Consider the following 115,343-nt stretch of genomic DNA (forward strand, 5'->3'; position numbering starts at 1 on the left):
GGGGACCCTGTGGGAGAGTAGGACGCCGCCGAACAACCATTGACAGTAAGCCCCCTGACCACCGGTCAGGGGGCTTAACTGCGTTCCCCACCCAGGCACCTCCCGGCACCGGGATCGCCCAGCCGGCGTCGGGGTGGGGGCCTGGCACCAGAACAGAAGCCGCACCCCCCACCCCCCCAGGGGGACCGTCAGGAACGCCGCGTGGATTCGCCGTAGTTGGGAACACCGGCTGCAGTGGCGAGTTCGAGGTCGAGTGCCTCGCGGCGGATGCGCTGGTCGATGTAGAGCAGGACGCAGGCGCTCGCGGTAAGCGGCAGGGTCAGTGCAGCGCTGATGAATCCGCCGATCGCGTCCGGAAGCAGGGTGGACGATGACGTTGCGGTCACCGAGCCGGAGCTGCCGACGGTGGTCACGACCTGGGCGAAGGCCAACGGCAGGTCGACCAGGATGGAGGCGATCAGGACGAGAAACCCGACGAGCAGGGTGATCCCGAAGATCCGCCACCAGGCCCTGCGGACGAGGCGGGCAGATCGACTCAGTGACGCGCGAATACCCTGCCGCTCGAGCACGAGTGCTGGGGTGGCCAGGCTCAGCGTGATGTAGAGCCAGGTGGCCGCCAGCAGGCCGGGCAGCACCAGCAGAGTGAGGTTGGACACCGTCACGTCGGAGCTGCCTGCGGCGTGGGCGATGAGAGCGGGAGCGGCTGAGAGTGCGACCGCGCCTCCGACGATGAACGAGACCATGAGGGCCGTACCGAGCATCTGAAGCAGGCGCGGGCGCGTCTCGGTCCAGACGTCGGACAGCGTCGCCGGCTTGCCCAACACGGCTCGGCTCACCACGACGCTGAGCAGCGCCGCCGCGCAGGTCCCGGCGGTCAGTCCGATGAGAGACCTGAGTCCCAGCACATATCCTGCGTCACCCAGCGAGGCGAGAGCCTGCCGCATGTCCGCGGGCGAGCCCCCGTTGGCGGAGAAGGTGTTGTTGAGCGCGTCCATCTGCTGGCTCAGGGCTGAGCTGACCACCGTGATCCCGGCCTGTGACACCAAGGCCACGCAGGCGGAGATGGCCAGGGTGGCTCTCCAGTACCGACGGAGGACTGCGAAGGCACCGCTGATGATCTCCCCCACGGAGAGCGGCCTGAGCGGGATGACTCCGGGCCGGGGGACCCAGCTGCCGGACCACTCCCAGCCGGGGACCGGGGCAGGTGGCAGCTGCCCCCGCCTCGGCGCCGTGTTCCAACCGAGCGCCGGGTTGTGCCAGGTCGGAGGGTGCTCCGCGCCGGGTACGTCGACCCGCGCGTACGACCGCTGCGGTGCCTCCGCTGCCCCCGGCACCGGCGTAGTGGCTTGTCCGGGGATCGTGGGGTGCTTGTTCGGGGCGTCCGTGTCGGCTGATCCGGGAGCAGCGGGCTCCGGCGGGCGCTGGCTCGGAGCGTCGGTCATGCGTGGGTCCGTCTCTAGTCGAACTGCGCGGTATGTGGTGGGGGCCACAGGAGGCACAGCCTCCGCGGTCGCGCACATCGTGTCACGGCCGGGACTGGAGGTGCCCGGGGGTAGTTCGGCCGCGCCGCAAGGCCGCCGCACCCTGCCGCGGCCGTGCCACAGTCGTGCCACACCGCGCCGAGCCGCGTTCAGCCGCTCCGGAGGGGGTTCGAGTGGCTGAGAACAACACTGCTTTATGTCGTGTTTGCCAACAAAAGTTAGCGTTCGTGGATAGAAAACTCGAACGAGTGGCGGATGTCTCTGTCCACTGTGCCTCAGCTCACGTTTCCGGAATGAGACCATGGGAGACATGAAGGGACGCGTCTTGATCGTCGATGACGACACTGCTCTGGCTGAGATGCTTGGCATCGTGCTGCGGGGGGAGGGTTTTGAGCCTTCTTTCGTCGCGGACGGCGACAAGGCTCTGGCCGTTTTCCGCGAGGTGAAGCCGGACCTCGTGTTGCTCGACCTGATGTTGCCTGGCCGGGACGGGATCGACGTATGTCGTCAGATCCGCGCCGAGTCGGGTGTACCCATTGTCATGCTGACCGCGAAGACGGACACCGTGGATGTGGTGGTCGGCCTCGAGTCCGGTGCCGACGACTACATGACCAAGCCGTTCAAGCCGAAGGAGCTCGTGGCCCGGGTCCGGGCTCGGCTCCGTCGGGCGGAGGAGCCGAGTCCGGAGCAGCTGGCGATCGGCGATCTGGTGATCGACGTCGCGGGCCACTCGGTGAAGCGCGACGGCCGAAGCATCCCGCTCACCCCGCTGGAGTTCGACCTCCTGGTCGCGCTGGCGCGGAAGCCCTGGCAGGTCTTCACCCGCGAGGTGCTGCTGGAGCAGGTGTGGGGGTATCGCCATGCCGCCGACACCCGGCTGGTCAACGTCCACGTGCAGCGTCTGCGCTCCAAGATCGAACGTGACCCTGAGCGGCCCGAGATCGTGGTGACAGTGCGCGGTGTCGGCTACAAGGCGGGACCGAGCTGAGATGAGTGGCCAGCCTCCCGCCGCGCCCCAGCCGGACGGCGGGCGGTCGGTCTCCAGCGGCGCGCACCCGAGCGACACGAGCGACATGAACGGTGCCGGCGCTGTCGGCGGCATGGGCGGAATGCGATCGCTGGCGACGTTGCTCGGCCGCCGCTTTCTGCGTCCCTTCCGTCGCCTGACCGGCCTCTACCGGCGGTCCATCCAGTTGCAGGTGGTCGCCACGACACTGGTGCTGTCCATCGGCGTGGTGCTGCTGCTGGGCGTCGTTGTCATGAACCAGGTGCGCAACGGCATGCTCTCGGCGAAGCAGCAGGCCGCCGTGGAGCAGGCGGACAGCGGCTTCAAGGCCGCGGCGCTCCAGGACCTCTCCGCGGAGAACAGCGGCCAGGCGCACAATGCCGCTGCGACCGGCAGCGGTCAGACGGGAGCGACCGCTGTCGATGGGCCGGACATGGGCACGCTGCTGGCGCAGCAGGTCAAGTTCCTGGCGAGCAGTGGCGCGGGCCAGTACGCGGTGGTCGGCATGGTGCCCGGAAGCGCCCTGAGCGCGAGCACCGGCAGTGACAATCCGGGGTCACGCGCGCCCAGGGTGATCGGCAACGTGGACCCTGACCGGAGCATCAGCGCGGAGATCCGGCAGAAGGTGGCCGCGCATCCCACCGCGTCGCAGTCCGAGTACACGACGATCTACTACCTCAACAACACGGCGGCGAGCGAGTCGGGGCTCGTGGTCGGCATGCAGCTGTCCACCACCGGGGCCAACCCCCAGTCGTACCAGCTGTACTACGTGTTCCCCTTCGCCCTGGAGACGCAGACCCTCAGCCTGGTCACCAACACCCTGATGACCGCTGGGATCTTCGTGGTGATCCTGCTGGGGGCGATCTCCTGGCTGGTGGTCCGCCAGGTGGTCACGCCGGTGCGGATGGCGGCGGAGATCTCCGAGCGTCTCGCCGACGGGCGTCTCGAGGAACGGATGAAGGTCTCCGGGACGGACGACATCGCGCGCCTCGGTGAGTCGTTCAACCGCATGGGCTCGGCCCTGCAGGCGCAGATCCGGCAGTTGGAGGAGCTCTCCCGGGTGCAGCGCCGCTTTGTCTCCGACGTGTCGCACGAGCTGCGGACGCCGCTCACCACGGTGCGGATGGCGGCCGACCTGCTGTACGAGTCCAGGGGCGACTTCGGCGACCCTGCCGCGGAACGTTCCGCTGAGCTGTTGCAGAACCAGCTGGACCGCTTCGAGTCGCTGCTCGCCGACCTGCTGGAGATCAGCCGCTTCGACGCGGGGGCCGCGATCCTCGATGCGGAGCCGGCCGACATGCGTGACGTCGTGGGCCGGGTCATCGAGGCGGCCGAGCCGCTGGCCAGGACGAAGGGCAGCACGGTCGTCGTGCGCGGTGCCAGCGAGCCGGTGGTGGCGGAGGTCGACCCGCGTCGGATCGAGCGCATCCTGCGCAACCTGGTGGTGAACGCGCTGGAGCACGGTGAGGGGCGTGACATCGAGGTGTGGCTGGCGGCCGGCGACGGTGCGGTGGCCGTGGCGGTCCGTGACCACGGCATCGGCCTGAAGCCGGGCGAGGCGTCGCGGGTCTTCAACCGCTTCTGGCGGGCGGACCCGGCGCGGGCCAGGACCACGGGCGGTACCGGGCTGGGGCTGTCGATCGCTCTGGAGGACGCGGCCCTGCACGGTGGCTGGCTGCACGCCTGGGGCGAGCCGGGCGGTGGTTCGCAGTTCCGGCTGACCGTGCCGCGCAACGCCGGCGCGGAACTCCAGCGGTCGCCGATTCCGTTGGAGCCTGAGGACTCCCGGCGCAACCGGGGACTCACGGTCCCCGGCATGCCGTACATGCGTGCGTCCCGACCGTCGGGGCCGGCCGGAATGGTCGGGGCGAGCTCACTGGCGGATTCGATGCAGGCGGATTCGATGCAGGGCGGGTCGGGGCTCGGGACCGGGCTGGGGCCGGGACTCGGCGGGGTGCTGGGGTACGGTTCCGTGATCCCGGGTGTCCCCGGTCGGGGCCCGCTGCCGCCGAGCGACCCTTCCGACGTCCGGGCGGCGTCCGGGTACGGCGCCACGGGCGCGCAGGTCGTGGTGTCGAAGGAGGGGCGGGATGACGGTGCGGCCAGGGACCAGGAGTAGCGCGCGCACGGCCGGTGCGCTCGCGGTCGGGGTGCTCCTCGCAGGGTGCGCGGCCATGCCCAGCAAGGGGTTTCCACCTCCGTCGATCGCCAGTGAGAGCAACGGCGGCAGCACCCAGGCGGCGCAGCAGGTCGTGGTCGTCGCGGAGCCGCCGAAGGCGACGGACCATCCGGCCCAGCTGCTGTCGAACTTCCTGGACGACCTGGTCGCCGACGAGTCGGACTACCGGACCGCCAAGGAGTACCTGGGCAAGGACATGAACGCCGCCTGGAACCCCGAGAAGCAGGTCACGGTTCTCGACGGCATCCAGCAGCGCGTACTTCCGGGCGCCACCAGTACCCGGATGACGATCGACGTCAGCGGGCACGAGATGGCGACGCTCGACGCCAAGCACGCCTATCGGGCCGCCTCGGGAACCCTGGTCCACGAAGCGTTCGAGTTCACCAAGGGCGCCCACGGCTGGCAGATCGACTCGCTGCCCCAGGGCGTGATTCTCAACCAGGTGGACTTCCAGCGGATATACGAGTCGGTCAACCTCTACTTCCCGGTCGCAGGGCAGAGCAACGGCAGTGCGCCGTCGCCGCTCGCTGCGGATCCGATCTACGTCCGCAGCCACATCGACCCGCTGACGGACGCCGCGGACGGCCTGCTGGACGGGCCGAGTGACTGGCTGGGCCCTGCTGTCCTTCCGGGCTTCCCCACAGGTACCTCCCTGGGCGGCGGAAACCTGGACGTGACGGCGGACGGGACAGTCAAGGTCCACTTCACCGGCCGGTCCGGATCGCTGCTCCAGGACCCCACCGTCTGCGACCGGATGGCCGCTCAGCTCTTCTTCACGCTCATGCAGGTACCGACGGCGCAGGCCAAGCAGGCCGGTCAGCCGATCAACTCGGTCGCGCTCTACCAGGGCGCCGGCACCTCGTCGGTGTGCACGGCCGGGACCAACAGCTCCTACTCGCCGCTGCTGTCGGCGAGCGCGGACACCAGCTACTTCGTGGACGCCAATGGACACTTGCGGAGCCTGGACGTCGGGCACGAGCACGGTATCCCGGCGCCCGAGACCGTTCCGGGTGCGCTGGCTCCGCCGCAGGCCGGGAAGATCGGCGGCTTCGCCGTCGCGCCCGGGGGAAGCGGCAAGGTCGCTGTGCTCTCCCAGGACCGGCACGCCCTGTACGTCAGCACGCTGACCCAGCAGACGGCGCCCGACCACCCGGTGCTCACCAGCTCCGGCGCCCAGGGACTCACGACACCGAGTTGGGACGCGCTGGGCACGCTGTGGACCGTGGACACCAACCCCGCGAGTCAGGGACTGCGGGCCCTGGTTGGCGAGACCCTGGTCCCGGTCACGGTGGCCGGGCTCCAGGGCACGGTGACCGACGTCCGGGTGGCCGCCGACGGGGCCAGGATCGCACTGACCGTCAAGAACGGGGACACGAGTTCGGTCGAGGTCGGCCGGGTCCAGCGGTCCGGGACGGCGGCGGCTCCCCAGCTCACGATCGCCGGGTTGCTCTCCGTGGCGCCCACGTTGACCACGATCAAGTCCGTCTCCTGGGCCGACGGGGACAGCGTGATCGTGCTGGGCCAGTCGGCCGGGACGGCCAGGGGGCTGTCCGCCTGGGAGATCGACGGTTCCTCGGCGCTCGTCCCGGGCCCACAGCCACTGTCGCCGGCCGACGCGAGCACGGTTGCGGCACTCCAGCAGGACTCCAAAGCGCCGCTCCTCGTGGACAACAGCGGTGCGGACCCGAACGACAAGGGGAAGATCTTCCGACTGCTGCCGGGCAGCAGCTCCTGGACCCTGGCGACGAGTCTCGGGGCGCCCACCGGAGGGATGCTGAGCTACCCCGGCTAACGACACTGAGCCATCCCCGCTGCGCCGCGCTTCACCGTGGCGGCGACGACAGCGGCGGCCAGCACGTCGCCGCCCGCCGCAGACAGGGCGCGGGCGGCTTCGGCCAGGGTCGCGCCGGTGGTCACCAGGTCGTCGACGAGGATGATCCGGCCCCGGCCCAGCTGGACTCGCCGGTGCGCTGGCACGGCCAGTGCCCCGCGCAGGTTGCGGAGCCGGTCGGTCGCGCCCAGCTCCGACTGGTCGGCCACCGCGCGCCGGTGCCGCAGCACGGTCAGCAGCCGGGCCGGGACGCCCGTGCCGCGCAGCGCCCGGGCGGCGGCCAGGGTGAGACGGCGGGTCGGGTCGTGCCCGCGGGCCCGGACGGTCGACGGTGTGGAGGGCATCGGCACGAGCAGCAGTGGAGCGTTCCGAGTGGCGGCGCTGGCGGGGATCGCCGCGCGTACCGCGACGGCGAGGGCCGCACCGAGCGGCTGTGCCAGCCTCAGCGCCCCTCGTTCCTTGTGGGCGAGCAGGACCTGTCGGACCGGCCCCTCGTAGCCCGTCGCCGCGTAGACCTCCGGGAGGCCGGGCGGCGCACTGAAGGGGCGCGCGGGCCTGGCTCGCGCGCCCTCAAGTGCGGAGCGGCAGGCGAAGCACAGCTGGGTGTGCGGGGTTCCGCAACCCACGCAGTGGGCCGGGACGAGGAGGTCCAGAGCGGCGTCAAACAGGCATGCGAACGCGCTGGTCACGGTGGCCTCCTCCGGATCGGTCGGGCAGGACGACACGTGTGCACCAAGGGTGCATGCGCGCCTCCGGCAGCACTGGAGTTTTACCGGGAGTTCATCCGTACGGGGGTAGGAATGACACAAGGGCTGTACAAGCACTCGAACTGCCGCGATTTTGGGAGGCCAGGACCTGGCTGACACGTCCTGGCCGTCTCCTTCGCACCGCGTCCTCCGCCGTAGCGCGGGCGGAATCCAGAGAACCGTTGTTCCATGGGGTTCCGACCGTTCCGAGTGGGGAGGAAGGGATGTGAGGGGCGGCTCCGCCCACCCCGAGCGGGCGGTGCGCGCACTCGATGGGCCGAGCGGACCGGAGGGTCTGCCGGCGACATGCAAGGGATCGGAGTTCTGCGTGGACATCGTCGTCAAGGGTCGCAAGACCGAGGTGCCCGAGCGGTTCCGCAAGCACGTGGGCGAGAAGCTGGAGCACATCCAGAAGCTCGACGCCAAGGTGATCAGTCTGGACGTGGAGCTCTCCAAGGAGCGCAACCCGCGTCAGGCGGAGCGCTCGGAGCGAGTGGAGATCACGCTGCACAGCCGGGGCCCGGTGATCCGGGCCGAGGCTAGTGCCCCCGACCCGTACGCCGCGCTGGACCTGGCCTCCGCCAAGTTGGACGCCCAGCTGCGGAAGGTCGCCGATCGGCGACGGGTGCACAAGGGGCCGCGTTCCCCGAAGAGCGTGGCCGAGGCGACGGCATCCCTGTCGCCCGGACCCGGCACGACGAACACGGAGGAACAGGCCGCACCGGTCCAGCGGACGAAGATCGGTTGCCTGGAGATCGAAGGCGACGGACCGCTCATCGTCCGCGAGAAGACCCACGCCGCCGTGCCGATGGCGCTCGACCAGGCGTTCTACGAGATGGAACTGGTCGGGCACGACTTCTACCTGTTCATGGACACCGGCACCGGTCAGCCGAGCGTCGTCTACCGACGGCACGGGTACGACTACGGAGTCATCCACCTGAAGCTGGAGGGCCTGGAGTAGATCCGCAGGCAGAGGGGCGCGGTGCACTGGCACCGCGCCCCTCTGTGTGCGCCGGGGCTCCACCCGTGGCCGGTATGTGATGGCGGTGACACTTCCGAGCGAAAGCAGGGGGGCGGAGTGATCGCACCGGCCGTCGGGCGTGGAATCATTGCGGCAACAGCCGATCAGCCGAGGGGGAGGACCGGATGGCGGAGCGATGGGACGACCGGCGCGACGACGACCGGGAGCTCGGCGGGCCACGGCGCGCCGTAGAACCGATCAGGGTCCTGGTCGTGGACGACCATGCGCTCTTCAGGCGCGGCCTTGAGATCGTTCTCGCCCAGGAGGAGGACATCCAGGTCGTGGGGGAGGCCGGGGACGGCGCCGAAGCCGTGGAGAAGGCCGCCGACCTGCTGCCCGACATCATCCTCATGGATGTGCGGATGCCGCGGCGCAGCGGCATCGAGGCATGCACCTCGATCAAGGAGGTGGCCCCCAGCACGAAGATCATCATGCTGACCATCAGTGACGAGGAGGCCGACCTCTACGAGGCGATCAAGGCGGGTGCCACCGGGTACCTGCTCAAGGAGATCTCCACCGACGAGGTCGCGACCGCCATTCGCGCGGTCGCCGACGGGCAGTCGCAGATCAGTCCCTCGATGGCGGCGAAGCTGCTCACCGAGTTCAAGTCGATGATCCAGCAGCGGACGGACGACCGCAGGCTGCTGCCCGCTCCCCGTTTGACCGAACGGGAGTTGGAGGTGCTGAAGCTGGTGGCGACCGGGTTGAACAATCGCGATATCGCGAAGCAGCTCTTCATCAGCGAGAACACCGTGAAGAACCACGTCCGCAACATCCTGGAGAAGCTGCAGCTGCACTCCAGGATGGAGGCGGTGGTGTACGCGATGCGGGAGAAGATCCTCGAAATAGGCTGACACTCCTTCAGGTCTTCAGGTCCTCAGGCCTTCGGGTTCTCAGGAGTTCAGGAGTTTCTCCAGGGCCGGGCGCAGGGCCTCGTCGTGAAGCCGTTCCACCCGCACCGTGTCGCAGCCCACCCACTGCGCCGCCTCGCGCAGCGCCTGGGCCAGGGACTCCACATGCTTGGGGGAGTCCAGGGACACCTGGCGGGCGACCAGGGCGCGTCCCTCGCGGGCCGGGTCGACCCGGCCGACCAGGCGGCCCCCGGTCAGCAGCGGCATGGCGAAGTAGCCGTGCTGGCGCTTCTCCTTCGGGGTGTAGGCCTCCAGACGGTGTGTCAGGCCGAAGACCCGCTCGGTGCGGGCCCGGTCCCAGACCAGGGAGTCGAACGGCGACAGCAGAGTGGTGCGGTGCCGTCCGCGCGCTCCGGCGGAGAGGTCGGCCAGGGCGGCGGGGTCGGCCCAGGCCGGGGCGGCGGCTCCGGCCCTGCCCCAGCCCTCGACCAGAACCGGGACCAGACCGGACTCGGGGAGCGCCGAGTCGACCTGCTCGGCCTTCAGGCGGTGGTAGTCGCTGAGGTCCTTGCGGGTGGCGACGCCCAGGGCTGCTCCGGACTGGCGTACCAACTGCCGTAGGCACGCGGCGTCGTCGAGTTCGGCGTCCAGCAGCTCGGCGGGGACGGCCCGTTCGACGAGGTCGTAGACGCGCTTCCAGCCGCGGCGCTCGGTGCAGACGGCCTGGCCGGTGTCGAGCAGCCACTCGGCGGCGATCTTGGTTTCGGACCAGTCCCACCACACGCCGCCCTTCTTGGCGCCGCCGAGCTCCGTGGCGGTCAGCGGTCCGTCGGTGCGCAACCGGGCGAGCACCTCGGCGCAGGAGCGGTCCGCGTCCTCCATCCGGTGCCAGCGGTGGCCGCGGGCCAGGAACGCGCGGCGCCGGAACGCGAAGAGTGGCCACTCCTCGATCGGCAGGATGCAGGCGGCGTGCGACCAGTACTCGAAGGAGGTGCCGCCGCCCCAGTACGCGGACTCCACGGCGGCGCGACCGACCGCGCCCAGGCGGGCGTAGGGGATCAACTCGTGGGAGCGTGCCAGGACGGAGATGGTGTCGAGCTGCACGGCGCCGAGGTGGCGCAGCACTCCGCGCACGCCGCCGCGCCGGTCCGGAGCGCCGAGCAGGCCCTGGGCCCGCAGGGCGATACGGCGGGCATCGTTCGCGCTGAGGGTGATCGCGGAGGAGGAGCTGACCGCAGCGGAAGCATCTGTCATGAGGCCAGCGTAGAAGTCCCCACTGACACTGAGTTCCGCCGCCGCCGGCCGGCCGGTCGGCGCTCGTCGGCTGGGTCTGGCTGACGAGGTCTCGCCGACCTCTCGGGTGACTGGAACCGAACAGCCGACTGAGCGCCAACTCGCAAGGGTGAGGTTTGCCCCGCTCTCGCAGGATCCGGCGCAGCCGCCGCGCTCGTGCTTCTAACGTATGAATGCAACGCGACGCACTGCGGTCACGGGAGCACCATCAGTGACGCTCGAAAGTGCGGCGTTGCCACACAGTCGCGGGGGCGACGGGGGATCCACTCATTACCACTCATTTCCATTGAGGCGCGGTCGGCCATCCCGGCACGGCGTCGCGCCGATCCGTACTTCGGCATGCCCGCGGCACTGCGGAGCTGCCACTGGAGGGGACGACATGGGTCGTACGACCCGTTGGGCCGCCGCGTTCACTGCGGCGGGACTGCTGGCGGCTATCGCCCCGGCAGTAGGGGCGCACGCGGCGACCGCCGCGCAGCGGATCGATCTCAGGGTTCTCGTCGTGGACGACGGCGGCCCGGCCACCGCCGCCATCATGAACGAGATGGACATCAGCGGTACGCCGTACACCGTGGTGAAGCTGTCCGACGTCAACCGGCCGACCATCAACGCGGCCTTCCTCAGCGGGACCTCGTCCAACGGGCAGGCCGAGGCGAAGTACCAGGCCGTGGTGCTGCCAAACAACGCGCCGTTCGCGGCGGGTTCCGCCGAGATGGCGGCTATCACCGGCTACGAGCAGACCTTCGGCATCCGCCAGGTCGACGCCTACACCTACGCCCAGCCCGGTGTCGGCCTCAACTACGCGGCGAACCCCGGGTACATCGGGTCGCTCGACGGGATGACCGGAACGGTCACCGCGGCCGGGCTGGCAGGCTCCTTCGACTACCTCAAGGGGAGCGTGCCGTTCGAGGACAACGACCCCAACGTGATCGAGAGCTACGGCTACCTGGCCACGCCGCTCGCCGTGCAGGCCGCCGGCGCGAGCTTCACCCCGCTGGTCACCGCCCCCATCCCGGGCGGCAGTGCGCAGGGCGTCCTGGCGGGCGAGTACGACCACGGCGGCGTGTCCGAGCTGGTGATGACCTTCGCCTACAACCAGTACCAGCAGCAGTACCGGCTGCTGGCGCGGGGGATCGTCGACTGGATGACCCAGGGCGTCCACCTCGGCTACGACCGCAACTACTTCGAGCAGCACATCGACGACGTCTTCCTCGGCGACGACCGCTGGAGCAGCACGGCCAAGTGCACCCCCGGTGATGCCGCCTCCGCGTGCCAGGGCACCCCGCCGGCCTCGACGATCCGGATGACCTCGGCCGATGTGACGTACGCTCAGCAGTGGGAGGCGGCCCACCAGTTCACCCTGGACTTCCTCTTCAACGGCGGCGGCAGCGACCAGATCACCTCCACCGGCGCCGACGACCCGCTGACCGACTCGCTGCTGTCCGCGAAGTCCTCGTTCCGCTGGGTCAACCACACCTACGACCACCCCTTCCTCGGCTGTGTCCAGAACACCGCGACCGTGCCGTGGTCCTGCACCAAGGACGCGAACGGCAACACCCTCTGGGTGGACCAGCAGACCATCCAGACCGCGATCAGCCAGAACCAGCAGTGGGCCAGGAACCACGGGCTCAGCATCGACAGCACCGAGCTGGTCACCGGCGAGCACTCCGGCCTGGCCACGCTGCCGCAGCAGCCGCAGGACAACCCCAACCTCGCCCCCGCGCTGGCCGCGACCGGCGTCAGGTGGACCGGTAGCGACCACTCCCGCGAGACCGACCAGCGTGCGGTGGGACAGGCGCTGACCGTGCCGCGCTTCCCCATGAACGTCTACTACAACGCCGGCCACACCGCCGACGAGGTCGACGAGTACAACTGGCTCTACACCAGCACCGCGCAGGGCGGCAGCGGCCTGTGCACCGCCAACCCCGCCACCAGCACCTGCCTGCCCGCGCCGCTGGACGAGAGCACCGGCTACGGCAGCTACATCGCCCCGCTGGAGGCCAGGATCGACCTCGGGCACATCCTCGGCAACAGCCCGCTGCCGCACTACGCGCACCAGTCCAACCTGGCCGAGGACCGGATCCTCTACCCCGTGCTGGACCAGTTGCTCGGCGGTTACGCCAACCTCTTCGCGGCGAACACGCCCATCGTCAACCTGCGCGAGTCAGCGATCGGCCTTGAGCTGCAGCAGCGCGCGGCCTGGAAGGCGGCCCTGGGGGCGGGCACGGCCGGCGGATACCGGGTCGGCAGCACTGTTACGGTGCAGGCCCCGAACGGCGTCGCCGCCGAGGTGACCGCACCCAACGGGACGGTGCAGCAGCAACTGCTGGGTAGCAGCGCCTTCGGCAGCGCCTACGCGGGCGAGCTCTCGGGCTGGGCCAAGCCGGGGCTGCTGCAGAGCAGCGTGACGCTCAAGCTGAACGCCGCGGGTACCCCGGCCGCACCCGCCGCCGGTTCCAGTGCCGCACCCTCGCCGTCCTCGTCGCCGTCCTCGTCGCCCACCGGCACGTCGCCCACCGGCACGCCGCCGGCCGGGCTGCCGCCGACCACGACTCCGCTCGTTCCCGGGGGCGTGCGCACCGTGGTGCCGATGACCGTCGCCGGAGTCGCCAAGCTGGTCGGCGGCCTCCTGTAGTCGAAGCACCAGCGCACACACCGAACACCGGACCGCGTCCGGGGCCCCGCAGCACCCAGGGCCCCGGACGCGGTACGCCGACACGCCCGGCAGGGCTCTAGGGGGAACGCACCGAAGATGAACGGACCTGTGGAGGTCACCCTGCTCACCGAGGGCACCTACCCCTACGTGCACGGAGGGGTCAGCGTCTGGTGCGACCAGCTCGTGCAGGGAATGCCGGATGTGCGCTTCCATGTGCTCGGCATCACCGGCAGCGGGCGCGAACCGCAGGTCTGGAAGCTGCCGCCGCAGATCGCCTCGGTCAGTTCGGTGCCGTTGTGGGGTCGCACACCCGAGGGCCGGGCACCGCGCGGACGCGCCCTGCGGCGCTTCCTGGCCGGATACGAGCGCTTTCTGCTCGCGCTGCTCGATGCCGACTTCGAGCACTACTTCGCCGACGAGCTCTACGAACTCGCCGAATTCGCCCTCACCGGCGGCTCGCTCACCGCGGCGCTGCGCAGCGAAGGGGCCCTGCGCTCGCTGCAGTCGCTGTGGCAGCGGCCCTTCCTCGCCACCCACGCCGCCCGCCCCACCGTCCAGGACGCACTGGACGCCACCGACCTGCTGGAGCACGCGTTGCGGCCACTCGCCGTCCAGCCGCCCGGGCGCGGGGTGGCACACGTGGTCACCGGCGGGCTCGCGGTGCTGCCGGGACTGACCGCGCGGCGCTTCCACGGAGTGCCGCTGCTGCTCTCCGAACACGGTATCTACCTGCGGGAACGCTATCTCAGCTACCGTGCGGCGCCCTATCGCTGGCCGGTCAAGGCACTGATCCTGGGCTTCTTCCGGCTGCTGGCGACCGAGGGCTACCGGGGCGCGGACCTGATCACCCCCTGCAACCGCTACAACCGGCGCTGGGAGGAACGGGGCGGCTGCGACCCGCAGCGCATCCGCACCGTCTACAACGGGGTCGACCCGGCGCTCTTCCCCTACGCGGGCCCCGAACCCGAGGTGCCCACCCTGAGCTGGGCCGGCCGGGTCGACCCGATCAAGGACCTGGAGACCCTGATCCGGGCCTTCGCCCTGGTCCGCGCCCAGATCTCCGACGTCCGGCTGAGGCTGTTCGGAGCTCCGCCGGTCGGCGGCGAGGCATACCAGGAGCGGTGCCGGGCACTCGCCGTCGAACTGGGCGTCGCCGACGGAGTGGTGTTCGAGGGCCGGATCGACACCGTGCGTCATGCCTACGCGGCGGGCAGCGTGGTGATGCTGTCCAGCATCTCCGAGGGCTTCCCTTTCAGCCTGATCGAGGCCATGGCCTGCGGCCGCGCCACGGTGTCCACGGACGTCGGCGGCGTACGCGAGGCCGTCGCCGACACCGGTCTCGTCGTACCGCCTCGGGAGCCGGAGGCGATGGCACGGGCGGCGCTCGACCTGCTCCGGGATCCGCGGCTGCGCCGGGAACTCGGCTGGGCCGCGCGCGAGCGCGTCATCGAACAGTTCACCCTGGGACGGACCGTGGCCACCTTCCGCAGCTTCTACGACGGGTTGTTGGAGGACCCGAGGACGATGTGGTCCCCGGCGGCCGGACCGGACCTGGCGAGGTGCTACGCGTGAGCGCGTTCCTGGAGCTCCTGCCGGGGTTGAGGCTGGAGCCGCTGCCCGCCCGGCTGCCCCGGCCGGACCGTCCCATGGACCCCGCCGACGAGGCTGCCACGCGGTTCGGCGGCATCGCCGCCACCGCCGTGCATCCCTTCGAGGTCGCCGCCGCCATCGAGGCCGAGGGAGTGACGGACCGCCAGGTGCAGCGCCACTACGGCCGCCAGGACGCCTTCGAACTCGCCGAGGACCTCTACGCGGACACCCCTCGGCACTATCCCGAGCCCGAGCCTGTCCCGTCTCCCTGGACCGCACCGCTCTCCGCGAGCCTGCTGCGCGGAGTCCTCTACGCCCTGCCGGGCCTGGCTTTTCCGCTCGGCGCGCCGCTGTTCGCGGGCCCGGCGGACACCGGCCGCCTCCCGCACGGGACCTTCGCCCTGGCCCTGTCCGTGCTGCTCACCTGGGCCTGGAACCAGGCCCTCGCGCACCGCGCGCACTCATGGCTGGGCCGAGGGCAGCGGCGTTCCGCCGGGCGTTGTCTGGCACGCGGCGCTGCCGTCGGCTCCGGACTCGGCGCGGGGGGCGCACTGCTCGCGGCGCTGCTCGCCGAGCGGGCGTCCGGCGGCGTGCTGGTCTTCTGCCTCGGGCAGGCCCTCTATCTGGGCGCCTCCTGCGTTCTGCTGGTCCTCGGCGGCGAAGCCGCCCTGCTGCGCGCTCTCTCGCCCGCCGCGCTCGGTGGAGCGGCCGTACTCGCGGGCCTGCTCCGGCCGTCCCCGGTGACCGCACTGCTGCTGGTCTGCACTCTCGGACTCACCGCGCTCCAGGCATGGCGGCTGCTGCGTGCCTGCCGTGACGACGGTGACCGGGGGAGCGCCGGTGACCCCAAGCCGCCACTCCGTTCCTCGCTCCCGCATGGGTTCTTCGGCATGGCCATGTCCCTGCTCACGCTCGGGGCGGCGCTGCGCGGCGGCCATATCGAGGTGGCGCCGACCGTGGCGCTCACCGTCAGCATGGGCCCGGCCGAGTGGCTGCTGTACGGCTACCGCAGCCGGATCCACGCGGCCCTGCGCGCCGCGCAGTCGGCGCGCGGGTTCGCGCTGCTCTCGGCCCGCTCGCTGGCGCTCGGCCTCGGCAGCTACCTCGGTGCGCTCGCCGCACTCGGCGGCGTGGTGGGCGTCGCCCTGACCGGGGGCCCGTCGGGGCAGCAGCTACCGGGGCTGCTCGCCCTGGGGGCGACGATCTGGACGGCGCTGCTGCTCCAGGCCACCGGCTCGGCCTGGACGGCCGCGGGCGTCTGCATTCCGGCCGCCGCCGCTACGGTCGCCGGGGCGACGGAGTCGCTCGTGGGCGGCGTCGCGGCTGCGACCCTGCTGTTGATCGCCTGCCGGACGCTGGGCCGGGTGACCGTGCACCGATGACTGTCCGAGGAGTTGAATTGACGACGCGTGAGCCAGGGCCTGTGCGGACCCTGGTCGAGCTCGACGAGCGGCGACTGCTGGTCCCGCTCTACATCCATCCGGGAGCCGATCCGGACGCCTGGGCCACGGTGGCGGCGAGCGCCGCCACCGTGGCCGGAGTGGTGTTCAACCCCGGGAGCGGGCCGGGGAGCGAGCCACTGGCGGAGTTCGGCGAGGCCGGCCGGAGTCTGCGCGCGGCCGGAGTGCCCCTGCTCGGCTACGTCGACACCGACTACGCCGGCCGGACCCACCGCGAGGTGGTCGCGGAGATCGAGCGCTACCAGGAGTGGTACCAGCTGGACGGGGTGTTCCTGGACCAGGTCGGATCCGGTCCGGAACTGCTCCAGTACTACCGTCGGCTGGCGGTCGCGGCCCGGTCGCTGGACGCGGCGCAGGTGGTGCTCAATCCCGGCGTCCACCCGGCACCCGGCTTCGCCGAGCTGGCCGATCTGCTGATCACCTTCGAGGGCACCTGGGAGGACTACCTGCGGCTGCGCGTGCCCGGCTGGACCGCCGACCACCCGGCACGACGCTTTGGGCACCTGGTGCACGGGACGCCCGCGGAGCTCTGTGCCCTGGTCCCCCCGGCGGCACGGCGGCATCACGCCGAGATCTGCTACGCCACGCCGGGCACCGGCGCCAACCCCTGGGGCGAGCTGATGCCGCAGCTCGGTGCGGCGCGGGCCGAGGTGCGGAGTTGAGGGCCGCGGCCGCGCTCGCCTGCGGTCTGCTGCTGGCCGTCGCCGGTTGCAGCGGAGGTACGGGGCCCGGTGTGCCCGGTTCCTCGGACGGTGCTCCGCCTTCGACTCCGAACGCAAGCACCGGCTCGCCCCCGAGCTTGAACCCGAGCCTGAACCCGAGCTTGAACCCGAGCCTGAACCCCAGCTTGAACCCCAGCGTGAATCCGAGTCTCGGAATCAGTCCGAGCCCCGGCTCCGCCGCCAGCCAGGGCCGCAGCGCGCCCGCGCCTGCCCGCTGGCAGCCGACGCCGGGCACCAGCTGGCAGTGGCAGCTGACCACGCCGGTCGACACCGGCGTCGACGCTGCCGTCTACGACATCGACGGCTTCCAGAACAGCGCCGCTGTGGTCGCCGCGCTGCACGCCAAGGGCCGCAAGGTGATCTGCTACGTCAACGCCGGGGCGTTCGAGGACTTCCGGCCCGACAGCAGCACCTACCCGGTGGCACTCCTTGGCGCGTCGAACGGCTGGCCCGGCGAGCGATGGCTGGACATCCGACGCCTCGACCTGCTCAGGCCACTCCTCAGCCGCAGGTTCGACCTCTGCCGCGACAAGGGGTTCGACGCCGTGGAACCGGACAACGTCGACGGCTACCGCAATGACTCGGGCTTTCCGCTCACCGCCGCCGACCAGCTCGCCTTCAACCGGATGCTGGCCGACCTCGCTCACGCCAGGGGGCTGTCCGCCGGTCTGAAGAACGACGTCGACCAGGTGCCCCAGCTTGTCGGGACCTTCGACTTCGCCGTGAACGAGCAGTGTGCCGAGTTCCAGGAGTGCGCCGCGTCGGTTCCGTTCGTCGCCGCCGGCAAGCCGGTCTTCGAGGCCGAGTACAACCTGCCGACCTCGGCGTTCTGCGGCCCCGCCCGCCGGATGCGCTTCAGCGCCCTGCTCAAGCACCTGGCCCTGGACGCGTGGCGGGAGTCCTGCTGATTCGGCCTCCTACTGCTGCTCCTACTGATTCGGAGGGGCGCTCAGGCGAGGCCGGAAGGGAGGTCGGAGGCAAGGTCGGAGGGGAGCAGCGAGCCGATCCAGGCGTCCCGGAGCACCCCGCGATGGTTGAGGCGGGAGCGAAGCGTGCCTTCGACGGTGAATCCGACCTTCTCGGCCACTGCTCTGGACCCGGCGTTCCCCACGATCGCCAGCCACTCCATGCGCTGCACCTCCAGTGCCAGGAACGCCCACCGGCACACCGTCGAGGCGGCCTCGGCGGTGTAACCGCGGCCCCGGTGCTCCCGCGCCGTCCAGAAGCCGATCTCGGCGACGCCTTCGGGACGTGCGACACCCAGGTGGACGCCCATGGACGAGACGAGGGCGCCGCCGTCGCGGGTGAAGCTGCCGAAGTTGAGCATCGTCCCCTCGCGCCAGCCGACCGGGCAGACCTCGCCGACGAAGATCCGCGCGTCCTCGGCCGTGTAGGGAACGGGGACCGGGATCCACCGCTGGATCTCCTCGTCCTGGCACTCCCGGTAGACCCGGGGAGCGTCCTCCGCGGCGAAGGGGCGGAGGATCAGGCGGGGGGTTTCCAAGATCACGGGTTCCATCGACCGAGTATCCCGCGGCGGGCCGTCGGGCGCTCTCCGATATTCGCGACGGTGACCGCGTGTCCGATTTGTCCATGGATGCCGGTGCTGACCGCCCCACTCTTAGGGGTGACACCCAGCCGGTGCGCTGACGGACCTCCCGACCGCCTCGTTTCCTCGCATACGATGGCCACGCGGTGGTGCGTCTCCATCGCCGGTGCACAGACCGCAAGTGCACAGACCGCCCAGTGCCAGCCCAGGCAAGGAGCCAGCCCACGTGTCCGTCTTCGACAAGATCCTGCGCGCAGGCGAAGGAAAGATCCTTCGCAAGCTGCACCGCATTGCCGCCCAGGTCAATTCCATCGAAGAGGACTTCGTCAACCTGACGGACGCCGAGCTGCGGGCGCTCACCGAGGAGTACCGGGAGCGCTACGCGGACGGCGAGTCCCTGGACGACCTCCTCCCTGAGGCCTTCGCGACCGTTCGCGAGGCCGCCAAGCGCACCCTCGGCCAGCGCCACTACGACGTCCAGCTCATGGGCGGCGCGGCCCTGCACCTCGGCTACGTCGCCGAGATGGGCACCGGCGAGGGCAAGACCCTGGTCGGCACCCTGCCCACGTATCTGAACGCGCTGTCCGGCAAGGGCGTTCACCTGATCACGACCAACGACTACCTCGCCGAGCGCGACTCGGAGTGGATGGGCCGGGTGCACCGCTTCCTCGGCCTCGACGTCGGCGTGATCCTGGCCAACATGAGCCCGGCCGAGCGCCGCAAGCAGTACGCGGCCGACATCACCTACGGCACCAACAACGAGTTCGGCTTCGACTACCTGCGCGACAACATGGCGTGGTCGCAGGACGAGCTGGTGCAGCGCGGCCACAACTTCGCCGTCGTCGACGAGGTCGACTCGATCCTGATCGACGAGGCCCGTACCCCGCTGATCATCTCCGGTCCGGCGGACCAGGCCACCAAGTGGTACGGCGACTTCGCCAAGCTGGTCACCCGGCTGAAGATCGACCGCGACTACGAGGTCGAGGAGAAGAAGCGCACCGTGGGTGTGCTGGAGGCCGGTGTCACCCGGGTCGAGGACTACCTCGGCATCGACAACCTCTACGAGTCGGTCAACACCCCTCTGGTGGGCTTCCTCAACAACGCCATCAAGGCCAAGGAGCTCTACAAGAAGGACAAGGACTACGTCGTCATGAACGGCGAGGTCCTGATCGTCGACGAGCACACCGGCCGTATCCTCGCCGGTCGCCGCTACAACGAGGGCATGCACCAGGCGATCGAGGCCAAGGAGGGGGTGGAGGTCCAGAACGAGAACCAGACCCTGGCCACCATCACCCTGCAGAACTTCTTCCGGCTGTACGACAAGCTGTCCGGGATGACCGGTACCGCACAGACCGAGGCGGCCGAGTTCCACCAGATCTACAAGCTGGGCGTGGTCCCGATCCCGCCGAACCGGGAACGGGTCCGCATCGACCAGCCGGACCTCATCTACAAGTCCGAGCCGGCCAAGTTCGCGGCCGTGGTCGACGACATCGTCGAGAAGCACGAGAAGGGCCAGCCGATCCTGGTCGGCACGACCAGCGTCGAGAAGTCCGAGTACCTGTCGACGGAGCTGCGCAAGCGCGGCGTCCAGCACGAGGTGCTCAACGCCAAGTACCACGAACGTGAGGCGCAGGTCGTCGCGCAGGCCGGGCGCAGGGGCGCGGTCACGGTCGCCACCAACATGGCCGGCCGTGGCACCGACATCATGCTCGGCGGCAACCCCGAGCACCTGGCCGCCGCGGAGCTCGCCCAGCGCGGCCTCTCCCCGGTGGACACCCCCGAGGAGTACGAGGCCGCGTGGCCCGACGCACTGTCGAAGGCCAAGAGCGCGGTCAAGGCCGAGCAGGAGGAGGTCCAGGAACTGGGCGGCCTCTACGTGCTGGGCACCGAGCGGCACGAGTCCCGCCGGATCGACAACCAGCTGCGCGGCCGTTCCGGCCGTCAGGGCGACCCGGGCGAGTCCCGCTTCTACCTGTCGCTCGGCGACGACCTGATGCGCCTGTTCAAGGCCGGCATGGTCGAGCGCGTGCTCTCGATGGCCAACGTCCCCGAGGACGTGCCGATCGAGTCCAAGATGGTCACCCGCGCCATCGCCTCCGCGCAGACCCAGGTCGAGCAGCAGAACTTCGAGATCCGCAAGAACGTCCTCAAGTACGACGAGGTGCTGAGCCGCCAGCGCGAGGTCATCTACGGCGAGCGCCGCCGCGTGCTGGAGGGCGAGGACCTGCGCGAGCAGATCGACCACTTCATCGACGACACCGTCGACGCCTACGTGAAGGACGCCACCGCCGACGGCTTCGCGGAGGAGTGGGACTTCGACAAGCTGTGGCAGGCCCTCGGCCAGCTCTACCCGATCAGCCTGACCGTGGCGGAGCTGGAGGACGAGAACGGCGACCGCGCGGGCATCACCCCCGAGCTGCTCGCCGAGGCGGTCAAGGAGGACCTGCACGCCAAGTACATCGAGCGGGAGAACCAGCTCGGCGAGGCCGTGATGCGGGAGCTGGAGCGCCGCGTGGTCCTTTCGGTGCTCGACCGCCGGTGGCGCGAGCACCTCTACGAGATGGACTATCTCCAGGAGGGCATCGGCATGCGGGCGCTGGCCCAGCGCGACCCCCTGGTCGAGTACCAGCGCGAGGGCTTCGACATGTTCGCCGCCATGATGGAGGGCATCAAGGAGGAGTCCGTCGGCTACCTGTTCAACCTGGAGGTCCAGGTCGAGCAGCAGGTCGAGGACGTGCCGGTCTCCGACTCCGCCGACGCGGTCCAGCTGGACAAGGCGCCGGAGGACGTCCGTCCGGAGATCCGGGCCAAGGGCCTGGAGGCGCCGCAGCGCCCGGACCGCCTCCACTACACCGCCCCTTCGGTGGACGGTGCGGGCGGCGTGATCGAAGGCGACTTCCCCACCGGCGAGCCCGAGGACGAGTCGGACGAGGAAGGCGGCACCCGCGCCGAGCGCCGCAAGGCGGCGAAGGGCGGCCGTCGCCGCAAGAAGTGACGCACCGACAGTACGCCGCCCCCACGGGCATCTCGTAGTCATGGCGGTTCACCACCTGGTCTCCAGGGCGGTGAACCGCCATGTCATTTCCGGGCGTCGCGGTGCCCGGCCCAGTTCCAGCCGGAACGCCAGGATCTCCACCCGCTCGCCGAGCCCGACCGCCGCGGTGACCTCCATGACCCCGGGCGCCGGGGAGTCGTCGAAGACCCTGCCCAGCACCGGCAGCACGTCGCCGGGAGCGCGCAGCGACCGTCGGCGGACGAGGGTGCGTACGTCGTCGTAGACGTCCTCGGTGGCCAGCGCCGCGAGCTGGTCGCAGACCCGGTGGCCGCTGAGCACCTCCAGCAGGCGTTGGGCGTACCGGCCGGCCACCCCGTTGTTGCCGGTGCGCGTCGGTGCGGGGCCGCACTGCGGGGCACGTTGCGCGCCGACGCCGTGGACCCGGCCCACCCGCACCCCCGCAGGGGTGGTGTTCTGACGTACGGTCCGCTGGTGCGCGGTCTCGACCATGACGGTCACCCCCGGTGCTGGGAAGAGGTGCGGAGAGCTGCTGTGTGCAAGGTCTGTGGTACCGGCTGCCTCTGACAGCGACAAGGCTCCCGCCGCGGCTCCTGCGACTGTCGAGAAGTTCACCTATCCGAGTGACAAAGGTGCTCTGAGCTGGGAGTACGAGAAAGCCCACACCTCGGAGGCGATTACCCAGCGCAGTCGGAAGGCACTCGATCGGTGACTCTCCGCAGGCATTCGTGTGTGCCGCTGGGCCTCCTCGTGGCCGCCTATGCTTGACGCTGGAATCGTTCTCCCCCTTCCCTCCCCCGGAGCGCCCCGATGCGCGTGTACGTCCCCACCACGTTGACCGCCCTCGCGCAGGGGCATACGGAGGGAACCCTCGGCCCGGCGCCGCTGCGGGCCTACGCGGTCACTCCGGCTCTGCGGGAGTGGTACCTGAGCGACGACATCGAGGAGTTGGAGTACGCCGCGCTGGTGCGCGCCGCCCAGTCCTCGCTGCGGCTGCTCGCCGAGGACGCCGCCGCTCCGCGCCGCCGGGTGGTGGTGGCGCTGGACGTGCCGGACCAGGTGGTGACGCTGCAGGTCGACGCCGAGCACACGGACGCCGCTGCGCTCGGCGCGGTGACGCTCACGGAGACGCTCGCGATGGCCAAGGTCGCCTCGGTGCACGCGGACGCCGACGAGCCGGAGGTGCTCGACGACGTGTCCGCCGCGGTGTCGGCGGTCGCCGCCGCGGACGCCGGGGACGAGGACGCCCGGTTCGCCGTCGACGGGGCCGAGGACCACGAGCTGCTCTGGTTCGCCACCCAGGAGATCCCCGGCCTGCTGGGCTGAGTATCGAGCCCCTGACCAGCCCACTTCTCGCGCTGTCAGCGCCTCCGGATACCGTTCCTTCATGCGTGCACACATCGTCTGGGACTGGAACGGCACCCTCTTCGACGACATCGAAGCAGTGGTGGCGGCGAGCAACGCCGCCTTCGCGTCGCTCAGGTCACTGGGGATAGACCTGCCTCCGCTCACCCTCGAGCAGTACCGCGAGCAGTACCGGGTCCCGGTCATCGACTTCTACGAGGAGTTGATGGGCCGCGTCCCGACCCCGGACGAGTGGGCCGAGATGGATCGGGCGTTCCACACCCACTACCGGAGCCGCCGCGACTCCTGCGGTCTCACCGCCGGCGCGGCGACCCTGCTCGCCCAGTGGCCGAGCGAGGGCGTGCGCTCGCAGTCGCTGCTGTCCATGTACGGGCACGACGATCTTGTCCCGCTGGTCCGGGGCTTCGACCTGGAGCGGCACTTCGTCCGGGTGGACGGCCGGTCCAGCACCGGCGGAGTAAGCAGCAAGGCCGAGCACCTGGTCCGGCATCTGGCCGCGATGGGCGGGGTCAGCCCGTCCCGTACGGTGCTGATCGGCGATGTCGTGGACGACGCCCGCGCGGCCGCGCACGTCGGCGCGCACGCGGTCCTGTACACCGGCGGCTCCCACGCCCGCTCCGAGTTGGAGCGGGTCGGTGTGCCGGTCGCCGACACCCTCGCGCAGGCGGTCGAGTACGCCCAGGAACTGGTCAAATCATGACAGCATGAGGCTTATGGACGCTGTCACGCAGGTTCCGGTGCCCGTGAACGAGCCTATCCACGGGTACGCCCCCGGTAGTCCGGAGCGGTCGCGGATCGAGGCGAGACTGCACGAGATCGCGGGTGAGTACGCGACGCTGAAGATGACCGTCGGCGGCGAGCAGCGGATGGGTGGCGGAGAGAGGATCGAGGTGGTGCAGCCGCACCACCACTCGGCGAAGCTCGGCGTGCTCGGCAACGCCACCCGTGAGGACGCCCAGCTGGCGATCGACGCCGCGCTCAAGGCGGCGCCGGCCTGGCGCGAGCTGTCCTTCGACGACCGCGCCGCGATCTTCCTCAGGGCCGCCGACCTGCTGGCGGGCCCCTGGCGGGAGGCGGTCGCGGCGGCGACCATGCTCGGGCAGTCCAAGACCGTCCAGCAGGCGGAGATCGACGCACCCTGCGAGCTGGTGGACTTCTGGCGCTGGAACGTCCACTTCGCCCGGCGGATCATCGAGGAGCAGCCGGTCAGCAGCCCCGGCGTGTGGAACCGCAGCGACCACCGTCCGCTGGAGGGGTTCGTCTACGCGATCACGCCCTTCAACTTCACCGCCATCGCCGGGAACCTGCCCACCGCGCCCGCGTTGATGGGCAACACCGTGGTCTGGAAGCCGTCGCCCACGCAGACCCTGTCCGCCTGGTACCTGATGCGGCTGCTGGAGGCGGCCGGCCTGCCGCCCGGGGTGATCAACATGGTGACCGGCGACGGGCAGGCGCTGTCGCAGGTCACCCTCGCCCATCGGGACCTGGCGGGCATCCACTTCACCGGCTCCACCCGCACCTTCCAGCAGCTGTGGCAGACCGTCGGGGCCAATATCGGCAACTACCGCGGCTACCCGCGCCTCGTCGGCGAGACCGGCGGCAAGGACTTCGTGGTCGCGCACCCCAGCGCCGACCCTGCGGTACTGCGCACGGCGCTGATCCGGGGCGCCTTCGAGTACCAGGGCCAGAAGTGCTCGGCCGCCTCCCGCGCGTACGTTCCACGCAGCCTCTGGCGGACGGTCAAGGACGACTTCCTGGCCGAGGTGCAGGGCCTCACTGCGGGCGACGTCACGGACTTCTCCAACTTCATGGGCGCGCTGATCGACGCCCGTGCCTTCGAGAAGAACCGCGACGCCATCGACAAGGCGCGCAACGACCACAGCCTGGACATCGTCGTCGGCGGCCGATACGACGACGCGATCGGTTACTTCGTCAGCCCGACTGTGATTATGGCCACAGACCCCAGGCACGAGATCTTCTCCACCGAGTACTTCGGCCCGCTGCTCGCCGTCCACGTCTACGAGGACGGCCGCTGGGAGCAGACCCTGGACCAGTTGGAGTCCGTCGCCCCATATGCGCTGACCGGCGCGGTGATCGCGCAGGACCGGGCCGCGGTCGCCCGGGCGGCGCACCGGCTCCGCTTCGCCGCGGGCAACTTCTACATCAACGACAAGCCCACCGGCGCGGTCGTGGGCCAGCAGCCCTTCGGCGGCAGTCGGGCCTCCGGCACCAACGACAAGGCGGGCTCCGTCCAGAACCTGCTGCGCTGGACCTCGACCCGCTCCATCAAGGAGACGTTCGTCCCGCCGACGGACCACCGCTATCCGCACATGCTGTAGACCGACCGGCCTCAGACCGACCGGCCTCAGACCGACCGGCCTCAGACCGACCGGCCTCAGACCGACCGGCCTCAGACCGACCGGTCTCGGCTGCCCGCACCTGCTGCAGTTGGACAAGTCGTACAGCGCGGACCAAACATCCTGACGCAGTGCACCGATCCGGCCCCTGACACTGTCCCCTACCCCGGTTAGGCTCGCCGGGAAACCTCGCGGAAGCGCGGAGTTCACCGGGGAGTTCGCATCTGTAACCGGACATGCGGGAGGATACGGACAGACCCGGTGATCGCGCGCGACGCACACCACCGAGTCACGCAACGGCGCGCGACAGGAGCCAGATAGCCATGCAGACCCAGCTGGACGCAGCGAAGGCCGAACTGCTCAGCAAGGCAGCCCAGGGAGAGGCTCTCGGCGACGGAGCCCTCGCCTCCTACCTGAAGCACTACTACCTGCACACCGCCCCCGAGGACCTGCTCGGCCGCGACCCCGTCGACGTCTACGGCGCGGCGGCCTCCCACCACCGGCTCGCGGTCCGCCGGCCGCAGGGCACGGCCGAGGTCAGAGTGCACACGCCGACGGTGGAGGAGAACGGGTGGTCCTGCGGCCACACCGTGGTCGAGATCGTCACCGACGACATGCCGTTCCTGGTCGACTCGGTCACCAACGAGCTGTCCCGCCAGGACCGTGCCATCCATGTGGTGATCCACCCTCAGCTACTGGTCCGCCGCGACCTCACCGGCAAGCTCCTGGAGATCCTGGACGCGGACGTCTGCGCCGCGGACCTGCCCGACCGGCCGAGCCAGCTGCAGGGCGCGCTGCTCGAGTCGTGGATGCACATCGAGATCGACCGCGAGACCGACCGCGACGACCTGCGGTCCATCGAGGCCAACCTGCGCCGCGTCCTCGGTGACGTCCGCGAGGTCGTCGAGGACTGGGGCAAGATGCGCGACGGTGCGCTGCGCCTCGCCGACGAGCTGCAGGCCGAGCCGCCGGTCGAACTGCCCGCGCAGGAGGTGGACGAGGCCCAGGAGCTGCTGCGCTGGCTCTCCGCCGACCACTTCACCTTCCTCGGCTACCGCGAGTACGACCTGGTGCAGAACGAGGACGGCGAGGACATGCTGAAGGCCGTGCCCGGCACCGGCCTCGGCGTGCTGCGCTCCGACCCCCGGGTGCGCCCGCACACGGCCGACGAGAAGCTGGCCGGCACCATGTCCTCGGCCTCGTTCGGGCGCCTCACCGCGCCCGCCCGCGCCAAGGCCCGCGAGAAGAAGCTGCTGGTCCTGACGAAGGCCAACAGCCGCTCCACCGTGCACCGGCCCTCCTACCTCGACTATGTCGGCGTCAAGAAGTTCGACGCGGACGGCAACGTCGTCGGCGAGCGCCGCTTCCTGGGCCTGCTCTCCGCCGCCGCCTACACCGAGTCGGTCACCCGTATCCCGGTCGTCCGCCGCAAGGTCCAGCAGGTCGTCGCCGAGTCCAGCTTCACCACCGAGAGCCACGACGCCCGCGACCTGGTCCAGATCCTGGAGACCTACCCCCGCGACGAGCTGTTCCAGACGCCGGCCGACGAGCTGCTCTCCGTCGCGCTGAGCGTTCTCTACCTGCAGGAACGCCGCAAGCTGCGGCTATTCCTGCGCTCGGACGAGTACGGCCGCTACTTCTCGGCACTGGTCTACCTGCCGCGTGACCGCTACACCACCCGGGTGCGGCTGCGGCTGATGGACCTGCTGATGCAGGAGCTCGGCGGCAGCACCATCGACTACACCGCCTGGAACACCGAGTCGGTGCTCGCCCGGCTCCACTTCGTGGTCCGCGTCCCGGCCGGCACCGAGCTGCCCAAGCTCAGCGAGTCCGACATCGAGCGGCTGGAGGCCAAGCTCGCCGATGCGGCACGCTCCTGGGTGGACGGCTTCAACGAGGTGCTGACCCGCGAGTGCGGCGAGGAGCGCGCGGCCGAGATGTCCCGCCGCTACGGCGGCGCCTTCCCCGACGGCTACCGGGCCGACTTCACGCCCGCCATGGCCGTCGGCGACCTGCGCCAGCTGGAGTCGCTGACCGGACCGACGGACTTCCGGCTGAACCTCTACCAGCCGGTGGACGCCGAGGAGGGCGAGCGCCGCTTCAAGATCTACTGGGTCGGCGGCTCGGTCTCGCTGAGCGACGTCCTTCCAGTGCTGCAGCGGCTCGGCGTGGAGGTCCTCGACGAGCACCCCTACGAGCTGCGCCGCAGCGACGGCACCGTCGCCTGGGTGTACGACTTCGGGCTGCGGCTCCCCGCCGAGATCGCCGCCGCCGTCAACCAGGACGGCCGCGACCGCTTCCAGGAGGCGTTCGCCGCCGCCTGGACCGGCCGGGCCGAGAACGACGGCTTCAACTCCCTGATCCTGCGCGCCGGGCTGACCTGGCGTCAGGCCGTGGTGCTGCGCGCCTATGCCAAGTACCTCAGGCAGGCCGGGTCGACCTTTTCGCAGGACTACGTCGAGGACGCCCTCACCAACAACGTCCACACCACCCGCCTGCTGGTGAACCTGTTCGAGGCCCGGCTGTCGCCGGCCCACCGCTCCGGCGCGGACGAGCTCACCGACGGCATCCTGGAGGAGCTCGACGGAGCCCTCGATCAGGTCGTCAGCCTGGACGAGGACCGGATCCTGCGCTCCTTCCTCACCCTGATCAAGGCGACGCTGCGGACCAACTTCTTCCAGCGCGACCCGGCAACCGGGGAGCCGCACGCCTACGTCTCGATGAAGTTCGACCCGCAGGCCATCCCCGACCTGCCCGCGCCCCGCCCGGCGTACGAGATCTGGGTCTACTCGCCGCAGGTCGAGGGCGTGCACCTGCGCTTCGGCAAGGTCGCCCGAGGCGGACTGCGCTGGTCCGACCGCCGCGAGGACTTCCGTACCGAGGTCCTGGGCCTGGTCAAGGCGCAGATGGTGAAGAACACCGTGATCGTGCCGGTCGGTTCCAAGGGCGGCTTCGTCGCCAAGCGGCTCCCGGACCCGGCTGTGGACCGTGCCGCCTGGCTGGCCGAGGGCATCTCGTCGTACAAGACCTTCATCTCGGGTCTGCTCGACATCACCGACAACCTGGTCGCAGGACAGGGCGTCGTCCCGCCCAAGGACGTGGTCCGGCACGACGGGGACGACACCTACCTCGTCGTCGCCGCCGACAAGGGCACCGCGACCTTCTCCGACATCGCCAACGAGGTCGCCGAGTCCTACGGCTTCTGGCTGGGCGACGCCTTCGCCTCCGGCGGCTCGGCCGGGTACGACCACAAGGGCATGGGCATCACCGCCAAGGGTGCCTGGGAGTCCGTCCAGCGGCACTTCCGCGAGCTCGGGCACGACACCCAGACGGAGGACTTCACCGTCGTCGGCATCGGCGACATGTCCGGTGACGTCTTCGGTAACGGCATGCTGCTCAGCGAGCACATCCGGCTGGTCGCGGCCTTCGACCACCGCCACATCTTCGTCGACCCCGACCCGGACGCGGCGACCTCGTTCGCCGAGCGCAAGCGGCTGTTCGAACTGCCGCGCAGCTCTTGGGAGGACTACGACAAGGCGCTGATCTCGGCGGGCGGCGGAATCTTCCCGCGCAGCGCCAAGTCGATCAACATCACCGCGCCGATGCGGGCCGCCCTGGGCATCGACGCCGGTGTCTCCCGGATCACCCCCGCCGAACTGATGAAGGCGATCCTGCTCGCGCCGGTCGACCTGCTGTGGAACGGCGGCATCGGCACCTACGTCAAGGCGTCCACCGAGAACAACGCCGAGGTCGGCGACAAGGCCAACGACGCGATCCGGGTCAACGGCGGCGACCTGCGGGTCAAGGTGCTCGGCGAGGGCGGCAACCTGGGTGCGACCCAGCTCGGCCGGATCGAGTTCGCTCTCAGCGGCGGCCCCGACAGGTCCGGCGGCGCGGTCAACACCGACGCCATCGACAACTCGGCCGGCGTGGACACCTCCGACCACGAGGTGAACATCAAGATCCTGCTCAACCGGGTGGTCGCCGACGGCGACATGACGGTCAAGCAGCGCAACGCCCTGCTCGCGGAGATGACCGACGAGGTCGGCGAGCACGTGCTGCGCAACAACTACGCGCAGAACGTCGCCTTGGCCAACGCCCTCGCCCAGGCCCCGAGCATGCTCGACGTGCACGCCCGGCTGATGCGCCGGCTGGTCGCCGACGGGCACCTCAACCGGGCGCTGGAGTTCCTGCCGAACGGTTCGCAGATCCGCGAGCGCGCCGCGGCCGGACGCGGGCTCAGCCAGCCCGAGCTGTCGGTCCTGCTCGCCTACACGAAGATCACGCTCGCCGACGAGATCCTCGCCTCCGACCTGCCCGACGACGCCTACGTCCAGGGCAAGTTGCACCGGTACTTCCCCAAGCAGCTGCAGCAGCGCTTCCCGGAGCAGATCGACGCGCACGCCCTGCGCCGGGAGATCATCACCACGGTGCTGGTCAACGAGACCATCAACCGGGGCGGTTGCACCTTCGCCTTCCGGCTGAAGGAGGAGACCGGGGCGACGTACGAGGAGGTCGTGCGCTCGCACACGGCCGCTCGGGCGATCTTCGACCTCAAGGGCATCTGGGCCGAGATCGAGGCCCTGGACAACCGGGTTCCGGCGGACGTCCAGACCAGGATGCGGCTGCACAGCCGGCGGCTGGTCGAGCGCGCCACCCGCTGGCTGCTCAACAACCGCCGCCAGCCGCTGGACATCACGGCGACGATCGCGGACTTCCGCGACCGCTGCAACGAGGTCTGGGGCATGCTGCCGGACCTGCTGCGCGGTTCCGACCGCGAGTGGTTCGACAGCGTCTACGCGGAGTTGGCCTCGGCCGGAGTCCCGGTGCCGCTGGCCGTCCGGGTCGCCGGACTCTCCTCGGCGTTCCCCACGATGGACATCGTCGAGGTCGCCGACCGCACCGGCGAGGACGTCCGTACCGTCGCCGACGTCTACTACTCGCTCGCCGACCGGCTGCAGATCACGGACCTGCTGGACCGGATCATCGAGCTGCCGCGAGGCGACCGGTGGCAGTCCATGGCCCGTGCCGCGATCCGCGAGGACCTCTTCGCGGCGCACGCGGTCCTCGCCGCCGACCTGCTCGGCTACGGCAAGCCGGGCGCGACGCCGGAGGAGCGCTTCGAGGCTTGGGTGCAGACGAACGCCACCCTGGTCAACCGGGCCCGGGCCACGCTCGACGACATAAGGGGTGCGGAGTCGTTCGACCTCGCGAACCTGAGCGTCGCCATGCGGGTGATCCGGACGCTGCTGCGCACCGGTTCCATGCGCTGAGGCGGTAGTCCCTTCCGGAGTTCCTTCCGGAGGTCCTAGCGGGCCGCCGAGTGAAGGGCCGCATCCCGTAACGCGGGGCGGCCCTTCACCCGCGCCCGAACCGGCCCGCGCGGCGGGCCCGCACGCCCCTGATACCGGATCGGTATGGGTTCATGCCCTGAAGGCTGACAGATCCCTTGGCGGGGCTCTCGCTGCAAGTTATGGTCCAGTTCTGGTTCATCGCAGTGATGTTGGTGATGTATCGATACGGGGAGCACGCGCGACCGGTACCGCAGTCTTTTTTCCCTCAAGGAGGCTTGCAGAATGCACATGCATGTCGGCACGAGCGGGCGCTATCGGCAGGTGCTGGCCGTCGGTGCCGCGACCACGCTGGCACTGCTCGCGGGCTGTTCCAACAGCTCCTCCACGAGTAGCAAGACGACGAGCGCGGCCTCGCCGCTGACTGGCGACTGCGCGCCGTACCAGGCGTACGCGGGTCACTCGGGCACCACGGTCACGATGTTCGCGTCCATCCTCAGCCCGGAGTCGGACTCGCTCCAGACGTCCTGGAAGAAGTTCAGCGACTGCACCGGGATCAAGATCTCCTACGAGGGCTCCAACGACTTCGAGTCGCAGCTGCCGGTGCGCGTCAGCGGCGGCAACGCCCCCGACCTGGCGATCATCCCGCAGCCCGGGCTGCTGGCGCAGATGGTCAAGACCGGCAAGGTCGTCCAGCCCGCGGCGCAGACCGTCACCAACGAGGCCAAGTGGGCCCCGATCTGGAAGACCTACGGCTCCGTCAACGGCACCTTCTACGCGGCGCCGATGAGCGCCAACATGAAGTCGCTGGTCTGGTACTCGCCCAAGGCCTTCAAGGCCGCCGGATACACCGTGCCGACGACCTGGGCCGACATGATGAAGCTCAGCGACACCATCGCCAAGGCCGGCAAGAACAAGCCCTGGTGCGGCGGCATCGGCTCGGGTACGGCCACCGGCTGGCCCGCCACGGACTGGCTGGAGGAGGTCGTCCTCGGCAAGTACGGCGGCGACGTCTACGACAAGTGGGTCAGTCACCAGATCAAGTTCAGCGACCCGCAGATCGTCGACTCGATGAACGTGGTCCAGAGCTGGATGCACAACCCGGCCTACGTCAACGGCGGCATCGGCGGGGTGAGTTCCATCGCCACGACGACCTTCCAGGACGCGGGCGCACCCATCCTCACCGGCAAGTGCTCCATGCTGCAGCAGGCTTCGTTCTACGAGGCGCAGTGGCCCAAGGGCACCAACATCGGCCCGGCCGGCGACATCTGGGCGTTCAAGCTGCCCGCGGCGGACCCGTCGATCACCACGCCGGTCGAGGGCGGCGGCGAGTTCGTGGCCGCCTTCTCCAGCCGTCCCGAGGTGCAGGCAGTGCAGAACTACGTGTCCACCGCGGATTGGGCGACCAGCCGGATCAAGGTCGCACCCGGGTGGGTCTCCGCCAACCAGGGCGTCGACCCGGCCGTCTACACCGACCCGGTCGACCAGTTGTCGGCGAAGTACCTCACCGACCCGTCCGCGACCTTCCGCTTCGACGGCTCCGACCTGATGCCGGCGGCCATCGGCGCGGGCAAGGAGTGGACCGAGTTCACGGCCTGGTTCGCCTCGAACCAGACGGTGCAGAAGACCGCGGCGAACATCGACGCGGCCTGGCCCCAGTAGCCGCGACGAGGGGTCCCCGGTCCCGGGGGTGCGGCAGCTGAGCAGGGTGCCGCACCCCCGCCACCCCCCCCGGCTTCCCTGCTGCCTCCATCCCCGCCACCACTCCCGAGCAACCACCGAAGGAGCGCCTCGCGTATGTGGGCTGACGCGCTGACCAAGTTCGGCAATGCCGCCGGCGCCATCGTGGTCTTCGTCGCAGTGCTGCTGCTGATCTTCTTCGCGGCGGGGCGCGCCACAGGACGGATCTCCAAACCGCTCGCCGTCGGGATCTTCCTCGGCCCGGCCGTGCTGCTCCTGCTGATCGGCCTCGTCGTCCCCGCCGTTCGGACGATCTACCTCAGCTTCTTCAACGACGACAGCTCCCACTTCCTGGGCGGCAAGAACTACGGGTGGGCGTTCACCGCGAGCGACATCCACCAGGTGCTGCTCAACACGCTGCTGTGGATCGTGGTCGCCCCGGTCGCCGCGACCGCGTTGGGACTGGTGCTGGCGCTGCTGGTGGACCGGCTCAAGCGGCAGGCCCTGTACAAGTCGCTGATCTTCATGCCGATGGCGATCTCCTTCGTCGGCGCGAGCATCATCTGGAAGTTCGTCTACAACTACCGCGAGTCCTCGCAGCCGCAGATCGGGCTGCTCAGCCAGATCTGCATCTGGCTGGGCTGGCGCAACCCGCCGAACTGGATCCTCTCCCATCCGCTGAACAACTTCCTGCTGATGGTGATCATGGTCTGGGTGCAGACCGGCTTCGCCATGGTCGTTCTCTCCGCCGCCATCAAGGCGATCCCGGACGAGATCACCGAGGCGGCGGTACTGGACGGCGCGCGAGGCTGGCGGCTGTTCCAGCACGTGACCATCCCGATGATCCGCAACACCCTGGTCGTGGTGCTCACCACGGTGATGATCACGACGCTGAAGCTCTTCGACATCATCCGCACCATGACCGGCGGGAACTTCGGCACCCAGGTACTCGCGAACGAGATGTACTCGCAGTCGTTCGTCCAGTTCAACGTCGGTCGGGGCAGCGCGCTCGCGGTGATCCTCTTCGTCGCGGTGCTGCCCCTGGTGGGCTACAACATCGTCCAGCTGCGCAGGGAGCGTGCAACCCGATGAGCGAGGACAGCGTCGCCACAGAACCGGCGAAGGCGGGCGGTCAGACCGGCGCCAGGGCGGTCAGACGCGCCTTCAGCAGCCCGATCGCGTCCTTCCTGGTCATCCTGCTGACCGTGGTGTGGACGATCCCCACGCTCGGCCTGCTGGCCACCTCGCTGCGGCCGGAGAAGGACGTGGCCACCTCCGGTTGGTGGACCTTCTTCTCGCACCCGGGCATCACCCTGTCCAACTACCACGACGTGCTCTTCAACGGCGGGTTCGGCGTCAGCAACGGCCTGATGCCGTATCTGGTCAACTCGCTGGCGATCACCGTCCCGGCCACCATTTTCCCGCTGGCCCTCGCCTCGATGGCGGCGTACGCCCTGGCCTGGGTGCGCTTCCGGGGCAGCGACGTCATCTTCTTCGTGATCTTCGCGCTGCAGGTGGTACCGCTGCAGATGGCCCTGGTCCCGCTGCTCCAGCTGTACTCGGGCGGGGCCCACATCGGCAGCACCACGATCTTCCCCAGCCTGGGGCTGGGTGGCACCTACGCGCCGGTGTGGCTCTCGCACACCATGTTCGCGCTGCCGCTGGCGGTCTTCCTGCTGCACAACTTCATCGCGCAGCTCCCCAACGACCTCATCGAGGCCGCCCGGGTGGACGGTGCGAGCCACTTCCGGGTGTTCCGTTCCATCGTGCTGCCGTTGGCGACCCCGGCCCTGGCGTCCTTCGCGATCTTCCAGTTCCTCTGGGTCTGGAACGACCTGCTGGTCGCGCTGACCTTCGCCGGGGGCACGGCCGAGGTCGCCCCGTTGACCGTCCGGCTGGCCCAGCTCTCCGGCTCCTTCGGCGACCACTGGGAGATCCTGACGGCGGGCGCGTTCATCTCCATCGTGATCCCGCTGTGCGTGTTCTTCGGCCTCCAGCGCTACTTTGTGCGCGGACTGCTGGCCGGATCGGTCAAGGGATGAACGACAGTAGTTAGAGCAGCGGCGGTACCGGGGCGGCGTCGAGGGTGTCGGCCGCGCGCTGGAGGGCGCTCGCGAGCAGGGCGAGGTCGGTCGGGCCGTTGCCGAGCTCGCGGACCGGCCGGCGGGCCGGCGGATCGCCCATGGCGGCCCAGTCCAGCGGGGCCACGGTCGGCCGCAGAGTCGCCGTGCGGGGGATCCGCCCGCTGACGCGCGCCGCCTGAAAGGCCGTCACGCCACCGTCGGCGTGCCGGACGTAGCCGCGACCCGGGCGGTCCTCGGGCACCGAGGCGGCCTCGTCGACGTGGATGAGCAGGGCCGACAGCCGAGGGTCGTCGGTGCGCAGCGCGATGCGCAGGTGCGCGGCCTCGTCGAGGTCCGTGCCGCTGCTGCGGTCGGGGCGGCCGGTGGCGACGACGAGGTGGATGCCGAGTCGTGGGCCCCGGACCGCGACCGTGTCCAACGCGGAGGCGAGGGCGGCTCGTTCCCGGCCGGGGAGCAGCAGCTCGTCGTGGTCGTCGACGACCACGAGCAGCCGCGCGGGCGGCGCCGTGTCGACGGCGAGCCGGCCGGCAGGGGGGCTTGTCGGAACGGCCAGGTAGTCGTCGGCGGGACGGCGCGGGGGCGCGAGTTGGGAGAGTGCGCGCTCGGCGTACCAGGAGGCGAAGGAACGTCCCTGGAGCAGTACGTCGCGCCGGTCCAGCTCGCCGAGCAGGGCCTGGGCGGCATGCACAAGACGCAGCGGGTCGGCGCCGTCGACGTAGCCGGTGACCTGCGGAAGTTCGATGCAGGGGCGGAGCCCGCCGCTCGGGTCCGGCGAGGGGCGGCCCTCGATCAGCAGGATGCCGAGGCGGTCCGGCCGCTCGGTGACGGACAGGGACGCGAGCAGGGACCGCAGCAGTTCGGTCCGGCCGGAGCCGGGTGCCCCGCCGACCAGGAGGTGCCCGGTCAGGTCGAGCCCGCAGGGGCCGTCCCGGTCGGAGCCGACCACGATGGCCGGCAGCGCGCCGGACGCGACCTGGAACTCCGCCCAGCGGCTGGACAGTTTGGCCGGGGTCACCAGGTCGAGGCCGAGCAGGTCGAGCAGCCTGGGGGCGTCGGGCAGGGCACCCCGGCCCGGCCTGCGGCTGCCGTCGGGTTCGCGCAGCGGGGCGAGGGCGCGGGCCAGCCGCTCGGCCCAGGCTGCGGAGACGGCGTCGAGCGCCACGCCTTCCACCAACTCGTGGGCCGGGGCGGCGCGGTGCTGGCCGCCGTGCGTGCTGACGCCGGGTGAGGTGATCGGGCGTTCGAGCGTGAGCAGGGTGCCGACCTCGCCGGTGACGGCGGCGGTGGCCCCGCAGCCGTGCGGCAGCAGGTCGGGGCGCTCGGCCAGGCAGAGCGCGTGGACGCCTTCGGCCGGACCGTGGGCCAGCACCCCGCCCAGCGCCTCGCGGGCCGCGGCGCTGCCCGGATCGCCGTCCACGACCAGGACGGTGTGCGTGCCGGAGCGAGCCGGGCCGCCGCCGGCTCCGCTTCCGCCGCCCGGGACGAGCTCGGTGAGGCGGGCGAGGGCCTGGTCCGGGTCGAGGGCGGTGAGCAGGCGACAGGGCTGGCCTCGGGTGGGGCGCAGCTGCGGCAACCAGTACAGCCAGGACCACTCGTCGGCCCGCACCTCGGCCGGGCGGGCCGGATCGGCGGCGATCAGGACGAGTTCCAGCGTGCTGGGGCTGTGCAGAACGGCCAGCTGGGCGATCAGGGCGCGGGCCAGACCGGAGAGCCGCGGGTGCGGACCGGCCACGCCGAGACTGCCGACCGCGCGCAGGTCGACGGTGACCGGGGTGGCCTGGTGGTCCGTGCTGCCGAGCCGGAGGGTCAGCGCGTCGGGGTGGTCGGGGCCGCGTTCCCACAGCCGTGGGCCGGGGCCGAGCGCGGTGTGCAGCAGCTCGGCCGGGTCGGGCCAGCGACGCGCGTCGACGGCGGGCGAGGGACGCGAGGAGGGCATCCGCACGCCGTGCGGGGGCGTCGCTCCCGCCGGTGCGGCCGCTGCTGCGCCGCGGGCGCCTACGCCGAGGCCTGCGCCCTGCCCGAGGCCCGGCTCCGTCGCGCGGCCTCGGGTGGCATGTCGTGGATCGGCACTGCGTGGATCGGCACTGCGGTGATCGACACTGCGGTGATCGGCACCACCGCCATCGGCACCGCCTGCACCGGCACCGGCCGTACGGCCCCCGGGCTGAGCGTTTCCACCGCCGTCGGACCTGCCCGGGATCGAGGCGCGTCCGCGCAGCAGGCGCTCCCCGCCGCGCGCGAGCAGCCCGCGGGCGCGGCTTCCCGGCACTCTGGGCGCGGGCGTGCTGCCCGAGCCGCTCGCGGTGGGACCGCCCGGGCTGCTCGGACCGGCGGGGCTGCCGAGCGGCACCGTGCTCAGGGTCGTCGCCGGTCGCGGAGCGACCTGCAGTCGGCCCCGTCCGTCCGGGATCAGATCGGCGCGACCGGTCCGGTTGCGGTTGCGGTTGCCGGGGGAGACGAGGAGGGCCGACTCGCCGAGGCCGATCAGGGCGCCCGGCGGGACCGGACGCGGCTCGGGGCCCACCAGCAGGCCGTCCAGGCTGGTGCCGTTGGTGGAGCCGAGATCAGCGAGGGTGACCCGGCCGTCGGCGGCGACGTCCAGGGCCAGGTGGAAGCGGGACACGTCGGGGTCGTCCAGCGGTACGTCCGCCTCGGCGGAGCGGCCGACCCGCACCCGGCCGGGGAGCAGCAGATGGATTCCGCCCGCGTCCGGGCCGCCGACGACCCGCAGCTCGGCGGGGGAGTCGGGGGTGTCCGCGGCCGTGACGTGGTCGGGGTCGGGGTCGTCCAGGCGCAGCACCGCGCCGTCCACCAGCGGGGGGTGGCCGAGCACGGCGCGCTCGTCCAGGCGCTGGTCGCCGGCGTACAGGTGGACGTGGGTGGCCGCGCGTCCGCCGCGCGACCCCGACCGCGCGCCGACCGCGCCCGCGAGTGCGCCCGCGACCGCCCCTAGGGTGGTGCCCACGGGGGCCGTCACGAGCACGTCGGCGACCTGTACCGGGAGCCGGCCCTGGCTCCGATCCTGGTGGGGGCCCTGGCCGGGGCCCCGGTTCTGGCCCGGGACATGCGTCCGCGCCGACGGAGCGCCGTCGCGCGCCGCGAGCACGCTCAGCCGGATCTGCATCGTCCCTGGCCCCTTCCGCCCAGCACTGGGCGCCAGCTCCTGGCGTCCAGCACCCGCCTGCCCACCCGGTGCGTACTCAACGAGCAGCCCCCGTACGCGGGGTGGGCGCCACGGTGCTGACTGCATCCTCCCATCCGCCACCGACAACTCGCTCCCGGCACCCGATCCAGTGATCTTGGGAACTTCCGGCACCCGGCAGGACGTCCTCGGGGTAGGGGCCTAGTGTTGCCTCGCACGAGGTAAGTCGGAAGAGCGAGAGCACACAGCCGGAAAGCCGGAGCAGGGCCGGGGGGACCGGTCCACCTACGGCGCAGAGGCAGGACGAGGAGCGCACGGGTGCGGCCGGTTGGCAGTAAGTACCTGCTGGAGGAGCCGCTGGGACGCGGTGCCACCGGGACGGTCTGGCGCGCCCGGGTCCGGGACGAGTCGGGCGGCGACTCGGGCCACCAGGTCGCGATCAAGGTCCTCAAGGAGGAGCTGGCGACCGACCCGGATGTGGTCATGCGCTTCCTCCGGGAGCGCTCGGTGCTGCTGCGCCTGGTGCATCCCAACATCGTCCGGGTCCGTGACCTGGTCGTGGAGGGCGAGCTGCTGGCACTGGTCATGGACCTGGTCGAAGGTCCCGACCTGCACCGCTATCTGCGCGCCCACGGCCCGCTGAGCCCCGTCGCCGGGGCGTTGCTGATGGCGCAGATCGCCGACGCGCTCGCCGCCAGCCACGCCGACGGCGTGGTGCACCGGGACCTGAAGCCCGCGAACGTGCTGCTGGCCGAGGTACGCGGCGCCGACGGAGCGGCGCAGATGCATCCGCTGCTCACCGACTTCGGTATCGCCCGGCTCGCCGACTCGCCCGGCCTCACCCGCACCCAGGAGTTCGTCGGCACCCCCGCGTATGTCGCCCCTGAGTCCGCCGAGGGCCGCCCGCAGACGGCCGCCGTGGACATCTACGGCGCGGGGATCATGATGTACGAGCTGCTGACCGGGCAGCCGCCGTTCCACGGCGACGGCCCGCTGCAGATCCTCCAGGCGCACCTCTCGCAGGAGCCGCAGCGCCCCCGCAACCTGCCCGAACCACTGTGGACGGTGATCGAGCACTGCCTGCGCAAGGACCCCGCGCGGCGTCCCGGCGCTGTGGCGCTCGCCACAGCGCTGCGGACGGTCGCGGCGGGCGTCGGTGTGCACGCCTCCCCGGCGCAGATCGACGCGGCCTTCGCGGTCGGCCAACTGCTGATCCCGCCGCCGGTGCCCGGCGGCAGCGACCCGACGCTGCCGAACGGGGTGCGGTACGACCCGTCGGCGCAGACGGTGGCGGCGGCCTTCGGAGCGGCCGATCCGACCCAGGTCCTGCCCCAGGGGGCGGCGGACCGCACCCAGGTGCTGCCGCCGAACGGCCAGTACGGCGCGGCCGAGCGGACACGGGCCATGCCGACGCCCGCGGCGGCCCAGCAGGCGGAGTCGCCGCAGCCCGCGGGCCCGCACCCGTGGGAGAACCAGCTGCGTGCCGCGCGCACCCGGAACGAGCAGACCCGCGTCGACTACCGGTTCCCCACCGGGCCGGAGCCGCTGCCGCAGGTGGCCCCGCCCCCGTACCGCGCACCGCAGCCGCTGCAGGCGGCCCAGACCCAGCCTCAGACTCAGCCTCAGGCCCAGCCGCAGTACCGGGCCGCACCCCAGGGTTACCTTCCCGACACGAACCCGCCCGAGCCGCAGCGACCCGAGCCGCGGCGTGCCGCGCGCACCGCGCCTCGGCCCGCGCCGGAGCGCGCGCCCCGTCGCGAGCCCGAGCGGGAGCCGGAGCCCGCACCGCGCAGGGAGCGCGAACCCCGCCCCCCGCGCCGTCGGCGGCGGATCCCCGGCGGGGGCTGCCTGCGCGCGCTGCTGCTGCTGGCCGTGATCGCGGCGGCCGTCTGGTACTTCACGCCCATGCAGCACTGGATCCACAACGTGCAGGGGTGGTGGCACCAGCTCGTCCTGTGGTGGAACAACGTCACCGGCACGGTCAACAAGGTCAAGAACAACATCCCCAAGATCCCCGGCGGCGGCCCCACGCTGCCGACCTCGGGGCAGTGACCCGTGTTGACCCGCGCTCCGGCGACACAGGACTCCAGCGACTGCCCCCACTATCGGGATTGACGTTTTGTCGACATCTGACCTGCAGTAACGCGCGTCTGGTTCCCCCATGCGGCCCCATTCCGCGTACTTTGGTCGCTGACACACCGGCCAGTTTCCTCATATGTGCACGGAGCAGCCTTGGCACGCAAGATCGGCAGCCGCTACACCGCGCACCAGGTGATCGGCCGTGGCTCGGCGGGCACCGTCTGGCTCGGCGAAGGCCCCGAGGGGCCGGTGGCGATCAAACTGCTTCGCGAGGACCTGGCCTCCGATCAGGTCCTGGTCGGCCGCTTCGTGCAGGAACGCACCGCCCTCACCAGCCTGGACCACGCCCGCGTCGTCGGCGTGCACGACCTGGTCGTGGACGGCGACGATCTCGCCCTGGTGATGGAGCTGGTCCACGGCACCGACCTGCGCTCCCGCCTGGAGCGCGAGGGCCCGCTCGCCCCGGAGGCCGCCGTCTCCATCGCCGCCGACGTGGCCGAAGGCCTCGCCGTCGCGCACGCCGCCGGCATCGTCCACCGCGACGTGAAGCCCGAGAACATCCTCCTCGACCAGGCGTCCTCGCCAGGTCCGGGCGGCGCGCCCCGGGCGAAACTGTCCGACTTCGGCATCGCCCGGCTCGTCGACGCGCCCCGCCGGACCCGCGCCACCAGGATCATCGGCACCCCCGACTACCTCGCCCCTGAGGTCATCGAGGGACTGGAGCCGCGCGCCGCCGTCGACATCTACGCCCTCGCCACCGTCCTGTACGAGCTGCTGGCGGGCTTCACGCCGTTCGGCGGCGGACACACCGGCGCGGTGCTGCGACGGCACGTCACCGAGAGCGTCGCCCCGCTGCCCGGGCTGCCCGACGACCTGTGGAAAATCATCGCGCAGTGCCTGGCGAAGGCCCCCGCCTCCCGGCTGCGGGCCTCGGAGCTGGCCGCACGGCTGCGCGAGCAGTTGCCCGCGCTCGCCGGGTTGCCCGCCCTCAGCGTGAGCCACCCGGACGCGCCGTCCTCCGGGCCGCCGACCGACTACGACCGGAACGGCCAGGGCGACCGGGGTGACCTGGGCGACCTGGCCGGGATGAGCGACTTCGGCCACGTCGACGATCCGGACGGCCTGGACGACGACGAGCCCAGGCGTCCCCGCCGCAGGCGCGGCCCCGCCGTGCCGCTGGTCCCCGGTGCCCAGCCCGACTCCAACCGGGACACCCACACCAGCCTGCGCCGTCCCAGCCGCGAGGAACTCGCCTCGTTCGCCGCGGCCTCCCGCGCCGAGCGCGCGGCGAAGGCCGCCAAGGCGACGGGCGGCTCCGGAGCCAGGCCCGCGGCCGCGCGCAGCGCCCACCGCCACGCCGGCGCGAAGCGCAGCGGCGCGGGCGCAGCCGTGCGCCGTCGTCGTCGCCTGCTCGCCGGCGTCGTTGCCCTGGTGGTCATCGCCGGCGCCGTCGGCGCGTACAAGGCGTTCGCGGGCGACGGGAACGGCAGCAGCCGGAGGCACACCCAGGGCAGCGACAGCGCCGGCACCAGCGCCACCCCGACTCCCGGCGCGGACCGCACCGGCGCCTCCGGGCTGTCGCAGGCGCCGGTCGCGGGCCAGGTCGACGCCTCGGCGCCATCCGCCGCCGCGACGCTGCCGGCCTGGACGGCCTGGGCCGACGCCCCCGCGCCCCCGGTCCCGTTGGCCGGCGGGGTGCGGGCCGTCGGTCTCGGCGGCACCGCGTACGTCTTCGGCACCGGTGCGGACGGCTACGTGCGCTACCTGACCCGGACCGGCACCGGCTTCGGTAGCTGGGGCAAACTCACCGGCATACAGGTCAGCGGCGAACCCGCCCCCGTCGTGCTGTCGGACGGCCGGTTGCGGCTGTTCGCCCGGGGCACCGACGGCCTGGTCTACCAGCGCACGCTGAGCGCCGGCCACTGGGCCGACAGCGCCTGGGGAATGCTGGGCACACGCACCCCGATCGACTCGCCGCCCGCAGCGGCGGCCAACGGCGACCGCATCGACCTGGTCGCCCGGATCGGGACCGACCTGGTCACCACCTCCTACGTCGACGGCGCGTGGAGCGCCTGGCAGACGGTTCTCACGGCCGGCCGCGTCACCGGCGCGCCGGCACTGATCGCCGAGGGCGGCGGCCGCATCGACGCCTTCGTCCAGCCCGCCGACGGCGGCGCCCTGCAGCGCACCCAGGCCCTGAACGGCGTCTGGTACCCCGCCCAGCCCGTGACCGGCGTCACCGCCCCCACCCGCCCCGACGCGGTCGAGGCCCCGGGCGGCGTCCAGTACGTCTTCGCCGCGTCCGGGGTGGAGGCGGCGGGCAGCGCCCAGGGCTCCAACTGGACCGCGGGCCGCCTCCCGGACGGCGTCGGCGAGCCCGCCGCGTACTCGGACCCGACCGGCGTGGGCCTGTTCCTGCGCACCCCGGCCGGCGGCCTGCGCTACACGCACAGCCGCTAGGAGGGTGCTGAAGATCTAGGCCGGGCTCGCGACGCCCTGCGACTCCGCTTGCCGCGTTGTCGTCGGTCGCCAACCAACCACGGTTGGCTCCCTCCTCCGCCTTGCAATCGAAGTCGCATGACGCCGCTCCCTGATCCGGCCTAGATCTTCAGCACCCTCCTAGCCGCCCACAGCCGCCGCCCACAGCCGCCCGCTCGCTCGCCGGCGGCGGAGGTCCACCGTGCCTGCCCGGACGTATACCGGACGTATATCCGGCAGGAGGCCGCCGTCGGAAGCATTAGGCTGGTCACGTGGCAGCCATCGATCCTTCCGAAGAACTCAAGTCCCTCGAATCGACTATGACGTCGATCGAGGCTGTGGTCGACCTCGACAAGATCCGGGCCGACATCGCGGTCTTCGAGGACCAGGCCGCCGCTCCCGACCTCTGGGACGACGTCGAGAGCGCGCAGAAGGTCACCAGCAAGCTCTCCTACCTGCAGGGCGAGCTGCGCAAGGTGCTGAACCTGCGCAGCCGGGTCGAGGATCTCGGGGTGCTCTTCGAGCTCGCCGAGGCCGAGGACGACGCGGACACCCGGGCCGAGGCCGAGACCGAACTGGCGTCCGTCCGCAAGGCAGTGGAGGAGATGGAGGTCCGCACCCTCCTCTCCGGCGAGTACGACGCCCGTGAGGCCCTGGTCAACATCCGCGCCGAGGCCGGTGGTGTGGACGCCGCCGACTTCGCCGAGCAGCTGATGCGCATGTACCTGCGCTGGGCCGAGCGCCACGGCTACCCGACCGAGGTCTACGACACCTCGTACGCGGAGGAGGCCGGGATCAAGTCGGCGACCTTCGGCGTGAAGGTCCCGTACGCCTACGGCACGCTCTCGGTCGAGCAGGGCACCCACCGCCTGGTCCGTATCTCGCCGTTCGACAACCAGGGCCGCCGCCAGACGTCGTTCGCGGGCGTCGAGGTGCTGCCGGTCGTGGAGAAGAGCGACCATGTCGAGATCGACGAGTCCGAACTGCGCGTGGACGTCTACCGCTCCTCGGGCCCCGGTGGCCAGGGCGTCAACACCACCGACTCGGCGGTCCGGATCACCCACCTCCCGACCAACATCGTCGTCTCCTGCCAGAACGAGCGCTCGCAGATCCAGAACCGCGCCAGCGCGATGAACGTTCTCCAGGCGAAGCTGCTCGAGCGCCGCCGCCAGGAGGAGAAGGCGGAGATGGACGCGCTGAAGGACGGCGGCAACTCCTGGGGCAACCAGATGCGTTCGTACGTGCTGCACCCCTACCAGATGGTCAAGGACCTGCGCACCGAGTACGAGGTCGGCAACCCGCAGGCGGTGCTGGACGGCGAGTTGGACGGCTTCATCGAGGCCGGGATCCGCTGGCGCAAGCAGAACGAGAAGTCGGCGTAGTTCGAGGTAACACTCCGCCAATATTCCTACCTGTCACGGCGATCTGCCCCCAAAAGGGGACAGATCGCCGTTGACGTTACCGGGTGTGATTCACCATGCTGGCCCGCAATGCCCGATGCGGGCAGGAACCGGAGTGGTGAGAGGGGCCGTTGTGGCCATTGCACGTCGCGGACACCGGAAGAGGAGCGGCGGCATACGATCGCGTGCCGTACGCGTCGCCGCTGCGGCGCTGGCGCTGTCCGGCACCGGGCTGATGGTCACCGGCGTGGCCAACGCCGTCACGGCGCCGGCTCTGGCTCCGGGCAAGGTGATCGACGGCCCGCAGGTCGGCTCCGGCGGACTCGCGCTCCCGTCCCTCCCGCTCCTGACGGTCAGCGACTCGGCGTCGGCGTCGACGGCGGGAGGCGACTCGTCCTCGCCCTCCGCTGCGGCCGGTGGTTCCCCGAGCACCGGCGCAGCCCCTGGGGCGAGCCGCAGCGCGAGCGCCCCCGCGGCGCCCGTCGTGCCCAGTACCGTCCCGTCCGGCGGGGTCGCCCCCTCCGGCGCCGCGTCCGGCTCCGCCTCAGGGGCTGTGCCGGCGCCGCAGCCGAGCGCCACGATGAGCCAGCCCGCGGCCCGGCAGGTCCTCGCCGAGACCGGCGCCGACCGCAGCATTCCCTGGCTGTTCTCCGGCGGCGTCACGCTGTTCGCCGGCGGGCTGGTGTTCCGCTTCGGCCCGCGTACCGCGCCCCGGCACGCCGGCTGAGCGGACCCACGCCGAGCGGACTAACGCCGAGCTGAGTAACGACGTGCGCCAGGCCCCGGGAGCGGACTCCCGAGGCCTGGCGTTTTGCTGCGGCTTATGCGGCTTATGCGGCTCGTGCGGCTTATGTAGGTTTCCGCGCGGACTCCGTGCGGTCAGGCGAAGGCGTGCCGCGCTATCAGCGCGCACGCGATGAGGGCCGTGAGCAGGGCGATCAGCGCGGCCGGGGACAGCGAACCGAAGAGTCCCTGCTGCTCCTGCAGCCGTTGCCTGCTCGCGCGGCAGGTGGGGCAGCGGCCCTCGGCCACCGGCCCTGCACAGTTGGCGCACACCAGACGGTCGAGCGTCATCTCGATCTCCTCCTCCGACCTGCCCAACGAGACACCATGCCGGGTGGGTTCCCTCCACTGTGCCATGCCGAACGCGATCCAGCCGGGTTCCCTTCCCACGAAGGGATTCCGGCCCGGCAGCGGGACGGCGGCAGACCCGCAACAGGATGATCGCAGTGAGTGACCACGGCCGTGCGACTATCCAATTCTCTCGTCCCTTTATTACATTTTCATCCCATTTAGCCGTGAACTCTCCCACCTTTCCGTGCTCGCGACTGGGAGCGGGCGTCGGCTTCGCGTAAGGTCGGCCAACCGGGGGAGCTGACCAACGCCCTGCGGCGCGGCTCCACCAACAGACCTGTCCCTGTCCACGAGGCGGGGTGCGAGGTTCCGGATTATCAGAACCCGCGTCCCCCGTTCCACCTAGACTGGCCGACCGTGATGCAGCCGTGATCCGATTCGACAACGTCTCCAAGACCTATCCGAAGCAGAACCGTCCCGCACTGGACAACGTCACGCTCGAGATCGAAAAGGGCGAGTTCGTCTTCCTGGTGGGCTCGTCCGGCTCGGGCAAGTCGACCTTCCTCCGGCTGATCCTGCGCGAGGAACGCCCGAGCGTCGGCGAGGTCCATGTGCTGGGCAAGGACCTGGCCAAGCTGTCCAACTGGAAGGTTCCGCACATGCGGCGCCAGCTGGGCACGGTGTTCCAGGACTTCCGCCTGCTCCCCAACAAGACGGTGGGCCAGAACGTCGCTTTCGCGCTGGAGGTCATCGGCAAGCCGAGGGCCGTGATCAGCAAGGTCGTCCCCGAGGTCCTCGAACTGGTCGGTCTGGCCGGCAAGCAGGACCGGATGCCCGGCGAGCTGTCCGGCGGTGAGCAGCAGCGCGTGGCCATCGCCCGCGCCTTCGTGAACCGTCCGATGCTGCTGATCGCGGACGAGCCGACCGGAAACCTCGACCCGCAGAACTCCGTCGGCATCATGAAGCTGCTGGACCGGATCAACCGGACCGGCACCACGGTGCTGATGGCCACCCACGACCAGGCGATCGTGGACCAGATGCGCAAGCGCGTCATCGAGCTCGACCAGGGCCACCTGGTCCGAGACCAGTCCCGCGGCGTCTACGGCTACCAGCACTGAGCCGTCCCCAGCCCGCCTCCACACGTCTTCGGCGTCCGCACCAGGCCGACGCCCCGACCAGCTAGGAAGTCATGCGAGCACAGTTCGTCATGTCGGAGATCGCTGTCGGTCTCCGCCGCAATCTGACGATGACCATCGCGGTCGTCGTGAGCGTGGCGCTCTCGCTCGCCCTGGCGGGAGCAGCGCTTCTACTTCGTGACCAGGTCAGCAACATGCGTGGCTACTGGGACGGGAAGATCGAGGTGTCGGTCTACTTCTGCAACAAGGCCGACGCCGCCCAGGGCTCGGTGAACGCCAACTGTGCCTCGGGTCCGGCGACCCAGAGTCAGATGGACTCCGTGCAGGCGCAGTTGGAGAAGACCGGCCTGGTTGAGCACTTCTACACGGAGACCCCGGCGCAGGCGCTGGACGCCTACAAGAAGCAGGACCCCAACAACCCGCTGCTGCCCTCGCTGTCCGCGGACTCCTTCGAGAACTCGCTGCGGATCAAGCTCAAGGACCCGCAGAAGTACCAGATCGTCTCCGGCCTGGTGGGCGGTCAGCCCGGGGTGCTCAAGGTCCAGGACCAGAGCGAGGTGCTGAAGCCGCTGTTCAACCTGCTCAACGGCGCTCAGGTGGTGGCCCTGGTGGTGATGGGCATCATGCTGGCGGTCACCATGCTGCTCATCGTCAACACGGTCCGGGTGTCCGCGTTCAGCCGCAAACGCGAGACCGGGATCATGAGACTCGTCGGCGCGTCCAACTACTACGTGCAGATGCCGTTCATCGCCGAGGCGGCGTTCGCCGCCGTCGTCGGCGCGGCGCTCGCGTCGGGCATGCTGGCGCTCGGCAAGTACCTGCTGATCGACCAGTTCCTGAAGAAGCAGATCGCACTCATCAACTTCATCGGCTGGGGCCCGGTCTTCCAGGTCATGCCGTTGATGCTGGTCCTGGGTGTGGGAATGTCCTCCGTCGCAGCCTTCCTGACGCTGCGTAAGTACCTGAAGGTCTGATCGTCGCTCGGTACGATCAACGCCCCGGACGCTGTACTGCGTCCGGGGCGTTCTGCTGCGTACGCACCTTGCGTCGCCCTCACCACCCCTAGACTCAACCAGCATGTCCGGTAGCTATCCGCATTTCCGCCTCCATCTGGCCCTGGGCCTGCTGTTCGGGGCGGTGCTGGCGACGGGAGCGGCGACCGGCGCCTGGGGCAGCGAGGGGCATCTCCAGCAGCCCGTCGCGTCGCACCAGAACGCGCTGCCGGTCCCGCGAATCAGCAGCGACGACGCCGCACTTCGCTGGGTCGCGCAGAGCGGCGACCGCTGGTCGGCGCTCTACACGGCACAGCAGTTCGCGAGCGTTACCGAGGCGCTGGCCGGGCACTACGCCGGAGTCGGGCTGTGGGTGACCCGGAGCCCGGACGGCTCCGTCAGCGTCTCCAGGGTCCGTCCGGACGGACCGGCGGCGCAGGCGGCGGTGGGCAGCGGGGACCGGCTGCTGCGGATCGACGGCCGCGAGGTGACCGGCCTGCCCGTCACTGAGGTCGTGGCGCTGCTGCGGGGCACCGGCCCGAGCGCGGGCAGCGCGGTCAGGCTCGGGCTGCTGAGCCGGGGGCGGGTTCACGACGTGGTGCTGCACCGCCAACTGCTGGACGCCGACGACGTGGTGGTGGACCATCCGGACGCCGGGATCACCAGGATCGTCCTGTCCGCGTTCACCGCCGGTACCGGTGACCAGGTCGTGGCTGCGGTCCGCGAGCGCCGGGTGCTGCCGGGCGGAGAGCGCGGCAAGGGCATTCTGCTCGATCTGCGCGGCAACTCGGGTGGCCTGGTGGACGAGGCGGTGGCGAGCGCTTCGGCCTTCCTCGACGGCGGCCCGGTCGCCTCGTACCGCGCCGACGACGGCGAGCCGCTGTGGCTCACCGCCGCTCGCGGTGGCGACTCCTCGACCCCGCTGGTGGTCCTGGTCGACGGCGGCACGATGAGCGCGGCGGAACTGCTCACCGGCGCCCTGCAGGACCGTGGCCGGGCGGTGGTCGTGGGCTCGCGCACCTTCGGCAAGGCCGCGGTGCAGCAGCCCACGACGCTGCCCAGCGGCGCGGTCCTGGAACGCACTGTCGGCCACTACCGCACCCCGGCCGGACGCGATCTGGACGGCGCCGGGATCACCCCCGACGTCCTGGTGCCGCCCGCAGCCGGGCCGCAGGCGGCGGAGCGCACCGCGATCACCGTCCTGGACGACCTGGCCGGCGTCGACAGTCAGTAGCCTGCCATTAACCTCAGTGCCGTCACCCGTCCCCGAGTGCGAGAATGATCCGCATCATGGCCAAGGTAAAAGACCCCGGACGCAAGATGGTCGCGCAGAACAAGAAGGCGCGGCACGACTACAACATCCTGGATGAGATCGAGTGCGGCATGGTGCTGACCGGCACCGAGGTCAAGTCGCTCCGCGCGGGCCGCGCCTCGCTGGTGGACGGCTTCGCGGAGATCACCAACGGTGAGGCGTGGCTGCACAACGTCCACATCATGGAGTACGCACAGGGCACGTGGACCAACCACGCGGCCCGGCGCAAGCGCAAGTTGCTGATGCACAAGGAGGAGATCCGCAAGCTGGACTCAAAACTCCGCGAGTCGGGCTTCACCCTCGTTCCGCTGTCCCTCTACTTCAAGGACGGCCGGGCCAAGCTGATGCTTGCCCTGGCACAGGGCAAGAAGCTGCACGACAAGCGGCAGACCCTGCGGGAGAAGCAGGACCGCCGCGAGACCGACCGCGCCCTGTCGGCGGTGCGCCGCCGCGCGCAGGGCTGATGCGCGGGTAATGAGCTGGACCGACGCCTCGGCGGGGCCGTAGGATGGCGGTGTTCCGCAGGACCCCCCAGGTCCACGTGGAGTTGCAGGCAGCTGGAGAGCCTGCATTGACAAATGCATAACCCCCTCGGGGGTGATCGGTTTCGACTGGGGATGTCGAACCAGGGGAAGCGAGCCGAGAAACGCGGCAATGATCTCGTAAACCACGTGCCGCAAACTATAATCGCCAACTCCAAGCGCGATTCCTTCAGCCTCGCCGCCTGAGCGAGTAACTGAAGGTGTCAGACCGGGCGCGTTCCCGTCCCGGACCCTGGCATAATCTAGGGAACTCCACCGTTTCACCCGGTCACGGGGTGGAACGGGAAACCAAACAGTGACTGGGCCTGTCGGCGGCTTGTCCGCGTGACTGCCGGGGCCGAGAAAAGCACAGCGGACTGCGCTCGGAGAAGCCCTGGTTTCACACCACAGGACGCGGGTTCGATTCCCGCCACCTCCACCACCGCAGCCTCAGCAGGCGTGCGCTGGTCCGATCGTCGACAGCGGCGTCTTCCGTCAGGAAGGCGCCGCTTCGGCATGCCGTGCCTCGTAATGTACGGGGCATGGAGAAGCTGTCCGCTCGTGCCCTCAACCGTGCGCTGCTCGCTCGGCAGATGCTGCTGGCCCGGGAGCGGCGCGGGGTGCTGGAGACGGTGGAGTTCCTGGCCGGAATGCAATCACAGATCCCCGTGGCGCCGTATGTCGGGCTGTGGTCGCGGCTGCTCGGCTTTGACCCCGAGGAGTTGTCGCGGCTGATGCGCGACCGCGAGGTGGTCCGGATCTCGGCAATGCGAGGCACCATCCACCTGCTCAGCGCCGCCGACGCGCTCAGCTTCCGCCCGCTCTGCCAACCGATCAACGATCGTGGGCCGTACGGGAAGAACGTCTACCGCCGCGCCCTGGCCGGGATCGACCCGGGCGACTTCGCCGCCTCGGCCCGGGCCCTGCTGGAACGCGAGCCCATGACGAACGCCAGGCTCGGCGCCGCGCTGCTGGAGCGCTACCCCGGCTACGACCCCTCCACCCTGGCCTGGGCGGTACGGGACGGCCTGGCGCTGGTCCAAGTGCCGCCGCGCGGGCTGTGGGGGAGGTCGTCGCAGACCACGTCCACCACCGTCGAGCACTGGCTCGGGCGCCCGGTGGACCCCAAGCCCTCGCCGGACGCGATGGTGCTGCGGTACCTGGGCGCGTTCGGCCCGGCGAGCGTCTGCGACGCGCAGGCGTGGTCCGGGCTGACCCGGCTCGCCGAGGTGTTCGAGCGGCTGCGCCCGCAGTTCCGTACCTTCGCCGACGCCGTGACCGGGCGGGAGCTCTTCGACCTCCCCGACGCTCCGCGCCCCCACGAGGACACCCCTGCTCCCATGCGCTTCCTGCCCGACTACGACAACGCCGTGCTCGGGTACGAGGACCGCAGCCGGATCATCACTCCCGAGGACCAGGCCGCCCTCGGCAGGCGCAACGGCTACCCGGCTGCGTTCCTGATGGACGGCGTGGTGCGCGGCGCGTGGTCGCTGAAACTCGGCAAGGCCGGGCCCACCGTGGTGGTCAGCGCGTTCGCCGAGCTCAGCGACGCCGAGCAGGAGCAGGTGAACGACGAGGCGGGGAAGCTGGTGCGGTTCCACGCTCCCGGCGTCGAGGAGTACACGGTCGGTTTCCCTCGCCCCCAGTGAGTCCCGCAGTGAGTCCCGCAGTGAGGCGCAGTGGGCCGGGCGCCCTCACAGCAGGACCTCACGCCGGGTGAGTGGACGGTTCCGCACGCGTGACACAGGGTCATCCGAAGGGAAATCCCGGCACCCTAGCGTCACCTTCCAGCAGCCTCAGGGAACCTCATGGAAGGGGACGCGCGATGAGCACCGAAGTCACGGGCACCGAGACCGCAGGAACGGCAACCGGCAGACGCTGGATCCAGGAGTGGAACCCGGAGGACCCGGGCTTCTGGGAGTCCACCGGACGCCGTACCGCCGCGCGCAACCTGGCCTTCTCCGTCTTCTCCGAGCACATCGGCTTCTCGGTGTGGTCGCTGTGGTCGGTGATGGTGCTCTTCATGGGCCCGAAGTACCACATCGACCCCGCCGGGAAGTTCTTCCTGGTCGCAGTCCCCACCCTGGTCGGCGCGGTGCTGCGGGTGCCCTACACCTTCGCGGTGGCCCGCTTCGGCGGACGCAACTGGACGATCGTCTCCGCCGCGCTGCTGCTCCTGCCGCTCGCGGTCGGCGCGATCGTGATGAACCCCGGAACCAGTTACACCACGTTCATGCTGGTGGGCGCGCTGACCGGGGTCGGCGGCGGCAACTTCGCCTCCTCCATGACCAACATCAACGCCTTCTACCCGCTGCGCCTCAAGGGCTGGGCGCTCGGCCTGAACGCAGGCGGCGGCAACCTCGGCGTGCCGGTGATCCAGCTGGTGGCGCTCGCCGTGATCCTCGGCGCGGGTGCGACCCACCCCCGCACCGTCATCGCGATCTACCTGCCCCTGGTCGTGGTCGCGGCGCTCTGCGCCGCACTGTTCATGGACAATCTCGCGCCCATGAAGAACGACACCAGGAGCTTCCGCGCGGCCGTCCGCGAGCCGCACACCTGGATCATGTCGCTGCTCTACATCGGCACCTTCGGCTCCTTCATCGGCTTCAGTTTCGCCTTCGGCCTGGTGCTGCAGAACCAGTTCCACCGCACCCCGCTCGGCGCGGCCGAACTCACCTTCATCGGCCCGCTGCTCGGCTCCCTGATCCGCCCGGTCGGCGGCCGGCTCGCCGACAGCTTCGGCGGCGCCCGGGTCACCTTCTACAACTTCCTGGCGATGGCCGCCGCGGCGGCGGTGGTCGTCTACGCCTCGCAGGCCAAGTCGCTGCCGGTGTTCCTGGTCGGCTTCATCGCCCTCTTCGTCTTCTCCGGACTCGGCAACGGCTCCACCTACAAGATGATCCCCGGCATCTTCCAGGCCAAGGCGCAGGCCGCAGGCCACGACGAGGCCTGGGCGCGGCGCCTCTCCGGCGCGGTCATCGGCCTGGTCGGCGCGGTCGGCGCGCTCGGCGGCGTACTCATCAACCTCGCCTTCCGTGAGTCCTTCCTCACAGCGAAGACCGGTACCCCCGCCTTCGTCGGCTTCCTCGCGGCGTACGGGCTCTGTTTCGCCGTCACCTGGGCCGTCTACCTCCGCAAGCCCGCCCCCGCAGCCGCCGCCCAGGCCCCCGTTCCCGCGTATGCCGAGGTCTGAGCGCCGGAGCTAACCTCGTCGCAACACCGTGGTAACCCCCATGCCTCAGCCTGGCCCCCCAGGGTTCGGCCAACCGGAGAGACCCGATGAGCACCCAGCACCCCCGCCTCCGCACGGACGACGGCATTCCGCCGCTCGCCGGCTTCACCGTCGGCGTCACCGCCGCGCGGCGCGCCGACGAGCTCGGCACGCTGCTGCAGCGGCGCGGTGCCGCCGTCGTGCAGGGGGCGGCGCTGCGCATCGTGCCGCTGCTGGACGACACCGAGCTGCTCGCCGCGACCCGCGAACTCATCGAGAGGCCCGCGGACGTGGTGGTCGCGACCACCGGCATCGGCTTCCGGGGGTGGGTGGAGGCCGCCGAGGGGTGGGGACTCGGCGAGCCACTGCTCGAGCGGCTCGGCAAGGCGCAACTGCTGGCCCGGGGGCCCAAGGCGCGGGGCGCGATCCGCGCCGCCGGCCTGGTCGAGGAGTGGTCCCCCGCGTCCGAGTCGTCCGTCGAGGTGCTGGAACGCCTCCTTGACGACGGTGTGGACGGCCGCCGTGTCGCCGTCCAGCTGCACGGCGCGCCGCAGGGCGACTTCGTCGCCTCGCTGGAGGCGGCCGGCGCCGAGGTCGTCGTCGTCCCCGTCTACCGCTGGCTGCCCCCGCTGGACCTGGCGCCGCTCGACCGGATCATCGACGCCGTGTGCAACGGCGGCCTGGACGCACTCACCTTCACCAGCGCTCCTGCCGTCATGGGCCTGCTGGAACGCGCCGCGGACCGCGGACTGCGCGAGCAGGTGGAGACCGCGCTGCGGCGCACCGTGCTGCCGGTGTGCGTCGGCCCGGTCACCGCGGCGCCCCTGGACGAACGCGACATCGACTCGCTGCAGCCCACCCGGGCCCGCCTCGGCGCGATGGTGCAGACCGTCACCGCGGACCTGCCGCAGCGCGCCCAGCGCCTCTCCGCCGCCGGACACGCCCTGGAGGTGCGCGGCCAGGCCGCCCTGGTCGACGGCGAGCTCAAGCCCCTGCCTCCCGCCGCGATGGCGCTGCTCAGGGCCCTGGTCCGGCGCCCGGGGTGGGTGGTCCCCCGGTCCGAGCTGCTCCGGGTGCTGCCGGGCTGCGGCGCGGACGAGCACGCCGTGGAGACGGCGATGGCCCGGCTGCGCCAGGCCCTGGGCGCCCCGCGGATCGTCCAGACGGTCGTGAAGCGCGGCTACCGCCTGGCCCTGGACCCGGCCGGCGCCGCGCCGCCGGCCCCGGACCCGATCCCGGACGCCGCGCCCGACTCCGGCGGCTGCCTGTAGCCGAGCCTGTAGCCGAGACGTGCTGTGACCGTACGCGTTCCGTAGCCGGGCGCGCGCACGCCGGCACGGGCGGATGACGTACGATCGTCCGTCCCCCTTTCTTCGCGCCGAGATGTCGAGTCGAGACGCCGAGGAGAGTTCCCAGCACGGGAAGCTGCCACAGGGGAGGCGCCGCACACCACGTACAACAGGGGGCCCCTTGACCGCGCCCAGCGACATCCACGCGGACACGAGCAGCAACACGCACGCGGACACGCTCCGGGACCGTGAGATCGCCGTCGAGCAGCAGCACCTCGACCGGGTGTACCACCGGCTGGAGGAGAAGCTCGCCGAGGCCGAGTTCATCCTCAACGACGCCAGCAGCAAGGTGCAGGTCGGCACCCCGGGCGCGCTCGCCGAGCGCGACGCCCAGGTGTTCCGCGCCGGCGCCCACCTGCAGCGGCTCAACAGCGAGTTCGAGGACTTCCTCTTCGGTCGCATCGACCTGCAGCAGCCCGACGGCCCCGAGGAGGACGGCTTCCCCTCGCAGACGCCGCTGGACCCGGCCGACCCCGCCGTCGCCGAGACCCTGCACATCGGCCGCCTCGGCGTCCTCGACACCGAGTACGGGCCGCTGGTCATCGACTGGCGCGCCCCCGCCGCCGCACCCTTCTACCGGGCCACCCCGCTGCAGCCCGGACGGGTCGTCCGCCGCCGGGTCATCCGCTCCCGCGGCCGCCGCGTCCTCGGCGTCGAGGACGACCTGCTGCGCCCCGACCTGGAGCCGGTCCTGGACGGACGCCCGCTGGCGATCGTCGGCGACGGCGCGCTGATGGCGACCCTCGGCCGGGCCCGCAGCCACACCATGCGCGACATCGTCTCCAGCATCCAGCAGGAGCAGGACATCGTGATCCGCGCCCAGGCGACCGGGGCGACCCTGGTCACCGGCGGCCCCGGCACCGGCAAGACCGCGGTGGCGCTGCACCGCGCCGCGTTCCTGCTCTACCAGGACCGCCGCCGCTACGCGGGCGGCATCCTGGTGGTCAGCCCCACGCCGCTGCTGGTCTCGTACACCGAGGGCGTCCTGCCCGCGCTGGGCGAGGAGGGCCAGGTCGCGATCCGGGCCGTCGGCAGCCTGGTGGACGGCGTCGAGGCGGACGCCTACGACAGCCCGGAGGTGGCCAGGATCAAGGGCTCCTCGCGGATGGTCGCGCTGATGCGCCGCGCCGCCCGTGAGGCCCTGGACACCCAGCGGACCCCCGCCGAGCTGCGCGTCGCCGCGCTCGGCGAGGTGCTGCGGCTGGACGCCAACACACTGCGCAACCTGCGCCGCAGCGTTCTGGGCACCGGTGGCACTCCGATCAACCTGCTGCGGCCGCGCGCCCGCAGGCTGCTCCTCGACGCCCTGTGGTCGCTGCTGCTGCGCACCAGGCCGCGCCCCGCCGAGCGGGTCGACCGGGAGCAGCAGCAGCGCGAGCGTGAGGGCTTCGACGAGCACGTCAGCGACGACGAGCGGTTCCTGGCCTTCCTGGACGCCTGGTGGCCCTCGCTGACGCCGCGCCGGGTCCTGGCGACCCTGCGCGACCAGCGCCATGTGGCCCGCCAGGTGCGCGGTGCCCTCAGCCAGCAGGAGGTCAGGCTGCTGGCCGCCTCCTGGCGGCACCTGGACGACGACGGCAAGGGCAGCGTGACCGCCCACGACGTGGCGCTGCTGGACGAGCTGCAGGTGCTGCTCGGCGAGCCGGCCCGGCCGCGCGTCCGCGAGGTGGACGCGGCCGACCTGCTGACCGGTCTGGACGAGGTCACCACCTTCGCCGAGCGCAACCGGCGCAGCCTCGACGCGCGCCGCGAGGCGGTGGAGCGGACCGAGTACGCGCACATCATCGTGGACGAGGCCCAGGACCTCACCCCGATGCAGTGGCGCATGATCGGCCGCCGGGCCCGCCAGGCCACCTGGACCATCGTCGGCGACCCGGCGCAGAGCTCCTGGATCGACCCCGGCGAGGCCCAGGCCGCGATGGACGAGACGCTCGGTTCCAAGCCGCGCCGCCGCTACACGCTCACGACCAACTACCGGAACCCGGCCGAGATCGCCGAGGTGGCGGCCCGGGTCCTGGCGCAGGCCGCGCCGGGCACGGCGTCCCCGAACGCGGTGCGCTCCACCGGCGTGCACCCGCGCTTCGTCTCGGTGGCGTCCGAGGACGAGGTGGGTGCGGCGGCCCGTGCGGAGGTGCGGCGGCTGCTCGCCGAGGTGGACGGGACGGTCGGCATCGTCGTGCCGATGGACCGTCGCGCGGAGGCGGCCGGCTGGATCGCCGACCTGGGGGATCGGGCGGTCGCGCTGGGCAGCCTGGAGGCCAAGGGCCTGGAGTACGACGCCACCGTCGTCGCCGACCCGTCCGGAATCGCGGGCGAGTCGGAGGCGGGCCTGCGGGTGCTGTACGTGGCGCTGACCCGGGCCACGCAGCGGCTCACCGTGCTGTCCGGGCCGCTGGACCTGCCCGACGCGGACGGAGTCCCTGCGCTGCTTCACATCTGACGGTCACACAACGAAAGGGCGCCCCATCCAGCTGGATGGGGCGCCCTTTCTGACGCTCAGTACGGCACCGACCCGCCATGCTCGCCTCGCGGCAAGTGGTCGCTCGAAGCGACTAAGGTTGGGCCCGGGGGCTTGGATCGAGCCGGTGCCGCACACCCAGACTAACAAAGCCTCCCGGGAACGCATTCCCTTCGCACGAGATTCTCCTGCCGCGCGAAGCCCGCAGCGACTCGTGCCCGACGCCTGGCCGCCCGCCGCCCCATCCTGCCGCCCCGACCAAATGGAACTTTATTTCCAGTTACGCGCCGGTAGGTGCGACGATCAGGGTGAAAACCGAAACCCGGCAGCGCGCGTAGGGAAGAAGGAACGTCGATGGCGACCGTGCCCAGTGTGTCGAACTCGATCACGGTGCGGATGGAGGTCCCGGCCCGCGGCAACGCTGTGAGCCAGATCACCACCCTGGTGGAGTCCTGCGGCGGGTCCGTGACCGGCCTGGACGTCACCGCCTCAGGTCACGAATCGCTGCGTATCGACGTGACCATCGCGGCGGCCTCGGTCGGCCACGCCGAGGAGATCGTCGACAAGCTGCGCACCATCGACGGCATCGCCATCGGCAAGGTCTCCGACCGCACCTTCCTGATGCACCTCGGCGGCAAGATCGAGATGTCGTCCAAGCTGCCGATCCGCAACCGCGACGACCTCAGCATGATCTACACCCCGGGCGTCGCCCGGGTGTGCATGGCCATCGCCGAGAACCCCGAGGACGCCCGCCGGCTGACCATCAAGCGCAACAGCGTCGCCGTGGTCACCGACGGCTCCGCCGTCCTCGGCCTGGGCAACATCGGCCCGATGGCCGCGCTGCCGGTGATGGAGGGCAAGGCGGCCCTGTTCAAGCGCTTCGCGGGCATCGACGCCTGGCCGATCTGCCTGGACACCCAGGACAGCGACGAGATCGTCGCCATCGTCAAGGCCATCGCCCCCGGCTTCGCGGGCATCAACCTGGAGGACATCTCGGCGCCCCGCTGCTTCGAGATCGAGGCGCGGCTGCGCGAGGCCCTGGACATCCCGGTCTTCCACGACGACCAGCACGGCACCGCGATCGTCGTCCTCGCCGCGCTCACCAACGCGCTGCAGGTCGTCGGCAAGGAGATCGGCGACGTACGGGTCGTCATGTCCGGGGCGGGCGCGGCCGGTACGGCGATCCTGAAGCTGCTGCTGGACGCGGGTGTGCGGCACGCCACCGTCGCGGATGTGAAGGGCGTCGTCCACAACGGGCGCGACGACCTGAACGAGTCGCTGCGCTGGATCGCCGACAACACCAACCGCAGTGAGCGCACCGGCAGCCTCAAGGAGGCCGTACGCGGCGCGGACGTGTTCATCGGCGTCTCCGCGCCCAACGTACTCGACGGTGACGACATCGCGGCGATGGCGGACGACGCGATCGTCTTCGCGCTGGCCAACCCGGACCCCGAGGTCGATCCGGCGGTGGCCCGGCAGACCGCCGCTGTGGTCGCCACCGGACGCAGCGACTTCCCGAACCAGATCAACAACGTGCTGGTGTTCCCGGGCGTGTTCCGCGGCCTGCTGGATGCGCGGAGCCGCACCGTGAACACCGACATGATGATCGCCGCCGCCCGCGCCCTGGCCGCCACCGTCAGCGCGGATCAGCTCAACGCGAACTACATCATCCCCAGCGTGTTCCACCCGGACGTCGCCAAGACCGTCGCCGCCGCCGTCCGCGAGGCCGCCCAGGCGGCCGGCACGGCCCACGCCCCGGCCACCGCGGGGGAGACCGGCAGCTTCCCGATCCTGCCCCAGTAGAGAACCGTCCGTCCCAGGTCGTAAGGGCCGATTGGGGGGCATCTCGCCCCAGGGCGTACGGTATCCCTGCACCGGCGCGTCGTACCGACCAGTAGAGGTACGTCCGCCTAGAGTGTGCGGCGAGAGTGGACGAGCCGTCATCGCGCACGCCGCATGGCGCTGTTCGTGTGACTCTCGCTGGTGCCGGATTCGCTTTCCCGGCGGTGGTGGGGGCAGGATTCGTCCCAAGGCAAGAGATTTGCGCAGCCTGGGGCACCAACGCAGAACCCCCATCGCCTGTCGGCACGCCACCACCTGAGGGTGGCTCGACAGCTGAGGCGGCGGTCCTCCGGGGCAGCCGAGGATCGCAACGCGACAGACCACATGGAGTACATATGAACCGCAGTGAGCTGGTGGCCGCGCTCTCCGAGCGTGCCGAGGTGACCCGGAAGGACGCCGACGCCGTTCTGGCCGCGCTCGCCGAGGTCGTCGGCGACGTCGTCGCCAAGGGCGACGAGAAGGTCACCATCCCCGGCTTCCTGACCTTCGAGCGCACCCACCGTGCCGCCCGTACCGCCCGCAACCCGCAGACCGGCGACCCGATCCAGATCGCGGCCGGTTACAGCGTGAAGGTCTCCGCGGGCTCCAAGCTCAAGGAAGCCGCCAAGGGCAAGTAAGCCCCCAGGCAGCACCACTGCGCCGGGTTCCCCCTCGTCAGCCACGCGGGGGACCCGGCGCAGTGCGTCCTGCGGGCCCGCGTCCTGCAGGCCCGCGAGCGAGTCCTGGCTCCCCAGCAGCTACCAGCGCACCCAGACGGTGAGCGGGCCGACCGGGGTGAAGCCCTGGGCGACGGCGGTGGCGAGGTCGTCGCCGTGCGCGTAGCCGACGAGAGGGAGGCCGGGCCAGCGGTGCGCCACCGCGGCCCGGGCGCCGGTCCAGGCGGAGGCCGGGGTGTGGCCGGAACCGGCGACGGCGAACACATTCGAGAGGCCGACTGCGCCGACGATGGTCGCGCTCCGGTTGGCGACCGCGCCGGCGACCACCCGGCAGTCGACCCGGGCCGCGAGGATCGCGACGTCCGGCTCCGCGAGGAGCTCCGGACGGAACAGGTCGGCGTGCCCCCGGTCGCCGTCCCAGGCGGCGGCCCAGACCTCCAGCTCGGCCGGGGTCCTGATCGTGGACCAGGTCGTCGTCGCAGCTGGACGCAGGTCCGGCGGGCGGACGATCCACTGCGCGTCGAAGATCCGTACGAAGCCCGACGCCGACAGGTCGAGGCAGTCGAAGGAGTCCTTGACCGATCCGCCGGGTGACGCCAGGTCGATCCGCTTCAGGGTCTCGACGCCGGAGGTCTCCGGGACCAGCGTCACCGCGTCCGGGTACAGCGGGGGCGGTCGACCCGCGCTGCTCCACAGCCGTGTCCCGAACTCCCCGCCCCGGCCGTGCGTCCTGCACATGGCCGCGCACCACTCCGCGTTGTTCCACGCGGCGGCACGGACCCAGGTACGTCTGTCCGTCGCAGTCTCAATCACCCGCTCGAGTCTGTCACCGGCCGCCCGGCCGGACAACGCGGTTTCGGCCGGGCGGTGAGGTTGGGCGGATAGGCGGGTGCTACTCCTTCAAGTCGCCGGGGAGCTCGACCTTGGCGCCGAGGGCCCGCAGCTTGCCGATGAAGTTCTCGTAGCCCCGGTTGATCAGGTCGATGCCGTGCACCCGCGAGGTGCCCTGAGCGGCCAGTGCCGCGATCAGATAGGAGAATCCACCGCGCAGGTCGGGGATGACCAGCTCGCCGCCCTGGAGCTTGGACGGCCCGGAGACGACCGCGGAGTGCAGGAAGTTGCGGCGGCCGAAGCGGCAGGGGGTGCCGCCCAGGCACTCGCGGTAGAGCTGGATGTGCGCGCCCATCTGGTTCAGCGCGGAGGTGAAGCCGAGGCGCGACTCGTACACCGTCTCGTGGACGATGGACAGGCCGGTGGCCTGGGTCAGCGCGACCACCAGCGGCTGCTGCCAGTCCGTCTGGAAGCCGGGGTGGACGTCTGTCTCCAGCGCGATGGCGTTGAGCTCGCCGCCGGGGTGCCAGAAGCGGATGCCCTCATCGTCCACCTCGAACGCCCCGCCGACCTTCCGGAAGGTGTTGAGGAAGGTCATCATCTCCAGCTGGCGTGCGCCGTGGACGTAGATGTTGCCGCCGGTGGCGAGCGCGGCGCAGGCCCAGGACGCCGACTCCAGACGGTCCGGCAGGGCGCGGTGGTTGTAGCCGCCGAGCCGGTCCACGCCGGTGACCAGGATGGTGCGATCGGTCCCCATGGAGATGATCGCGCCCATCTTCTGCAGCACGCAGATGAGGTCGACGATCTCCGGCTCGATCGCGGCGTTCCGAAGCTCCGTCACACCCTCGGCGAGGACGGCGGTGAGCAGGACCTGCTCGGTCGCGCCGACCGAGGGGTAGGGCAGCTCGATCTTGCAGCCGCGCAGTCGCTGCGGAGCCTTGAGAACCGTGCCCTGCGGGTGCTTCTCGATGACCGCGCCGAACTGCCGCAGCACGTCGAAGTGGAAGTCGACGGGGCGTCCGCCGATGTCGCAGCCGCCGAGGCCGGGGATGAAGGCGTGACCGAGGCGGTGCAGCAGCGGGCCGCAGAACAGGATCGGGATGCGCGAGCTGCCCGCGTGCGCGTCGATGTCGATGACATTGGCGCTCTCGACGTGGGAGGGATCGAGGACGAGCTCACCGGGCGCGTCCCCGGGGAGCACGGTAACCCCGTGCAGCTGGAGCAGTCCGCGGACGACCTTGACGTCGCGGATGTCCGGGACGTTACGGAGCCGACTCGGCTCGTGTCCGAGGAGGGCGGCCACCATGGCCTTGGGCACGAGGTTCTTGGCGCCGCGGACACGGATCTCGCCCTCGAGCGGGTTGCCGCCATGGACAAGCAGGACGTCGTCGGTCATGTTCTCGCGATCCTGGGGAGGGATTGAGGGTTGGGGGTGCTGCTCGGTCGAGGGGCCGCTACCTCAGGAGATGGTAATGCGCATGACGGTGGTTCCCGAGTGGCAGGTGACCTTGGTATGGAGAGCGGAACGTGCCTGCTGGAGGGCTTCAATGTGGCGAACGTCTCATTCCTGCGGGGGGAGTGGCTACGGCTGAGTGCATTCCGTTGCCGCTCTGCGGGAGTGTGCGGGATCATGTCTGCCATGACCCAGGCCGTCTCGTTCGCAGGCAGGCTGCTCGTGGCGACGCCCGCGCTGACCGATCCCAACTTTGACCGTGCGGTGGTGCTCCTGCTCGACCACGACGAGGAGGGGACGCTCGGCGTGGTGCTGAACCGGCCGACGCCGATCGAGGTGGAGGCCGTGCTCGAGGCGTGGGCCGAGCTGGCCGGGGCGCCGGCCGTGGTCTTCCAGGGCGGTCCGGTGGCGCTGGACTCCGCGTTGGCGCTGGCCGTGGTGCCGGGGGAGCAGGCCGCCGAGGCGGTGCTCGGCTGGCGGCGGGTGCACGGGGCGATCGGCCTGGTGGACCTGGAGGCCCCGCCGGAACTCCTGGCGGCCGAGCTGGGCTCGTTGCGGGTCTTCGCCGGGTACGCGGGGTGGGCGCCCGGCCAGCTGGAGGACGAGCTGCTGGAAGGCGCCTGGTACGTGGTGGAGTCCGAGCCGGGCGACGTCTCCGCACCCGACCCGGAGCGGCTGTGGCGCTCGGTGCTGCGGCGGCAGCGCGGGGAGCTGGCGATGGTGGCGACGTACCCGGACGACCCGTCGTTGAACTAGCGCTGTCCGGCCCTGATCTCTGCTCCGGCCCTGATCTCTGCTGCGGACGGGGATGCGGTTCTAGACTGGGCAGCTATGAGCACCCTTGAACCCGAGCCCCAGCGCGCCGGCGGCCTTGGCACCCTGACCGAGTCGGTACCCCAGACCTCCCACGGTGACGGCGACCACGAGCGCTTCGCTCACTATGTGAAGCGCGACAAGATCATGGACAGTGCGCTCTCCGGTTCGCCGGTCGTGGCGCTCTGCGGCAAGGTCTGGGTACCGGGGCGCGACCCCAAGAAGTACCCGGTCTGCCCCATGTGCAAGGAGATCTTCGAGGGCCTGGACGGCGGCGGGGACAAGGGCAACGGCGGCAAGGACTCGTAGGTCCGCCCATCCGGTCCGGCCCACTGGTCTGTACCAATGGCGTGATGCGGGGCAGGATGGGCTCCCATGGACCTCATTCCTGCCCCGCGCGACGTTCAGACCCCGGACGACGACCTGGTCTTCCGCCTCGACGAGGACACCTCGCTGGGCGGCGGTCCGGGTACCGAAGGTGTCCAGCGCTGGCTGCGGGCCGTACTGGGTGCGTCGACGGGTCTGCCATTGCCGGCGGGCGGCCAGGACGTGGAGCTCACCGTCGTCGCCGACCTGCAGCCCGAGGAGTACCGGCTGCGGGTGAACGCCGAGCGCGTGTCCCTCACGGCGGGCGGCGAGGCGGGGCTGTTCTGGGGGGCGCAGACGCTGCGCCAGCTGCTGGGCCCGGAGGCGTTCCGGCGGGCGCCGGTCAAACGCGAGGGCTGGGCGCTGCCGTGCGTCGACATCCGGGACGCGCCGCGGTTCGCCTGGCGCGGGGTGCTGCTGGACGTGTCGCGGCACTTCCTGCCGAAGGCGGACGTCCTGCGCTACGTCGACCTGCTGGCCGCGCACAAGCTCAACGTGCTGCATCTGCACCTCACCGACGACCAGGGCTGGCGGGTGGAGATCAAGCGCTACCCCCGGCTGACCGAGGTCGGCGCCTGGCGCGCGCGGTCCATGGTCGGCTATCGCGACGGAGGGCTGCGGGACGACCGGCCGCACGGTGGTTACTACACGCAGGAGGACCTCCGCGAGATCGTCGCGTACGCGGCCGAGCGGCAGATCACGGTCGTCCCCGAGATCGACATCCCCGGCCACTCGCAGGCGGCCATCGCCGCGTACCCGGAGCTGGGGAACCACGACGTCGTGGACACGGCGGCGCTGGCGACCTGGACCGACTGGGGCGTGAACCCCAACGTGCTGAACGTCGAGGACGGCACGCTGCGGTTCTACGAGAACGTGCTGGAGGAGATCCTCGCGATCTTCCCGTCGACCTTCGTGCACCTCGGCGGCGACGAGTGCCCCAAGGAGCAGTGGCAGGCCAGCCCAGCCGTCCAGGCCCGGATCAAGGAGCTGGGGCTGAACGACGAGGACGAACTGCAGAGTTGGTTCCTGCGCCACTTCGACAGCTGGCTCGCCGAGCGCGGGCGTCGCCTGATCGGGTGGGACGAGATCCTCGAAGGGGGCCTCGCGCCGGGCGCCGCGGTGTCCTCCTGGCGCGGCTACGAGGGCGGGATCGCCGCCGCGAAGGCGGGGCACGACGTGGTGATGTGCCCCGAGCAGCAGGTCTACCTGGACCATCGGCAGGCCGACGGCGACCAGGAGCCGGTCCCGGTCGGCTGGGTGCGCACCCTGGAGGACGTCTACCGCTTCGAGCCGCTGCCGCCGTCGCTGCGGCAGGATGCCGCGGCCGCGGCCCATGTGATCGGCGCTCAGGCCAACCTGTGGACGGAGTTCATGGACGACGTCCGCGAGGTCGACTACCACGCCTTTCCCAGGCTCGCCGCGTTCGCCGAGGTCGCCTGGTCGCGGCTGTCGCTGGAGCCCGCGGACCGGGACTTCGCCGGCTTCGACGCGCGGATGGCCGCCCACTACGCGCGCCTGGACGCGCTCGGCGTCGAGTACCGGCCGGCCTCCGGTCCGCGACCGTGGCAGCAGCGGCCCGGCGTGGTGGGCCGTCCCATCGATGGTCAACCACCCCAGGTGTGAACCTCGGGGCACCGCGCAGAATAGCCCAATTCGGGCATTGGGGACGGCTGGAGGCCTCGGAGAGACACCGTAGCGTTGTCACCACAGCGGAAGGGTGCGCTGTCGACCTGTTTGCACGTACGGTACGGGCGAGAAGCGCAGCGGTGTGAGGGACCCGAGCACGGTGGGACACAGGTGAACCAGACGATCATGCTCCCGGCCTCGCTGGACGAGGCCGTCGCGGCGCTCGCGGCGTCCCCGGCCGCGGTGCCCGTGGCCGGCGGGACCGACCTGATGGGTGCGGTCAACGCCGGACTGCTGCGCCCGATGGCGCTGATCGGCCTGGGTCGGATCAACGAGCTGCGGGGCTGGCAGTACCAGGACGGCGCCGCCCAGCTCGGCGCCGGGCTCACCCACGCCCGGATGGGCCGCCCCGACTTCGCCGCCCTGATGCCTGCCCTCGCCGAGGCGGCCCGCAGCGCGGGGCCGCCGCAGGTCCGCAACGCCGGAACGCTCGGCGGCAACATCGTCACCGCCGACCCGGCGGGGGACACCCTGCCGGTGCTCGCCGCGCTGGAGGCCACGGTCACCCTGGTCGGCCCCGAAGGCGCCCGCGAGGTCCCGGTCAGCCACCTGCTCACCGGGCTCGACCCGATGCGCGGCGGCGAACTGCTCGGCTACGTACGGGTCCCGCTGCTGCACGCCCCGCAGGTCTTCCTCAAGGCCACCGGACGCACCGGACCCTCCCGGGCCACCGCCTCGGTGGCGCTGGTGCTGGACCCGGCGCGGCGCGCGGTGCGCTGCGCGGTCGGCGCCGTCGCGCCGGTGCCGCTGCGCCCGCTGGAGGCCGAGCAGTGGGTGTCCGGATGCATCGACTGGGACGGCGAACGGGCCATAGACCCCGCGGCCGCGGCGGCCTTCGGCGAGTACGTCGCCTCGGCCTGCGTCCCGGAGCCGCCCGGCGGCGACGGCGGCGAGGTCGCCGGGGGGGCGGGCGCAGCGGCCGTCCGGCTCCGTCGTACCGTGTCCGTACTGGCGCGCCGCGCACTCGGGAGGGCGCTGAAGTGACGGACTATCTGACGAACCCGGCGACGCTCGGTATGACCGGCATGACCGGTTTTGGCGCCCCGGACGAGTCTCCGCGCGTCTCGTACACGCTCCGGGTGAACGGCCTGGAGCGGCCGGTGAACGAGGCGTGGATCGGCGAGAGCCTGCTCTACGTGCTCCGCGAGCGGCTCGGCCTGGCCGGTGCCAAGGGCGGCTGCGACCAGGGCGAGTGCGGTGCCTGCTCGGTGCAGCTGGACGGGCAGTTGACGGCCGCGTGCCTGGTCCCGGCCGCGCTGGCGGCCGACAGCGAGATCCGCACCGTCGAGGGTCTCGCTGCCGACGGCACCGCCTCCGACGTGCAGCGGGCGCTGGCCGAGAGTGGCGCGGTGCAGTGCGGCTACTGCGTGCCCGGGCTCGCGATGGCCGTCCACGACCTGCTGGAACGCAACCACCAGCCCACCGAGCTGCAGGCGCGCGAGGCGCTGTGCGGCAACCTGTGCCGTTGCACCGGATACCGGGGCGCGCTGGAGGCCGTGCAGACCGTCGCCCGGTCCCGGGCCGAGGAGGCCGCGGCGGAGAGCGACGACGACGAGCAGGCGGCGGACGGAGCCGAGCACGGCGCGACGGCGGCCGAAGCGGAGGCGCCGGCGGCCCCGGCGGCGGAGGCCGAACTCCCGGTCTACGTCCAGCTTCCGGCCCAGCAGCAGGACGAGTTCCGGGACGAGTACCCGAGCAACCACCAGGACGGGTACCAGGTCGAGGGCGAGCAGCCGGCCGCCGAGGCCGACCCGCTGTTCGGCCCCATCGACGACGTGGCGGGCGTCCCCGCCCAGCCGCACTACGCCTACCCGAACGCGGCCGGATCCGGCGCGGGCGACTACACCGCCGCAGGACCTGACTCGGGCGGCTACACCGCCTATTCGGAGGGCGGAACGGCCTACCCGGCCGACTACGCGGACCAGCCGCAGGCCGGCTACACCCAGGCTGCGGACTACACCCAGCCGGGCTACCAGCAGGCCGAGTACGTCTCCTCCGACTACCCGACCGTCTCCGACTACCCGGCGGACCCGTACCCGCAGCAGGGCAACCCGCCCGACCCGGCGGCCGGTGTGTACGTCCTGCCGCACCAGCACCAGCACGCGCCCGCCCCGGAGGCCGGAGTATGACCACGCCCTCCACCCCCGGCGACGACAACCTCACGGCCCCTGGTCCCGGCGTCCCGCAGGGCGCGCCCGGCAGCGCCACCGGGGGCGCCCTCGGCGGCCTCAACGGCGCGGGTACGACCACCACCGCCGGCACCGGCAGCGCGCCCACCGCCGTCCTCGCCGCGCCGCCGACCGCTCCGTTCACCCAGGCGCGGATCCCCGCGCAGGCGCCGAGCGGCTCCGCCACGACCGCTGTCGGCCTGGGCACCTCGCCGATCCGCGCCGATGCCCTCGCCAAGGCCATGGGGACGTACCCCTACGCCGCCGACCTGTGGGCCGAGGGACTGCTCTGGGGAGCCATCGCCCGCACCCCCTACGCGCACGCCCGCATCCTCTCGGTGGACATCGGGCCCGCGTTGGCCATCCCCGGCGTCCACGCCGTCGTCACCGCCGCCGACCTGCGTCCGGGCCCGAGCGGCCTTCCCGACGGTGCGCCCAGCGGACCCATCGTCCAGGACCGTCCGGTCTTCGCCGCCGACTTCGTCCGCCACCACGGCGAGCCGATCGCCGCGGTCGCCGCCGACCACCCCGACACGGCCCGCCTCGCTGCGGCGGCCATCGTCGTCTCGTACGAGCGGCTCGAACCGCTCACCGACCCCGAGCAGGCGTTCACGGCACCCCCGATCCACCCGGACGGCAACCTCTTCCGGCACCTTCCGGTGCGCTTCGGCGACCCGGAGATCGTCGGCGAGATCGTGGTCGAGGGCCTCTACCAGGTCGGCCGCCAGGACCCCGCGCCGATCGGCGCCGAGGCCGGGCTCGCCGTGCCGCGACCCGACGGCGGCGTCGAACTGCACGTCGCGAGCACCGACCCGCACGGCGACCGGGACCGGGCCGCGGCCTGCCTCGGCCTGGAACCCGACCGGGTCCGCCTGGTCGTCAGCGGCGTCCCCGGCGCGACCGCGGACCGCGAGGACGTGGGCTTCCAGGTCGCCCTCGGTCTGCTCGCGATCCGCACCGGGCACCCGGTGAAGATGGCGCTGACCCGCGAGGAGTCCTTCCTCACCCACCCGCACCGCCACCCCGCGCTGCTCCGCTACCGCCACCACGCGGACGCCGAGGGCCGGCTCGTCAAGGTCGAGGCACAGCTGCTGCTGGACGGCGGCGCGTACGCCGAGGTGTCCAGCGAGGCGCTGGCCTCGGCGGCGGCCATGGCGGCGGGCCCCTACGTGGTTCCCCACGTCTTCGTCGACGCCTGGGCCGTCCGCACCAACAACCCCCCGGCCGGCCGGATGCGCGGCGAGGGTGCGCTGCAGACCTGCTTCGCCTACGAGTCGCAGCTCGACCGGCTCGCCTCCGCGCTGGACCTCGACCCGCTGGAGATCCGCCGCCGCAACGCCATGTCCACCGGCGACCTGCTGCCGACCGGGCAGGCCGTGACCTGCCCGGCGCCTGTCCGCGAGCTGCTGGACGCGCTCGCCGCCGAACCCCTGCCGGCGCTGCCGGTGGACCAGCCGGACGACGAGTGGCTGCTGCCCGGAGGCCCGTGCGGCGCCGGCGACCCGGCTGCCGTGCGGCGCGGCATCGGCTACGCCGTCGGCATGGTGCACATGCTGGGCGCGGAGGGCGCGGACGAGGTCTCCACGGCGTCGGTACGGGTCAGCGGCGCGCAGGCGTCGGTGATGTGCACGGCCGTGGACACCGGCACCGGCTTCTCGACGCTGGCCCGGCAGATCGTCCAGGACATCCTGGGCGTCACCGACGTCTACATCGCACCCGTCGACACCGACCAGCCGCCGGCCGGGCCCTCCGCGCGCGGACGGCAGACGTGGGTGTCCGGCGGGGCCGTCGAGCGGGCGGCGCTGATGGTGCGTCACCAGCTGCTGCAGCCGCTCGCGGTGCAGTTCGGCATGTCGCCGGAGCTGCTCACCATCGGCGACGGCAAGATCACCTCCTATGACGGGGTGCTGGGCATGCCGGTCCTGCAGGCGCTGGAGGGCAAGGACCTCTGGGCGACGGCGCAGTGCCGGCCGCACCCCACCGAGCCGCTGGACCCGGAGACCGGGCAGGGCGACGCATTCGTCGGCCTGGCCTTCTGCGCGATGCGCGCGGTGGTGGACGTGGACGTGGAACTCGGCACCGTCCGGGTGGTCGAACTGACCGTCGCCCAGGACGTCGGCCGAGCGCTCAACCCCGAGCAGATCGAGGCCAGGATCGAGGCCGGGGCGACCCAGGGCCTGGGCCTGGCGCTGATGGAGGAGCTGGTCAGCGAGGGCGGCCGGATCTCCAACCCCTCGTTCACCCGCTACCGCCTGCCGACCGCGCTGGATGCGCCGGCGATCCGGATCGCGGCGCTGCTTGAGGAGCGGGACGTGGTCGCCCCGTTCGGTGCGAAGGCCGTCGGCGCGGCCCCGGCGACGGTCGCCCCGGCGGCAGTCGCGGCGGCGGTCCGCGCGGCGACCGGTCGCCCGGTCACCCGGCTGCCGATCCCGCCGGAGGACATCGCGGGCTAGGATGCGGCTCCGCCACAGGGCGCACGCTGTCCGCAGCGACACCATGCGGCGCCGCCGCGTGGCGGTGCCTCACAAGGCGGCGGAGCGCGCTTCGCGGCGGAGCTAGCAGGACGATCCTCCCCCCGCCTTCGGCCGGGAGGCGCCCCTTCGCGGCGAGGTGCCGCCAAGCGGCGGAGCGCGCTTCGCTGCGGAGCCACCGGGGCGACTCTCCCCCGCCTTGGGCCGGGAGGCGCCCCTTCGCGGCGAGGTGCCACCAAGCGGCGGAGCCGCACCGTGGCACGGCGGCGGTGAGCGACCGCGAAGATCGACCGGACACGCCCTCAAGGGCCTGTCACGATTCCCTCGACCGACTCACAGCTAGCTCTCAGGCCGCTCAGGCGGCGCTCTCACAATGCTCGCGCAGGGTGTGGATGACGAAAGTGATCCGCACTCGGTGAGCGAGGGAGCACGGAGATGGCACGGAGAGCACCACGAACAGCCGCGACCGCCCGCAGGGGCGCAGCGCGGACCTCGGCGGTGACCGCAGCGGTCGCCGCGGCGAGCGTGGCCGGGAGCTTCGCGCTGATGGCGTCCATGCCCGCGACGGCGGCCGGCAAGACCACGACCGGCGGCACAACCAGCAGTACGACCGGCAGCACGCCCACGTCCAGCCCGACGTCCGGCAGCAGTTCCAGCCCGAGCACGAGCCCGAGCCCGAGCACGGGCTCCAGCTCCAGCTCCGGGGCGCTGCAGAGTCCGGCGTCCACGCCCACCGCGCAGAGCAGTTCGTCCGCCTTGTCGAGCTCCGGCGGCAGCAGCCACAGCACCTCGGGCGGTTCCTGATGTGCGCCGTCGACACCACCGCCGCCGCCGACTGGCGCGCCCTCGGCTGCGCCGTCCGCCTGGTCGTCACCGACCCGCGCCGACTCGACCGCTGCCGCGTCCAGCTCGAGCAGCTGCTCGAAGCCGTCGACGCGGCCTGCAGCCGCTTCCGCCCGGACTCCGAGCTGGTCGGCCTGGACCAGGCCGAGGGCCGTCCCGTCCCGGTCAGCCCGCTGCTGGCGGGCGCGCTGGCCGCGGCGCTCCGAGCCGCCGAGCTGACCGGCGGCGACGTCGACCCCACTGTGGGAACGGCGATGGAGGCGCTCGGGTACGACCGTGACTTCGAACTGGTGGAACGTCAGGGACGTCCCGCGTTGCTGCTGGTCCGGCCGGTCCCGGGCTGGCGGCAGGTCCGTCTCGACCGGTCCGCGGGGACGGTCGCCGTGCCGCCGGGCGTACGCCTCGACCTGGGCGCGACGGCGAAGGCGTGGGCCGCCGACCGCGCGGCCACCGCCCTTGCCGCAGAGGCGGGCTGCGGTGTGCTGGTGAGTCTGGGCGGCGACACGGCGGTCGCCGGCCCCGCCCCCGAGGGCGGCTGGCGGATCCGGGTCCAGGACGCGACCGGCGACGTCGCCGCGTCGGCCGCCGGACCGCATGCGCTGATAGCGGTGCGCGACGGCGGCCTGGCCACCTCCGGCACCAGCGCCCGCCGCTGGCGCCGCGGCGGCAGGCAGCTGCACCACCTGCTGGACCCCCGCACCGGACTGCCCGCCGAGAGCCCCTGGCGTACCGTCAGCGTCGCAGCTGCGAGCTGCCTCGACGCCAACACCGCCAGCACCGCCGCCGTGGTCCGCGGCGCCGCGGCCCCGGCCTGGCTGTCCGCACTCGGCCTCCCCTCCCGCCTGGTCAGCACCGGTGGAGCGGTCCGCAGCGTGGCCGGCTGGCCGGCCGAAGCGGAGGCGGCGGCATGACGGCCACGACACCGGTGCTCTGGTACGCCAGCCAGGCGACCGGGGTGGTCTGCCTGGTCCTGTTCAGTGCCGTGACTCTGCTCGGCGTGATGGTCCGTCTGCGCACCTCGCTGCCGGGTCTTCCGCGCTTCGGCACGGTGACGCTGCACCGCAGCCTCTCGCTGATGGCGATGCTGTTCCTGGCCGTGCACATCCTCACGGCCGTCGGCGACTCCTTCGTCAACATCAGCCTGCTCGACGCGGTGCTGCCCTTCGTCTCCGGCTACCAGCCGCTGTGGCTCGGCCTCGGCACGGTCGCCTTCGACCTGATGCTCGCGGTCGTCGTCACCAGCCTGCTCCGAGCCCGGCTGGGCCACCGGTCCTGGCGGGCGGTGCACTGGCTGGCCTACGCCTCCTGGCCGGTTGCCGTGGTCCACGGGATCACCCTCGGCTCCGGCAGCGGCCACCCGGTCTCGGGCGCCGCACTGTGGCTCACCGTCGGCTGCGTCGCCCCGGTCCTGGTCGCGATCGCCGTACGGCTGTACCTGGCGGCGCGGCCGTCCGCGCCCACCACCCCCGCCGGGCTGCTCGCCGCGAGCGGCTTCCCGGCGACCGGCGTTCCGGCCACCGGCGCCGGAGCGCGGGACCTCGCCACCACCAGCACCCGGAACGGAGCCTGACCATGACGATCAGCCATGCCGCGCCGCCGCTGCACCGGACCGCACTTCCCCGGCTGCTGCCGCCCGCCCCCGCCGACCTGCGCGCCCACGTCGAGCTGCACGGACCGCTGCCCTCCGCGAACGGTCTGGTCGCCGCGCTCCGCGACGCCGGACTGTCCGGGCGCGGCGGTGCCGCGTTTCCGGTGCACCGCAAGCTGGAGGCGGTCGCCGAGGCCGGGCTGCGGACCGGTCGCACCCCGGTCGTCGTCGCCAACGGCTGCGAGGGCGAACCGGCCAGTGGCAAGGACGCCATGCTGCTCCGGCTCGCCCCGCACCTCGTCCTGGACGGCCTGCGGCTGGCTGCCGAGGCGGTCGGCGCGGACCGTGCGGGGACCACGTACCTTGCGGTCGAGCGGGGCAGCGGGTTGCGGGCCGTCCTGGAGTCCGCGCTCGCCGAACGCGGTCAGGGACGCGGTCAGGAACGCGGTCAGGAACCCGGGCAGCACCAGGTGACCCTCGTCGAGGTCCCGCCGCGCTTCCTCTCCGGCGAGTCCTCCGCGCTCACCGGCTTCATCTCCGGAAGGCCCGCGCTGCCGCGGTTCCCCCAGCCGCCGCCGCGCGAGCGCGGAGTCGGCGGGGCGCCCACGCTGGTGCAGAACGTGGAGTCGCTGGCCCAGCTCGCCCTGGTCGCCCGCCACGGCGCGGCCTGGTTCCGCGCTGTCGGCACCCCCGCAGAGCCGGGCACCATGCTCTGCACCCTGCATGACGCGTGGTCCGGGCCCCGCGTCATGGAGGCCGCGACGGGCACGCCGCTGCGCCGGCTGTTCGGCCTGGCCCCGCAAGGCTCACCACAGGCGCCGGTCCAGGCGGTGCTCGTCGGCGGCTACCACGGCAGCTGGCTCCCGGCAGCCGCACTCGACGCCCGGCTGTCGGCCGCCGACCTGGGCGTCCCCCTGGGCGCCGGGGTGCTCGCGGCGCTGCCCGCCGACCGCTGCGGCCTGGTCGAGACGGCGCGGGTGCTGCGCTACCTGGCCCTGGAGTCGGCCGGGCAGTGCGGCCCCTGCCTGAACGGGTTGCCGCGGATCGCGGCGGCCTGCACCGAGCTGGCCCGCCCCGAGGCCGCCACCCGGAGGCCCGGCCTGCTGGCCGACCTCGCCCGCTGGTCCGGGCTGGTCCAGGGGCGCGGTGCCTGCCACCACCCGGACGGCACGGTACGGCTGCTGCGCAGCGCGCTGACCGTGTTCGCCGCCGAGGCGCAGGCCCACGTCGCGGGCTTCTGCCGCGCCGCCGACGCCACCCCGCTGCTGCCCGTTCCCGCCGAGGCTCCGCAGGAGGGAGCGGCATGAACGTCACCGTCGACTGGACCGCCTGCACGGGTCACGGCCTGTGCGCGGAACTGCTGCCCGAGCTGATCACGCTGGACGAGTGGGGCTATCCGCTGGTCCAGGGCGTACCCGTACCGTCCGAGGCCGTGCGCCGCGCCAGGCGCGCGGCGGCGGACTGCCCGGTCCTCGCCCTGAAAATACGCAGGCAGCATTCATAAAGAATGCACGACGAATTCCGGAAGGTCGATTTCGGCCTTCCGGAATTCGTTTCCAGCGACGTGCTGCGAGGCCATGACCGGATTCGAACCGGCGTAAACCGCTTTGCAGGCGGTCCCCTGAACCACTCGGGCACACGGCCGTGATCTCCCCTGGAACGGGGCAGACTTGGGGGAACTGCTGAGGGGAAGCGTCAGCTGGCGGCGGAACAGCGACACGCCGCGGGACAACAGGAGGCCGGACAGGCGCCGGTGAGGGTGGCGTGCAGCATGCTGTCCATCGCCTTCCCCTTCATCGTCGTTCTCCTGCCGGGTGTCCGTCCTGCTTCTGAATTCACTCTAATGTATTCGACCCGGTATTCGTCAACACCCTCCGGGAAATTCCGCGGACTACGTCGCCGGTCCTACGACCATCGGACAGGGGTCAAACCGGCCTGCGGGCCTTACAATCAGTTCGGTGACAGCCCCCGCCTCCCGCCCCACCCAGGACCAGCGACTCGACCCTCCGCAGGGCCCCGACCAGGACGGGGTGCTCGGCAGCCGGTACCGGGCGCTCACCCTCGGCATCGTCTCCTGCGTCCTGCTCGTCGCCTTCGAGGCGACCGCCGTCAACACCGCCATGCCGGTCGCCGCCCGCGCCCTGCACGGTCTGGGCCTCTACGCCTTCGCCTTCTCCGGCTACTTCACCTCCAGCCTGCTCGCGATGGTGGTCTCGGGGGAGTGGAGCGACAAGCGCGGTCCGCTGGGCCCGCTCGCCGCCGGGATCGCCACCTTCGGCGTCGGACTGCTGATCGCGGGCAGCGCGCAGAACATGTGGGTGTTCGTCGCCGGCCGCGCGGTGCAGGGCCTGGGCGGCGGGCTGCTGATCGTCGCCCTGTACGTCGTCGTCGGCCGGGCCTATCCCGAGCGGCTCCGGCCGTCGGTCTTCGCGGCCTTCTCCGCCTCCTGGGTGCTGCCCTCGATCGTCGGCCCGGTGATCTCCGGCACGGTCACCCAGCAGTTCGGCTGGCGCTGGGTGTTCCTCTCCATCCCGGTGCTGGTCGTGCTGCCGGTCGCGCTGATGCTCCCTCAGCTTCGGCGGCTCCAGGCAGAGGACGCCACCGAGCGCGGCTGGGCCCTGGACCGCCGTCGCATCCTGCTCGCGCTGGCGCTCGCGACGGGGGCGGGCCTGCTCCAGTACGCGGGGCAGCGGCTCGACGCGTTCGCGCTGGTCCCGGCTGCCGCAGGACTGCTGCTGCTCGTCCCCGCCGCGTCCCGGCTGCTGCCGCGTGGGATGTTCCGCGCGGCGCGCGGCCTGCCGACGGTGATCCTGCTGCGCGGTCTGGCGGCGGGTGCGTTCTTCGCCGCCGAGGCGTTCATCCCGCTGATGCTGGTCACCCAGCGCGGCCTCTCGCCGACGCTGGCCGGGCTGTCCCTGACCAGCGGCGGCCTGAGCTGGGCACTGGGGTCCTGGCTGCAGGGCCGTCCCTGGGCGGACCGCCGCCGGTCGCTGCTGATCAGGACCGGGTTCGTGATGTCCGCGCTGGCCATCGCGGGCTCGGGGCTGGCACTGGTCCACACCGTCCCGGCCTATGTCGTCGCGATCGCCTGGGCCGTCGGGGGCGCGGGGATGGGCATGACCATCGCCAGCGTGGGCGTGCTGATGCTGTCGCTGTCCGACGCCGACGACACCGGCGAGAACTCGGCGTCCCTGCAGGTGAGCGATGCGCTCGGGAACGTCCTGCTGACCGGCTCGGCCGGTGTCCTGTTCACCACCCTCGGCGCGGGCACCCCGGCCGGCTTCGCCGCGATCTTCGCCACGATGACGGCCGTCTCCCTGATCGGCGCGGCCGTCTCCGGCCGGACCCGGGCTGCAGCTCGATAGCGCGGCTTCGGGAGTGTCGCCCGGACGGACCAGTAGGCTAGGCGGGTTGTCCGACGACCGTCCGTTCCCCCGCCCGTGCCCGAGCCATCCCCTGGTTCAGGCTCCCCCAGACGCCATCCGGGGGACCCCCGCGCCATCCCCAACTGCCGACCCCGCCGGAGACCGTGAGTACTGCAACCGCCTCCCACCATCTGTCCCCTGCCTTCCCCGGCCGTGCCCCCTGGGGCACCGCGGGGAAGCTTCGTGCCTGGCAGCAGGCCGCCATGGAGCGCTATGTCGAGCAGCAGCCGCGTGACTTCCTGGCCGTCGCCACCCCCGGCGCCGGCAAGACGACCTTCGCGCTGACGCTGGCGTCCTACCTGCTGCACAACCACGTCGTGCAGCAGGTCACCGTCGTCGCGCCGACCGAGCACCTGAAGAAGCAGTGGGCGGAGGCGGCGGCGCGGATAGGGATCAGGCTGGACCCCGGCTACAGCAGCGGGCCGCTGTCGCGGGACTACCAGGGCGTCGTCATCACCTATGCGGGCGTCGGGGTGAACCCGATGCTGCACCGCAACCGGGTCGAGCAGCGCAAGACGCTGGTGATCCTGGACGAGATCCACCACGCCGGCGACTCCAAGTCCTGGGGTGAGGCGTGCGCGGAGGCGTTCGAGCCCGCCACGCGCCGGCTCGCGCTGACCGGGACGCCGTTCCGGTCCGACACCAACCCGATCCCCTTCGTGGCCTACGAGGCGGGCAACGACGGGATCAGGAAGAGCGTCGCCGACTACACCTACGGCTACGGGCAGGCGCTCGACGACCACGTCGTCCGGCCGGTGATCTTCCTCTCCTACAGCGGCAACATGCGCTGGCGCACCAAGGCCGGGGACGAGGTCGCCGCCCGACTCGGCGAGCCGATGACGAAGGACGCCGTCGCCCAGGCCTGGCGCACGGCGCTGGCGCCGCAGGGCGAGTGGATGCCGAACGTGCTGCGCGCCGCCGACAAGCGGCTGACCGAGGTGCGCAAGGGCATCCCGGACGCGGGCGGCCTGGTCATCGCGACGGACCAGAACGTGGCGCGCGCCTACGCCAAGATGATCCGCGAGATCACCGGCGAGAAGGTGACCCTCGTCCTGTCCGACGAGGCCGAGGCGTCGCAGCGGATCACCGACTTCTCCGAGGGCAGCCAGCGCTGGATGGTCGCGGTGCGGATGGTGTCGGAGGGCGTCGACGTTCCCCGGCTCGCCGTGGGCGTGTACGCGACGTCGATCTCCACCCCGCTGTTCTTCGCGCAGGCTGTCGGCCGCTTCGTCCGGGCCAGGAAGCGCGGCGAGACGGCTTCGGTGTTCCTCCCCTCCGTCCCGACGCTGCTGACCTTCGCCAACGAGATGGAGTTGCAGCGCGACCACGTCCTGGACCGGAAGAAGGCGGGCGCGGAGGACGGCCTGTTCGACGAGGAGGACGCGCTGCTCGCCGAGGCCGAGAAGGCCAAGGACGAGGCCGACGGCGGCATGGACGAACTCCCCTGGGAGGCACTGGAGTCGGACGCGGTCTTCGACCGGGTCCTGTACGACGGCAAGGAGTTCGGCATGCAGGCGCACGCCGGCTCCGAGGAGGAGGAGGAGTACCTCGGCATCCCCGGCCTGCTGGAGCCCGACCAGGTGCAGATGCTGCTGCAGAAGCGGCAGACCCGGCAGATCCAGCGGAGCAAGGCCCGCCCCGCCGAGGAGGCCGACCTGATCGAGCTGCCGGCCGAGAAGCGGCCCGTGGTCACCCACAAGCAACTGCAGGAGCTCCGCAAGGAGCTCAACGGCCTGGTCGGCGCCTGGCACCATCGCACCGGCCAGCCGCACGGCACCATCCACAACGAGTTGCGCCGGGTCTGCGGGGGCCCGCTGACGGCGCAGGCGACGGCGGGTCAGTTGCAGACCCGGATCAAGAAGATCCAGGAGTGGGCCACCAAGGTCACCTGAGTGCACGCTGCGGTTGAGTGCACGCTGCGGTCACGATTCGGCGGCACGAGATGTCCCGTTGTCCCGCTTTGTCACGATCCGTACGGCCGAGGTTGGGGAATCCTGACCGAATTCTGGACAAGCCCTTCCGCAGAGCGGTGCTCCGTCACTAGCCTCCACCCTCACCATGCAGTCGGACACCCTGCGTTCGGACGCACCCGGTGGAAGGGAACAGAGGCCGTGACCGCCGAGACTTCGCAGACCCTGGACCGGGGCGTCAAGGTCCTCAAGCTCCTTGCCGACTCGGAGCGCGGCCTCACCGTCACCGAGCTCGCCGGGCGCCTTGCCGTGAACCGCACCGTCGTCTACCGGCTGCTCGCCACCCTGGAGCAGCACGGCCTTGTCCGCCGCGACATCGGCGGCCGGGCCCGGGTCGGCCTCGGTGTGCTGCGCCTGGCGCACCGGGTCCACCCGCTGCTGCGCGAGGCCGCCCTGCCCGCCCTGCGCAGCCTCGCCGAGGAACTGGGCGCGACCGCGCACCTCACCCTGGTGGATGGCAACGACGCGCTGGTCGTCGCCGTGGTCGAGCCCAGCTGGACGGACTTCCACGTCGCGTACCGCACCGGGCTGCGGCACCAACTGGACGAGAACGCGGCCGGCCGGGCCATCCTCGCCGCCCGCGCCCTCCCCTACGGCGGGCGGCCGGAACCGGCGTTCGTCGCCACCGGGACCGAGGAGCGTTCCGGGGCGTGCGGCGCCGCCGCGCCGCTGCTGGGGTTGAGCGGTATCGAGGGGTGCGTGGGAGTGGTCATGCTCGGCGGGATGGTGCCGGAGCGGGTCGGCCCGCGCGTGGTCGAGGCCGCGACGGAAGTCTCCGAGGCCCTGCGCTGACGCGGCCCCGGAATGCCCGCACAGCGAGCCGATGGGCGCGGGCGTTGCGCGGTGTGTTTTGATGCGCGGTGTGCCGTTCTCTCTGCCTCCTGCCCTCTCTCCGCTGACCCGCCGCCCGGTGGTCCTGGCGATCTGCGCCGCGATGGTCGCCGCGCTGGTCGCGGTGGCGGTGTTCGTGCCGCTGCCGTTCACGATCCTCTACCCGGGGATCACCGCGAACACGCTGGGCGTCTTCCCGGAGAACCCGCAGAGCGGCCAGAAGCAGGTGCCGGTGATCACGATCACCGGCCACGCCGTCCGGCAGACCAGCGGTGCGCTGCGGATGACCACGATCGAGGCGACCCCGCCGCAGGACTCGGTGCCGTTCTGGGACGCGCTCAAGGCGTGGCCGGATCCGAAGCAGGCGGTGGTGCCCCGCGCCGCCGTGTACCCGGCGGGTCAGTCCGTCGCGCAGGTCAACGCGACCAACCAGCAGGAGATGGTGAACTCCCAGCAGGCCGCCACCACCGCCGCGCTCAGCTTCCTGCACCTGTCGTCCGCGAACGTGAAGGTCACCATCAGCCTGGCCGACGTCGGCGGCCCCAGCGCGGGGCTGATGTTCACGCTGGGGATCATCGACCAGCTGGCCGGCAACGGCAGCGGCCGGGCCGGACCGGCCGGCGACCTGACGAACGGGCAGGACATCGCGGGGACCGGTGCGATCGACGGTTCGGGCAAGGTCTCCCAGGTCGGCGGGGTCGCCCTGAAGACCAAGGCCGCCGCCAAGGACGGGGCGACGGTGTTCCTCGTCCCGCGGTCGGAGTGCTCCGACGCGCAGGCGGACACCCCGAACGCGTTGCGGCTCGTCCCCGTGGACACCCTGGACCAGGCGGTCACTGCGCTGAACGCGCTGCAGAGCGGAACCGGGACCGTCCCGTCCTGCTGACCGCTCCGCTCGTTCACTGGTCCACGGCTGCCTGAGCCACCAGCGGGAGGACCCGGAACGGCACCGGGTTCTCCAGGGCGATCGCGGTCGAGGCCCGCACGATGCCGTCGAATCCCACCACCCGGTCGATCACCCGCTGCAGATCGCCGTTGGAGCGGGCGACGATGCGGCACAGCATGTCGCCCTCTCCGGTGATGGTGTGCAGTTCCAGCACCTCGGGAACGGACGCCAGGTGCGCCCGTACGTCGGTGCCCTGGCCCTGGTAGATCTCCAGGGTCGCGAAGGCCGTCACCGGGTAGCCGAGGCCGGCCGGGTCGAGCTGCGGCGCGAAGCCCCGGATCACACCGTTGGCCCGGAGCCGATCGAGCCGCGCCTGGACCGTGCCGCGCGCGACACCGAGACGGCGGGAGCACTCCAGTACGCCGGGGCGAGGGTCCTCGGCGAGCAGCGCGAGCAGCGCGCCGTCGAGGGAGTCGATTCCGGCCATGGCACCTCCTGGCTAGACATGTTGTCCAGCAATTCTCCGTCCATGGTGGCCTGGCTGTACAGCATGTGCAGCGGTTGAGGGAACAGTTGCGCAGCGCGGCGATCGGGGCGACGGTACGCGCATAAGAACCGGTCTAAGACCGACCGGCAAATGGGGGGTGGGTGAAGGAGCGGGTCGAGGGCCGAGTCTGGGCGGGGCGGAGGAGGGAGCCATTGCGGAGCACTGGCGACTGACGACAACCCGGCCAGGCGAGAGCCATCGGCCCGCGACGCCGCCCCCCATTTGCCGGTCGGTCTAAGCACCTCTCACCCTCGGACACCCTCGGAGGACGTCATGAGTGACCTGTTTCCCGTGAAGGGCATGGACGCGATCGTGTTCGCGGTCGGCAACGCCAAGCAGGCCGCGCACTACTACTCCACGGCGTTCGGCATGCGCCTGGTCGCCTACGCGGGTCCGGAGACGGGCGAGCGCGAGACTGCCTCGTACGTGCTGGAGTCCGGCGGGGCGCGCTTCGTGCTGACCTCCGTCATCAAGCCGAGCAGCCGGCACGGCGAGTTCCTCGCCCGCCACGTCGCCGAGCACGGCGACGGCGTGATCGACCTGGCCATCGAGGTGCCCGACGTGTACGCGGCCTACGCCTACGCCGTCGAGCACGGCGCGACCGGCCTGGCGGAGCCGCACGAGCTCAAGGACGACCACGGCATCGTCGTGCTCGCCACCATCGCCACCTACGGCGAGACCCGGCACACGCTGGTGGACCGCAGCCGCTACGAGGGCCCCTACCTGCCCGGCTTCGCCGCCCGCGGGCCGATGGTCGAGCCGCCGGAGCGCAGGCTGTTCCAGGCGATCGACCACTGCGTCGGCAACGTCGAGATGGGACAGATGGACACCTGGGTGTCCTTCTACAACCGGGTCATGGGCTTCACCAACATGAAGGAGTTCGTCGGCGACGACATCGCCACCGAGTACTCGGCGCTGATGTCGAAGGTGGTCGCCGACGGCACCCGCAAGGTGAAGTTCCCGCTGAACGAGCCGGCCGTCGCCAAAAAGAAGTCCCAGATCGACGAGTACCTGGAGTTCTACGGCGGCCCGGGCGTCCAGCACCTGGCGCTGGCGACCAACGACATCGTCGCCACGGTGCGCGCGATGCGCGCCGCCGGGGTCGACTTCCTGGACACCCCCGACTCGTACTACGACACCCTGGGGGAGTGGGTCGGCGAGACCCGGGTCCCGCTGGAGCAGCTGCGCGAACTGAAGATCCTCGCCGACCGCGACGAGGACGGCTACCTGCTGCAGATCTTCACCAAGCCGGTGCAGGACCGGCCGACGGTGTTCTTCGAACTGATCGAGCGTCACGGCTCGATGGGCTTCGGCAAGGGCAACTTCAAGGCGCTGTTCGAGGCCATCGAGCGGGAGCAGGAGCGCCGCGGAAACCTGTAGAAACGGCCGTATTTCGGTCACCCCGTTCATCCGGGCCAGTGCGCTGACTGAGCGTCTGTTTCGCGCGGACTGACATGCGATGACGCTCCGTTGGATTTAACCTGCTTAGATGATCACTCGTCGCCTCCTCGCCCTCGCGGCGACTTCCGTTCTCGCCGCTCTCCTGGCAGGTGCCTCCCAGGGGGGCGGCGGCACGCCCGGCGCCCCCACCGCCGGGGATCCGTACTTCCCGCAGTCCGGAGACGGCGGCTACCACGTCGTGCACTACGGACTCACCCTCGGCTACACCCCCGGCACCCGGAACCTCACCGGCACCGCCCAGCTCACCTCCACCGCCGCCCAGGACCTCAGCTCCTTCGACCTGGACCTGTCCGGACTGACCGTCAGCAGCGTCCTCGTCGACGGCCGCCCCGCCGCCGTGCGGCGCGACGGAGTGAAGCTCCAGATCACGCCGGCGCAGACGCTCCCGGACGGGGCAACCTTCCACACCACCGTGGTGTACGCGGGCGTGCCGGAGAACGTCACCGACCCCGACGGCTCGGCCGACGGCTGGATCGCCCAGCCCGACGGCTCGGTCTTCGTCGCCGGGGAACCGCAGGGCGCCATGACCTGGTTCCCCACCAACGGCCACCCCATCGACAAGTCGACGTACGACATCAGCGTGACCGTCCCCAACGGCTGGACCGCCGTCGCCAACGGCCGCCTCCGGTTCCAGTGCAGCATCGGCGGCCGAACCACCTTCGCCTGGCGCGAGTCCCAGCCCATGGCCGCCTACCTGGCCACCGCCAGCATCGGCCGGTTCCAGGTCAGCCAGTACTGGACCGCCGGCGGCCTGCCCGTCTACACCGCCGTCGACCCCGCCGAAGCCGCGGCCGCCGCACCCGTCCTCGCCCAGCTCCCCGACGTCATCAGCTGGGAGACCACGCTCTTCGGCCGATACCCCTTCGACGCCGCGGGCGCGATCGTCGCCCACGCGCCCAAGATCGGCTACGCCCTGGAGACCCAAACCCGCCCGGTCTACGCCAGCGCCCCGGACATCGACACCCTGGTCCACGAGACCGCCCACCAGTGGTACGGCGACTCCGTCAGCCTCAACCGCTGGAAGGACATCTGGCTCAACGAGGGTTTCGCCACCTACACCGAGTGGCTCTGGGACGCCCAGCACGGTGGTCCCAGCACCAAGCAGCGCTTCGCCAGGGACTACGCGCTCCCCGCGACCAACGAGCTGTGGTCCTTCCCAGCGGGCGACCCCGGCTCCGCCGCGCACCTCTTCGCGACGCCCCCGTACGAGCGCGGCGCGATGGTGCTGCAGAAGCTCCGCGAGACCGTCGGAGACCCGATCTTCTTCCTGATCCTGAGGACCTGGGCCGACGACCACCGGTACGGTCACGGCGACACCGCGCAGTTCGTCCAGCTCAGCGCGAAACTCTCCGGCCAGAACCTGGACGCGATGTTCGCGACGTGGCTGTATGGGCAGGGGAAGCCTGCGCAGCCGTAACCCGGTCGACAGCGCGGTCGACAGCGTCCCGTCGAGCCGCGGTCCGGCCGAGGAGATCCGAGGAGAGGTTCAGCGATGAGTGACCTGGTCGACCTGCTCAGGGACGGGCTGCCGGAGACCGCCGTCGTCACCGACCCCGACGTCACCGCCGCCTACCGGCAGGACATGGCGGGCTTCTGCGAGTCCGGCGCACCAGCCGTCCTGGTCTTCCCGGACACCGTCGAGCAGGTCCAGCACGTGCTGCGCACCGCCACCGCCCTGCGCGTCCCCGTCGTCCCGCAGGGCGCCCGCACCGGCCTGTCCGGCGCCGCCAACGCCGTCGACGGATGCATCGTGCTCTCCCTGGTGCGGATGAACCGGATCCTGGAGATCGACCCGGTCAACCGGATCGCGGTGGTCGAACCCGGCGTCGTCAACGCCGAGCTCTCCCGCGCGGTGGGCATCCACCGGCTCACCTACCCGCCGGACCCGTCCAGCTGGGAGACCTGCACCATCGGCGGCAACATCGGCACCGGCTCGGGCGGCCTGTGCTGCGTCAAGTACGGCACGACCAGCGAGTACGTGCTCGGCCTCGACGTCGTCCTCGCCGACGGCTCGCTGCTGCGGACCGGACGCCGTACCGCCAAGGGCGTCGCCGGGTACGACCTGACCCGGCTGCTCGTCGGCTCCGAGGGCAGCCTCGGCATCGTCGTCGGCGCGACCCTGGCGCTGCGCCCCACCCCGCCGCCGCAGCTCGCACTCGCCGCGGAGTTCCCCACCACCGAGTCCGCCTGCGCGGCCGTCTGCGCGATCATGGAGGCGGGGCACACCCCCTCGCTGATGGAGCTGATGGACACGGTCACCGTACGGGCCGTCAACTCCATGGCGCAGATGGGCCTTCCCGACTCCACCGCCGCCCTGCTGCTGGTCGCCTTCGACACCCTCGACCCGGTCGCGGACCTCGCCGCCGCCGGGGAGCTGTGCACCGAGGCCGGGGCCACCGAGGTCGTCCCGGCCGCCGACAGCGCCGAGTCGGACCTGCTGCTCCAGGCCCGCCGGCTGAGCCTGACGGCCATGGACCGGCTCGGTACCACCATGGTCGACGACGTCGCCGTCCCCCGCAGCGCGCTCGCCGCGATGATCACCGGCGTCGCCGACATCGCCGACCGCTTCGACCTCACCATCGGCGTCGTCGCCCACGCCGGCGACGGCAACACCCATCCCGTCGTCGTCTTCGACGCGAACGACCCGGAGGAGACCGCCCGAGCCCGCGCCTCCTTCGACGCGATCATGGCTCTCGGCCTGCAACTCGGTGGCACGATCACCGGCGAGCACGGCGTCGGCCTGCTGAAGAAGGACTGGCTGGCACGCGAGCTCGGCCCGGTGGGCCTGGAGCTGCAGCGCCGCGTCAAGGCCGCGTTCGACCCGCTGGGCCTGCTCAACCCGGGCAAGCTCTTCTGACGACTCGCGAAGCCCGACGAGCGGTCAGCCGCCCCAGGTCTGCACGAGCGGCGGGTGGCCGTTCCAGGTGACGTAGAAGATCGAGTCGGTGGTGCCCTGCTCGAAGTCCACCCGCAGCCACTGGGTGCCGGTCCACACGTGCATCGACCAGCCCGGATCGGGAGTCGCCGACACCAGGCTCGCCGAGGTCGGGCCCATGGACACCGCGATCCGGCCGCCCGGCCGGGTGAAGCTCTGCACCTGGCCGCCGGTGCTGGGACCGGGACTGGGTGAGGCAGCGGCGGCTGGCGGGGAGGACGCCGGGCGCGAGGGCGTGGGCGTCGGGCCGTGCTGGCGCGGGGTGGGCGTCGTCGCCGCGACGGAGGGCGACGCGCTCTGCGTCGCCGACCCGATGGCCGTCGGCAGCGGCGGGGCGGAGGACGCGACCGCAGGTGCCGTCATCGCGACCACCAGCGAGTGCGGCTGCTCGAACGACGCGTCCCGCAGCACGCGGTGCACGCCGAACCAGGACACGGACACCGCCGCAGCGGTCGCTCCCGCCCACGCTCCCGCTCGAACCAGTCCTCTGCGCACGGGCATCAGTATGGCCCCCCGGGCAAGGCCCGGCCCCACCCGTCCCCGTTCACTCCGATGGCGTACCTTCAGTGTCCATGGCAACAGTCCTGGTGGTCGAGGACGACCCCTTCGTCAGGTCCGCCCTGATCCGGCACCTCTCCGGGGCGGGGCACGCGGTCCGCAGCGTCGGCACCGCGCTCGAGGCACTTCGCGAGGTCGCCCAGATCGGCTGCGACGTCGTCATCCTCGACCTCGGCCTGCCCGACCTCGACGGCAGCGAGGCGCTGAAGATGATCCGCGGCCTCACCGACGTCCCGGTGATCATCTCCACGGCCCGCGACGACGAGGCCGAGATCGTCAGACTGCTCAACGCCGGAGCCGACGACTACCTGGTCAAGCCCTTCTCCGGGGAGCACCTGAGCGCCCGTATGGCCGCCGTGCTGCGCCGCTCCGGGACCGCTCCGGGGGCCGGGCAGCACCTCCAGGTCGGCGGCCTGCGGATCGACCTGCAGCGCCGCGAGGTCCTTCTCGACGGGACGGAGCTCGACCTCACCCGCCGCGAGTTCGACCTGCTCGCGTTCCTCGCCGCCCGCCCGGGCGTCGTCGTCTCGCGCCGCGAACTGCTGGCCGAGGTGTGGCGGCAGCCCTACGGCACCGACCAGACCATCGACGTGCACCTGTCCTGGCTGCGCCGCAAGCTCGGTGAGACCGCGTCCAGGCCGCGCTACCTGCACACGGTGCGCGGCGTCGGAGTACGGATCGACGTGCCGGCGGACGCTCCCCCGGACCCGTCCGCCGACCCGCCCACGAGCCCCCCGGCGGAGGCGCCCGCGAACCCGAAGGCGGAGCCAAGACCGTGAGATGGGCCCTCGTCAAGGTCTGCGTCGCGGTCACCACCATGGTGGCGCTGGCCTTCCTCATCCCACTCGGCCTGATGGTCCGTGAGACCGCCCGCGACCGGGCGTTCACCGGTGCCGAGCGGCAGGCCGCGGCACTCGGCCCGGCGCTCGCCATCACCACCGACCAGGACGCCCTGCAGCGCGCCGTCGCCAGCACCCAGGCCGGCGCAGCCGGGCAGATCGCCGTGCACGTCCCGACCACCGGCGCGGCCCTGGTCACGATCGGCCGCGCCCGCACCACCGACGCCGAGATCCGCACCGTCGCCACCGACGGCCGCACCGCCACCACCACCGTGCCCGGCGGTTACGCCTACCTGGAGCCCGTCGCCGTGGGCAGCGGCGGCGTCGCCGTCGTCGAGGTCTTCATCCCCGACGCCGCCCTCAGCCAGGGCGTCGCCACCGCCTGGCTCGTGCTCACCGTGGTCGCCCTCGTGCTGGTGCTGATCTCGGTCCTGGTCGCCGACCGGCTCGGCACCCGCATCGTCGGCTCCGCGCGCCGACTCGCCAGCGCGGCCCGGGCGCTGGGCGCGGGCGACCTCGCCGTGCGCGTCCCCCAGGCCGACGACTCCCCGCCGGAGCTGAGGGAGGCCGCGGCCGCGTTCAACTCCATGGCCGACCGGGTCGTCCAACTCGTGGCCGCCGAACGCGAACTCGCCGCCGACCTCTCGCACCGGCTGCGCACCCCGCTGACCGTGCTCCGCCTCAACGCCGCCTCGCTGGGCCAGGGCGACGCCGCCGACCAGACCCGGCACGCCGTCGCCCAGCTCGAACGCGAGGTCGACCAGATCATCCACACCGCACGCGGGCGCGGAGCCGAACTCGACGCCGTACCCGTCCCGCTGTCCTGCGACGCCGCCGAGGTGATCCGCGACCGGGTCGCGTTCTGGTCCGCGCTCGCCGAGGACGAGGCCCGCGACTGGCAGCTGGCCGGGGCCGAGCAGCCCGCGAGCGTGCCGGTCAGCGCGGCGGACCTGGGCGCGGCCCTGGACTCGCTGCTCGGCAACGTCTTCCGGCACACCCCCGAGGGCACCGCCTTCGCCGTCGACGTGCACCGCGCCGCCGACGCCGTGATCATCCTGGTCTCGGACGCGGGCCCCGGAATCGCCGACTCCGACGCGGCGCTGCGCCGTGGTTACGGGCACGGGGGCGAGGGCTCCACCGGCCTCGGCCTGGACATCGTCCGGCGGGTCGCCGAGTCCACCGGCGGTGAGGTGGCGGTGGGCCGCTCGGTGCTGGGCGGCACGGAGGTCCGGATCCGCCTGCAGACCGCGGCCCGCCCGGACGCCGACACCGGCACCCGCTCCCGGCGAAGGACGCCGACGCGGGTGCGACTGGTCCGGTAGCAGGCTCCTGCCGGCCGGAGGCAGAGATTCCTTAACCGCGCCATAAGGGAGCTCTACCCCTCCCTGAGCAGGGCTTCCGCAGAGGTGACCGCCCGGTAGCGTCAGCGTCGGCCGGATCGACGAGGACGACGGTGACGCTTCGTCAACACAGCGTCCCGCTCGGGCTCTTCCCCCACGCGATCCGGCTCCCCATGCACCCGCACCGGAGGTAGACCTCATGACGTCCCACGCCAGGACCACCGGCGGCTCGCGCCGTCGCCGCTCACGCCGGGGCACCATCGTCGGCGCCTCGGCCGTCGCGGCGGCCCTCGTCGGCGGCACCGTCGTCGCCCTCGCCGCCAGTGCCAGTGCGGCCACAGTGGGCGCGGTGTACTCCACCACCAGCGACTGGGGCAGCGGCTACAGCGGCCAGTACGACGTCAGCAACGCCGGCAGCACCACCATCAACGGCTGGAAGCTGAGCTTCGACCTACCCGCAGGGGCGACGATCAGCTCGCTGTGGAACGCGACCTTCGCGGCCAGCGGCCAGCACATCACCGTTACCCCGGCCAACTGGGACAGCACCCTCGGCACCGGCCAGCACGCGGTGGTCGGCTTCGTCGTCAAGGGCTCCGGCGCCCCCACCGGCTGTGCCATCAACGGCGCGGACTGCTCCACCGGCAGCGCGCCGACCCCCAGCGGCCAGCCGACCAGCGCCAACCCTTCCCCGTCGGCAAGCGTGACGCCGAGCAAGTCCCCGACCCCCAAGCCGACCCCGACCCCCACCCAGACGCCGACCCCGGCGCCGACCGGCACCACCGGCACCGGCTCCAGCACCGGCGCGGGCTTCTCCCCGTACGTCGACACCTCCCTCTACCCGGCGTTCGACACTCTCGGCGCCGCCAAGGCCGGTGGCGCGAAGAGCTACAACCTGGCCTTCATCACCGCGGGCAGCACCTGCACCCCCGCCTGGGGCGGCGTGAGTCCCATTGACACCACCGGCGTTCCCGGCCAGATAGCGCAGCTCCGCGCGGCCGGCGGCGACGTCCGGGTGTCCTTCGGCGGAGCCAACGGCACCGAACTCGCCGGGTCCTGCACCTCAGCCAGTTCGCTGGCGGCGGCCTACCAGCAGGTCATCGACGCCTACGGCCTGACGAAGATCGACTTCGACGTCGAGGGCGGCGCGACCACCGACACCGCCGGGATCACCCGCCGCGACCAGGCCATCGCCATGCTCCAGGCCACCGCCAAGGCCAAGGGCAAGGCGCTGGAGGTCTCCTTCACCCTCCCGGTGCTGCCCTCCGGCCTGGTCCAGTCCGGCACCGACCTGCTGCAGAACGCCAAGGCCAACGGCGTGGCCGTGTCCGCCGTCAACATCATGGCGATGGACTACGGCGACGGCGCCGCCCCCAGCCCCAGCGGCCGGATGGGTACCTACGCCATCGACGCGGCCACGGCTACCCAGGCCCAGGTCAAGAGCATCTTCGGGCTCTCCGACGCGGACGCCTGGAAGCACGTCGCGGTCACCCCGATGATCGGCGTCAACGACACCAGCAGCGAGGTCTTCACCGTCGCCGACGCCCAGCAGCTCGCCGCCTTCGCCGCGACCAAGCACCTGGCCTGGCTGTCGATGTGGTCCGCGACCCGTGACAAGCAGTGCGCGGGCGGCGCCAAGTCGTTCGCCGACGCCAGCTGCAGCAGCATCACCCAGTCGACCTACGACTTCGCCAAGGCGTTCGGCGCCTACACCGGCTGACCAAGACCTCGGATGATCGCCGCTGACCAGCGCTGATACACGCGAGCAGGCCCCCAGGAACCACATCGGGGGCCTGCTCGTCCGTTCTGGGGGTAGGGGCCCGAGGGGCGGGCCCACCAGCGGACATGATTACCTGGAATGCCGGTCAGGCCCGCGCGGCGATCCGCTAGGGTCACGCGGGGCCGGCGACGAGGAGTGCTGCGTGACGAGTCTGGACTGGGACACCAGGAAAGCCGGGGACGAACAGGACGGCCGGGCGACGGGCTCCCGAGTGGGCTCCGCGGCCGCCGCGGTCCGGCGTGCCCTGCGCGAGGCTCCGCGCCGCGAGACCCTGATCGCGTTCTGGGTCGGTCTCGGCTCCCTGCTCACCTACGCGGTCGTCCGCCACCTCGTCGGCGTGACCATGGTCGACATGGTGGTCTACCGCGCCGAGGGCGCGGCCGTCGCACACGGGCACGACCTCTACAACCTGCGCGTCACCGAGTGGAACCTCCCGGCGACCTATCCGCCGTTCGCCGCCATGCTGTTCACCCCGACCGCCTGGCTTCCCGTCGGCCTGCTCCGGATCCTGGTCACCAGCGGCAACCTGGTGCTGCTGGGCGCGTTCGCGTACCTCTCCGCCGAGCTCGTCGGCTGGCCGCGCCGGACCATGCGCCCCGCGCTGGTGTTCCTCGCCGTGGGCCTGGGCGTCTGGCTCGAACCCGTGTTCACCACGCTGCGCTACGGGCAGATCAACCTGCTCATCGGCGTGCTCGTGCTCTACGACCTCACCCGGCCGGACCACCGCCGCAGCAAGGGCGTCGCGCTCGGCCTCGCCGCCGCGATCAAGCTCACCCCCGGCCTGTTCGCGGTCTACCTGCTGCTCAGCGGACGCGCCCGGGCCGCCGTCACCGCCGGCCTCACCTGCCTCGTCACGATGATCCTCGGCGCACTCGTGCTGCCTGGCGCGTCGCTCTCGTTCTGGACGAAGTACGTCTTCGACACCAGCCGGGTCGGCAAGGAGTTCATCGTCGACAACCAGTCGCTGCGCGGACTGGTCGAGCGGGCACTGCGGACCCCGGACGGCGGAACGGTCGCGCTGCTGGTCACCGCCGTGGTCGGGATCGCCGGGCTGGCCATCGCCATCGGCATCCACCGCAACGCCGAAGGCTTCCCGCGCGCCCGCGCGTGGTCGGTGCTGAGCTGCGCGGTCACCGCCCTGCTGGTCTCCCCGATCAGCTGGACCCACCACTGGATCTGGTGCGTCCCCATGCTGATCCTGCTCGCCGCCGAGGCAGCCCAGGAACGCGCCCGCGTCCGCGCCGGAACCACGCAGCGGCGCCCCTGGCGCAACACCCTGATCGCGACCGGCGTGGCCTTCTGCTCCTTCTCGATGTGGCTGGTGCCGCACCACGGCCTCACCAACCTCCGCATCCCGTACTACCTGCAGCCGTTCGCCGCGATCTATCCCCTGATCGGGCTCGCCTTCCTGGCCCTGGCCGGCGAGCGGCTGCGCCGCCACCTGCGTCGCCACCCGCACCGCGGCTCCCTGCCGGGCTCCGCCGCCGCCGACCCCGCCGCGCGCCCGTCCCGCCCCGTGCCCGGGCAGGCACGGCCCCGCCGCACCTCACACGACACCCTGGCGGGCTAACGACCTGGGGAGCAGGTCGTACGCCCGACCGGGCTGGGTCACTGACCGGCAAGGAGCGCGGCCAGCGCCCCGTCGACGTCCGTGCCCGCCTCCTCCCGCCCCGGCGGGACCAACTCCAGCGTGTGCTCCAGCCAGGCCGCGACCGTCGCCGCCGGGGCCTCCAGCAACGCGTTCCCGGCGGGCGAGCTGAGCGCGAAGCAGACGACGTTGCGCCCGCCCAGGCGCGTCGGCCAGATCCGGACATCACCGTGCCCGCAGGCCCTGAACACTCCCTCCACCAGCAGCTCCCTGGCGAACACCCAGGTCACGGGGCAGTCCTGCCCCAGGTGGAAGGTGATGTGCACCGCGTACGGGTCGCTCGCCCGGTAGGTCAGCCGGGCCGGGACAGGCACGCTGCGCTCCGGCGAGAGGATCAGGTTCACCCGCAGCTCCTGCCGCACCTCGCCCCGCCCGTCGACGTCTCCGGTTCCGTCGTCGGCCCCGCCGCGACCGCCGGTCTCGTCCTCGTCCCAGTCCCTGTGCATGGTCGGCCCTTCCTCTCGCGGGACGGCGCTCGGTCCGCCGTCCCGGTACTGGAGGAGAGGGCTCCGCGGGCGGACTCTTACAGCACTTGTGGGGCTCTTCTGGCGGGTTGTCGCGCAAGTCGCCCGCATGGGCGGTGCCAGGCACTACGCTTTGTCACTGCTCGACGACGTGGCGTGCACAGAGCCGCCCGGCAACGCAGACGAAGCAGGTCCCGATCGATGACGTCTGTCCCACCCGCTCCAGGTTCCGAGACCCACGGTCCTTCGGCCGGCTACTACCCCGATCCCTCGATCCCCGGGTTCGTCCGCTACTGGGACGGGCTCGGCTGGCTGCCGGGGACGAGCCGCCCCGCGCCGGCGCCCGGGGAGGAACTGCCCGCGCCGCGCGCTGCGGCGCGGTCGAGCGCCCCCTCGATGCGTTTCGTGCCCCCGCCCGCGCCGGTCATGCCGCAGCGGGTGCCCGCCGGGCCGGGCGGTGAGCTGGAGCAGTCCGGTCCGATCTTCCTGGACGAGACCGGCGGGCTTCCCGCCCCGGCGGTCGCTGAGCCGGCTCCGCCCACGGCTTCGACTTCGACTTCGGCTTCGACTTCCGGTTCGGTTTCGGGTTCGGGTTCCACCTCGGCGTCGAGTTCGAGTCGCTGGGTCGCCGACGCGGCGCAGCAGCGGGGCCTGCTGGAGACGGCTTCCGCGCCGCGCTGGGTCTCCTGGGGCGCACTTCCGGCCGAGCTGGAGGAGCCGGTCGTCGAGTTGGTGGTCGCCGAGCCTGCGACCGAGCGCCGGGTGGAGACGGTGACCGTGGAGCCCCTGGTCGAGGAGCTTGAGGCAAGGGTGCCCCGGGCTGCGCTGTCCGAGGAGCCGCTGGTGCGGGAGCCCGTCGGGGTGGAGGACCAGGAGCTGATGCGGGCCGAGTACCTTGCGCTGGCTCAGGCCGAAGCGCTCGCGATCGATCAGGCGCGCAGGGCGGACGCGTCGCGCCGGCAGGCGGCACGCCAGGGTGCGCCGGGCACGCGCGAGGCCCCGATGCAGCGCCGGCCCGCGCGCCCCGCGCCGCCCTCCGCCCCAGCGCCCCAGCCTCCCCCGCACCCGGCGCCCCCGCGCGCCGCGCCGACACCCCCCGCGCAGGCACCCCCGGCGTCCCAGCACCTGGCGCCGACACCCCCGGCGCCCCAGCACGCCGCCCCCCCGCACCCGGCGCTCTCGCGCCCCGCGCCAACGCCCCCGGTGCCGACATTCCAGGCCCCGACGCCCCAAGCGCCGACGGCCCAGGTCCCGACGCCCCAAGCGTCGGCGCTCCAAGCCCCGACCTCATCTGCTCCGACGAGGCCGGCTCCGGTCCCCGCGCCTGCGACTTCGCCCCCAGCGGGCGAACCGCGGCGGGTGCCCGCAGGGGGTTCCCGGCCCGCCTCGCCGCGCCCGGCGCTACTGGGCCGTCGCCTCGGGGCGCGCCTGGTCGACCTGGTCGCGGTCGTCGGAGCGGTCACGGTCGTCGCGGTGCCCCTGGCCCGGCAGGCGATCACGCACATCCAGGACAAGATCGGCGCAGCGCGGTCGCTGTCCGGAGAGACCACCGTGTGGTTGATCGACCCACTGGTCCTGGCGGACGCCGGCCTGATCCTGCTGGCCCTGCTGGTGGTGGGTTTCGTGTACGAGGCTCTGCCGACTGCGGCCTGGGGGCAGACCCCGGGGAAGGCGCTGTTCGGACTGCGCGTGCTGGACCGCCGTTCCAAGCAGTCGCCCCGGTTGGGACGTGCGGTGGCCCGCTGGCTGTCCTACCAGTTGCTGCTCGTCCTGCTGGTGGGGGTGTTTGACCTGCTCTGGTGCATGGTGGACCGGCCGTGGCGGCAGTGTTGGCACGACAAGATCGGCCGCACCTTCGTGGCCTCGACGCCACCCGCACAGCGTCGGTCAACTCGCGCTGATTGATCCGATTAACCCGATTGGTTCGCTCTCGGGTGTTGGACGATGCTCTGATGCGATATCAGATGATCTACTCGCCCTATGACGACACCCGAGCCGCCCGGCGAGCCGACGCCACCTTCGTTCGAGAAGCCCGCCGCCGACGGCTCGCCGTACGATGCCGACCCGTTTCGGACCAGCCCACACGGCGACAACCCCTCCGGCGACAAGCACTCCGGCGACAACCCCTACGGCGACGGCTCGCCGTACTACACCCCGGAAGGCGGCCGCGCCGGGGCGGTCCCCCCGGGCATGCCCCCGCTGGGCGGCCTGGGCTCACGGCTGCTGGCGCGGATCATCGACTGGCTGGTGCTGTCGCCTGCCTGGGTGTCGCTCACTGTCGTCGCGGCATTGGCGAACTCGCGTGACCGCACGTCTACGACGGTCGTCGCCGAGATCGGGATCCCGATGGTCTTCTTCCTCTACGAAGGCCTGATGCTGACCTTGGCCGGCGGGCAGACTGTCGGCAAGAAGGCCATGAGGATCCGAGTCGCGGTGCTCGCCGACGGATCGGCGCCGGTCGGCTCGACCGGCTGGATCCGCGCGGCGGTGTGGACGCTGCCCGAAGTCATCTGCTGCCTCTGGCTGCCGCTGGACGCCCTGTGGTGCACCTGGGACCGCCCGTACCGGCAGTGCCTTCACGACAAGGCCGCCAAGACCGTTGTCGTGAACGTCGTCTGACACCGTCCGCAAGCGGCCGTCGCTAGGGCCTGTCCGGTCGATCGTCGCGGGCGCCCACCGCCGCAGTGACACCATGCGGCTCCGCCGCGTGACGGCACCTCACGGCGTGCGCACCGCGGCGGAGCCGCTGATGCCCGCAGCCGCGACGATCGGCCGGACAGGCCTCAGCGCCGGGCCCGCTCCCGCTCCGGGATCGACTCGACGATCGGGGCCGACGCCGTCGGCCGCCCGTGGGCCACCAGGCGGCTGCGTCCGGGCGCGGCACCGCGCCGGGCGGGTGCGGTTATCGCCAGCGCGGCGGCGATCGTGCCGAGGGTCAGCCCGAGGATCACCAGCAGGGAGACCGCGAGAAGGCTGTGGGCGCCGGAGGCGGCGAGCAGTGCGACGGTGGCGACTACTACCGAGAGCGTGCCATAGCAGATCTGGGCGGGGGTCAGACGCGGCATGGCTGTTCCGTCCTTAGCTTCGGGGCTGCGGGCCGGGGGATCGGACTCCGCTAGCGACCTGGCGTTGCTTCAGGTACTGCGTCCGGATCCGACGTCGCTCGCAGCCACGTGCACCCGAACGGCCTGTCGGGATTCGCAGGGTTCATCAGCCATCTACCCGGTGCGGAGACCGGTGACCCCAGCCTAACCTTCGTTCGAGGGGCACGGGGGGCGCACGGGCTCACCGGACCGGCGGAAGGTTTCCCTGGCACATGCCAGAACCGACCTCTGCCGACCCTCGACTCTCTCCCGACTCCCCAGTCCCTCCTGTTGTCCCTACCGCCCCGTCAGTTGCTCAGCACGACGGGGGTTCCGGTGAGCGCCACCCCCGCCGCCTGGAGCTGCTCCAGTGCTGCCTCGGTCGACTCCTTGGCCACCCCCGCGGTGAGGTCCAGCAGGACGCGGGTGACGAAGCCCTCCCTGGCGGCGTCGAGCGCGGTGGCCCGCACGCAGTGGTCGGTGGCGATGCCGACCACGTCCACCTCGGTGACCCCGCGCTCGCGCAGCCAGGCACCCAGGCCGACTCCGTTCTCGTTCACGCCCTCGAAGCCGCTGTACGCGGCGGCATAGGCCCCCTTGTCGAAGACCGCCTCGACCGCGCCGGAGGTCACGGTGGGGGCGAAGTTGGGATGGAACCCCACGCCCTCGGTGCCCGCGACACAGTGGACCGGCCAGCTGGCGGAGAAGTCGGGGTGGGCGGAGAAGTGGCTGCCGGGGTCGATGTGGTGGTCCCGGGTCGCCACTACGTGGGCGTACCCGGCGGTGGCCTCGGCGACGAGGTCGGTGATCGAGGCCGCGACCTCCGACCCTCCGGCGACGGGGAGACTGCCGCCCTCGCAGAAGTCGTTCTGCACGTCGACGACAATCAGTGCGCGGTGCATGGCTCTCCTTGGAGCGGTGCGGGGCGGCAGGGACACCGGGAGGGACGGGGGAGTACGGGGGAGCACGGGGGCGTGCGGGGTGTTGGAAAGAGAGTAGGGAGCGGAGCGTGTTCCCGCGAGGGGAAGGGGCAGTCTCGCCCGAGTCCGACCCGGGTTTCTTTCGGGCCCCTTCCGGATTCCCTCCCACCCCCCATGTGCCGGTCGGTCTTAGCCCGCGTGCCCCGAACGGGTTACGTACTCCGTCGGAATCACCGGCTCGCCCTTGGACAACTGCGTTGCTGACATCGGCAGTTGCTCGCGCGAGCGCAGGTGCCGCTGGCGTGCCGCCGCCAGCGGCTCCCGGCCGACGATCTCGCCGCCGCGGACCAGCGGGACCTGGAGCTGCCGGTCGGCCAGATCGCGGGGGACCGGTCCGGTGCCGACGATCTCCGCCTCGGCGATGCCGTCCTGGTCGACCCGCCGTGCACCCCACTTGCGTCCGCCCCGGCTCGACTTCGCCCCGGCGGAACGCTTCGCCACCGGGACCAGTGGCGCGTCCGGGTCGTCGGAGGCGGCGCGGGCGACCAGCTTGTAGACCATCGCGCAGGTCGGGTGGCCGCTGCCGGTGACCAGGGAGGTGCCCACGCCGTAGCCGTCGACGGGCGCGCTGCCGAGCGCGGCGATGGCGTACTCGTCGAGGTCGCTGGTGACGGTGATCCTGGTCTTCTCCGCGCCCAGGTCGTCCAGCTGCCGGCGCACCCGGTGGGCCAGCATCAGCAGGTCGCCGGAGTCGATCCGGACCGCGCCCAGCTCCGTTCCGGCGACTTCGATGGCGGTGCGGACGGCCTCGGCCAGGTCGTAGGTGTCGATCAGCAGGGTCGTGCCGCGTCCCATGGACTCGATCTGGGCCGTGAAGGCGTCGCGCTCGCTGTCGTGCAGCAGGGTGAAGGCGTGGGCGCTGGTCCCGGTCGTGGGGATGCCGTAGCGGAATCCGGCCTGCAGGTCGGAGGTGGCGGCGAAACCGGCGACATACGCGGCGCGTGACGCGGAAACGGCCGCCTGCTCGTGCGCCCGGCGCGCGCCCATCTCGATCAGGGGGCGGGTGCCGGCGGCGGCCGACATCCGCGAGGCGGCGGCGGCGATGGCCGAGTCGTAGTTGAGGATCGACAGGATCACCGTCTCCAGGATCACCGCCTCGGCGAAACTGCCCTCGACCACCAGCAGCGGCGAGCCGGGGAAGTAGCACTCGCCCTCGCCGTAGCCGCGGATGTCGCCGCCGAATCGGTAGTCCGACAGCCAGGCCAGCGTGGCGTCGTCGACGATGTGCTGGTCCGCGAGCCAGTCCAGCTGCGGCGTGGTGAAGCGGAACGCCTCGACTGCGTCCAGCACCCGGCCGGTTCCGGCGGTGACGCCGTAACGGCGGCCGTCGGGGAGGCGGCGGGTGAAGACCTCGAAGACCGAACGGCGCTGCGCGGCCCCGCTGCGCAGCGCGGCCTGGAGCATGGTGAGCTCATATCGGTCGGTGAGCAGCGCGGTGGAGGCGGTACTCGCAGTCGCGGGCATGAGAGCGGCGTCCATGGAGATGATGCTACCGCTAATCTCGTCACTCTGACGATTTCTCTTTCCGGAAGGGGCATCCCCGGATCGCTTGGGCATCCCCCGGATGGCAGCATGGAGTGAGCGGCATCGGGCGAACCCGGGCCGAATTCGAACAGGAGCCACACTGTGAGCGTTGCGCCGGTCGAGATCGAGCGCACCGAGCGGGACCCGGCGTCCGTGGAGGTGCCGGACCCGGACACGCCCTGGGTGACGATCGTCCACAACGACCCGGTCAACCTGATGAGTTACGTCGAGTACGTCTTCCAGTCGTACTTCGGCTACCCCAAGGACAAGGCCAGGAAGCTGATGATGGACGTCCACCACAAGGGCCGGGCGGCAGTCTCCAGCGGCAGCCGCGAGGAGATGGAGCGCGACGTCCAGGCGATGCACGGATACGGCCTCTGGGCGACGCTGCAGCACGACAAGTGACGTAGCGTCATCGTCCTCGCCCCAGATGGTGGACATACTGGTCCCACACTGACACCCCCTCGGAAAGGCGCCACGGAACTCCTCATGGCCGGACTGTTCAAACCCGCCCGCCACGGTGGCGCCTCACTCACCCTCGACCCGGTCGAGGCGTCCATTCTCCGGAGCCTCACCGTCCAGATGCTGGAACTCCTCGGACCCGGGGACGAGCCCGCCGAGGACGACGACCCGCTGGCCCACCTCTTCGCCGAAGGCCCCAGCAAGCCGCCCGAGGACCCGGCCCTGGCCCGGCTCTTCCCCGACGCCTACGGCGAGGGCGAGGACGCCGAGGAGTACTCGGCCGAGTTCCGCCGCTTCACCGAGAACGACCTGCGCACCCGCAAGCGCGACGACGCCCTCGCACTCATCCGCAGCATCGACAGCGCGGACGTCGACCGCAAAGCCCGCCCCGTGCTGCGCCTCGGCGCCGAGGACTGCAAGCACTGGCTCGGGGCCCTGAACGACCTGCGGCTCACCCTCGGCACCAGGCTCGAGCTCACCGAGGACCCCGAGGAGGCCGAGTCGCTGTACCGCCTCCCGGACGACGACCCGCGCAAGCCGCTGATGATGGCCTACCTCTGGCTCGGCGGGCTGCAGGAGACGCTGCTCGAAGTCCTCACACGCTGACCCCGCCTATCCTGGCGCCATGCTGACCATCACCCGAGCCCTGCACGACGCGATCGTCGCCCACGCCCGCGCCGACCACCCCGACGAGGCCTGCGGCGTCGTCGCAGGCCCCGCCGGCACCGGCCGACCCGAGCGGTTCATCCCGATGCTGAACGCCGCCCGCTCGCCCACCTTCTACGAGTTCGACTCGGGTGACCTGCTCAAGCTCTACCGCGAGATGGACGACCGCGACGAGGAACCCGTCGTCGTCTACCACTCCCACACCGCCACCGAGGCCTACCCCTCACGCACCGACGTGTCCTACGCCTCCGAGCCCGGAGCCCACTACGTCCTCGTCTCCACCGCCGACAGCGGCAACGACGACGGCCCGTTCGAGTTCCGCTCGTACCGCATCGTGGACGGCGAGATCACAGAGGAAGACGTCGAGATCGTCGAAAGCTACGCCTGACCCCGCCGGGAACCGGACCGGAGGCCCCGGGCGAGAGCCCGCCGGCCCCGCCGAGCCCGAGCCGTTCCCACGTCATGAGACGCGACCATCCGCACAGTGAGACAGGCATCCCGTTCCGGGGTCGGGAATCTATACGATGAGCCCATGCGTTCCCTCGATGTGAGCACTCCCGCCCCAGGCCTCCGCCTCGTGGCGCGGCTGCACGTCGACCTGTGCCGCCTCGCCAGCGCGATCTGTCGTCCCGCCTGAGCCCGCAGCAACAGCAGTCCGAACGTCCTGACGTCCCCGGCCCGCGATCCGCGGCCGGACGGACACCCCACGCTTTCTCCCACCTCATCAGGAGCGCAGCCATGGCCATCGAGGTCCGCATCCCCACCATCCTCCGCACTTACACCGACGGCGCCAAGGCCGTCGAAGGCAGCGGCACCACCATCGACGCGCTCTTCGCCGACCTCGACGTCCGCCACCCGGGCATCCGCGAGCGCCTCGTCGACGCCGGCGAGCTCCGCCGCTTCGTCAACGTCTACCTCAACGACGAGGACGTCCGCTTCCTCGACGGCATCAACACCGCCCTCGGCGACAACGACAGCGTCACCATCCTCCCCGCCGTCGCCGGCGGGTCGAAGTAGGGGCGGCCTCCGCTGGGCCCTGGCTCGGCCCGCGACGTGCTCCTTCTTCCACCCCCCCCCGGCTGCCGGAGGCCCCATGCGATACGACACCCACCTCGATGCCGTCGGCAACACCCCCCTCGTCGGCCTGCCCCGCCTCAGCGCGGGAATCCCCGGCAACGAGGCGGGTGCCGTACGCCTCTGGGCCAAGCTGGAGGACCGCAACCCCACCGGCTCGATCAAGGACCGCCCCGCGCTCCACATGATCGAACGCGCCGAAGCCGACGGACGCCTCACCCCCGGCTGCACCGTCCTCGAACCCACCAGCGGGAACACCGGCATCTCCCTCGCCATGGCCGCCAAGCTCAAGGGCTACCGCATGGTCTGCGTCATGCCCGAGAACACCAGCGAGGAACGCCGCGAACTGCTCCGCATGTGGGGCGCCGAAGTCATCCCCTCCCCGGCCGCGGGCGGCTCCAACACCGCCGTCCGGGTCGCCAAGGAACTCGCCGCCGAGCACCCCGACTGGGTGATGCTCTACCAGTACGGCAACCCCGACAACGCCGGCGCCCACTACGCCACCACCGGCCCCGAGATCCTCGCCGACCTCCCCTCCGTCACCCACTTCGTGGCCGGCCTCGGCACCACCGGCACCCTCATGGGCGTCGGCCGCTACCTGCGCGAGAAGGTCCCCGGCGTCAGCATCGTCGCCGCGGAACCCCGCTACGACGACCTGGTCTACGGACTGCGCAACCTCGACGAGGGCTTCGTCCCCGAGCTCTACGACGCCCAGGTCCTCACCACCCGCTTCTCCGTCGGCTCCGCCGACGCCGTCCGCGGCACCCGTGACCTGCTCCAGCAGGAGGGCATCTTCGCCGGAGTCTCCAGCGGCGCCATCCTGCACGCCGCCATCGGCGTCGGCCGCCGGGCCGCGAAGGCCGGCGAGGCCGCGGACATCGTCTTCGTCGTCGCCGACGGCGGCTGGAAGTACCTCTCCACCGGCATCTACACCGCAGCGACCACCGAGGACGCCGTCGAAGCCCTCCAGGGCCAGCTCTGGGCCTGAGCACCTCCCGGCCCGGGCCATCAGGAGCCCCACCAGTGTGACTCCGGCGCAGGCCGACCATTTATCCGTTCCGTGATCCAGAACTGTCACAGGACGACCACAGGGAACAATCCTCGAGCTTCCTCCTCGTTGGGCCGGAAAAGGCTGAACCCACCACAGCCGACCAGACCTGAGAACACATCAGAACTGGTCACGCGCCCACCCGGAGGAGGTACCACGATGAGTCCTCGCAACGGAGAACTCTGGTCCTACACCGAGATCGCCGCCCACATCGGCGTCAAACCGGAGACCGTGAAGTCGTACCGGCGACACGGCATGCTGCCCGAGCCCGACCTGGTCACCGTCCTCGGCCAGCCACGCTGGTACGCCGACAGCATCAGAGCCTGGAGCGCCCGCAGACCCCGGACCCGGGACCAGTGACCGCCCGGTAGCGCGCGAACGTACGGGGGGAGCGCACGCCTCCCCCCGTACTGGTGATTCCGACCACAACCGGCCCCGCGGACAGCTGCGAAGCCTCGGCACCGCCTTACCCTCGACACTCAAAGCAGTGGAATCAGCACTGGAACGAGTCGGCGGAGGACGCGGCATGGAACTGACCGTGGTGGGCAGCTCGGGGAGCTTCCCGTCAGCCGACTCGTCCTGCTCCTGCTACCTGGTCGAAGCCGAGGGATTCCGCCTGGTGATCGACCTCGGCAACGGCGCGCTCGGCGCCCTCCAGCGCTACTGCGGCCTGTACGAGGTCGACGCGGTCCTGCTCAGCCACCTCCACGCCGACCACTGCATCGACATGTGCGCCTACTACGTCGCCCGCAACTACCGCCTCGAAGGATGCCCCGACCCCCTCCCCGTGTACGGACCGCACGGCACCCCCGAGCGCCTCGCCCGCGCCTACGACATGGACGAGCACCCCGGCATGAAGGAGGTCTTCGACTTCCGCACGCTCCGCGACAGCACCTTCGACGTCGGCCCCTTCACCATCACCGCCGCCCGGGTCGCCCACCCCGTCGAGGCCTACGCCTTCCGGGTGGAGCACCACGGCAGCGCCTTCGTCTACAGCGGCGACACCGGCCCCTGCCCGCAGCTGGTCGAGCTCGCGCGCGGCGCGGACCTGCTGCTCAGCGAGGCCGCCTTCACCGACGGCAAAGAGGACATCCCGGACCTGCACCTCAACGGCCGCGAGGCCGGCGAGCACGCTGCCGGCGCGGGCGTCGGCCGCCTGGTCCTCACCCACATCCCCCCGTGGACGAACGCCGAACGCAACCTCGCCGACGCCGCCGCGGCGTACGGCGGACCGGTGGAACTGGCCCGTCCGGGAGCCGTCTACACGTTCTGACCCGACTCGTGGCGCTCCGCCCGACCCGTGACGCTCCACCCGACCCGTGACGCTCCACCCGACCCGTGACACTCCCCGCTACCTGACGTTCTCGACCTCCAGCTCCTCGGCGTCGTCCTCGCGACCGGGGGTCTTCAGGTTGAACCTGGTGATCACGAACCGGAAGAGCGCGTAGTAGACCGCGGCGAAGACCAGGCCGATGGGGATGATCATCCAGGGTTTGGTGGCCAGGCCCCAGTTGATGACGTAGTCGATCAGGCCGGCCGAGAAGCTGAAGCCGTCATGGACCCCCAAGCCCCACGTCACCGCCATCGACACACCTGTCAGCACGGCGTGGATCCCGTAGAGAACCGGGGCGATGTAGAGGAAGGAGTACTCGATCGGCTCCGTGACGCCGGTGACGAGGGAGGTCAGACCGACGGAGATCATCATGCCCGTCACCTCCTTGCGGCGGCTCGGCTTCGCGCAGTGCGCGATCGCGAGAGCCGCGGCGGGAAGCGCGAACATCATGATCGGGAAGAAGCCCGAGGTGTACTGACCCGCCGTCGGATCGCCCGCCAGAAAGCGCGGGATGTCACCCTGGACGACCGTGCCGTCGGGCTTGGTGTAGTTCCCGTACTGGAACCAGAAGAAGACGTTCAGGAACTGGTGCATGCCAACAGTGAGCAGCGCGCGGTTGGCCACGCCGAAGATCCCGGCACCGTAGGACCCCATACCGGTCAGCCCGTTGGCGAACGAGTCGAGCCCGCGACCGATCGGCGGCCAGACCCACAGGCACAGGACGGCGAAGACCACTGCCACACCCGACATGATGATCGGGACGAGTCGGCGGCCGTTGAAGAACCCCAACCAGTCCACCAGCTTCACCCGGTGGAACCGCTGCCAGAACCACGCACTCAACAGACCGATGACGATGCCGCCGAACACCCCGGGGTTCTGGATCACCGGTGCCGCGACGGTGTAGGGACCGTTCTTGGGACCGGTGAGACAGGAACCGTTCTTGAGCACGGCGGGTGCGGTGCACATGGCGAAGGTCTGCAGGATGTTGTAGTAGACCAGGAATCCGGCGACTGCGGCGAGCGCGGTGGACCCGTCCGCCTTCTTGGCCATCCCGATGGCGACACCGACGGCGAAGAGCAACGGAAGACCCAGGGACCCGTTGAGCAGCGCCCCACCCGCGCCGCCGAAGACCATGACGAGCTTCTCCGGGAAGTGCCACTTGGTGTGGATGTCGTCCTGGCCCAGCCGGTTCAGGATGCCCGCCGCCGGGAGCACGGCGATAGGGAGCTGGAGGCTGCGTCCCATCTTCTGCAGGCCGCCGACGAAGCCCTGCCACCACGGTGCCCTGGGAACGACGGGGTTGGCCGAACTCATGGACTCTCCTCCCGTTGCCGCCATCCTGACTGCGGAGCGTGATCTTCGCGCGCGAAGTTGCGCCAACCGTGCGTTACCGTGTCAATGCGGACCAAAGGGGCGCTCCGTGCGGAGCCTGCCCAGCAGGTCGACGCATTCGGCCGAGAACAGGAGAAACACATGGCCACGAAGGCTGAGAAGATCGTCGCGGGGCTCGGTGGCATCACCAACATCGAAGAGGTCGAGGGCTGCATCACCCGACTGCGCACCGAGGTCAGGGACGTCTCCCTGATCGACGAAGCCGCGCTCAAGGCCGCGGGCGCCCACGGCGTCGTCAAGATGGGCACCGCGATCCAGGTCGTCATCGGCACCGACGCGGACCCCATCGCCGCCGACATCGAAGACATGATGGCGTAACAGCTTCGGCTGGGCCCCAGCCAGTGGACCGCCCCTCGCGAGGGGCACAGTCGACGGCCCGCGCAATCCGTACGACCGCACGACCGGTCGAACGGCGCGCGGGCCGTCGGCATGTGCGACGCGGGCTCGTCCCAGGTCGTGCGGCGGGGGGTCAATCGCACCCGATAGGGTCGGAACCATGACACGCAACGACGGCCGCGCCCTCGACCAGCTCCGCCACATCACCATCGAACGCGGCTGGAGCAAGCACGCCGAGGGCTCCGTAATGGTTTCCTTCGGGGACACGCGGGTGCTGTGCACCGCCAGCGTCACGGAGGGTGTGCCGCGGTGGCGGCGAGGGACCGGCGAGGGATGGGTGACCGGCGAGTACGCGATGCTGCCGCGCGCCACCAACACCCGCAACGACCGCGAGTCCGTGCGCGGCAGGATCGGTGGGCGGACCCACGAGATCAGCCGCCTGATCGGCCGTTCGCTCCGCGGCGTGGTCGACACCCGGGCACTGTCCGAGAACACCATCGCCATCGACTGCGACGTGCTCCAGGCGGACGGCGGCACCCGTACGGCGGCGATCACCGGTTCGTACGTCGCCCTGGTGGACGCGGTGCGCTGGGCGCAGGAGAAGAAGATCACCCGGGCGAAGGTCGATCCGATCATCGGTTCGGTGAGCGCGGTCAGCGTCGGCATCGTCGGCGGCCTGGCCATGCTGGACCTCAACTACGAGGAGGACGTCCGCGCCGAGACCGACATGAACATCGTCTGCACCGGTGACGGCAAGTTCGTGGAGGTCCAGGGCACGGCGGAGGCCGAGCCGTTCGACCGGGCGATGCTCGACCAACTGCTGGACCTGGGGCAGCTGGGCTGCGCGGAGCTGGAAGCGATCCAGCGCAAGGCCCTGGAGGGCTGAGCGGGATGGCTGCTCATCGACTCATTCTCGCCACCAGGAACGCGCACAAGGTGGGCGAACTCCGGGCGATTCTCGGCGCCGCCAGCCTGGAGGTCGAACTGATCGGCGCGGACGCCTACCCGGAGATTCCGGACGTGGCCGAGACCGGGGTGACCTTCGCGGAGAACGCCCTGCTCAAGGCCCACGCGCTGGCGCAGGCCACGGGGCTTCCCGCGGTCGCGGACGACTCCGGACTGTGCGTGGACGTGCTGGGCGGCTCCCCGGGGATCTTCTCCGCGCGGTGGGCCGGGAAGCACGGCGACGACAAGGCCAACCTCGACCTGCTGCTCGCCCAGCTGAGCGACATCGCCACCCCCCACCGCGCCGCGCACTTCGCCTGTGCGGCGGCCCTGGCACTGCCCGACGGCACGGAGCGGGTCGTGGAAGGCCAGCTCCGCGGAACCCTACGGTTCGACCCCGTCGGCACCAACGGCTTCGGCTACGACCCCATCCTCCAGCCCGACGGGTATGAAGTGACCTGCGCGGAGCTCTCCCCGACCGAAAAGAACGCCATCAGCCACCGCGGCGAAGCCTTCCGCGCGCTGGTCCCAGTAGTCCGCGAGCTGCTCGCCTGAGGCCGTACAAATCGAAGGCCCGCCCTCACGACTACTGAGGGCGGGCCTTCGATTCAAAGGTACTTCTTGTGCGGCCGGAGGGATTTGAACCCTCACGCTGTCTCCAGCACCGCGATCTAAACGCGGGGCGTCTGCCGTTCCGCCACGGCCGCAGTTCCTCCACCATATCGTCCCTGCCGGTCCCGTCGCCACGGTCATTGCTGCGGCCAAGCCATCGTCTGAGGCAGTCGCAGGTCCACTGTGGATGTCAACCTGCCGAGCTCCTACCGTGCTCCGCACGGATGGTTCGCCTATGCAATGTGATGCCGAGAAGGGCTAGCCGCGCAGGTGGAGCTTGTTGCGACCGCAGTATGTATCGGTGGTGGCATGACAGTTCGGGCAGAGAAGGCGGAGATTGCTCGGCGTGTTGTTGAGCCAGTCACCGTCGATGTGATCGAGTTCTAGCGTCATGAGGCGCCCCCGCCATTCGGGGCCGGTTCCGCATTCGGCGCAGATCTCCTCCCAGCCGATGGAAATCAGCATATTCCGGAGCTGCTCGCCCTTAGGGCGACGGCTGCCCGCAGAGAGCTTGACCAGGAGGTCTTCAGGCTTGCGGCGGGGGCCGATGATCAGGCCCCGACTGTAGGCACGCCCCGTGAAGTGTGAGGTGTCGAGGTTGAATTGACCGATCCCATGCTTGATGCGCCGTCGGGCAGTGGTGCTGTCCGGGAGACGAAGTTCGCGCATGACGCCTGAGATGCTGCGATTGCTAGCTACGGCTCTCGTCAGCTCGTCGCGGGAGATCACCGTGGGCACACCGAGGGGCGAGGCTTGCCCCGGCGTGAAGTGAGACGTACAGATACCGAAGTGCGCAAGGCGCTTCTTCAGGTAGGAGTAGGCGCTGTCGTACGGCTCCACGCCCAGGTGGTCCATCAATGATCGGATGCTCGTGCTGTTGGCTGCTGCGTCAACCAGTTCCTCTCGACTGTAGGAACGCCGTCCGTAATCGGGCCGCCCCAGGTGGGTGAAGTGGGAGGTGTCGATGTCGTAGTGCTTGAGGCGCTTGCTCAGGTAGCTGTGGGTGCCGCCGGCCATGGGCACGCCGAGACGGCGCATCATCTCGTTGATGCTCTTGGACTGGGCGGCCAGCTCGGTGAGGAGTTCGCGGGTGTACTTGGTCTGGGTGGTCATGGAGTCTGCCTCCTGCGGCGGGGGTGATGGCGCGCGCGGAGGAGGGGGGTGGGGGTGTCCACTCGACCGGATCTCTGCGGCGTCGTCAGTCGAGTGGAGCGTGGGGCCGTGCCCTGGGGGTGTTGGCCTCGGATGGGTCAACGAGGGGCGAACTGGTGGGTTACGCCGTTCGGGGTGTGAGCTGGGTCACAGGGGGTCCATGATGGTGATGAGGGGTGTGGTTGAGACCAATAGGACTAGGCCACTACGACTCGCAACGCCGCTGAGCTGCATGTCTTGTGAACCTTAAGGAAGCTTAAGTGACACGTTGCCAAATAGGGTCTTGACGACAGGGGTTGGTCCAGGCCAATTTATGCGTCACACGGTAGCTACCGGGGAGTCGCGTGGGGGCTCCGGACCCGACTGCCGCAGTAGTTCCGCAGGTTCAGTGACCGATGGTGTTGTTGCGGAGGCAGAAGATGGTCGGCAAGCCCACACCTACTGGGACGAGACGGGTACTGATCGGCGTCTGTTGCGCCGCACTGCTCGGGACCGGAGGGCTCCTCGCCTCCGGTGGGGCCGCGCAGGCGAGCACCACGCAACTGCTGCTCAACCCCGGCTTCGAGAGTGGGAACCTGAGCAGCTGGACCTGCTCCAGCGCGGACAAGGTCGTCACCAGCCCCGTCGCGGCGGGCTCCTATGCGCTGTCGGGGACCCCTGCGGGCTCGGACTTCGCGCAGTGCGCGCAGACGGTCGCCGTCGCGCCGAACTCGACCTACACGCTGTCCGGGCAGGTCGAGGGCAGCTACGTCTACCTGGGTGCCACGGGCACCGGTGTCTCGGCGAGCAACTGGACGCCGAGTGCGACGAGTTGGAGCACCCTCAGCACGTCGTTCACGACCGGCGCGACGACGACGTCGGTGCAGGTCTACGTGCACGGGTGGTACGCGCAGCCGACGTTCTACGCGGACTCGCTGTCGCTGGTCGGCCCTGCGGCGGGCGGAGCGACGGGAAGTCCCACCCCAAGTGCCTCCGCCTCCGCCTCCGCCAGCCCGAGCGCCAGCCCCAGCGCCTCGGCCAGCCCCACGGCGACTGCCACCCCCACGCCCACCGGAACCGCCACACCGCCCCCTGCGGACACCGGCTTCCGGCACCCGGTCTACATGATGCCGCTGGACAACTCCCCCCAGTCCATCTCCGACATCATCGCCAACTCCGGTGAGAACGAGTTCCTCTTCGCCTTCGTGCTGGACTCCGGCGGCTGCACCCCCGCCTGGGGCGGCAACGCCAGTACCCCGGTGTCGTCCGACACTGCCGTCCTCGCGGACGTCAACGCGGCCCGCGCCGCCGGCGGCGACGCCGCGGTGTCGTTCGGCGGCTACAACGGCACCGAGCTGGGCTCGACCTGCGGCAGCTCGTCCGCGCTCGCCGCGGCGTATCAGCAGGTCATCAACAAGTACAAGCTCAACCGGATCGACCTGGACTGGGAGAACGGCAGCCTGGACGCCAACATGGCCGTCCGCTGGGGCGCCATCAAGCAGTTGGAGGCAGCCAACCCCAACCTGAAGGTCACCGTCACCATCCCGATGACGACAGTCGGCCTGCCCGACACCGGTCGGGACGAGATCCAGCAGGCGATCAACAACGGTGCGCGGATCGACCGGGTCAACATCATGGACTTCGACTTCGGCCTGACCAGCGGCACCGAGACCAGCGCGGCCGAGACCGTTGCGAACGACGTCGTCGCCCAGCTGCAGAAGCTGTACGGCTGGGACGCGGCCACGGCCTGGGCGCACCTGAGCGTGCAGCTGATGAACGGTCACACCGACCAGGGCAGCGAGCTGTTCACCCAGTCCACCTTCACCGACCTGCTCGGATTCGTCCAGGCGAACCACGCCGCCGCCTTCTCCTACTGGGCGGTCAACCGGGACCGGGTCTGCGACCCGAACGTCGTCCACAACTGGGCGGACGGGATGTGCAGCAGCGTCACCCAGAACCCGTACGACTTCACCAAGATCACCACTCAGTTCAACGGCTGAACCGACTGCCGCTGAACGCCCCCACAGTCCACCCGCGCCGGGCCGCGTCGTGCATCCCCCACAGATCTCTCGTGCATGTCGTGCTCACAGTCCGGCGCGGGTGTCCAACACCCCCTCTCTCCCTCCAGGAGTCCTGTAATGCCAGAACGTGCCCTGCCCGCTCCCCGTGGCCCCGAGCGGAGCATGAAGCGCGCCACCGCGCTCGCCACCGCGACGGTGCTGATAGCAGGATCCGCAGCGCTCGCCACGACCATCACCGGGGCCAGTGCCGCGTCCACCAATCTGCTGACCAACGGTGACTTCGAGAGCGGCAGCCTGAGCGGCTGGACCTGTTCGACGCTGGACAGCGTCGTGGGGTCGCCGGTGCACGGCGGCTCGCACGCACTGCTCGGTGCGGCGTCCAGCTCGGACAACGCGCAGTGCACGCAGACGGTGACCGTGCTGCCGAACACCACGTACAGCCTGTCCGGGTACGTCGAGGGCGCGTACGTGTACATCGGCGCGACGGGTACGGGCGTGTCGGCGAGCAACTGGACGCCGAGTGCCACGAGTTGGCAGCAGCTGACGACGTCCTTCACGACGGGCGCGTCGACCACCTCGGTGCAGGTGTACACGCACGGGTGGTACGGCCAGGGCTCGTTCTATGCCGACGACATCACGCTGACCGGCCCGGGTGGTGCGACCGGCAGCCCTTCCGCGAGTGCCTCGGCGAGCGCGTCGGCCTCCGCGTCCGCATCGGCTTCCGCTTCCGCGTCCCCGAGTGCCAGTGCCAGCGCGTCCCCCTCGGCGAGCGCGAGCGCGAGCGCCAGCGCGTCCGCGTCCCCCACTCCGACCAGCACGGGCACCAGCGGCACGGGCACGGGTCCGACCGGTGACGGCCTGGTCGGCACCCCGGCCGGTGTCACCGCCAAGGTCACCAACACGGCCGTGACCCTGTCCTGGCCCGCTGTCACCGACAACTCCCAGACCGGCGACACCCCGGGCTACTACGTGTACTCGGGCTCCAACCTGGTGGCGACGTCGATGGGCACGTCGGTGACCGTCAGCTCGCTGCTGCCGAACACCGCCTACTCGTTCACGGTCCAGGGCTACGACAAGGACGGCCACGCCTCCGCGCAGTCGGCGGCCGTGGCCGCGACCACCGGCGCGGCGGCGACCGGGGCGATGAAGTCCGGGTACTTCGACCAGTGGTCGATCTACGGCAACGCCTACTACCCGAAGAACGTGGGCACGTCCGGTGCGGCGGCCAATCTGAAGGTGATCACCTACGCCTTCGAGAACATCGACCCGTCCTCGCACACCTGCTTCGAGGCAGTGAAGGCCAGCGACTCGACCAACGAGGCGGACCCCAACGCTGGTGACGGCGCGGGCGACGCCTTCGCCGACTACCAGAAGTCGTACACCTCGGACGTGAGCGTGGACGGCAGCTCGGACACCTGGTCGCAGCCGATCAAGGGCAACTTCAACCAGCTCCGCGAGCTCAAGGCGAAGTACCCGAACCTGCGGATCAACCTCTCCATCGGCGGCTGGACCTACTCCAAGTACTTCTCGGACGCGGCGGCCACCGACGCCTCCCGCAAGGCGTTCGTGTCCTCCTGCCTCAACATGTTCATCAAGGGCAACCTGCCGACCAACGTCGCGGGTGACGCGTCCGGCGGCACGGGCTCGGCGGCGGGCCTGTTCGACGGCATCGACATCGACTGGGAGTACCCGGGTTCCGCGGGCGGTCACACCGGCAACCACTACTCGGCCGCCGACACCGCCAACTACAGTGCCCTGCTCGCGGAGTTCCGCACCGAGCTGGACGCCTACGGCAGCAGCATCGGCAAGCACTTCCTGCTGACCGCGGCGCTGCCCAGCGGTCAGGACAAGATCGCGACGATCCAGCCGGCGCAGATCGCCAAGTCCCTGGACTACGGCGACATCATGACCTACGACATGCACGGCGCGTGGGACGCGACCGGCCCGACGAACCTTCAGGACCCGCTGCACAACAGCGCTTCCGACCCGAGCAAGGCCATCGCGCCCGGCACGGAGAAGTACAACGTCGACGCCACCATCAACGCGTACACCAACGGAGACTCGGCGTACGGGATCACCGGCGGCTTCCCGGCCAACAAGATCATCCTCGGGGTGCCGTTCTACTTCCGCGGCTGGACCGGCGTCCCGGCGGGCAGCAACTCCGGCCTGTACCAGTCCGCGACCGGGGCCAGCCCGGCCCAGACGTTCACCCAGCAGGCCGGCATCGCGGACTGGAAGGAGCTCGCCGCCAAGGGCCTGACCAGCGGTGCCAGCGTCCACTGGGACGCGACCACGCAGAGCTCCTGGATCTACGACGGCACCAACTTCTTCACCGGTGACACCCCGCAGGCGATCACGGCGCGCGGTTCGTACGCGTCGTCGAAGGGCCTGGGCGGCATCTTCGCCTTCTCCTTCGAGGGTGACGACTCCTCCGGCACGCTGATCAACACGATGAACAGCTCCATGCAGTAGTAGGCAGGAGCGGCACCGCAATACGGGAAGGGCGGCACACCACCGGGTGTGCCGCCCTTCTGCGGGTCAGACCTCGAGGTCCCGGATCAGTTTGGCGACGTGGCCGGTGGCCTTCACGTTGTAGAGAGCCCGCTCGACCTTGCCGTGCTCGTCCACGATCACCGTGGAGCGGATCACGCCGACGACGGTCTTTCCGTAGAGGCTCTTCTCACCGAAGGCCCCGTAGGCCTTGAGGACCTCCTTCTCGGGGTCCGCCAGCAGGGTGACCTTGAGGTGCTCCTTCTCGCGGAACTTGCCCAGCTTCTCGGGCTTGTCCGGGGAGATCCCGATGACGTCGTAGCCGGCCCCGGCGAGCAGGTCCAGGTTGTCCGTGAAGTCGCACGCCTGCTTGGTGCAGCCGGGCGTCAGCGCGGCGGGGTAGAAGTAGACGATGACCTTGCGGCCGAGGTGGTCGGCGAGGGAGACCGGCTTGCCGTCGGCGTCGGGGAGGGAGAAGGCCGGGGCGGTGTCGCCTGGCTCCAGCTTCGTCTGGGCGTCCGTCATGAGGGTTGCTCCTGTGCGTCTTGGGTAGCGGTCGTGCCAAGACGAACGTACTCCTCGGGGCGTCCTGGGCGGGGTGCCGCTGCGCGCGGCGGCGGGTGACCTGACAAACTGTCCCATAGGCGAATTCGGCAGGCAGCGGAGGAAGGTGGGCTCGTGGGCGAGGTCAGCACGAGGGGCAAGGGCGGTGGCCCGGACGGGCGCACCGCCGCGCAGATCGAGGCGGATATCGTCCGGACCCGTCAGCAACTCGCCGCGACCCTGGACGAGCTGGCGGTCGCGGTCCACCCGTCCACGATCGTCGGCAAGGCGCGGGCCGACGCCATGGCGGCGGTGGACCGTACGGCGGGTCGGGCTTTCGTGGCGGTCAGCCGGAGCGTGGAGCAGGCGCGGTCGCAGTTCGTGGACGAGAAGGGCAGTCCGCGCATGGAGCGGATCGTGCCGGTCGCGGCTGTCGCCGCGGCGGCTGTGGCGGGTTTCGTCCTGCTTCGTCGCAGCAAGAAGTAGTCGGGAATCAGCCAGGAAGTAGTCCGGTCGGGAACTCGGCGGGCTGGTGGGGTCGCTCCACTGGTCCGCTGCTGTGCGCGCTGGTTCGGTCGGTCCGGTGTACGGTCCTGGAGTGAGTGAATCGTCTGTCGCCAAGCACGGCTCCTTCGGTGAGAAGCTGCCCATCAGGATGCTGCACGACCGGTTGCTGGTCCGTACGGACAGTCCGGAGGGTGACCGCCGTTCGACCGGCGGGATCCTTATCCCCGCGACCGCCGCGCTGAGCAAGAGGTGCGCGTGGGCGGAGGTTGTGGCCGTAGGCCAGAACGTGCGTTCGATCGAACCGGGTGACCGGGTGCTGTACGACCCCGAGGACCGCGCCGAGGTCGAGGTGCGCGGCCAGCTCTACGTCCTGCTGCGCGAGCGCGACGTCCACGCCGTCGCCTCCGAGCGGGTGGGCGACAGCGGCGGCACCACCGGCCTGTACCTCTGAAGCCGCGCCCGGAGGCGGCACGCCGGCTTACCCGCGCGGCACCGCGCTGGGCGCGTTGAGGGTCGGCGCGTTGAGAGTCGAGGTGCAGGCGCGGCCGGCCGGCTGGACCCCGCAGACCCGCAACGCGGTGCGGGGGTCGCTGGCGTCGACCATCGCGGAGTAGTTGTCGTAGCCCCAGTGGATCAGCGCTGTCTCCTGCTGGCCCGTGCTGGTGGTGATCGTGGCCGTGTCGCCGGGCGCCCCGTCGGTGAGCGCGGCCCAGGCCGCCTGGCAGCGGGCGCTGTAGTGGACGTAGAGGATGACTTTGCCGTCGTTGGCGGTTTGCAGCGTCCTGACGTCTGTTCCGCAGCCGGTGGACTGGGGGTCCTTGCCGGCGCAGCCGATGCCCGTGCAGAAGGGTGCACTGGTGGCCGGGTCCGGAGTCTTCGCGGTGATGACGTGCGGCGCTGAACCGGTCGAGCCGCTCCAGGGCGACAGCCACAGCACGCAGACCGCGGCGACCAGTACGGCCGCGGCCGCCGAGCCCCAGAGCAGCGGCCGCCGCAGCAGCGGAACGGACCGGCCGGACGCGGGGTCGGGTTCGGGCTCGGTCACAGGTAGGGCTTCGGCTTCCACGCGAGCTTCGGTACGGGCTTCCACGCGGGCTTCGGCGCGGCCAGCGGGCCGGGGCGCATCGTCCGCCGCCGCCGACGCCTGTTCCAACATGGCCCGCAGGAGCACTGCGTCGCAGTCCACCGCCGCGACCAGGGCGTCGAGCCCCTGCTCGGTGATCAGGCGCTTGCCGTTGAGCCAGCGCTCCCAGGAGGCCTTGCTGAAGTGGGTCGCCTTCGCCAGTTCGGCCAGGCTCAACTGGTGCGCGTCCTTGACCGCGCGCAGGTGCTCGGTCAGGCGCCGGGCGGGCTCCGGGAGGTCATCGGGCAGCGGCATCCAGGCGGCATTCATCGGGCAGTCCTCGCAGGCACGTGTGTCGGAGTGATCTCGGCGAGGGCGCGCGCGGGTGGCGCGACGCCGAGGGTCGGCGTCGCGCAGCTCCTGCGGTGGTGCGACGAATTCCAGCCGACCGGCGCGGCCCCCGCGTGTCTCACATACGTGCCGGTGCGGCGTCTCAAGCTGCAGGTCACAGCCCTGAGACGGACAGCAGTGTCTCATGATCCGCACAGGTAGTCGAACAACTGTGGGTGGCTACGCCACAGTTGCAGGGCGTCCGGTGGCAGCGCCGAGCGCACTGCGGCGAGGAGATGCGTCCGGGGCCCACGGGGGTGGCGTCCGGGCGCAGAGTGTTGACCCCGCCGAGGAAAACGGGGGCATCGGCGGGGTCGGCGCTGCTGCCGTGACGTTCGGACCACGATGCGATCGGCGTCGGGCTGGGCGCGGAGCTCGGGGTGGGAGTCGCCGACGCGGAGGGGAGGTGCTGCCGCCGGGCAGCCCCTGCCCCGCCGCCTACGGCACCGCCGTCGCGTTGGGCGTGGCCCCGGCCGGGGGCGCCGAGTTCGAGGGGACCGCGGTGGGCGTCGGCGAGCTCGGCGGCGTCGCGGTCTGGGTCGGAACCGTGGCCGTCGGGGTCGGGACGGGCTGCTGGGAGGGAGTCGCCGAGGGGGTGGCCACCGGCGTCGGGCTGGAGCTGACCGTGTTGCTGGGAGCACTGCTCGGGGTGCTGCTCGGCGTGCTGGACGGCGCGGCCGTGGACGTGTCGGGTGCGGCGTTGAGGCTGAAGTCCTGGACGGCCTTGCCGTCCAGCGCCGAGTTCATGTAGTCCGTCCAGATCTGGGTGGGGAAGGACCCACCGTTGACGCGGGTGACTCCCGCGGCGTCGCCCAGCGAGAGCCGCGCGTGGCTGTTGGGGTCCTCGGCGAAGAGCCCGACCGAGGTGACCAGTTGCGGCGTGTAGCCGATGAACCAGGCGGACTTGTTGTCGTCGGTGGTGCCGGTCTTGCCGGCCGCCGGACGGCCGAGGCCGGTGGCGAGGTAGCCGGTGCCGCTGGGGCTGACGACGTCCTGCAGGACGGAGGTGACCGAGTCCGCGGTGGTGCGGTCGAACGCCTGGGTCGCCTTGTGCTCGGGCAGGGGCTTGTTCGTGCCGTCATGGGTCAGTGCCTGGACGGACCAGGGCGTGATCTGCTGCCCGTGGTTGTCGAGGGTGGCGTAGGCCCCGGCCATCTGGACGGCGTTGGGGGTTGCCACGCCGAGGGCGATGGCCGGGTTGCTCGCGCTCATGTCGGGAGTGTCCGAGGGGAGGCCGGCGGCGATGGCTGCCTTGCGGACGTTGTTCAGGCCCGCGTCGGCGGCCTCCTGTGCGTACACCGAGTTGACGGACTTCGCCATGGCGCGGCGCAGCGTGATCTGGCCGTAGTCCTGGCCGTCCTCGTTGGGCGGTGCGTAGGACGTCCCGTTGGGCAGGCCCTGGACGGTGCGTCCGCTCGTCCCGTCGTAGTAGGTCGAGGGGGTGATGCTGCGCCCGTCCTGGGTGCTGGCCTTGTTCTGGAGTCCGGCGGCGAGGTCGAAGGCCTTGAAGGTGGAGCCGACCTGGATGTCCGTGCGTAGAGCGTCGTTGAACTGCTGGGTGGCGTAGTTCGGGCCGCCGTAGGCGGCGACGAGCTTGCCCGTGGTGGGGTCGACCGAGCCGGCCGCGGCGCGGACGTCCTTGGCCTTGGCGGTGTTGGGGAGCTGGTTGGCGAACTCCGTCTTCACGGCGGCGGCGAGGGCGTCCTGGTCCTTCTTGTCGAAGGTGGTGGTGATCTTCCAGCCGCCTGCGGCGAGGGTGGCGGGGTCGACGATGTTGTTGTCGTTGAGGTAGTGGTCGGCGATGTCGATGAGGTAGCCGGCCTGGCCGCTGACTCCCGGGGTGCTGCCCGGGGCCTTGGTGGTGGGGAAGGTCATGGCGTTGCGGTCGCTCTGGCTGATCCAGCCGAGTTTGACCATGCCGTCGAGGACGTAGTTCCAGCGGTACACGGCTGCGGTCTTCCCGGCCTGGGTGGCGGTGCCGACGTCGTAGGCACTGGGGGCCTGGAGCAGGGCGGCGAGGTAGGCGGACTGGGGCACGCTCAGCTGGGAGGCGTTGATCCCGTAGTAGGCCTGGGCTGCTGCCTGGATGCCATAGGCGTTGCGGCCGAAGTAGCTGGTGTTGAGGTAGCCGGCCATGATCTGGTCCTTGCTCTCGGTCTGGTCGACCTTGAGCGAGATGAAGAACTCCTTGGCCTTGCGGCTGACGGTCTGGTCCTGGGTCAGGTAGTAGTTCTTCACGTACTGCTGGGTGATGGTGGAGCCGCCTTGGAGGCCCTTGCCGCTCAGGGTGTCCCAGGCGGCCCGGACGGTGCCGGTGAGGCTGACGCCGTTGTTGCTGTAGAAGGTGCGGTCCTCGGCGGAGACCGCGGCGTGCTGCATGTTGGCCGAGACCTGCTCGATGGGGACGGAGATGCGGTTGGTCTGCCCGGTCCGGCCGAGCTCGGTCTTGCCGTCGGAGTAGTAGTAGACGTTGCTCTGCGCGGTGGCGGAGGCGTTGGGGTCGGGCACCTTGACGATCACGTACATCGCGACGAAGGCGCCGGTGCCGAGGAGGGCCAGGCCCAGCAAAGTGGAGACGGCCATGCGCCAGGTCGGGAAGATGCGGCGCCACCAGGGTTTGGCCTTGCGGGCGGCCTTGCGGGCCTGTGTCTTGGCTCGGCGCCGGTCACTGCGGCTGCCGCCCATCCCGCCGCCCTCGGTGCGGTCCTCGACGGCGAGGGTGTCCGGGTCCAGTGGGTGGCTGAGGTTGTCGGGGTCGCCGGGCTGACCGGGGTGAGCGGGGTGAGCGGGGTGAGCGGGGTGAGCGGGCTGGTCTGGCCGGGCGCCCCAGGTCGGACCCCAGTCGTCTCCCTGAGGTCCTTCGGGCTCCCTGCTCATCCGCGTACCGCTCCTTGTTTCGACGTTTTCGACGTTCTCAGCAACGCAAAGTAACCACCTGCGGACACCTTGCCGTGGATTATGTTCCTGTAAGTCCCAGGACGCCCCTTTCAGGGCGATCGTGTCCACCTTGCCGCACGGAGCTGTGTGCTCGTGGCCGGATGAGCGCGGGCGGGGCCGATTGTGGCGGGGTTGTGACACCGACACTCTCTTCTGCGCCGGTGTGCGGGGAAATTCGGTGACGACGGGTGGCTGGGTCGCTACCCTGTGAAGGCCTGCGTCCGCAGGCACGACAACCACATAGACCAGCCGCACCGAGACCAAGCCCCTCGCGCGCACCCCCGGGTGTTCGCGATCGGGGCCTACTTGGCGTGCCCTTCCGCTCTGGTGGCTATGGGGTGCGCCATGTCGACATATCGACCCTGCACTCTACCTGGAAAGGACCGTGGTCCCCCGATGGCGCAGCTCGCCGCCCTCGCCCACCCGCCCGAACGCAGCCGTCCCCGCGTACAGCTCCTGCCGTCCGGACGCCTGTACGCGTCCGTCGCCCGCGGCAGCTTCCGCCGCTACGCCACCTACCGCGCAGCGACCTGGGCGGGCGTGATCACCAACACCGTGTTCGGGTTCTTCATCGCCTACACCTACCAGGCGCTCTGGCGGGTCCGCCCGCACCTCGGTGGCTACGACGCGAGCGCCGCCCTCACCTACGTCTGGCTCGGCCAGGCCCTGCTGATGCCCGTCGCCGCGGAGGGCGGCGGAGTCCAGGACGATCTGGAGGCCCGGATCACCTCGGGCGACATCGCCGTGGACCTGTACCGCCCGGTCGACCTGCAGGTCTGGTGGCTTGCCAACGACCTCGGCCGTGCCTGCTACCACCTGCTCGCCCGGGGTGTGGCGCCGATGGTGGTCGGGAGCATCGCCTTCGCGCTGCGGATGCCCGGTGGCGGGGCCCTCGACGCGACGCTCACCTGGGCCGGCTTCCTGGTCTCCGTGCTGCTCGCCGTGGTGGTCAGCTTCGCGCTGCGCTACCTGGCCTCGCTGACCAGCTTCTGGTTGCTCGACGCGCGCGGCGTCCGGCAGATCACGGTGGTGCTGGGGATGTTCTTCTCCGGCTTTCTGCTGCCGCTGGCCCTCTTCCCGGCCGGTATCGCCGCAGTGGCCGAGCACCTGCCCTGGGCCGCGATGATCCAGATCCCGCTGGACGTGTTCCTGCAGCGGCGGACCGGCCTGGGACTCCTCGCCGCGCTCGGCGTCCAGTCGGGCTGGGCGGCGGCGCTGCTGGGCGCGGGCCGGCTGATGCAGCGGGCGGCGATGCGCAAGGTGGTGGTCCAGGGTGGCTGAGGCGCTCGTCCGCGCCCGCAGCGCGTTGCGGGCCTACCTGCTGATCGCCGGGATGTGGCTGCGGGCGTCGCTGGCCTACCGTGCCTCGTTCTGGATGACCACCGTCGGCAACGCCGTCACCTCCGCGCTCGACTTCGTCGTCATCGCCTTCATGTTCCTGCACGCCAAGGCCCTCGGCGGCTGGACGCTTCCCCAGGTCGCCTTCCTGTACGGGACCTCGGGCCTGACCCTGGGCCTCGCCGACCTGCTGGTCGGCAGCCTGGACCAGCTCGGCCGGCGGGTCCGCGACGGCTCGGTGGACACCGTGCTGGTCCGCCCCGCCGCGGCGCTGGCGCAGCTCAGCGCCGACCGCTTCGCGCTGCGCCGGGTCGGCCGGGTGACGCAGTCGGCGCTGATCCTGGCCTGGTCCCTGGACCGGCTGCGGCTGGACTGGACGCCGGGGCGGCTGCTCGTGATGGTCGTCCTGGTGGTGTGCGGGACCGTCATCTTCGGCTCGGTCTTCGTCGCCGGGGCGGCCTTCCAGTTCTTCGCCACCGACGCCGCGGAGGTGCAGAACTCCCTCACCTACGGCGGCGCGACCATGCTCCAGTACCCGCCGACCGTGTACGCCCGCGACCTGGTCCGGGGCGCGGTGTACGGGGTGCCGCTGGCCTTCGTCAACTGGCTGCCGGCGATGTACCTGCTGGACCGCCCCGACACCCTCGGCCTGCCCGGCTGGTACCGCTTCGCCTCGCCGCTGGCCGCGCTGGTCTGTGCGACGGCGGCCGCCCTCGCCTGGCGCGCCGGAATCCGCTCGTACC

The 115,343-nt window shown here is 71.1% G+C and carries 92 protein-coding genes, 2 tRNA genes, 1 other RNA gene and 1 pseudogene (1 of these 96 running past the window's edge); 73 read left to right on the plus strand and 23 right to left on the minus strand.

Annotated features, from left to right (window positions below; translation table 11 throughout):
* Positions 1–188: 188 nt before the first annotated feature.
* On the minus strand, positions 189–1,442 hold the full coding sequence (locus ABIA33_RS18690; RefSeq protein WP_370082962.1) for a hypothetical protein: 1,254 nt from the start codon (positions 1,440–1,442) through the stop codon (positions 189–191).
* Between the two features lie 349 nt (positions 1,443–1,791).
* On the opposite strand from ABIA33_RS18690, the gene mtrA reads away from it, so the two are divergent.
* The 3 genes from mtrA to ABIA33_RS18705 are packed head-to-tail and all read left to right on the plus strand — an operon-like array spanning position 1,792 to position 6,458.
* Positions 1,792–2,469, plus strand: a complete 678-nt coding sequence (mtrA, locus tag ABIA33_RS18695; RefSeq protein ID WP_123502153.1) for an MtrAB system response regulator MtrA — start codon at positions 1,792–1,794, stop codon at positions 2,467–2,469.
* A gap of 1 nt (position 2,470) precedes the next feature.
* Positions 2,471–4,606, plus strand: a complete 2,136-nt coding sequence (gene mtrB / locus ABIA33_RS18700) for an MtrAB system histidine kinase MtrB (protein ID WP_370082965.1) — start codon at positions 2,471–2,473, stop codon at positions 4,604–4,606.
* Between the two features lie 55 nt (positions 4,607–4,661).
* Entirely contained in the window at positions 4,662–6,458 is a 1,797-nt protein-coding gene (locus ABIA33_RS18705) for an LpqB family beta-propeller domain-containing protein (protein WP_370082967.1), read from the plus strand.
* On the opposite strand, the gene ABIA33_RS18710 is transcribed toward ABIA33_RS18705, so the two are convergent.
* Positions 6,455–7,186 carry a ComF family protein gene (locus ABIA33_RS18710; RefSeq protein ID WP_370082969.1) on the minus strand — a complete coding sequence of 244 codons (732 nt, stop codon included), beginning with the start codon at positions 7,184–7,186 and terminating at the stop codon, positions 6,455–6,457. The genes ABIA33_RS18705 and ABIA33_RS18710 overlap by 4 nt on opposite strands.
* Positions 7,187–7,571: 385 nt before the next feature.
* Between ABIA33_RS18710 and hpf the strand changes: the two genes are divergently transcribed.
* Positions 7,572–8,204: a ribosome hibernation-promoting factor, HPF/YfiA family gene (gene hpf, locus ABIA33_RS18715; protein ID WP_370082971.1), complete on the plus strand. Its 633-nt coding sequence runs from the start codon at positions 7,572–7,574 to the stop codon at positions 8,202–8,204.
* A gap of 185 nt (positions 8,205–8,389) precedes the next feature.
* Positions 8,390–9,118: a response regulator gene (locus ABIA33_RS18720; protein ID WP_370082973.1), complete on the plus strand. Its 729-nt coding sequence runs from the start codon at positions 8,390–8,392 to the stop codon at positions 9,116–9,118.
* 39 nt (positions 9,119–9,157) lie between these two features.
* On the opposite strand, the gene ABIA33_RS18725 is transcribed toward ABIA33_RS18720, so the two are convergent.
* Positions 9,158–10,369: a winged helix-turn-helix domain-containing protein gene (locus tag ABIA33_RS18725; RefSeq protein WP_370082975.1), complete on the minus strand. Its 1,212-nt coding sequence runs from the start codon at positions 10,367–10,369 to the stop codon at positions 9,158–9,160.
* 418 nt (positions 10,370–10,787) lie between these two features.
* Here ABIA33_RS18725 and ABIA33_RS18730 point away from each other — a divergent pair, with 418 nt between their 5' ends.
* From ABIA33_RS18730 to ABIA33_RS18750, 5 genes are all read left to right on the plus strand, one after another.
* Positions 10,788–13,043, plus strand: coding sequence for a hypothetical protein (locus ABIA33_RS18730; RefSeq protein ID WP_370082977.1), 2,256 nt, complete (start codon positions 10,788–10,790; stop codon positions 13,041–13,043).
* A 117-nt stretch (positions 13,044–13,160) separates the two neighbouring features.
* Complete coding sequence (gene pelF, locus ABIA33_RS18735; RefSeq protein WP_370082979.1) at positions 13,161–14,636, plus strand: GT4 family glycosyltransferase PelF; 1,476 nt, start codon at positions 13,161–13,163, stop codon at positions 14,634–14,636.
* On the plus strand, positions 14,633–16,036 hold the full coding sequence (locus ABIA33_RS18740; protein WP_370082981.1) for a hypothetical protein: 1,404 nt from the start codon (positions 14,633–14,635) through the stop codon (positions 16,034–16,036). Before pelF ends, ABIA33_RS18740 begins: the two co-directional genes overlap by 4 nt.
* A 17-nt stretch (positions 16,037–16,053) precedes the next feature.
* Positions 16,054–16,776, plus strand: coding sequence for a spherulation-specific family 4 protein (locus tag ABIA33_RS18745; RefSeq protein ID WP_370082983.1), 723 nt, complete (start codon positions 16,054–16,056; stop codon positions 16,774–16,776).
* A 197-nt stretch (positions 16,777–16,973) separates the two neighbouring features.
* Complete coding sequence (locus tag ABIA33_RS18750; RefSeq protein ID WP_370082985.1) at positions 16,974–17,744, plus strand: endo alpha-1,4 polygalactosaminidase; 771 nt, start codon at positions 16,974–16,976, stop codon at positions 17,742–17,744.
* 41 nt (positions 17,745–17,785) lie between these two features.
* On the opposite strand, the gene ABIA33_RS18755 is transcribed toward ABIA33_RS18750, so the two are convergent.
* Complete coding sequence (locus ABIA33_RS18755; protein WP_370082987.1) at positions 17,786–18,355, minus strand: GNAT family N-acetyltransferase; 570 nt, start codon at positions 18,353–18,355, stop codon at positions 17,786–17,788.
* Positions 18,356–18,611: 256 nt separating this feature from the next.
* Between ABIA33_RS18755 and secA the strand changes: the two genes are divergently transcribed.
* The gene (secA, locus tag ABIA33_RS18760; RefSeq protein ID WP_370082990.1) at positions 18,612–21,380 is read left to right on the plus strand and encodes a preprotein translocase subunit SecA; all 2,769 of its coding nucleotides are present in this window, start codon (positions 18,612–18,614) and stop codon (positions 21,378–21,380) included.
* Between the two features lie 48 nt (positions 21,381–21,428).
* On the opposite strand, the gene ABIA33_RS18765 is transcribed toward secA, so the two are convergent.
* Positions 21,429–21,890, minus strand: a complete 462-nt coding sequence (locus ABIA33_RS18765; protein WP_370082992.1) for an Rv3235 family protein — start codon at positions 21,888–21,890, stop codon at positions 21,429–21,431.
* 318 nt (positions 21,891–22,208) lie between these two features.
* On the opposite strand from ABIA33_RS18765, the gene ABIA33_RS18770 reads away from it, so the two are divergent.
* The 7 genes from ABIA33_RS18770 (at position 22,209) to ABIA33_RS18800 (ending at position 34,133) form a co-directional block, all read left to right on the plus strand.
* Positions 22,209–22,724 carry a hypothetical protein gene (locus ABIA33_RS18770; RefSeq protein WP_370082994.1) on the plus strand — a complete coding sequence of 172 codons (516 nt, stop codon included), beginning with the start codon at positions 22,209–22,211 and terminating at the stop codon, positions 22,722–22,724.
* 61 nt (positions 22,725–22,785) lie between these two features.
* Positions 22,786–23,463 (plus strand): HAD family hydrolase, encoded by a 678-nt coding sequence (locus ABIA33_RS18775; protein ID WP_370082996.1) that lies wholly within the window; start codon positions 22,786–22,788, stop codon positions 23,461–23,463.
* A 13-nt stretch (positions 23,464–23,476) separates the two neighbouring features.
* A complete protein-coding gene (gene pruA, locus ABIA33_RS18780; protein WP_370082998.1) occupies positions 23,477–25,102 on the plus strand; it encodes an L-glutamate gamma-semialdehyde dehydrogenase in 1,626 nt (541 codons plus the stop codon).
* A 341-nt stretch (positions 25,103–25,443) separates the two neighbouring features.
* On the plus strand, positions 25,444–30,393 hold the full coding sequence (locus tag ABIA33_RS18785; RefSeq protein ID WP_370083000.1) for an NAD-glutamate dehydrogenase: 4,950 nt from the start codon (positions 25,444–25,446) through the stop codon (positions 30,391–30,393).
* A 303-nt stretch (positions 30,394–30,696) separates the two neighbouring features.
* On the plus strand, positions 30,697–32,073 hold the full coding sequence (locus tag ABIA33_RS18790) for an ABC transporter substrate-binding protein (protein WP_370083002.1): 1,377 nt from the start codon (positions 30,697–30,699) through the stop codon (positions 32,071–32,073).
* Positions 32,074–32,208: 135 nt separating this feature from the next.
* Positions 32,209–33,183 carry a carbohydrate ABC transporter permease gene (locus ABIA33_RS18795; protein WP_370083004.1) on the plus strand — a complete coding sequence of 325 codons (975 nt, stop codon included), beginning with the start codon at positions 32,209–32,211 and terminating at the stop codon, positions 33,181–33,183.
* Complete coding sequence (locus tag ABIA33_RS18800) at positions 33,180–34,133, plus strand: carbohydrate ABC transporter permease (protein WP_370083006.1); 954 nt, start codon at positions 33,180–33,182, stop codon at positions 34,131–34,133. Before ABIA33_RS18795 ends, ABIA33_RS18800 begins: the two co-directional genes overlap by 4 nt.
* A gap of 10 nt (positions 34,134–34,143) precedes the next feature.
* Here the strand turns inward: ABIA33_RS18800 and ABIA33_RS18805 are convergent, their stop codons facing one another.
* On the minus strand, positions 34,144–37,299 hold the full coding sequence (locus ABIA33_RS18805; protein WP_370083008.1) for an FHA domain-containing protein: 3,156 nt from the start codon (positions 37,297–37,299) through the stop codon (positions 34,144–34,146).
* Positions 37,300–37,635: 336 nt separating this feature from the next.
* Here ABIA33_RS18805 and ABIA33_RS18810 point away from each other — a divergent pair, with 336 nt between their 5' ends.
* The 4 genes and pseudogenes from ABIA33_RS18810 to ABIA33_RS18825 all read left to right on the plus strand — a co-directional run bounded on the left by ABIA33_RS18810 (position 37,636) and on the right by ABIA33_RS18825 (position 44,001).
* Entirely contained in the window at positions 37,636–39,369 is a 1,734-nt protein-coding gene (locus ABIA33_RS18810) for a protein kinase (RefSeq protein ID WP_370083010.1), read from the plus strand.
* Positions 39,370–39,549: 180 nt separating this feature from the next.
* A pseudogene (locus ABIA33_RS18815) lies at positions 39,550–40,851 on the plus strand (serine/threonine-protein kinase); the annotation flags it as partial.
* A gap of 1,295 nt (positions 40,852–42,146) precedes the next feature.
* Positions 42,147–43,256, plus strand: a complete 1,110-nt coding sequence (gene prfB, locus ABIA33_RS18820; RefSeq protein ID WP_370083012.1) for a peptide chain release factor 2 — start codon at positions 42,147–42,149, stop codon at positions 43,254–43,256.
* A 151-nt stretch (positions 43,257–43,407) separates the two neighbouring features.
* Positions 43,408–44,001: a hypothetical protein gene (locus tag ABIA33_RS18825; RefSeq protein ID WP_370083014.1), complete on the plus strand. Its 594-nt coding sequence runs from the start codon at positions 43,408–43,410 to the stop codon at positions 43,999–44,001.
* A gap of 152 nt (positions 44,002–44,153) precedes the next feature.
* Here ABIA33_RS18825 and ABIA33_RS18830 read toward each other — a convergent pair whose 3' ends face one another.
* Positions 44,154–44,348 (minus strand): hypothetical protein, encoded by a 195-nt coding sequence (locus ABIA33_RS18830; protein WP_370083016.1) that lies wholly within the window; start codon positions 44,346–44,348, stop codon positions 44,154–44,156.
* Positions 44,349–44,776: 428 nt separating this feature from the next.
* On the opposite strand from ABIA33_RS18830, the gene ftsE reads away from it, so the two are divergent.
* The 11 genes from ftsE to ABIA33_RS18885 all read left to right on the plus strand — a co-directional run bounded on the left by ftsE (position 44,777) and on the right by ABIA33_RS18885 (position 57,786).
* Positions 44,777–45,466, plus strand: coding sequence for a cell division ATP-binding protein FtsE (gene ftsE, locus ABIA33_RS18835; protein ID WP_370083018.1), 690 nt, complete (start codon positions 44,777–44,779; stop codon positions 45,464–45,466).
* Between the two features lie 71 nt (positions 45,467–45,537).
* Positions 45,538–46,458: a permease-like cell division protein FtsX gene (ftsX, locus tag ABIA33_RS18840; protein ID WP_370083020.1), complete on the plus strand. Its 921-nt coding sequence runs from the start codon at positions 45,538–45,540 to the stop codon at positions 46,456–46,458.
* A 103-nt stretch (positions 46,459–46,561) separates the two neighbouring features.
* Positions 46,562–47,710, plus strand: a complete 1,149-nt coding sequence (locus ABIA33_RS18845; protein ID WP_370083021.1) for a S41 family peptidase — start codon at positions 46,562–46,564, stop codon at positions 47,708–47,710.
* Positions 47,711–47,766: 56 nt separating this feature from the next.
* On the plus strand, positions 47,767–48,252 hold the full coding sequence (gene smpB / locus ABIA33_RS18850; protein WP_370083023.1) for an SsrA-binding protein SmpB: 486 nt from the start codon (positions 47,767–47,769) through the stop codon (positions 48,250–48,252).
* 129 nt (positions 48,253–48,381) lie between these two features.
* Positions 48,382–48,751, plus strand: a transfer-messenger RNA (tmRNA) gene (ssrA, locus tag ABIA33_RS18855).
* 100 nt (positions 48,752–48,851) lie between these two features.
* Positions 48,852–49,958, plus strand: coding sequence for a winged helix DNA-binding domain-containing protein (locus ABIA33_RS18860; RefSeq protein WP_370083025.1), 1,107 nt, complete (start codon positions 48,852–48,854; stop codon positions 49,956–49,958).
* Positions 49,959–50,134: 176 nt separating this feature from the next.
* Positions 50,135–51,502 carry a nitrate/nitrite transporter gene (locus ABIA33_RS18865; protein WP_370083027.1) on the plus strand — a complete coding sequence of 456 codons (1,368 nt, stop codon included), beginning with the start codon at positions 50,135–50,137 and terminating at the stop codon, positions 51,500–51,502.
* A gap of 86 nt (positions 51,503–51,588) precedes the next feature.
* The gene (locus ABIA33_RS18870; protein ID WP_370083029.1) at positions 51,589–52,791 is read left to right on the plus strand and encodes a uroporphyrinogen-III synthase; all 1,203 of its coding nucleotides are present in this window, start codon (positions 51,589–51,591) and stop codon (positions 52,789–52,791) included.
* Positions 52,792–52,903: 112 nt separating this feature from the next.
* Entirely contained in the window at positions 52,904–55,309 is a 2,406-nt protein-coding gene (locus ABIA33_RS18875) for a UvrD-helicase domain-containing protein (protein ID WP_370083031.1), read from the plus strand.
* A 372-nt stretch (positions 55,310–55,681) separates the two neighbouring features.
* Positions 55,682–57,130: an NAD-dependent malic enzyme gene (locus ABIA33_RS18880; protein ID WP_370083033.1), complete on the plus strand. Its 1,449-nt coding sequence runs from the start codon at positions 55,682–55,684 to the stop codon at positions 57,128–57,130.
* Between the two features lie 374 nt (positions 57,131–57,504).
* Complete coding sequence (locus ABIA33_RS18885; RefSeq protein WP_030260605.1) at positions 57,505–57,786, plus strand: HU family DNA-binding protein; 282 nt, start codon at positions 57,505–57,507, stop codon at positions 57,784–57,786.
* 120 nt (positions 57,787–57,906) lie between these two features.
* Here ABIA33_RS18885 and ABIA33_RS18890 read toward each other — a convergent pair whose 3' ends face one another.
* A complete protein-coding gene (locus tag ABIA33_RS18890) occupies positions 57,907–58,638 on the minus strand; it encodes a hypothetical protein (protein WP_370083035.1) in 732 nt (243 codons plus the stop codon).
* A 79-nt stretch (positions 58,639–58,717) separates the two neighbouring features.
* Positions 58,718–60,052 carry a UDP-N-acetylglucosamine 1-carboxyvinyltransferase gene (murA, locus tag ABIA33_RS18895; protein ID WP_370083037.1) on the minus strand — a complete coding sequence of 445 codons (1,335 nt, stop codon included), beginning with the start codon at positions 60,050–60,052 and terminating at the stop codon, positions 58,718–58,720.
* A gap of 234 nt (positions 60,053–60,286) precedes the next feature.
* Here murA and ABIA33_RS18900 point away from each other — a divergent pair, with 234 nt between their 5' ends.
* The 6 genes from ABIA33_RS18900 to ABIA33_RS18925 all read left to right on the plus strand — a co-directional run bounded on the left by ABIA33_RS18900 (position 60,287) and on the right by ABIA33_RS18925 (position 67,595).
* On the plus strand, positions 60,287–60,865 hold the full coding sequence (locus ABIA33_RS18900; protein WP_370083039.1) for a YqgE/AlgH family protein: 579 nt from the start codon (positions 60,287–60,289) through the stop codon (positions 60,863–60,865).
* A gap of 75 nt (positions 60,866–60,940) precedes the next feature.
* Positions 60,941–61,231 carry a DUF3039 domain-containing protein gene (locus ABIA33_RS18905; protein WP_370083041.1) on the plus strand — a complete coding sequence of 97 codons (291 nt, stop codon included), beginning with the start codon at positions 60,941–60,943 and terminating at the stop codon, positions 61,229–61,231.
* A gap of 66 nt (positions 61,232–61,297) precedes the next feature.
* Entirely contained in the window at positions 61,298–62,911 is a 1,614-nt protein-coding gene (locus tag ABIA33_RS18910) for a beta-N-acetylhexosaminidase (protein ID WP_370083043.1), read from the plus strand.
* 189 nt (positions 62,912–63,100) lie between these two features.
* Positions 63,101–63,958 (plus strand): xanthine dehydrogenase family protein subunit M, encoded by an 858-nt coding sequence (locus ABIA33_RS18915; RefSeq protein WP_370083339.1) that lies wholly within the window; start codon positions 63,101–63,103, stop codon positions 63,956–63,958.
* The gene (locus ABIA33_RS18920) at positions 63,955–65,103 is read left to right on the plus strand and encodes a 2Fe-2S iron-sulfur cluster-binding protein (RefSeq protein ID WP_370083045.1); all 1,149 of its coding nucleotides are present in this window, start codon (positions 63,955–63,957) and stop codon (positions 65,101–65,103) included. The genes ABIA33_RS18915 and ABIA33_RS18920 overlap by 4 nt, the downstream gene beginning before the upstream one ends.
* Positions 65,100–67,595, plus strand: a complete 2,496-nt coding sequence (locus tag ABIA33_RS18925) for a xanthine dehydrogenase family protein molybdopterin-binding subunit (RefSeq protein WP_370083047.1) — start codon at positions 65,100–65,102, stop codon at positions 67,593–67,595. Before ABIA33_RS18920 ends, ABIA33_RS18925 begins: the two co-directional genes overlap by 4 nt.
* A 386-nt stretch (positions 67,596–67,981) precedes the next feature.
* Here ABIA33_RS18925 and ABIA33_RS18930 read toward each other — a convergent pair whose 3' ends face one another.
* On the minus strand, positions 67,982–68,401 hold the full coding sequence (locus tag ABIA33_RS18930) for a hypothetical protein (RefSeq protein ID WP_370083049.1): 420 nt from the start codon (positions 68,399–68,401) through the stop codon (positions 67,982–67,984).
* A 15-nt stretch (positions 68,402–68,416) separates the two neighbouring features.
* Between ABIA33_RS18930 and ABIA33_RS18935 the strand changes: the two genes are divergently transcribed.
* The 4 genes from ABIA33_RS18935 to ABIA33_RS18950 are packed head-to-tail and all read left to right on the plus strand — an operon-like array spanning position 68,417 to position 71,548.
* Complete coding sequence (locus tag ABIA33_RS18935) at positions 68,417–69,367, plus strand: FAD:protein FMN transferase (protein WP_370083051.1); 951 nt, start codon at positions 68,417–68,419, stop codon at positions 69,365–69,367.
* Positions 69,364–70,026 (plus strand): ferric reductase-like transmembrane domain-containing protein, encoded by a 663-nt coding sequence (locus ABIA33_RS18940; protein ID WP_370083053.1) that lies wholly within the window; start codon positions 69,364–69,366, stop codon positions 70,024–70,026. The genes ABIA33_RS18935 and ABIA33_RS18940 overlap by 4 nt, the downstream gene beginning before the upstream one ends.
* Before the next feature lie 2 nt (positions 70,027–70,028).
* Positions 70,029–71,351 carry an NADH-ubiquinone oxidoreductase-F iron-sulfur binding region domain-containing protein gene (locus tag ABIA33_RS18945; RefSeq protein ID WP_370083055.1) on the plus strand — a complete coding sequence of 441 codons (1,323 nt, stop codon included), beginning with the start codon at positions 70,029–70,031 and terminating at the stop codon, positions 71,349–71,351.
* A complete protein-coding gene (locus tag ABIA33_RS18950; RefSeq protein ID WP_370083057.1) occupies positions 71,348–71,548 on the plus strand; it encodes a ferredoxin in 201 nt (66 codons plus the stop codon). Before ABIA33_RS18945 ends, ABIA33_RS18950 begins: the two co-directional genes overlap by 4 nt.
* 68 nt (positions 71,549–71,616) lie before the next feature.
* Here ABIA33_RS18950 and ABIA33_RS18955 read toward each other — a convergent pair.
* Positions 71,617–71,688, minus strand: a tRNA-Cys gene (locus tag ABIA33_RS18955).
* Between the two features lie 314 nt (positions 71,689–72,002).
* Here ABIA33_RS18955 and ABIA33_RS18960 point away from each other — a divergent pair.
* From ABIA33_RS18960 to ABIA33_RS18975, 4 genes are all read left to right on the plus strand, one after another.
* The gene (locus ABIA33_RS18960; RefSeq protein WP_370083059.1) at positions 72,003–73,409 is read left to right on the plus strand and encodes an MFS transporter; all 1,407 of its coding nucleotides are present in this window, start codon (positions 72,003–72,005) and stop codon (positions 73,407–73,409) included.
* A gap of 164 nt (positions 73,410–73,573) precedes the next feature.
* Positions 73,574–75,361 carry a DEAD/DEAH box helicase gene (locus tag ABIA33_RS18965; protein WP_370083061.1) on the plus strand — a complete coding sequence of 596 codons (1,788 nt, stop codon included), beginning with the start codon at positions 73,574–73,576 and terminating at the stop codon, positions 75,359–75,361.
* Between the two features lie 219 nt (positions 75,362–75,580).
* The gene (locus ABIA33_RS18970; protein ID WP_370083063.1) at positions 75,581–76,231 is read left to right on the plus strand and encodes an IclR family transcriptional regulator; all 651 of its coding nucleotides are present in this window, start codon (positions 75,581–75,583) and stop codon (positions 76,229–76,231) included.
* 142 nt (positions 76,232–76,373) lie between these two features.
* Positions 76,374–77,156, plus strand: a complete 783-nt coding sequence (locus ABIA33_RS18975; protein WP_370083341.1) for a S16 family serine protease — start codon at positions 76,374–76,376, stop codon at positions 77,154–77,156.
* 13 nt (positions 77,157–77,169) lie between these two features.
* Here ABIA33_RS18975 and ABIA33_RS18980 read toward each other — a convergent pair whose 3' ends face one another.
* Entirely contained in the window at positions 77,170–77,643 is a 474-nt protein-coding gene (locus ABIA33_RS18980) for an Lrp/AsnC family transcriptional regulator (RefSeq protein WP_370083065.1), read from the minus strand.
* A gap of 333 nt (positions 77,644–77,976) precedes the next feature.
* Between ABIA33_RS18980 and hppD the strand changes: the two genes are divergently transcribed.
* The 3 genes from hppD (at position 77,977) to ABIA33_RS18995 (ending at position 82,021) form a co-directional block, all read left to right on the plus strand.
* Positions 77,977–79,083, plus strand: a complete 1,107-nt coding sequence (hppD, locus tag ABIA33_RS18985) for a 4-hydroxyphenylpyruvate dioxygenase (protein WP_370083067.1) — start codon at positions 77,977–77,979, stop codon at positions 79,081–79,083.
* Between the two features lie 109 nt (positions 79,084–79,192).
* Complete coding sequence (locus ABIA33_RS18990) at positions 79,193–80,581, plus strand: M1 family metallopeptidase (RefSeq protein ID WP_370083069.1); 1,389 nt, start codon at positions 79,193–79,195, stop codon at positions 80,579–80,581.
* Between the two features lie 75 nt (positions 80,582–80,656).
* Positions 80,657–82,021 carry an FAD-binding oxidoreductase gene (locus ABIA33_RS18995; protein WP_370083071.1) on the plus strand — a complete coding sequence of 455 codons (1,365 nt, stop codon included), beginning with the start codon at positions 80,657–80,659 and terminating at the stop codon, positions 82,019–82,021.
* Between the two features lie 24 nt (positions 82,022–82,045).
* Here ABIA33_RS18995 and ABIA33_RS19000 read toward each other — a convergent pair whose 3' ends face one another.
* Entirely contained in the window at positions 82,046–82,594 is a 549-nt protein-coding gene (locus tag ABIA33_RS19000) for a hypothetical protein (RefSeq protein WP_370083073.1), read from the minus strand.
* A 77-nt stretch (positions 82,595–82,671) separates the two neighbouring features.
* On the opposite strand from ABIA33_RS19000, the gene ABIA33_RS19005 reads away from it, so the two are divergent.
* From ABIA33_RS19005 to ABIA33_RS19020, 4 genes are all read left to right on the plus strand, one after another.
* Entirely contained in the window at positions 82,672–83,436 is a 765-nt protein-coding gene (locus ABIA33_RS19005) for a response regulator transcription factor (RefSeq protein ID WP_370083075.1), read from the plus strand.
* A complete protein-coding gene (locus ABIA33_RS19010; RefSeq protein WP_370083077.1) occupies positions 83,433–84,818 on the plus strand; it encodes an ATP-binding protein in 1,386 nt (461 codons plus the stop codon). The genes ABIA33_RS19005 and ABIA33_RS19010 overlap by 4 nt, the downstream gene beginning before the upstream one ends.
* A 217-nt stretch (positions 84,819–85,035) precedes the next feature.
* Positions 85,036–86,553 (plus strand): cellulose binding domain-containing protein, encoded by a 1,518-nt coding sequence (locus ABIA33_RS19015; protein ID WP_370083079.1) that lies wholly within the window; start codon positions 85,036–85,038, stop codon positions 86,551–86,553.
* A gap of 202 nt (positions 86,554–86,755) precedes the next feature.
* Positions 86,756–88,183, plus strand: coding sequence for a glycosyltransferase 87 family protein (locus tag ABIA33_RS19020; RefSeq protein WP_370083081.1), 1,428 nt, complete (start codon positions 86,756–86,758; stop codon positions 88,181–88,183).
* Positions 88,184–88,221: 38 nt separating this feature from the next.
* Here the strand turns inward: ABIA33_RS19020 and ABIA33_RS19025 are convergent, their stop codons facing one another.
* On the minus strand, positions 88,222–88,707 hold the full coding sequence (locus ABIA33_RS19025) for an SsgA family sporulation/cell division regulator (protein WP_370083083.1): 486 nt from the start codon (positions 88,705–88,707) through the stop codon (positions 88,222–88,224).
* Between the two features lie 219 nt (positions 88,708–88,926).
* Here ABIA33_RS19025 and ABIA33_RS19030 point away from each other — a divergent pair, with 219 nt between their 5' ends.
* Both ABIA33_RS19030 and ABIA33_RS19035 read left to right on the plus strand, forming a co-directional pair.
* Positions 88,927–90,630: an RDD family protein gene (locus ABIA33_RS19030; protein WP_370083085.1), complete on the plus strand. Its 1,704-nt coding sequence runs from the start codon at positions 88,927–88,929 to the stop codon at positions 90,628–90,630.
* A 75-nt stretch (positions 90,631–90,705) separates the two neighbouring features.
* Entirely contained in the window at positions 90,706–91,344 is a 639-nt protein-coding gene (locus ABIA33_RS19035; protein ID WP_370083087.1) for an RDD family protein, read from the plus strand.
* 164 nt (positions 91,345–91,508) lie between these two features.
* Here the strand turns inward: ABIA33_RS19035 and ABIA33_RS19040 are convergent, their stop codons facing one another.
* The 3 genes from ABIA33_RS19040 to ABIA33_RS19050 form a co-directional block, all read right to left on the minus strand.
* A complete protein-coding gene (locus ABIA33_RS19040) occupies positions 91,509–91,790 on the minus strand; it encodes a hypothetical protein (RefSeq protein ID WP_370083089.1) in 282 nt (93 codons plus the stop codon).
* A 326-nt stretch (positions 91,791–92,116) separates the two neighbouring features.
* Complete coding sequence (locus ABIA33_RS19045) at positions 92,117–92,710, minus strand: nicotinamidase (protein WP_370083091.1); 594 nt, start codon at positions 92,708–92,710, stop codon at positions 92,117–92,119.
* 207 nt (positions 92,711–92,917) lie between these two features.
* Positions 92,918–94,267, minus strand: coding sequence for a nicotinate phosphoribosyltransferase (locus ABIA33_RS19050; protein ID WP_370083093.1), 1,350 nt, complete (start codon positions 94,265–94,267; stop codon positions 92,918–92,920).
* 147 nt (positions 94,268–94,414) lie between these two features.
* Between ABIA33_RS19050 and clpS the strand changes: the two genes are divergently transcribed.
* The 8 genes from clpS (at position 94,415) to ABIA33_RS19090 (ending at position 98,835) form a co-directional block, all read left to right on the plus strand.
* Positions 94,415–94,717 carry an ATP-dependent Clp protease adapter ClpS gene (clpS, locus tag ABIA33_RS19055; RefSeq protein ID WP_370083095.1) on the plus strand — a complete coding sequence of 101 codons (303 nt, stop codon included), beginning with the start codon at positions 94,415–94,417 and terminating at the stop codon, positions 94,715–94,717.
* Positions 94,718–94,801: 84 nt separating this feature from the next.
* The gene (locus ABIA33_RS19060; protein ID WP_370083097.1) at positions 94,802–95,380 is read left to right on the plus strand and encodes a DUF2017 domain-containing protein; all 579 of its coding nucleotides are present in this window, start codon (positions 94,802–94,804) and stop codon (positions 95,378–95,380) included.
* Between the two features lie 19 nt (positions 95,381–95,399).
* Positions 95,400–95,828 carry a Mov34/MPN/PAD-1 family protein gene (locus ABIA33_RS19065; protein ID WP_370083099.1) on the plus strand — a complete coding sequence of 143 codons (429 nt, stop codon included), beginning with the start codon at positions 95,400–95,402 and terminating at the stop codon, positions 95,826–95,828.
* A 144-nt stretch (positions 95,829–95,972) separates the two neighbouring features.
* The gene (locus ABIA33_RS19070; protein WP_370083101.1) at positions 95,973–96,077 is read left to right on the plus strand and encodes a putative leader peptide; all 105 of its coding nucleotides are present in this window, start codon (positions 95,973–95,975) and stop codon (positions 96,075–96,077) included.
* 101 nt (positions 96,078–96,178) lie between these two features.
* Positions 96,179–96,457: a MoaD/ThiS family protein gene (locus ABIA33_RS19075; RefSeq protein WP_370083103.1), complete on the plus strand. Its 279-nt coding sequence runs from the start codon at positions 96,179–96,181 to the stop codon at positions 96,455–96,457.
* Between the two features lie 76 nt (positions 96,458–96,533).
* Positions 96,534–97,502, plus strand: a complete 969-nt coding sequence (locus ABIA33_RS19080; protein WP_370083105.1) for a PLP-dependent cysteine synthase family protein — start codon at positions 96,534–96,536, stop codon at positions 97,500–97,502.
* Positions 97,503–97,721: 219 nt separating this feature from the next.
* Complete coding sequence (locus ABIA33_RS19085; protein ID WP_370083107.1) at positions 97,722–97,922, plus strand: MarR family transcriptional regulator; 201 nt, start codon at positions 97,722–97,724, stop codon at positions 97,920–97,922.
* 166 nt (positions 97,923–98,088) lie between these two features.
* On the plus strand, positions 98,089–98,835 hold the full coding sequence (locus tag ABIA33_RS19090) for an MBL fold metallo-hydrolase (protein ID WP_370083343.1): 747 nt from the start codon (positions 98,089–98,091) through the stop codon (positions 98,833–98,835).
* Between the two features lie 78 nt (positions 98,836–98,913).
* Here ABIA33_RS19090 and ABIA33_RS19095 read toward each other — a convergent pair whose 3' ends face one another.
* Positions 98,914–100,209, minus strand: a complete 1,296-nt coding sequence (locus ABIA33_RS19095) for a PTS transporter subunit EIIC (RefSeq protein ID WP_370083109.1) — start codon at positions 100,207–100,209, stop codon at positions 98,914–98,916.
* A 159-nt stretch (positions 100,210–100,368) separates the two neighbouring features.
* Here ABIA33_RS19095 and ABIA33_RS19100 point away from each other — a divergent pair, with 159 nt between their 5' ends.
* The 3 genes from ABIA33_RS19100 to rdgB all read left to right on the plus strand — a co-directional run bounded on the left by ABIA33_RS19100 (position 100,369) and on the right by rdgB (position 102,123).
* Positions 100,369–100,605 (plus strand): glucose PTS transporter subunit EIIB, encoded by a 237-nt coding sequence (locus tag ABIA33_RS19100; protein ID WP_370083111.1) that lies wholly within the window; start codon positions 100,369–100,371, stop codon positions 100,603–100,605.
* Positions 100,606–100,783: 178 nt separating this feature from the next.
* Entirely contained in the window at positions 100,784–101,509 is a 726-nt protein-coding gene (rph, locus tag ABIA33_RS19105) for a ribonuclease PH (RefSeq protein ID WP_370083113.1), read from the plus strand.
* Between the two features lie 5 nt (positions 101,510–101,514).
* Positions 101,515–102,123 (plus strand): RdgB/HAM1 family non-canonical purine NTP pyrophosphatase, encoded by a 609-nt coding sequence (gene rdgB / locus ABIA33_RS19110; RefSeq protein WP_370083115.1) that lies wholly within the window; start codon positions 101,515–101,517, stop codon positions 102,121–102,123.
* Between the two features lie 69 nt (positions 102,124–102,192).
* Here the strand turns inward: rdgB and ABIA33_RS19115 are convergent.
* Together ABIA33_RS19115 and ABIA33_RS19120 are read right to left on the minus strand one after the other, a co-directional pair.
* Positions 102,193–102,275, minus strand: a tRNA-Leu gene (locus ABIA33_RS19115).
* Positions 102,276–102,438: 163 nt separating this feature from the next.
* The gene (locus ABIA33_RS19120; protein WP_370083117.1) at positions 102,439–103,293 is read right to left on the minus strand and encodes an HNH endonuclease; all 855 of its coding nucleotides are present in this window, start codon (positions 103,291–103,293) and stop codon (positions 102,439–102,441) included.
* 458 nt (positions 103,294–103,751) lie between these two features.
* On the opposite strand from ABIA33_RS19120, the gene ABIA33_RS19125 reads away from it, so the two are divergent.
* Complete coding sequence (locus tag ABIA33_RS19125; RefSeq protein WP_370083119.1) at positions 103,752–105,311, plus strand: carbohydrate binding domain-containing protein; 1,560 nt, start codon at positions 103,752–103,754, stop codon at positions 105,309–105,311.
* A 138-nt stretch (positions 105,312–105,449) separates the two neighbouring features.
* Positions 105,450–107,804 carry a glycosyl hydrolase family 18 protein gene (locus ABIA33_RS19130; protein WP_370083121.1) on the plus strand — a complete coding sequence of 785 codons (2,355 nt, stop codon included), beginning with the start codon at positions 105,450–105,452 and terminating at the stop codon, positions 107,802–107,804.
* A 66-nt stretch (positions 107,805–107,870) separates the two neighbouring features.
* On the opposite strand, the gene bcp is transcribed toward ABIA33_RS19130, so the two are convergent.
* Positions 107,871–108,347 carry a thioredoxin-dependent thiol peroxidase gene (gene bcp / locus ABIA33_RS19135; protein ID WP_370083123.1) on the minus strand — a complete coding sequence of 159 codons (477 nt, stop codon included), beginning with the start codon at positions 108,345–108,347 and terminating at the stop codon, positions 107,871–107,873.
* Between the two features lie 153 nt (positions 108,348–108,500).
* Here bcp and ABIA33_RS19140 point away from each other — a divergent pair, with 153 nt between their 5' ends.
* Positions 108,501–108,851 (plus strand): DUF3618 domain-containing protein, encoded by a 351-nt coding sequence (locus ABIA33_RS19140; protein WP_370083125.1) that lies wholly within the window; start codon positions 108,501–108,503, stop codon positions 108,849–108,851.
* Positions 108,852–109,020: 169 nt separating this feature from the next.
* Entirely contained in the window at positions 109,021–109,323 is a 303-nt protein-coding gene (locus ABIA33_RS19145) for a co-chaperone GroES (RefSeq protein ID WP_370083345.1), read from the plus strand.
* Positions 109,324–109,350: 27 nt separating this feature from the next.
* On the opposite strand, the gene ABIA33_RS19150 is transcribed toward ABIA33_RS19145, so the two are convergent.
* Complete coding sequence (locus ABIA33_RS19150; protein WP_370083127.1) at positions 109,351–110,265, minus strand: DUF2690 domain-containing protein; 915 nt, start codon at positions 110,263–110,265, stop codon at positions 109,351–109,353.
* A 498-nt stretch (positions 110,266–110,763) separates the two neighbouring features.
* Positions 110,764–113,202: a transglycosylase domain-containing protein gene (locus tag ABIA33_RS19155; protein ID WP_370083129.1), complete on the minus strand. Its 2,439-nt coding sequence runs from the start codon at positions 113,200–113,202 to the stop codon at positions 110,764–110,766.
* A 456-nt stretch (positions 113,203–113,658) separates the two neighbouring features.
* Between ABIA33_RS19155 and ABIA33_RS19160 the strand changes: the two genes are divergently transcribed.
* Complete coding sequence (locus tag ABIA33_RS19160; RefSeq protein WP_370083131.1) at positions 113,659–114,543, plus strand: ABC transporter permease; 885 nt, start codon at positions 113,659–113,661, stop codon at positions 114,541–114,543.
* Positions 114,536–115,343: the 5' portion of an ABC transporter permease gene (locus ABIA33_RS19165; RefSeq protein WP_370083133.1), read on the plus strand. Its footprint extends 17 nt past the window's final position; 808 of the gene's 825 nt are visible here — the first part of the coding sequence; its start codon is at positions 114,536–114,538; its stop codon lies off the right edge, out of view. Before ABIA33_RS19160 ends, ABIA33_RS19165 begins: the two co-directional genes overlap by 8 nt.

Source organism: Streptacidiphilus sp. MAP12-16, from assembly GCF_041262165.1.
In the GTDB taxonomy this organism is placed as follows: domain Bacteria; phylum Actinomycetota; class Actinomycetes; order Streptomycetales; family Streptomycetaceae; genus Streptacidiphilus.

What these genes read in the sequence shown, in the direction of transcription:
- ABIA33_RS19145 (WP_370083345.1), top strand. Translation starts at nt 109,021, where the DNA reads ATGCTGCACGACCGGTTGCTGGTCCGTACGGACAGTCCGGAGGGTGAC.
- murA (WP_370083037.1), bottom strand. Translation starts at nt 60,052, where the DNA reads ATGACCGACGACGTCCTGCTTGTCCATGGCGGCAACCCGCTCGAGGGC.
- ABIA33_RS19080 (WP_370083105.1), top strand. Translation starts at nt 96,534, where the DNA reads ATGCGATACGACACCCACCTCGATGCCGTCGGCAACACCCCCCTCGTC.
- ABIA33_RS18795 (WP_370083004.1), top strand. Translation starts at nt 32,209, where the DNA reads ATGTGGGCTGACGCGCTGACCAAGTTCGGCAATGCCGCCGGCGCCATC.
- ABIA33_RS18830 (WP_370083016.1), bottom strand. Translation starts at nt 44,348, where the DNA reads ATGACGCTCGACCGTCTGGTGTGCGCCAACTGTGCAGGGCCGGTGGCC.
- ABIA33_RS19130 (WP_370083121.1), top strand. Translation starts at nt 105,450, where the DNA reads ATGCCAGAACGTGCCCTGCCCGCTCCCCGTGGCCCCGAGCGGAGCATG.
- ABIA33_RS19030 (WP_370083085.1), top strand. Translation starts at nt 88,927, where the DNA reads ATGACGTCTGTCCCACCCGCTCCAGGTTCCGAGACCCACGGTCCTTCG.
- ABIA33_RS18885 (WP_030260605.1), top strand. Translation starts at nt 57,505, where the DNA reads ATGAACCGCAGTGAGCTGGTGGCCGCGCTCTCCGAGCGTGCCGAGGTG.
- ABIA33_RS19075 (WP_370083103.1), top strand. Translation starts at nt 96,179, where the DNA reads ATGGCCATCGAGGTCCGCATCCCCACCATCCTCCGCACTTACACCGAC.
- mtrB (WP_370082965.1), top strand. Translation starts at nt 2,471, where the DNA reads ATGAGTGGCCAGCCTCCCGCCGCGCCCCAGCCGGACGGCGGGCGGTCG.
- bcp (WP_370083123.1), bottom strand. Translation starts at nt 108,347, where the DNA reads ATGACGGACGCCCAGACGAAGCTGGAGCCAGGCGACACCGCCCCGGCC.
- ABIA33_RS18880 (WP_370083033.1), top strand. Translation starts at nt 55,682, where the DNA reads ATGGCGACCGTGCCCAGTGTGTCGAACTCGATCACGGTGCGGATGGAG.
- ABIA33_RS18805 (WP_370083008.1), bottom strand. Translation starts at nt 37,299, where the DNA reads ATGCAGATCCGGCTGAGCGTGCTCGCGGCGCGCGACGGCGCTCCGTCG.
- ABIA33_RS19100 (WP_370083111.1), top strand. Translation starts at nt 100,369, where the DNA reads ATGGCCACGAAGGCTGAGAAGATCGTCGCGGGGCTCGGTGGCATCACC.
- ABIA33_RS19090 (WP_370083343.1), top strand. Translation starts at nt 98,089, where the DNA reads ATGGAACTGACCGTGGTGGGCAGCTCGGGGAGCTTCCCGTCAGCCGAC.
- ABIA33_RS18730 (WP_370082977.1), top strand. Translation starts at nt 10,788, where the DNA reads ATGGGTCGTACGACCCGTTGGGCCGCCGCGTTCACTGCGGCGGGACTG.
- ABIA33_RS18980 (WP_370083065.1), bottom strand. Translation starts at nt 77,643, where the DNA reads ATGGCCGGAATCGACTCCCTCGACGGCGCGCTGCTCGCGCTGCTCGCC.
- ABIA33_RS18770 (WP_370082994.1), top strand. Translation starts at nt 22,209, where the DNA reads ATGCGCGTGTACGTCCCCACCACGTTGACCGCCCTCGCGCAGGGGCAT.
- ABIA33_RS18945 (WP_370083055.1), top strand. Translation starts at nt 70,029, where the DNA reads ATGACGATCAGCCATGCCGCGCCGCCGCTGCACCGGACCGCACTTCCC.
- ABIA33_RS18935 (WP_370083051.1), top strand. Translation starts at nt 68,417, where the DNA reads ATGTGCGCCGTCGACACCACCGCCGCCGCCGACTGGCGCGCCCTCGGC.
- ABIA33_RS18725 (WP_370082975.1), bottom strand. Translation starts at nt 10,369, where the DNA reads ATGACAGATGCTTCCGCTGCGGTCAGCTCCTCCTCCGCGATCACCCTC.
- ABIA33_RS18690 (WP_370082962.1), bottom strand. Translation starts at nt 1,442, where the DNA reads ATGACCGACGCTCCGAGCCAGCGCCCGCCGGAGCCCGCTGCTCCCGGA.
- ABIA33_RS19035 (WP_370083087.1), top strand. Translation starts at nt 90,706, where the DNA reads ATGACGACACCCGAGCCGCCCGGCGAGCCGACGCCACCTTCGTTCGAG.
- rdgB (WP_370083115.1), top strand. Translation starts at nt 101,515, where the DNA reads ATGGCTGCTCATCGACTCATTCTCGCCACCAGGAACGCGCACAAGGTG.
- ABIA33_RS19155 (WP_370083129.1), bottom strand. Translation starts at nt 113,202, where the DNA reads ATGAGCAGGGAGCCCGAAGGACCTCAGGGAGACGACTGGGGTCCGACC.
- ABIA33_RS18860 (WP_370083025.1), top strand. Translation starts at nt 48,852, where the DNA reads ATGGAGAAGCTGTCCGCTCGTGCCCTCAACCGTGCGCTGCTCGCTCGG.
- ABIA33_RS19070 (WP_370083101.1), top strand. Translation starts at nt 95,973, where the DNA reads ATGCGTTCCCTCGATGTGAGCACTCCCGCCCCAGGCCTCCGCCTCGTG.
- smpB (WP_370083023.1), top strand. Translation starts at nt 47,767, where the DNA reads ATGGCCAAGGTAAAAGACCCCGGACGCAAGATGGTCGCGCAGAACAAG.
- ABIA33_RS19050 (WP_370083093.1), bottom strand. Translation starts at nt 94,267, where the DNA reads ATGGACGCCGCTCTCATGCCCGCGACTGCGAGTACCGCCTCCACCGCG.
- pelF (WP_370082979.1), top strand. Translation starts at nt 13,161, where the DNA reads ATGAACGGACCTGTGGAGGTCACCCTGCTCACCGAGGGCACCTACCCC.
- ABIA33_RS19160 (WP_370083131.1), top strand. Translation starts at nt 113,659, where the DNA reads ATGGCGCAGCTCGCCGCCCTCGCCCACCCGCCCGAACGCAGCCGTCCC.
- ABIA33_RS18800 (WP_370083006.1), top strand. Translation starts at nt 33,180, where the DNA reads ATGAGCGAGGACAGCGTCGCCACAGAACCGGCGAAGGCGGGCGGTCAG.
- ABIA33_RS18995 (WP_370083071.1), top strand. Translation starts at nt 80,657, where the DNA reads ATGAGTGACCTGGTCGACCTGCTCAGGGACGGGCTGCCGGAGACCGCC.
- ABIA33_RS18900 (WP_370083039.1), top strand. Translation starts at nt 60,287, where the DNA reads ATGTCTGCCATGACCCAGGCCGTCTCGTTCGCAGGCAGGCTGCTCGTG.
- ABIA33_RS18950 (WP_370083057.1), top strand. Translation starts at nt 71,348, where the DNA reads ATGAACGTCACCGTCGACTGGACCGCCTGCACGGGTCACGGCCTGTGC.
- ABIA33_RS18990 (WP_370083069.1), top strand. Translation starts at nt 79,193, where the DNA reads ATGATCACTCGTCGCCTCCTCGCCCTCGCGGCGACTTCCGTTCTCGCC.
- ABIA33_RS18865 (WP_370083027.1), top strand. Translation starts at nt 50,135, where the DNA reads ATGAGCACCGAAGTCACGGGCACCGAGACCGCAGGAACGGCAACCGGC.
- ABIA33_RS19005 (WP_370083075.1), top strand. Translation starts at nt 82,672, where the DNA reads ATGGCAACAGTCCTGGTGGTCGAGGACGACCCCTTCGTCAGGTCCGCC.
- mtrA (WP_123502153.1), top strand. Translation starts at nt 1,792, where the DNA reads ATGAAGGGACGCGTCTTGATCGTCGATGACGACACTGCTCTGGCTGAG.
- ABIA33_RS19150 (WP_370083127.1), bottom strand. Translation starts at nt 110,265, where the DNA reads ATGAATGCCGCCTGGATGCCGCTGCCCGATGACCTCCCGGAGCCCGCC.
- ABIA33_RS18785 (WP_370083000.1), top strand. Translation starts at nt 25,444, where the DNA reads ATGCAGACCCAGCTGGACGCAGCGAAGGCCGAACTGCTCAGCAAGGCA.
- ABIA33_RS19065 (WP_370083099.1), top strand. Translation starts at nt 95,400, where the DNA reads ATGCTGACCATCACCCGAGCCCTGCACGACGCGATCGTCGCCCACGCC.
- ABIA33_RS19125 (WP_370083119.1), top strand. Translation starts at nt 103,752, where the DNA reads ATGGTCGGCAAGCCCACACCTACTGGGACGAGACGGGTACTGATCGGC.
- ftsX (WP_370083020.1), top strand. Translation starts at nt 45,538, where the DNA reads ATGCGAGCACAGTTCGTCATGTCGGAGATCGCTGTCGGTCTCCGCCGC.
- ABIA33_RS19120 (WP_370083117.1), bottom strand. Translation starts at nt 103,293, where the DNA reads ATGACCACCCAGACCAAGTACACCCGCGAACTCCTCACCGAGCTGGCC.
- ABIA33_RS18720 (WP_370082973.1), top strand. Translation starts at nt 8,390, where the DNA reads ATGGCGGAGCGATGGGACGACCGGCGCGACGACGACCGGGAGCTCGGC.
- ABIA33_RS18790 (WP_370083002.1), top strand. Translation starts at nt 30,697, where the DNA reads ATGCACATGCATGTCGGCACGAGCGGGCGCTATCGGCAGGTGCTGGCC.
- ABIA33_RS19015 (WP_370083079.1), top strand. Translation starts at nt 85,036, where the DNA reads ATGACGTCCCACGCCAGGACCACCGGCGGCTCGCGCCGTCGCCGCTCA.
- ABIA33_RS18910 (WP_370083043.1), top strand. Translation starts at nt 61,298, where the DNA reads ATGGACCTCATTCCTGCCCCGCGCGACGTTCAGACCCCGGACGACGAC.
- ABIA33_RS19045 (WP_370083091.1), bottom strand. Translation starts at nt 92,710, where the DNA reads ATGCACCGCGCACTGATTGTCGTCGACGTGCAGAACGACTTCTGCGAG.
- ABIA33_RS18870 (WP_370083029.1), top strand. Translation starts at nt 51,589, where the DNA reads ATGAGCACCCAGCACCCCCGCCTCCGCACGGACGACGGCATTCCGCCG.
- ABIA33_RS18775 (WP_370082996.1), top strand. Translation starts at nt 22,786, where the DNA reads ATGCGTGCACACATCGTCTGGGACTGGAACGGCACCCTCTTCGACGAC.
- ABIA33_RS19040 (WP_370083089.1), bottom strand. Translation starts at nt 91,790, where the DNA reads ATGCCGCGTCTGACCCCCGCCCAGATCTGCTATGGCACGCTCTCGGTA.
- ABIA33_RS18905 (WP_370083041.1), top strand. Translation starts at nt 60,941, where the DNA reads ATGAGCACCCTTGAACCCGAGCCCCAGCGCGCCGGCGGCCTTGGCACC.
- ABIA33_RS18845 (WP_370083021.1), top strand. Translation starts at nt 46,562, where the DNA reads ATGTCCGGTAGCTATCCGCATTTCCGCCTCCATCTGGCCCTGGGCCTG.
- rph (WP_370083113.1), top strand. Translation starts at nt 100,784, where the DNA reads ATGACACGCAACGACGGCCGCGCCCTCGACCAGCTCCGCCACATCACC.
- ABIA33_RS18915 (WP_370083339.1), top strand. Translation starts at nt 63,101, where the DNA reads ATGCTCCCGGCCTCGCTGGACGAGGCCGTCGCGGCGCTCGCGGCGTCC.
- pruA (WP_370082998.1), top strand. Translation starts at nt 23,477, where the DNA reads ATGGACGCTGTCACGCAGGTTCCGGTGCCCGTGAACGAGCCTATCCAC.
- ABIA33_RS19025 (WP_370083083.1), bottom strand. Translation starts at nt 88,707, where the DNA reads ATGCACAGGGACTGGGACGAGGACGAGACCGGCGGTCGCGGCGGGGCC.
- ABIA33_RS18755 (WP_370082987.1), bottom strand. Translation starts at nt 18,355, where the DNA reads ATGGAACCCGTGATCTTGGAAACCCCCCGCCTGATCCTCCGCCCCTTC.
- ABIA33_RS18875 (WP_370083031.1), top strand. Translation starts at nt 52,904, where the DNA reads ATGTCGAGTCGAGACGCCGAGGAGAGTTCCCAGCACGGGAAGCTGCCA.
- hppD (WP_370083067.1), top strand. Translation starts at nt 77,977, where the DNA reads ATGAGTGACCTGTTTCCCGTGAAGGGCATGGACGCGATCGTGTTCGCG.
- ABIA33_RS18975 (WP_370083341.1), top strand. Translation starts at nt 76,374, where the DNA reads ATGGTCGCCGCGCTGGTCGCGGTGGCGGTGTTCGTGCCGCTGCCGTTC.
- ABIA33_RS19095 (WP_370083109.1), bottom strand. Translation starts at nt 100,209, where the DNA reads ATGAGTTCGGCCAACCCCGTCGTTCCCAGGGCACCGTGGTGGCAGGGC.
- ABIA33_RS18940 (WP_370083053.1), top strand. Translation starts at nt 69,364, where the DNA reads ATGACGGCCACGACACCGGTGCTCTGGTACGCCAGCCAGGCGACCGGG.
- ABIA33_RS18705 (WP_370082967.1), top strand. Translation starts at nt 4,662, where the DNA reads ATGCCCAGCAAGGGGTTTCCACCTCCGTCGATCGCCAGTGAGAGCAAC.
- ABIA33_RS18765 (WP_370082992.1), bottom strand. Translation starts at nt 21,890, where the DNA reads ATGGTCGAGACCGCGCACCAGCGGACCGTACGTCAGAACACCACCCCT.
- ABIA33_RS19060 (WP_370083097.1), top strand. Translation starts at nt 94,802, where the DNA reads ATGGCCGGACTGTTCAAACCCGCCCGCCACGGTGGCGCCTCACTCACC.
- ABIA33_RS19085 (WP_370083107.1), top strand. Translation starts at nt 97,722, where the DNA reads ATGAGTCCTCGCAACGGAGAACTCTGGTCCTACACCGAGATCGCCGCC.
- ABIA33_RS18925 (WP_370083047.1), top strand. Translation starts at nt 65,100, where the DNA reads ATGACCACGCCCTCCACCCCCGGCGACGACAACCTCACGGCCCCTGGT.